The sequence below is a fragment of the Saccharicrinis carchari genome (assembly GCF_900182605.1).
Taxonomy (GTDB): domain Bacteria; phylum Bacteroidota; class Bacteroidia; order Bacteroidales; family Marinilabiliaceae; genus Saccharicrinis; species Saccharicrinis carchari.
Map to the genome: position 1 here is coordinate 749,728 of NZ_FXTB01000001.1, position 115,343 is coordinate 865,070.

Genomic DNA, 115,343 nt, shown 5'->3' on the forward strand with positions numbered 1-115,343 from the left:
ATTAAAGACAATACCAAGCGAGAACCATGTCCATTTACTCATGCATATTCCTTTGGAGCAACTCATTAACATAAAGGAATTTTCGGCATTATTTAAAAAGCACCCCATGGTATCGGCCTATGCCGGGCACACGCATATTCAATTTTTTGAAACGATTGGCGAAAAAGAAGGATGGATAACCAACGACCCGGTAGAAGAGTTGGTTGCCGGGGCAGTTTCGGGTTCCTTTTGGCATGGCGAAAAAGATATGTTCGGCATTCCCGGGGCTATGATGGCGGATGGAACGCCGAGAGGTTTTTGGATAATGAATTTGCAGGGGAACAAAAAAAATTATGATTATATAGTTTCCGAACCGGATATGCGGCAAATGCACATTTGGACCCCTTTCCATCACGAAAGGGAGCTGGTGACGGTAGACAGCGATAGTATTTTTGTGAACATTTATGCCGGCAATAAAGACACAAAGGTAGAAGTAAAAATAGGCAAGGGAGAATGGCAGACAATGAATTATACCGAAGATTTTGACCCCTACTTTTTACGTTTAAATATACTTCAGCAAAAGGGAATAACACCTACCGAAAATAGCATTAAACTAGGGAAGCCAAGAAAAAGCATGCATCTTTGGTCGTATCCCATCCCGGACAATTTACCCCAGGGAATACACATCGTTTCGGTGCGGGCCAGCAACCAATACGGCTTGGATGCATGGTCAAATACGATGCTTTTTAATACCGATAATACCCCGTATTTTAGAAGCAAAAAATTAAAAACAGAACGACTAATTAATTAAAACACCAGAATTCTTAAATAAAGAAATCGTTATTTAAGATATTTGCTTATTTCTTAAATAAGGCTTAGCTTTGATTAAGAATGTATAGAAAATGAAAAACTTCAAAGCAGGTCGATATATAAATCAAGGAACTTTTAAAAGTTTTCAACCCGAAAAAATAAATAAACAATGGGTTCTTGAAAATATGGAATTAGTCAATCTTCTGAGTCAGGCAGATAGGCAACTTGGAAAATTAGATATGTATTCTGAATATATACCCAATATTGATCTATTCATCAGTATGCATATTGCAAAAGAAGCAACAAAATCTAGCAAAATTGAAGGGACAAAAACCAATATTGAAGAGGTCTTGCTTGATAAGGATGATGTTAACGAAGAAAAAAGAAATGATTGGGAAGAAGTTCAGAATTATATATCTGCATTAAATTCAGCAATTGAGAATCTGAAAAAATTGCTTTAATTCATTATCAATTTGAAACAATACATCCTTTCTTGGACGGAAATGGTAGAGTTGGCCGACTGATTATAACATTATATTTAGTTGAAAAAGGAATACTTAAAAAACCAATATTATACCTTTCTGATTTCTTTGAAAGAAACAGGACTTTGTATTATGATAACTTAATGCGGGTTAGAGAAAAAAATGACATCACTCAATGGTTTAAATTCTTTTTAGTTGGGGTGATTGAGACAGCCAAAAATAGTATTGAAACATTTGATGGTATCTTAAAGTTACAGAAGGAAATTGAAATAAAGATACAAAGTTTAGGAAGCCGTTCGAGCAACGCAATGACAATAATCAATCATTTGTTTCATAAGCCAATAATAGATGCACAATTAACTAAGCTAATAACAAAACTATCTCTTCCATCTGTTTATAAATTAATTAACGAATTGGAAGAATTAAAAATTTTGGAAGAGATTACAGGTGGTAAACGAGGAAAGCTGTTTGCATTTAAGGAGTATCTTGACCTATTTAAATAATGCTTGCTAACATTTTGCTTAAGTAATGGCAGGTTTGTTGCGGGTTTGAGCGTTTCGTAGCCGCTTGTACTTCATCTCGGTTTGACAGGAAACTGCTCATACGGTTTACCGATATACACAACACGTGTAACTATAGATTCGTACAACCCCATCACCTCTCCCCGTTTCCGCCAAAAGAAAAGCTTTTTTTTGGCGGAAACGGGGAGAGGGTACTTGATGCTTTATTCCCTAAGCTAAAGCGTAGGGCTAGTGAACCTACTCCCTAACAACAAACGATGCCTTTAACTTTGCCTGTGAATCGCCACCGATAAAAACCCTAAAGTCGCCCGGTTCCACTTCCCATTTTTTATTGATGGTATAAAACCGGAGCATGTCGGCATTTATGGTAAGGCTTAGGGTCTTGGTTTCACCTGCCCGTATCATTACCTTTTCAAAGCCTTTTAACTCCCTTATGGGTCGTGTTATACTGCCCACCATATCTCTGATGTACAGTTGAACCACTTCCTCGCCATCCACGGAGCCCGTGTTTGTAACATCAACGGATACGCTTATTTGACCATCTTTGGCTATTTCGGTCTTATCCAATCTCAAATTTTCATACGCAAAAGTAGTATAACTGAGTCCATGGCCAAAAGGATATAAGGCAGTTTTTGGTGCATCGGTATAACCCGAATAGGTAATGTGCTTTTTACTATAGGGCCTTCCGGTATTTTTTTTATTGTAATACAAAGGCTCCTGTCCCACATTATGTGGAAAGGAAACGGGTAGCTTGCCCGAGGGGTTGTAATCGCCAAACACAACATCGGCTATCGCATTGCCCGACTCGGAGCCTAAAAACCAACACTCCAGGATGGAAGGCACATGCTCCGCCGCCCAGGAAATATCCATGGGTCTGCCGTTCATTAAAACAATTACTACGTTTTTGTTTACTTCGAGCACAGCTTCGAGTAATTGCTGCTGCACACCAAACAGTCCAATATCGGTTTGGCTTCGCCCCTCTCCTGTTTGATAGGCATCTTCGCCTATAGCCAGCAATACCACTTCGGCTTTTTTTGCCGCTTGAACAGCAGCATTTATTCCGGATACATCCGTAGTGTTGAATTTTAGCGGATGCAAAAATTGATTTTGTCCTTCCCTTAAAGTAGGCACCGTTAAATCTGCACCTTTTTCGTAATATATTGTTGTGCTGCTGCCAACCGCTTTTTTAACACCATCCAACAAAGAAACTGCGGAATTATACCTACCCTTAGCTCTCCAGTTTCCCAGCGGGGTATCTTTGTCATTGGCCAGGGGGCCAATCACCGCTATACTTTTTAGGTTTTTATTGAGCGGAAGTAAGTCGTTTTCATTTTTCAACAGAACGATTGACTTTTTTGCCGCATCGCGGGCAATAGCCAAATGCTCTTTGCTATAAACTTCGTTCTTTTCTCTGTCTTCGTTGCAATACCTATACGGATCATCGAACAAACCCAATCTGAATTTCACCCGCAACACCCGCCTCACGGCATGGTCCAAATGTGCCATCGAAATTTTATTTTCGTTTAATAAAGCCTCAAGATGTGCCTCATAGGCATAAGATTCCATATCCATGTCGCTGCCTGCGCTCAGGGCAATTTGGGCGGCATGTTTTTTATCTTTGGCATATCCATGCGCAATCATCTCCCCTATCGATCCCCAGTCCGAAACCACAAATCCATCCCAGCCCCAAGAACCCTTAAGCAAATCTCTTTGTAAAGCTTTGCTCCCTGTTGCCGGCACGCCATCAATTTCGTTAAATGCATTCATAAAAGTAGCCACTCCGGCTTCTGCAGCTGCCTTAAACGGGGGCAAGATAACATTATGCAACTCGTGCTCACCAATATTTACGGTGTTATAATCGCGGCCTGCTTCGGCAAAACCGTAACCGGCAAAATGTTTGGCACATGCCGCAAGAGTGTGGGGCAGCGACAGATCATCGCCCTGAAAGCCTTTTATCCGGGCAAGTCCTATTACGGTATTTAAGTAGGTATCTTCGCCGGCCCCTTCCATACCTCTGCCCCAACGGGCATCCCTCGACACATCGATCATGGGTGCAAAGGTCCATTGCAGACCGGAAGCCGATGCTTCTTTTGCCGCTATGGAAGCCGATTGTTCCATAATATTCAAATCCCAACTGGCACTTTCGCCCAGGGGTATAGGAAAAATGGTTTTATATCCGTGTATCACATCATAGCCAAAAATCAAAGGGATTTTTAAGCGCGAATTTTCCATCACAATTTTCTGTGTTTCGCGAACAGATGCCACAGAAGTAATATTGAGCATGGAACCTACTTCTCCGTTCTTAAGTTTATCAAGCTTATGCTGATCGCCTTTGGAGGACGACGGGCCGGTTGCATCCCACTTTCCGCTGTATTGCACCAGTTGCCCGATTTTTTCGTTGAGATGCATCAGGGCCAAAACGGAATCGACCTTGTGCTCTAAGGCCGGGTCAAAATCAGTTCCCTGGTGCAAATTATCCCTGTTATCTGTATTTTGATCAAAACCATAAATTTCTGCGTAAACAGGAAAGTGATCGGATGGATACCTTAAGTTTTCAGAATCGCTCAACACCGCATATTTTTTTACTTTTAAACCATTATTTTGGGAGATGAAAATATAATCAATGGTCCGTGTTACAGGCGCATTAAATTTAAAAGCATTGAACGTACCTTTGGGACCATGGGTTAATTCGGCCACCGTTTCCGTATTCAGCATTTGCTCCGATAGCTTTTCGATTAGTAGGTTATTGGGTTCCACATTAAAATCGCCCGTTAAAATTACCGGATAACCATGGCTGTTGATTTCGGCTATTTTTTGTTGGATGAGCTTCATTCCTTGTAGCCTGGCCTCCTGCCCCACATGATCCAGGTGCGTATTGAAAACCCATATTTTTTGGGAGGTTTTTACATCCGTGAACAAGCCATAGGTACAAATCCGCGGATATGCGGCATCCCATCCCTTCGAAAATTTTTCGGGCGTTTCCGATAGCCAGAATGTACCGTCTTCCTCCAACCTAAATTTTGCTTTTTTGTAAAATATAGCCGAATACTCGCCCTTGTTGCCGCCATCGCGCCCGTGACCTATATAGTCATACCCCTTCAGTGTTTCTTTCATATCTGCAATTTGATTGGGGCGTCCTTCTTGCGTCCCCAAAAAATCAGGCGCATGGAATTGTATCTGGGAAAGTAAAAAATCTTTCCTATTGGACCAGGCATTTTCGCCATCCGAAGCTATGTCTAAACGTATGTTATAGGTCATAACGGAAACATCCTGTGACCTGGCCGTGGTAAAAAATAGACATGCGAGTACAAAAAGTATTAGTGTATTTTTCATCTCATTATAATTATTGATTTATGTGGTCCCGATGCATCGGGAGAACTGGCCGATAATGTTTTCCCTCCCGCTTGTGCGGGACGGGTTTCCGCTACAGCGGAACAAGTAATGTGAGAGGCTACTCTCATAACCTGTCCCGATCTTTCATCGGGAGCCTGATCCGACCATTCGGGGGCTCGCTTCATTTTGTTGAATATATATATTAAGACTACGGGATAAGAGACAGTAGATATGGAACCATACGACACCCCGCAGCATTGTGAGAAGAAACTTCAAAAAAAGAAACTATGAACACAACTTGTTCTGCTTATGCGGAATATACGCAGAGCACAGCGTTTTAATTTTCAACCAAATGTACACAAAGGCGCACAATGTTCACAATATTTCTTAGTGGCCGTTGTGCATCCATCGTATTCTCTGTGGTTGCTTTATAAAGCACTGTGTTGAATTAGTTTCAAAAATCATTTTCTTTTTGAAATACCCGTACATAATCCACCAACATTTGCTGCGGAAAAACACTGTTGTCGATTCCCTTTTTGCCGCCGAGCATGCCACCTACCGCTGTGTTTATAATCAGGTAAAACTTTTGATCAAAAGGCCATTCTGCGGTGGTTTTATTTTCGTTTAGTATCTGGTTGTAAACGATGCCGTTCAGTAAAAAGTCCATTTTTTCGGGTGTCCATTCCAAGGCAAACACATTGAAGGTATCATAAGGGCGGTCGATAAAAATCTTTTTTCCTTTGTGCGTTCCTTTCATGTGATTGTAGGCTTTGGTATGGATGGTGGCAAATACAGAATCCGGATTAAAGCCCACATGTTCCATAATATCTATCTCGCCACACTCGGGCCATCCCACTTCCTTTCGGTTGTCGCCCAGCATCCAAATGGCAGGCCAAAGCCCCACACCCCTGGGCAACTTTGCCCTTACCTCTATGCGCCCGTATTTCCACGAAGCCAAATTTTTAGTATTCACCCGACCCGAGGTGTAAGCAGCTGTTTTTCTTTCGGCAGCATATTTCATCCAGCTTTTCTTTAAAAGATCCGGATTGCCATAGTCTTTATTCGCGATTTCTTCTTTGTGTGTTTCAATAATCAAATGGCCACCCTGTACCCGAACATTTTTCAGGCTATCGGTGTAATACTGATCTTCGCGGTTGGCTATAAAGCCATAAGCATATCCCCACTTGGTACTGTCGGGTTTGCCCCTGTAGTTAAACTCATCGCTCCAAACCAATTTATACCCATCCTTTACAGGGCTTGCTGCAATACGGGTAAACAACAGTTCAGGCTCGTCGGTGGTGATGTAATCAAAATCGTTGGCCAGCAACCAATCCATATCGTCGGGTTTATTTACGGTCCAGGCATTTAGACTTAAACCCAAGTCTTTGGCGCTTTTAATCCATTCCGGATTTCTTTTGAAAATATTAAAATGATAGTCCAGGCCCCAAATTCCGTCCTCCTTTAACTGTTGCGGTGTTTTGTTACCGTTCAGATACTGTGTTTTGGCTGTAGCGTCTATCTCAACAATTTTTTTAAGTATATCATACCCAAAGCTGATATATGAATGAATATAGGGTTCGGCCTTTAGCTCTTTAACCAACTGGATTGTTTTTTCGGCCATTTTCAGATTCAGCTCTTTATTTCTTGTGGGCTTAATTTCGCAAACCAATCCGGTACCCTTGTTATTTTCCATCCCGGCAAGCAAATAATCCTTTAAGGTGGGTAACAACTCGCCATTGGCAAGCTTATGTTTTGCCAGCTCCTGATATGTAGTTTCCACTATCAATAAATCGTGGTAATCTTTATCGTGGGTTACAATCAACACACTATCTGCCGTAATCCTTACATCAAACTCAGCCCCCGTGCAATTTAGCTCAATAGCATGTTTTAATGAGGCTATAGAGTTTTGAGGAAGCTTATATTTTTTCCAGGCACCACGATGCGCCACAACAGGATTATTGGCAAAAGTACGGTTGTTTTGAGTTGTAGGTGTGCATGAAATAAATCCTGTAATCATTAATATTAGAAATAGATATCGCATAATTATTTGTATTGAGGCTCATTGTTTAACAATATACAAGGACAATAAATTGCCCTTGTATACTTAAATGCTGCTATGACTTTTAATATTACCAATTTTTTAACAATACGACAAATCATTAGTAACCATTATTCTGAGGATAATCGGGTCCTAGTAAATCCAGATCTTCCTGAAAAATCGGAAAGTTAATAAAATGATCTTGCCAGTTCTCTCTCGGGTCTTTTATACCCCCATAATTAGCGGGGAAATAAGGGCCATCACCAGCATAATTCTTCATTTGCCTGTTCATCACCGTTGCTCCCATCCGCTTTAGGGTAAACCAGCGCTGTCCTTCAAAAGCTAACTCCCGGGCTCGCTCATCCAAAATGGCTTGCTCGTCCACATTGCTTAAAACAGCCGCACCTGCCCGTTCTCGAATGGCATTGATATAGGGCAAAGGATCACCGTTGCCCGATCTCATAATAGCCTCTGCTGCAATCAAATAAGTTTCAGCTAAACGATACACTAAAATATTGCTCCTTTGTTGGTATGAGTTCGGATCGTCATCTTCTTGCGCAAATTTTAAACATGATGGATGCAAGTTTTGATAATATTTTTTATAGGTTTTACTGGGATTATCCAGATCGGTGATAGGCTCATAAATATCAATGATATCGCCTACCTTTTTACCTTCGGGTAAATTATCCACATCATTGTAATAATACTTTAATCTAAAATATGTATTGTCATCTCTTGTATCATTTTCATCCTCTGCCAAAAGGTTTAATAAATACAGATTGGGTAATATTCTCGAAAAACCTTTTCCTCCTTGAGATACATCGCCTTCAATTCCTTTTATGTGAAAATACTGTGTGATGTAGTTGGCATTCAGCATACTTGTATTTCCACCTCCCAATACATTGTCTTTTGCTTGTACTACAAACAATTGCTCCGCATGGTTTCTTTCTCCTTTAAAAACATCAGCTGTGTTTGGCAGTAAACCATGTGGACTATCGGGATCTTCGATGACGGACAAGGCTTGCGTTTTGGCTTCTAACCAATCCCCCTCCCACAGGGCCAATTGTGCCTTAACATGTTTGGCGGTTCCCTTTGAAACACGGCCAAAGGTTACATCCCAATTTAAATGTTCAATGGCAAAATCCAAATCACTATTTATCAAGGCCAATATTTCTTCATCCGAAGATTTATCCAGTATCAAATCGAAAGCATTGTCAACAGTAACCGATTCGGTACTTACATAGATGTTATTATACATCCGGTACAGATAAAAATAAGCTTCTGCCCTAAAGAATTTTGCTTCTGCAATAATTTGATTCTTTGTTGCTTGGTCAATACCATTTGCCACTTCGGCAGCATTGATTATATCGGTGGCTTTACTGGATATTTTATAATAGTGTTTCCAGAACAAAGAAGAGATAAAATTTGAGCCCAGATCGATAGGCGATACTCCACGTTGATACCTGCCAATCAAACCTAAATATCCGGAACGGTTAAAGGCCAAATCGCTTCGCGACGGCAATATCAGACCGCCCATATAATCCTGTATATTGGTATCATATCTATCGCGGTTAAATTTATATAAACTGACCACGCCCGATTTTAATCCTTCCTCAGTAGTATATACATAATCCGAATCGATTAATGTACTTGGCTGCTCTGCCAAAAAATCGTCGCATGATGCCGCTAACAACAGAACCATACAAGCCAGCAGGCCGCCTATTGTCTTTTTATAATAATATTTTATATTCATCGCATTTATATTTTAAAATTACAAATTAACTTTTACACCAAACGTAAAACTTCTTGCATCCGGATAACCCGTATCTGCATTAGAATAGGTGCTCCTGATATTTACTTCCGGGCTATATCCAATATAATCGGTACTGGTAAATAAATTTGTACCGGTTACATAAAACTTAACCATATCGATATTAACCCTGTTTAAAATTGATTTTGGTAAGGTGTAACCTAAACTTAGTGTACGGAGCCTAATATAAGAGGCATCTTTAATGGCCAAGGAATTTAAGTACTGCGGAGCAGAATCAAAATTTGGCCTTGGGAATGTTGTGGACGGATTTTCAGGTGTGTAGTAAGGTACTTTTACCCCGTTTAATTTGCCCTGAAGGGTACCTCCGTTATTATAGGCGGATAAAAATGGATTTACTTTGGTAGCACCTTCAACTACATAGAAATCAACGAACAAATCAAAGCCTAAATACGACAGATTTGTGGAAAAAGAACCAAACCAATCCGGATTGGGATCAATAAATACCCTGTCGTCCTGCGTTATCATACCATCCTTGTTGGTATCTTTGATTTTAATATCACCAGGTCGGAGGTCGGCTTGGGTAATGGTTGATTCAGGATTGGCTTGTGGTGCATTGGCAAAGTCTTCACCTTCTTGCCAAATACCATCAAACTGATACTGCCTGATAACACCAATGGGCTGACCAACGTAATAGTTATAGGCATCGTCTTCAAGAATTGCATTCCCGCTACCGTCGTTATAAAGGTCGATCAACTTATTTTTGTTGTTTGACCAGTTGGTGGAAACAGACCATTTAAATTTATGTGTATTGATAATGTTTGCCGTCAGGTTTAACTCGATACCCTTGTTTTGCAACTCGCCCGCATTAAAGTAGGTGTATTTGTAACCTGTTATTGAGGGCACACCCCTTCTCAACAATAAATCTTTCGTGCGCGAATCGTAGTATTCAATATTACCTGCCAGCAGGTTGCCAAAAGCAGCAAAATCAAGACCAATGTTAAGGGTGGTTATCGTTTCGTGCTTTAAATTTACATTGGGCAAAACCACCGATGGCGAGTAGCCCGAAGCCGATTCGCCATCGAACATATAGTTTTGACCATCAGCTGTAAAAAGTGAGGTGTAAGGTAACTTAAGTGCATTTGCCAGCGCACCGTAGCTCACCCTTAACTTCAACTCCCTTACGGCATCTACATATTGCAGAAAAGGTTCGTTATGCAATTTCCAGGCGAAAGCTGCGGCTGGGTTATAAGTCCATTTATTATCCTCAGAGTTAACTGACGAACCATCTCCCCTTAGGGTGGCCGTAAGCAGATATTTATCCATTAAATTATAACGCGCTCTGCCCATGTAGGAGGCTGTGCGTATTTTGGTTTTATAACGCTCCACTGTAACATTGCCTATGGCGTTAGTAATACCATCGTAGCCTAAACTTTCATTGATAAAGCCGCGCCCCTCCGTAAAGGTTTTGGTATATTTATTCTCGTCAACTGCCTGTACCAATGTTAAGTTAAAGAGGTTATTTTCGTCGAACCTTTTATTGTAGGTCAAGATATTCTCAACCAGGAAGGCCTCCCTTAATTGATTATCGATGCGGGCAATTCCTTTGTCCGTATTCCCGGCCGAGCTCAATGAAGATTGATATTGTCCCCTTTCCGAATTTTTTCGTGTCATGGAACCCTTAAACTGATAGGTTAAATCTTTTGTGATTTGCCATTTGGGTAAAACATTAATTACAAAATCATTACCTTTTGTATCGTTATCCGATTCCCTCAAATTCCATAATGGACTTGTGGCCGACAGCTCTTCGCCACTTGGGTATCTTGTTATAGAACCATCTTCATGATATGCACTACCCAACGGCGAAACGGTTATAACATTTACATTGGCCGCTCTTTCGGTATCATCGTTGAGCAAATTGACGTCAAAGGCAACCGAAAACTTATCATTAATCTCTTGATCGACATTCAGCCTTAGGTTTTTACGTGTATAGCTCGAGGTGGGTATAATTCCATCTTCCCTAAAGTAGTTTAAACTTCCATATATTTTTGTACGCTCAGTTCCGCCGGCAACACTAATTGACTGGCTGTGTACCGTTCCGTTTCTCATCAGCTCGTCTTCCCAATCCACAAATTTATTGTTGGCAATATTTTCCAGTTCCCCCACCGAAAAAACATCCACATCATCTGAATAGCTGTCGTCCGCATTTGTTGCACGAACCGCCTCCCTTTTTAGCTGGGCGAACTCCTGTCCACTATAAACATCAAAATTCTTTTCTATTGACTTTGTGGTTATGTATCCGTGGTAGGATACACTCACCTTGTCCTTTTTACCCCTTTTAGTGGTAATCAGTACAACACCGTTAACCGCTCTTGATCCATAAATAGCCTGTGCCGAAGCATCTTTGAGGAATTCTACCGATTCAATGTCGTCCGGGTTAATATCCTCAATGCCTCCATCCCTAACTACACCATCAACCACATAAATACCGCTTACATTACCTTCTATAGAACCTCTACCCCTGAATAAAATCTCCGATGATCCCCCGGGTCGCAGGGTTCCCCCGCCTACATCCACCTTTAATCCCGATATTCTACCTCTTAACATTTCATTTACATCCGACGTAGGTGTTACGGTAGCTTTACCAAGATCGGCTTTTGCAACGGCGCTTACCAAATCGCTTTTCTTTTGGGTACCATAACCCACTACAACCACCTCTTCTAATACATCGGTATCCGGCTGTAAACTAACCCTTATATTATCTGTAATGGCCACTTCTAAATTTTGATAACCAATAAAAGACACGCGTAAAGTAGTTGCGTCCGACTTAACATTTAACGAAAACTTACCGTCTAAGTTGGTGGATGTACCATTAAGGGTACCCTTTACCACAACGGATGCACCAGGTAAGGGGGTTCCAGTTTCATCTAATACAGTTCCTTTTACAGTTTTTTGTACTTGAGCCGAAATAACAACCGTTGTCAAAAAAAACAATAGTGTAAATAGGATCCTAAAATTTTGTTTCACTAGCTTTTGTTTCATATCATGTTATTTAAATTTAGTTTAAAAAGCACGCGCCATTATAGCATTGCAAATACTATAAATTTTTTACACTTATAAACTTACATCCTGCACATGATAATTCCATATTTTATACCCCGACAAAAATCGAACAAATTATTGTAAAGACTAATAAGGGTGCATAAAAACAATTAAACATCTATATATCAGCGTATTTAAATTTGAATTAATTTACTTATGAATAACAAAAAAAGTTAATTTGCTATCGTTGTAGTAGTATTGTAGTGGTATTGTTGTGGTAGATTTAATTAAAAATCCTTTAGCTGTGTTATCAAAAACTTAAGATATAATCGATAAGACCCATATCGTGTTGTAAATCCAGTTTTTTCCTTAACCTGTAACGCTTGGTCTCCACACTTTTTACCGAAATATTGAGTAAGGGAGCCATTTCTTTTGATGATAAATTAAGCCGCATATAAGCACAAAAACGTAAGTCATTAGAGTTTAAGTCGGGGTGCGCCAGCTTCATCTTATTTAAAAAATCCTGATTGGCATTATTAAATGCTTGTTCAAAAAACGACCAATCATCATCGTCATTTAAATTGCTATCTATCAATTTTAGTGTGGATTTGTTATCACGATGGTTAGTTTTCTTAAGTTCCTTTTTAATACTGTTCAACACTTCGTTTTTTTTAATAATACTCATTGTTGATATAGCCAGTTGTTTATTTTTACTTTCAATGTCTTGGCTTAACTTTTCGTTTTTAAGGTTTACAATCAATTGTTCACTTTCCAGCTGTTTGCGCTCGCTCTGCTTTTTATAATGTTTTTTATACGCTCTATGCATTAGGGTTAAAAGAAAAAACAGTACCGCCAGATATAGCATGATGGCTGTATTTGATAGTAGCAAAGGCTTATTTATTATAAAATTGTAGTTTATCGTATTGCTCGACAGGCGGTTTCCAACTTTCGCCCGAATATTTAAGCTGTAATCACCAAATGGCAAATTATCGAACGTGAGTTCAGATTTATCGTCCCATTCGCTCCATTGATTATATCGCCCATCGAGTTTATACTGAAACTGCACCACGCTATATTTATCGTAATTAGGAACACTAAAACGAAACCGAATTGAATTATTTGCGTACTTAAAATTACCCGGATTCTCAATATCAACAAGTTTGTTACTTTCCCCAACAAGGCTCAACTCAATGGCATTTAATACGATAGGCTCATTGCTGTTATTATTTGTTCGCGAAATATCTATGGTAAGGTAACCATCCGTTATTCCAATGAGATAATTACTTTGCTTAATTGGCGCAATATTTTCATAACCTACTTGCCCCTTACGTAATTGATAAGGCAATGCAATCCTATGTGTTAGTAACTGGTTTGTTAAATCATTTACATCAACATAGCTAATGTTGTCATCCGAAAAAGCCCAAAGCTTTTGCGTTTCATCAACAACTAATTTACCCGATACATACTCCGATTGTGTAACTAAAGGGCTAAGAACAGTGTCTTTTTTAAAGCTGTTTTTTGTTGTATCATAGGCCAATACCCCATCTTTGGAGGCATAAATAATTCTATTTTTAAACTTTGCCAAACTTGAGTTTTTGTCGATCGGCGCTATGGAATCGAGCATTACCTCTTTTACCTCTGTAAAATCTTCGTTTATGGTAAGCCTAAAAACACCTTTATAGGCATGACTCACCCATACCTCATTATTTTTTACAAGTTCAAAATATCTGGCAGAGTTATTAAACCCCTGAATTTTGTTACGGAGTTTCCAATTTCCGTTTTCTTTATGTAATACATTTAAGCCGTTATAGTTGCCTTCAAGCAGCATATTCTCCTTACCCAACAAGGATTTAAAAAGCCAAGTTCCTGGCGTACTACTCACTAAAATTGCTTTATTGTCGGTATTAATTAAATAAGTACCGGCATGATGGCCACAAAAAAGTTCATTATTGTATTTAAATAAAGTCCATACTTGTCCGGCCGTACCGTCCATAAATGTTAATTCTTCGTTATGCGAAACTCTTTTGTAAAACAAGCCCTGATTGGTTCCCAAATACAAAAAATCGTTATAAACAATGGAGGCATAAACGGTCCCTATCTTGCCCTCATCATCATTAAAAACTCGTATTGGCGATTTTAAATTAATACAATTGATTCCATTATCGAGGCCAGCCCATAAATTATTGTCCACATCTTCGTAAAGGCACAACACTGTATTATTACCAAGTCCGCAACTTCTGTCTATTTGGTATTCTAAACGCCCGTTTTTACTTAAAATAATTACTCCGTTTTTAATGGTTCCAATCACAAAGCTTTTATCCTTGAGCTGGATGCTACTAAAAATATTCATGTCTTGCAGCATTTCTTCGGCAGGGATTTTCCATTTGATAAATTTATCGTTAATTAGCTTGTAAAAACCATGTACCTTTGTGTGGATAAGTAATCCCTCCGGAATAGAATATACATTTATCACTTTGTCGTTTTTGACAATAGAATTGCTTATAAATAATTTTGACTCCCCTGCTTCAATTTTATAAATACCTTCGTTATTAACGTGGTAATATATAACACTATTGACATTGAAAACTTTTGAGACCGGGTTTTTGGGTTTTACAATTAATTGATCTCCACTAATTGGATTATAAAAATAAATTCGATCAAAAGATTGGAATAGTATCCATTCATCATAGGTTGCAATATTCCATATGTGCTCATCTTCAACCATGGCCTCATTAAACTTTGATACTAAGCTTTGATACAATAGTTTGCCAAATTCGTTTCTCTCCCAATAGCCAAACTCCATATAGCATCCGGTATATATTTTGTTGTTCACCGCTTTTACTGCCCTTATAATTGTATTATTTGGCGAGGGATACATAGTCCATTTGGCACCATTATACTCCAATAGTCCTTCATTGTTGGCTACGTAAATAAATTTATCGGGTGCTTGCGAAATCTTCCAATTTTGATTCTCACCATCATAATCCATTGGGGTAAATCGTTGTATGGGTGGCAGTTCCTGCCCGAATATAGTATTATTTCCAAGCCATAAAGAGATACAAAATAGGATAATATAAAATTTTCTATTCATTATAAATACCTGGGGTAAGACAAAAACAAATGAGAATTAAAAAACAACTACAGTAATAAAAATGAAAATACAAAGATATGGCTGAAAAACAAAAGACACTGATAAATAGAAGCCTTAATCAAATATTATTATTAAAGTTTTAATTTAAGATTTTTCTTTAACAATCATAGGCGACTGGGTGAGGTCGGAAATAAACTGCTCCGAACTGAATTAATATGCCAACAGGGAATAAACTCTTATCCGAAAAAACGTCGCGAGCACAGTTTAAGGGACCTACCACCACAATAGTTGGTTGCAAGTTTCCAACCCGTTGCTTTTTTAATGAGGTCTATATTGCCCGGCTACTCCTTTAACATGCGAAACTGTTCCACTTAGTTTTATCTTCCAATTGCTTCAAAGGTTCTTTTATTGCAACACTTATTAGCAATAATTATTTAATTATCACTTGGTCTGGCAAGCGTTTTTCTTACATGTGTTAAATAAAAAGTGATTTTACAAAATCACAATCCGCTTATTTACAGATGAATAAGTTTTTAAATGTGAGTATTATATGAGGTGCTTATTTAACGAGGGTGAGGAATTAGTGCGTACAAATATTTGGCTTAACCTATAAAGGTGATTAAAATTGTTAAAAATATGTCAACTCAAGTTAACAAATAAGGCGTATTCATAAATCTTTTGTATTCTATTAATTTTTAAAACAAAAACATGAAAAAATTATTTACTCTAAGTTTAATGATGCTTTTTATCGCATCAATTGCTCATGCCCAAACAGTACCTTTAGATTTCGAATCTTCATCTGTAGTTTATACTTTTACCAACTTTGATGGAGGGGATGCAAGCGTTATCAACAATCCGTACCCTACGGGAATTAACCCGAGTGCCAAAGTAGGGCAAATGATAAAAAACACAGGACAGCATTGGGCGGGGAGTTTAATTGTTCTTGAAAATGCTATAGATTTTTCATTAGGCAAAACATTTAAAATGAAGGTGTATTCACCAAAAGTGGGAGCTAAAGTTTTACTTAAAGTAGAAAATAATTCTGACCCTAATCTATTTTTCGAAAAGGAAGTAGCTACTACATTGGCCAACGAATGGGAAGAATTAGTATTTGATTATGGCGCAATAAATTCCGGGCAATCGTATCAGAAGATAGTTATTATTTTTGAGTTAGGAACTGTGGGAGATGGCAGTGCTGATTTTACATATTTATTTGACGATATTATTTTAGAGGAAGGGGCTATTGTTGCGGATGATGCACCAACTACCCCAGCACCCACACCACCTTCGTACGACGCTTCAAAAGTGATATCAATTTTTAGCGACGCTTTTACCGATATTGATGGAACCAATTTTAATCCTTACTGGGATTTTTATCAAACTACTGTTGGAAGTATAGAAGCTGTTGAAGGTAATGAAATGGTTAAGCTCCGGACGCTTAATTTCCACGGCTTCGAATTAGCTCAAGATGTTAATGCCGCCGGAATGAAATACATGCATATTGATGTATGGACCGCCAACGAAACATCTTTAGATATTTATCCTATCTGTCAAACCACTGGTGAAAAAAAATAAGTCTAACACCACTCCACCTGAACACATGGAATAGCTTTGATATCAGGGTATCAGATTTAACATCGCCAAGTTTTAATTTGGCTGATATCTATCAGTTTAAGTTTATCGGAGCGGGCGGAAATACAGTATATATAGATAATTTATATTTCTATGATGATGATCCCGCACCAGATACGGAGGCACCACAAAATTTTTCTGCAACAGTAAGTACTATAACTTATAATAGTATTAAACTACTTCTTAATGCCACCGACAATTCAGGTGCGGTAAGCTATGCAATAAGCGTTGATGGAACAACAACTAACCTGGGTGCAGCATCCGGTTTCGAGAAATCATACGAATTCACAAGATTACCGTCTTCCACGGAATTTACCTTCTCAATTTCTGTACAAGACGCCTCCGGTAATCAGGCAGCTAACAGTCCCATTCAGCTTGTGACCAGTACCGCCGAAGCTTTTCCCGCACCGCTTGTTTCGTCTCCAACTCCACCCGAGCGCGCAATTGATGATGTAATTTCTATATTTAGCGACGCTTACACCAATATTCCGAACACCAATTTTAATCCTTATTGGCAACAAAACACATGGTTCTATTCCGAACAAGTAGGAGGTAATGAAGTGGTGAAATACGAAAACTTCAATTATCAGGGAATAGAAATCGGAAGCAGCGTTAACGCCTCAGAAATGCACTTTTTGCATTTGGATGTATGGACACCTAACGAAACCTCTCTAAGTATAGCACCAATTAGCCTATCAACGGGCGAAAAGGCAGTGCAACTTACTCCGCTAAACCTTAACCAATGGAACAGCTTCGATATACCCCTAACTAACTTTACCATACAGGGATTATCGTTAACTGATATATTTCAATTGAAATTTGTTGGGTCGGGAAAATCCATTGTTTATTTCGACAATATATACTTCCATAAAGGTACGCCAACTTCTACCGAAGATATTAATTCGATAGATGCTATAAAATACTATCCAAACCCTACCGCCGGCACACTTAATATTTTATCTGCTTCGGCCATACGCGCTGTTGAGGTATCTAATTTGGCAGGACAACTGATGCAATCTTATGTGGTTGGTGGATTCAACTCTGCCGTTGACTTAAGTGCAGTTAATAGTGGTTATTATATTATTTCTGTTACGCTTGAAAATGGAAAACAATACACTCAAAAAATTCTGAAGTTATAAAATAGAAGAGCTCATTGGTGTTTTTACTCCAATGAGCTCTTAGTTATGTAGTGCCCCAAATAAAGTGTTCGTAAGGCCAATAAGTTTAACCTTTATGAAAATCCATTTAATTTGGGTTTCCACTTGTTTTTGGCTTCAGTATCTGTTGAAAGTATAGGTATTTAACTATAACCAAGTTAGCTATAACGCTACTTTATAAACCGGATACACCCGAATATTACAAAATAAATTATTAGCCAAAATCCCGTCCAGGAATTGATTTATAAGGGATTAAAGCACCTACATGTGAACTAAAATGTACCTCGTGCTTTTATCATTCACTCCAGTGCTGATTACAATTGCATCTCTTTTTCTCAAAATAAAAAACCATCTCTAAATAAGCAGAGATGGTTTTTTTATATGAATTTTCGCAAAAGCTATACGTCGATGTTGGCGTAAGTGGCATTTTCTTCAATAAACTCGCGCCTTGGTGGAACATCATCACCCATCAGCATAGAAAATATTCTATCGGCCTCAGCCGCACTTTCAATGGTAATTTGACGCAACGTACGTTGTTCAGGATTCATCGTGGTATCCCACAGCTGCTCGGCGTTCATCTCACCCAAACCTTTGTAACGTTGTATATGAACTGCATCTTCTTTTCCACCTCCAAATTCTCGTATAAAATCTTGTCGTTGTTGTTCGGTCCAGCAGTAGGCCTGGTTTTTACCTTTTTTAAGTAAATATAAAGGTGGTGTGGCGATATACAAATAACCTTCAACAATTAATTCGCGCATAAAGCGGAAAAAGAAAGTCATAATCAAGGTGTTAATATGCCTACCGTCCACATCGGCATCCGTCATAATAACTACTTTATGGTAGCGTATTTTCGAAAGATTCAGTGCTTTACTGTCCTCCTCGGTACCGATGGTAACACCCAGTGCGGTAAAAATATTTTTAATTTCATCGCTTTCAAAAACACGGTGTTGAAGTGCTTTTTCAACGTTAAGAATTTTACCTCTTAATGGCAATATAGCCTGAAAACGTCGATCTCTTCCTTGCTTGGCCGTTCCACCGGCAGAGTCGCCCTCCACCAGAAACACCTCACACGAAGCCGGATCCTTATCCGAACAGTCGGACAGCTTACCTGGTAAGCCGCCACCGGTCATTACCGTTTTACGTTGCACCAGCTCTCGTGCCTTGCGTGCTGCATGGCGTGCTGTAGCGGCCAGCACAACCTTATCTACAATTATTTTGGCATCTTTAGGATTCTCTTCCAGGTGGTAACTCAATGCGGTACTCACCGCCTGATCCACGGCCAGACTTACATCCGAGTTACCCAGCTTGGTTTTTGTTTGTCCCTCAAACTGAGGCTCTTGCACCTTAACGGATATAACTGCTGTTAAGCCTTCTCTAAAGTCGTCGCCACTGATATCAAACTTTAGTTTGGAAAGCATACCCGACTTTTCAGCAAAAGATTTTAAAGTACGCGTTAATCCCCTGCGAAAACCTGTAAGGTGCGTTCCACCTTCAATGGTGTTGATATTGTTTACGTAAGAATATACGTTTTCGCTAAACGAAGTGTTATATTGAATGGCCAGCTCAACCGGAACATTATTTTTTTCGGTAGTGATGTGAATCACCTTTTCTGTGAGCTTTTCGCGCGTTTCGTCAATAAATTCAACAAATTCTTCCAGCCCTCTTTCCGAGTGGTATTTCTCGAACTTTTCGCCTCCTTCTTCGTCGTGTTCTCTTTCGTCGGTAAGGGTAATGGTGATTCCCCTGTTCAAAAAGGCCAGTTCGCGCATGCGGTTGGCCAGGATAGAATATTTATAATCTATCACCGGAAAGATAGTCTCATCGGGTTTAAAGGTAACGATAGTACCCGTTACATCTGTTGTACCCAGCTGTTGAATATCACTTTGTGGTATACCGGTAGCATACTCCTGAAAATACACTTTACCTTCACGGTGCACCTCGGCCTTTAAATAAGTCGAAAGTGCATTTACACAGGATACACCAACCCCGTGTAATCCTCCTGAAACTTTATAGCTGTCCTTATCGAACTTACCCCCGGCATGTAGCACCGTCATCACCACCTCAAGGGCACTCTTACCCTCTTTCTCGTGTAAATCCACCGGAATACCGCGCCCATTATCTTTTACGGTAATGGAATTGTCTTTTCTAATAATAACATCAATGGTATCGCAGTGACCGGCCATGGCCTCATCAATGGAGTTATCCACCACCTCGTAAACCAAATGGTGCAAACCTTTCATGCCAATATCGCCAATGTACATGGCAGGCCGTTTACGTACGGCTTCTAACCCTTCAAGTACGGTAATGCTATTGGCAGAATAATCGTTTGAGTTTAGCTCCCGGTTTCGGTTGTTTTCGTCAATAATTTCTTGGTTCATCGATTATAATTTCTTGTATGAAAACTTTACAACTATCGTAGTTTTTTAAGGCAATAATTGCCCATTTCAAAAACATTCAAAGATAGCAAAAATACCGGCTAAAAGAAGCGATTTGCAGAGGTTTTTACACTCGTAAATACCCATTGACAATGTGGGTGTTACGGCAAGTTAAAGTCGTATAAAACTTGGATGTATCAAATACAAGCTATGGTTTGGAACCTGAAGAGGAATTAAAGTACTTTAAAAAACAAATAGGATATGAATTTTAATATAATAGGCAAGCTAACTCACCAGGGCTATTTTTTGCAAAACAAAATACCTGATATTTCAAGTTTTAACATACCATTATCTGCTGTCATACGGACGTTTTAGTAGACTGAACTTTCCGCTATTGGCAATTAAAAAGTAGCTAAAACGTCGTAAGTTCATTACTTGTTTTTAATGGTCAAATGGAACACGCCAAATTATAAATCCTCCTCCCGTTTGGCAGGACAGGCAATGTGAGAAGCTACATTCATCGCCTGACCCGACTCTACCGCGGCTTATTTTAAAACGAATATCCTACGCCGGCCCTAATGTTCAGCCCCTGGCTGGGATAGCCATTCCATTGATAGTATTTGTTAATGAGCAGGTTATTTACATTGGCAAACATGGTCCATTTGGAGCTCAGGTAGTAGTTGACACCCAAATTTAAGTCGATAACACCTTTTAGTTCTTTAACGCCCGTGTCGCTTACGTTTAGTGCGTATCTTTTGCTAATAGAATACAGCCCTGCATTTACCCAAATATCGCTTAGGAGCTCATAATTTCCGGTAAACCCCAGCTCTAACTCGGGCTTATGCCATGCTTGTTTTAAATTATCCATGTCCCAGCCGTTGTACTTTCCTTTTAGCAGAAGGTTAAATCCGGGCGACGGTTCGTATTTTAATTCACCTGATAATTGCAGCAGCCTGCCATCATCGTACACCACATCAAAAATGTTATTTTGGTGCACTTCTGCAGTCAAAAAAACGGTATCTGCCCTATTCACAAAAAAGTGCTCATTGTCGAAGGCAGCGTAATCCAGCCGTGCGGTAAAACTAGTTTGTGAGCTAAAGTTCCCTCGCAAGCCGGCGAAAAGATGAATACCATGAAAACTATTTTTTACGTTTTGATCGGCTCTTATATATCTATTCTCGCGCTGTACGCTTTCGTAGTTGTTCACCTTATAATCACCTTTTACTCCACCAAAAGCCGTTACCACACCTTCGGCAATCACCAGGTCGGCCTCAATGTGCGGAGCGATATTAAAATCATCGTCCTGTCCGCCTATCTGCGCAAAAACATCCATGCCTACTTTTAAATTAGCTTCCTCCCACTGAAAACCTACTGCCGGCGAAAAATTAATGATGGTCATGTTGCGATCCACAAACTGATACAAAGGTGAAGTAAAATTGGGCACCGAAGTTCCATAGTAATCAAAACCACCTGCTACGTCCAGAAACATGTCGTTGATATAGGTTCGCACCTTGCCATTGAGCCCGAAGTGGCTTTCATTTATGCCGGTAAGGTTACCAAACGTGCCAAAGGTAAAGCTAGCATCAAAGGGTACGGACGAGTCGTCGAGTACTTTATTGTTAAGACCAATACTCAGGTCGAAAGCACTTAAGCGTTGCCTCTCGTCCACCATTAAATCAGCACCTGATACCATAGCTCCTGAATAAGGCTCAACATATCCCATTTCATCCTCAAGGTTCTGAAATCCGTAGTAATTGTAGATATTATGCAAAAAATCTGCATCTATTGCGAGGGTATAATCCTTCCAGAATCTGCGAAAATACAGCGACGCCCAGGTATCGTGAAAGGGAGCATCTACTTTACTGTCGTCCTGGAGCTTCACCTTACCGCCCGAAGTAAGGTGACCCACGTTGAGTCCCAGCGCATAATCCTCGGAGCGCAACACGTTGTAATACAATTCGCCAAATACAGTCACGTAATTCCCCAATCCTCCTTTAACATAGGATTTGTCGAGCACCGTTTTACGCTCAGGGGTAAGGCGGGCGGCACTGATAGGTTCCACGGCCAAACCGGACGAAAGAGCTTTAGAAAGTATATTATAGGTAAAATTGGGGTTAAAAGACGATTCGTCTACCTCATTTACCGGAAGCTGGTTAATTTTAAAAGCATCAGATATAATGGGGTTATATTCCCTTACTACCTTTACATCTTTGTTTAGTTGCTGCCCGCTTGCGGCAACTGTGCAAAAAAACGCCGTTGTTAGTACAAGGATTGCATTAATATTCTTCATCTCAATGGTGTTAATCAAAGTAAGAAAATGGTTGCTTATTGTTGAATTTTTAATGAGTCGGCTGACTCGGCGGCGGTTGAAACGGCCATTTTTTGTTTGATGATAGCCAGCCTTTGGTTTACCATTTCCATAATATCATCGTCGCCGGTATAGTTTTCAGCAATGCTTTGCAAATACTGCTTAGCCTGAAAATTCTCCCCTCTATCCTGATAAATATCCGCCAATACTATAAAACTTCGGGCCAGCCAATACTGGTGTGAGGTGCCTTTGTTGGCAAAGTCGAACACTTCGTCTTCGGCTCTTTTGGTATCGCCCGAGTCGTAATAATGCTTCGCCACAATATATTTGGCTTCGGCACCCTCAGCACTCTGCGTGTTTTTGGCCAGTACTTTATATTCGGCAAGCGCGTTTTGCAGGTCTCCCTTTATCATATGGGCACCTGCTTTTATGTATTGTGCCTCACGCACAATTTCGCCCGCTGCCTTGGGATCGTTTATTATTGTTTGCGCCGCTTCAATAGAGTTGTCGCCATCTTTTAATTGATAGTAACTGCGCAAAACACCGATGCGTGCCTCTATTCTGTTCTCTTGTATCTCAGCTACTTTCTCTAAACGTTGAAAATTAACGAGAGCCGCCCGGTAGTTCTCCATTCCATAATTGATTTCGCCGGAACGGATAAGTGCATCTTCGGTAAAAATGTTTTTACTCCGGTTGGTTACTTCCTGATAGGCACGTAATGCTTCTTTTTTGTTACCTTGTTTATATAGGCAATCGGCCATGTAGTAATTGGCATTAAGCACAAACATGCCTTTTGGATGTTTTTTTAAATACTGTTTTAAATTCCTAACGGCCACATCGCAATTTCCCTCCATATAATACCGTTCGGCAGAAACATAACTTAAAGAATCCTGCTCTCTTTCGTCCACTTGTGCAAAACTACCCAGCCCCTTGGTATATCTCACATAACCGTCCAAATCGCCCCTATCCATATATATATTTCGTATACCCAGCAAGGATTCTGTGGCTTCTTGTGTACCCGGAAACTCATTGACTACACGCTTATAAAAAGCCATAGAGTTATTGTAATCAGACGCATTATAATACACCAAGCCCAACTGCAACATGGCTTTTTTTGAATAACTGCTGGTAGGGTGTTTTTCCTTAATAGTTTTATACTGCCTGATGGCATTGTCTAAATCGTTAATTGCGAGATAGGAGTTACCCATTTCGAACAGCGCATCATCTACGTAAGCTGAATTAGGGTACCTGTTTATTAAGTCTTTCAGCTCTGCTATTTTATCCTCATGCTGTTTTACTATTCCCAAAGAAATACCTTTCTGATACATGGCATAATCGGGAGAACCATCTGAAAAGCTACTCCCCAGCTCATAAAAACTCATGGCCTGATCAAAGTTACGCTCTACAAAATAGCAGTCTCCTATTCTATTATAAGCATCGCCAATGGTAGGCGCATCCTTATCCATTTCCATTTTAATATATTTTCGCCACCACGAACGGGCTTTTTCGTAGTTTTTTAGCTTAAACTCGGCATAGCCTATGTTATAATGTGCTATAGCAAAATAAGTAGTCTCAAAGCTTCCCGGCATCAAAATAAAACTGTTGTAGTCCTTCACTGCTTCGGCGTATTGGTTTTGACGATATTTGGCCTCGCCCCGCCAGTAATAGGCCTTTACCTTTAGTTGATTGTCGTAGCTTTGATATTGCAAGCTATAATCGAAAAAGCTAATGGCCTCATCAAAACGCAGGTTAGTAAACAAATCGATGGCATGGTAGTAAGCCACTCTTTGAATGGCCTTGTAAATGCCTGCACTTTTAATTTTTATTTGCTCCAAAGCTCCTAAGGCCTGTTTGTAATTTTTGGTAGAAAGAAATACCTTACCCAGGTAATCGTAGGCCAAATCAATCTTGTCGCTTTCAGGGAACATTTCTATAAAACTCATAAAGGAGTTGATAATCTCGTTAAACGGCGAATAAGAAAGTTCGTAATTGAGCTTGATGGTATTAAACAATGCATCTTCCTGGATATCCTTGTCAAAATTTAATTTAGAAGCGGCCTCAAAAGCCACCCGTGCTCTTTTTTTATCGCTCAACTTAAGATGGCAATCGGCCAAATGATAATAGGCATTCTGCGCCATTTTATCGTTAGCGCTGGTAACCATGCTAAGGTACTCTGCCGCCTTATCGTATTTTTTTTGATAGTAATAAGCAAATCCCAGATGATAATAATCTTCGCGGCGCGCTTTTTCTGATAAGGCAATGGTTTTTTCAAAGAAGGTAATAGAATTGGCATAATCTTTTTTGGCAAAATACGATTCACCCACTATACGAGCCATATCTGCCCTGCGTTTTTGGGTACCTTCCTCCATTAAGGGCAGCGCATAGGTTATGGCTGCATCGTAATCGCCCTTTAAATAATGAATCTGGGCTATATAAAAGGGCACCACTTTTTCAAATGCTTTTACATTGGCCAGGCGTTCAAATCCCATTAATGCCGTTTCGTAATTTTCCTTTTGGTATTGTATATGGGCATAATAATAGTTGGATGCCTCATAATATTTATTGTCAATATCTTTTAAATCGTAGAAGTAACCATTGGCTACATCATATTCTTCCTGCATAAAATGACAATAACCTTTTTTAAACTTAAAAGCCAGTTGGGTGTCCTTATCGAGTTTACGCTCATTTACGTTTTTAAACTCACGTAAAGCCTGGCGGTATTTTTTTCGGTTCATCTGCATGTCGCCCAAATGAAAATAGGTGTAAGCTCCTTTATTGCTCTCCGGATGTTCTATCGCAAATTGCTCAAAAAGATATTCGGCATCTCCATTTTCCAACTCTTTGGCGCACAAAGCTCTATAATAATAAGCTTCCGAAATCAGGTTTGATTCGGCACGCACGGAGTTGGAGATAAATTTCTCAAATTGCTCACGAGCCGAGCCAAATTTGTTGAGATAAAATAGCTCCATAGCCTTGTCAAAGTCTTTTTCGGGCTGCTTAAAACCGATAGATTGCTGGGATACAACACTGATGCTTATCAATAAAGCAAGTATAGTTAGGGAAAGCTTATTCGTATGTATCATTCAATATTACTTTTTTACTGCCAAAAATTTTTATAATGGATTTTTTATTTTCGGGGCATAAAGATAAAAAATTTAAGCTGAAAAGGTGATCTAATGATAATGCCCCTAAATACTGATATTTATTTCTACCTATTCAAACGTAAGCGATTCACAATTTATTTTTTTACTTTCACACATTATTATCAGACCGCATTAGCCGATACAAAAATAAATTCAATAAGAGATGAGCAAAAATAAAGCTGTAGAAACCGAAAACATTCAAAACAATGTAGTAGAACTTAAAAATGCCGTTATCCGCCATCAGGAAAATATTGTACTAAAGGATGTTAACGTAGAAGTAGCCAAAGGCGAATTTATTTATTTGATAGGAAAAGTAGGAAGCGGTAAATCGAGCTTATTGAAAGCACTTTACGGCGAAGTGAATGTTACCGAGGGGTATGTGTTTGCCGTTGGCTACGATCTGGGTAAGATAAAATCGAAACAAATACCGTTTTTGAGACGGAAAATGGGAATTATCTTTCAGGATTTTCAGTTATTGAGCGACCGGTCGGTGTACGAGAACCTAAGCTTTGTACTAAAGGCTACCGGCTGGAAAAACAAAAAAGCAATGGACGCACGTATTCGCGAGGTACTTACGCAAGTAGATATGGTGCATAAAGGCTATAAGATGCCGCACCAGCTATCCGGAGGCGAACAGCAACGTATCGGTATTGCTCGTGCCCTACTCAACGAACCCGAGTTAATATTAGCCGACGAGCCCACCGGTAACCTGGATCCTGAAACCACCAATGACCTAATGCAATTGCTACTCAAAATTTCGGAAAGTGGCAAAACGGTAATCATGGCCACGCATAACTATGGCATGGTGGACAAATACAAAGGACGGATATTAAAATGCGAAGATGCCCGACTTAAAGAAGAAAGCAGCGTGGAGGTTTAAATTGGAATAAGCATGTATAGCCAACATTTAGCTTTGATGGCAGGCATGGCCTTGGAGTAATTGTTGCGATTCGGATATCACCTAAACCATTTGATACACAGATGAATTATTGGGCAGTTGATCAAAAAAGTCAATCGAAGTACTTTATTTGTATAACCATTAACGCTATCAAAAAAAATAACATAACCAGACAGGGCTACTCCGCCATATTGCAGGTTTTAAAGCATTGGTGCCGATCGATACACAAAACTACCGTCGGCATGTTTGGGGTAAAACGATTCGCCGTTGTACATCATGCGCCCTTTTGCAAAAACAAAATCGGGTCGCCCTTTCAATTTGTACTTTTTAAAAGATTGGCGGTCGGCGGAAAGGATAGAGCAATACAAATTTCTGTCGAAGGTAGGGTTCCATACAACAAAATCGGCATCGGCCCCGGGCTGTAACACTCCCTTTTGAGGCCATAGCCCCATTATTTTGGCGGGACGGGCCGAAACAATATCTACCATGTCTAAAATATTGATTTGGCCTTCGCTCACACCTACGGTAAACAGCATGCTTAAATAATTACGCAAATAAAAAAACTTATCCGGTCGGTTATAAACCAAGCCCTCCTCAACGCTATCCTCTATAGCTATATTATAAGGCGGTGGATTAATTAAGAAGCGTTTATTTTTTACCAATTGCCAAACCTCCCCGGCGCTAATCGGACTCAGCGGTTGGCGGGTGCTTAAGCCGCTTAATTTATCCGGACGAGCCAGTCCTGTTATGTCAGATATATCAATAGAGAAAGGCATGTTAATGCTCACAAAAAACTCCCCCCCTTTCTTAATTCCCTCCTGTATCCTGTTCAACTCTTCTTTAAACTCAACATTTAAAAACATTAGCGGACACTTATGTTTTAAGCCCATTTGCAACAATTCGGTAAGCGACTGTAAATGACGATTTAAAACGTTGGTGCCATTAAGCTCAGCCTGATCTTCCTCATTTTTACCGGCCTCGGGAATTATCAAGTCACAAATAATGAGTAAAGGATAGCTTGAGGCAGCACGAAGTGTAGATTCAAGAATATTAATATTGAAATTATCCCACGACGATATATTTACCAGAATGGTAGATATTCCTTCGTGTATATAGCTATGATCCAATGCCCCAACCATGTTTTTTTTGGCGTCGGCAAAGGACAGATGGAATCCGTAATCAATTAAATTGTAATGCGCCATTTCCTTGGCATTACTTATGTTATGCAGATAGTTTTTTCCATGAAAACTATCAACAGCATCAAGCATAGTAGTAGTCCCGTTATATATTTCTGCCTGGTTCAATTTTTTCAACTCTTTCTTTGTCTTTTCATTTTTCCCGAGGTACAAAAAATGACGATTCATATCCACCGCACCGGGCAGCACATATTTACCCGTGGCGTCAATTACGGGCGTTTCGCTATTCGGACGTGGCAGATTTTGACCTATTTGCAAAACTTTATTGCCCCCAACCAAAATGTCTTCGGTTATAATAGCCGATTCTTTTACCACAAAACCATTTTTTATAACGATATAATTCATCGAAAGACTTTTTTAATGCTTTGTATAATACAGCTCACTATTTTGTCAAAAAAAAAATAATTACATTTGCTCTATCCTTTAAAATTACATTAAATATTTTTATTGTACAAAAGAAAATGACAATAAGTATAAGCGATGTCGGAGAAAGAACATTTAGCGCATTGATCAACTAAAACACAATAATGAAGCGGACAAATCTTTCAAAATATAACAACAATTGGTACAATCCCGGTAACACCATTAAAAGAACACTTTGGTATTTTGTAAACGCAGTTTTTTTCATCTGTCCTTTGAATCCTTCGTCAGGAATAAAAAAAATATTGTTAAAATTATTTGGTGCCAATATTGGCGCCGGCGTGGTAATAAAGCCCGGCATAAACATAAAATATCCATGGAAGCTTAATATCGGTGAAAACACCTGGATTGGTGAGAAGGTTTGGATAGACAACCTGGAACAGGTAAACATTGGTAGCAATTGCTGCCTGTCGCAAGGTGCCGTATTGCTATGTGGCAACCACAATTACAAAAAGGAGACTTTTGATTTGATGGTAGGAAACATAACACTTGAGGATGGAGTTTGGATAGGTGCCCAGGCCATGCTAACCCCGGGTACGCTGTGTAAAACACATGCGGTTCTGTCGGTGCAATCGGTTGGTTCGGGAATTTTGGAATCCTACTCGGTGTATAGGGGTAATCCGGCAGTAAAGGTAAAAGACAGGATAATAGAATAAAGGGTTAAACTACTGCCCTAAAAAGAAATAAATTCTTTGGCTCCAATGCGTTTTACTCAGAAAGAAAGCGATGCAGACCGGCCATGCTATCGGAGAGGATAGTAAAAATCAATTGCAAGCTTTAAACCTTACCTAACAATTCCGGTACGGATAACCTTTTTGTATTTTAACCATTGCAATGCCATTCACACCTAACAAATTCTCCATTTTTTGCTTACTGTGGCCATCTCACCTTTTTTTTCGTTTTATCTGCGTTCTACAACTACATGGGTTAAGGCGGGGTTAAAGTCCGTTAAGGAATAGTTAAAGTAAAAAGGCTTACAACTAAAAATATTTATCTTTACTTGTTGAATAACTATAAACCAAATAATTGGCATTTTGAACTTACAAAAAAATGAAGAATAAATCGTTCACTGGACTTGTAATTTTGATGGGCTTTTCGCTGTTGGGTATTATCACCGTTCAGTTTTTTTGGATGAACAATGCCATAAAAGTTCGTAAGGAGAAGTTTGATGCTACCGTTTACGATGCACTGCAAGCTACCGTACACAGAGCACAGCGTGAGCGCGCGGCCAGTCACTTTATTGAGCGCTTGATACCCTCGCCTTATGCGCAAAATATAGCCACGGACACCTTACCCCGGGAACTGCCCTATTTTCCGGATGCCAGCCCCAGGCAAAACCGATATTCGCCCGGCGACATAGAAAAAGACAAAAACCCAACTGTACCCTACCGCAGCAGCCATGTGGAAGGTTATATAGAAATCCAACGCAACGGCAAATCGCAGCAGGTAATTATATCGGAACACAACTTTAATTTTGAGGACAATAAGCAAACAAATCGGGCCGAGCAGCTGATCCGACAATGGCAGGATTCCTTAAAACAGGTACTATCAAAAGGGGGCAATATAAATCCACTTAGCATATTAAATCAATTCAGTTACGAAATTGAGATGCGTTCCTCCGACGTGAGTAACAGGATTGATACCAAAAACCTGACACGCATTCTGAACTATGAACTGAAGGCACGGGGTATCGACTTAGGGTATGAATATGCAGTGATAAATCGGAATAATGGTGCCATTAGTAAACTGGTCTCCAACAACTACAAAAAGGAAAAAAGTAATTTTAGCTTTGTAGTTAACTTATTTCCGGATGATTTTTTCAGAAACTGGACACCAATGGCTTTAGATGTATATTTTCCCAAGGAAGATATTTTTATCTATAAATCCTTGCATCTGCTTCTGGGCTCATCTTTTATATTTACCCTTTTTATACTTATTACCTTTTATTTTACCCTGCGTACCATACTAAACCAAAAGAAACTCTCTGAAATAAAATCGGACTTTATTAGTAACATGACACATGAGTTTAAAACCCCCATAGCCACCATCAATTTGGCAACCGATAATATTGCTAATCCGATGATTATTGACAAACCCGCACATATTTCGCCATTTTTGAAAATAATTAAGGAAGAAAATAAAAGAATGAACAACCAGGTAGAGCGGGTGCTGCAAATGTCGCTGATCGAAAAAAAAGACTTTCAAGTAGTCCGGGTTAAAACAGATTTACATGCTTTGATTAACGATGCGGTTGGAAATATGCAACTGCTGGCCGAACAAAAACAAGCCCAAATAATTACCAAATTACAAGCACAACGTACGATTTTAAAGGTTGATGAAGTTCATTTTACCAATGTAATTATGAACTTAGTAGAAAACGCCTTAAAATACAGTAAAGAAAACCCGGTGATAGAACTGACTACGCAGAACAGCAAAACGGGGATAGAAATTAATGTGATAGACAATGGTATAGGTATGACCAAGGAGCAACAAAACAAGGTGTTCGATAAGTTTTTCCGTGCCACCAGAGGAAACATCCATAACGTAAAAGGTTTTGGCTTGGGTTTAAGTTACGTAAAGGCCATAGTAGATGAACATAAGGGGAGTATTATTGTAAAGAGTAAACCGGGTGAGGGTTCTACCTTTAAATTACTTTTACCATATGCGTGATTTCTAAAAAAGAAATTAAGCTACTTAAAGGTATGGATGCATCGAAGTTTAATGGCATAAGTTTTATAAATTAGTGCTTCACAGAATAAAACAAAAATATAATGAGCGTTAAGAAAAAAGTATTTATGGTTGAAGACGACCAAAATTTTGGTACTGTCATGAAATCCTACCTCGAAATAAACGGCTTTGAAGTAACCTGGGTAAAAGATGGAGCCAATGCCCTTAAAACTTTTGTGCCGGCTCATTTTGATATATGCATCCTGGATGTGATGCTTCCGCATGTGGATGGTTTTACCATAGGCAAAGAAATAAAAAATAAGGAGGAAGATATACCGTTGATTTTCCTGACGGCCAAAACACTCAAGGATGATGTACTACAGGGCTTCGGTATCGGCGCCGATGATTATGTAACCAAACCATTTGATTCGGAAATCTTAATAGCAAAAATAAATGCCATCCTCAACCGTAGTGCCAATAAGGATGACGAAAGTATACAAAATATATTTACACTGGGTCGAATAGAGTTTAACGTGGAGATGCGTACACTCACTTCGCCGGGCAAGGTGGAACAACTCTCACCTAAAGAAGCCGAACTTTTAAGAATGTTATGCCTGGATATGAACCGGGTGATGCCCCGCGAAAAAGCCCTTAACAAAATATGGGGCGAAAACAGCTACTTTACCACGCGAAGCATGGACGTGTACATCACCAAACTGCGCAAGTATTTGCGCGCGGATCCCCGCATTGAAATTGTGAATATTCATGGCAGCGGTTATCTCTTAAAACTAGAAGAATAGATACTTATAGCCGGTACTGCGTCAGGCTCAGGTCACTTATTTAATATTCATTGTTTACCGCGCTACCGAGTACCTCTGTTATTCGTAGAGCGTGGCAATATTTTCCATGCGGGTACTAATATCGGAGCTTATTCCCATTATTTTAAATATCTTAGTTATGCCTAGGCTACTATTGAATAAGGGGATACGATACTTGCCATTGAGCATATACGCTTTATTTCCCTGTACCAGAATTTCAAGAGGCAAAGAAGGGATACATTCTACACCCATTAAGGTCAGCATCTGTTTCTCGGGGCAGTTATCACCTTTAAAAGCAAGTCCGAATAAGGCTATTTCCTTATCGTGAAAATTTAATTCGTACACCAGCCTGCTACTATCAACGCCTTGCAACAAATTCTTTTTAATGGTGGCCACTGCTTCTAAGTACTCATCGAATTCGTTTAGCTCCACCACATCCCTGTAACGTGGCATTGTAGGTAAAAACTGATATTTGCCCAATTCTTCGTTGGGGATATCTTTACCATAATATTCCATTTCCGAAACCAAGGGCAACAGTGCCTTTTTGATTAAAGAATCGGTCAATGCAGTCATCTTTTGCGCTTCATGTGCATTGGTACTTCCACCATAAAAGGCATGATTGATATAATTCGGATTCAGCAGGGAAATATCAGTGCTATTTTCCATACCTATTAATCCTATTTTAAGGGTAGCGCCAAAAGCACCTTTATCGGCAACACTGGTTGCCATGCTGGTTAATTCATCGCGTGTAAAAACAATTACCTGCAAATTTTTGTTGCCATGTGGATGATACATTCCCAACACTTCAAAATCACTATCCATCAACAACTTAACTACTTCTACCGTTAAAACACCCACCGTTTTATTCGATTGCCCAATCCTGTAATAAGGCTTGGCTGCCCACATCGAAAAAAACAAACCTAAACATATAGCGGTGGTTAACCCTCTCTTCATTATTAGCCTATCTAAAATTTACCAAATAAGGGCTGCAAGATAATAAAGAAATTTTAAATTAACAGTTGTTAACAGATAAGCTTTTGCAATATTTTGCAAATGATTAAAGCTTCCCTACCAATAAAAAAAGTCGCCTCAAATTATTATTGAGACGACTTACTTATTATATTAAATTTATGAATTAATTATCCTCCTCATCGTCATCGTCACTGTCTTCAAATGCGTCAAAAGCCGTTTCAACCGCCTCTTCAAACTTATGGAGTATCGTTTTATTTTTATTTTTAGAAATTAGAATAGATCCATCCTCTTCGCGAGTAGCGTTAGCAAAATCAGCACCTGCATTTGCAACTAATTTTTGTAACAATACATGAAGATTTAGGTCAACAAAAATTTTTGAGTCTGTTCCATCCAGTACGATACCACCGCCTTCATATTCCAACTCAAACTCATAGTCCTCGTCACTTTTTATTACAATGTCAACCAATTCGTCACCCATTGCATAAGTTCCGGCTGCATAAAGGGTATTACCATTCATCAACTCATTATCCTTACCTTCGTACACATCAAAATCAAACTCTATTTCTTCGTAGGTAGCATTGGGTATATTGGTTATTGCCAGATCAATTCCTGTTGCTGAATTCGGATCCAAAAGATCTACCAAGAAAGGTCCTTGTAACTCAATATCTCCATAAACCGGTGCATTTCCAGGCAGTTTGTCTTCCGCATCATCGTCCACATCAAATTCAATTTCAGCCATATTGATATAAAATTTGCTTAGTTGTAATGGAGACTCCGCAACGGAAGCATTTTTTAAAGAAGCAGTACCCGCCGGGGCTGTTTTACTTGTTTTAATGGCCACCTTTACGCGGCTCGTGTCCACTTTCACCACATCATCATTGTTACAACTTGCCAATACGGCAAGGCTCAAGCATACAAAAAATAAATTTTTTAGCATTTTCATAATAAATTGTGTTTTTAAAATTAATAGTGTTAGTTGTTTCTATACTCTCTTGACGAAGACGCTTCCGTAAAGGTTGGAATGAACTTTAATTAATTATAGGATTTCTTTTCTAAACAAGCCTATCGTACTATAAATCAACGATGTAAAAATTAACTGAAGAAAGTAAAATATTTCAGAATAGCGTATAGAAGCAACTCTGGTTAAATTATTTACCAATCAAAAATGAGAGGTAATGATCGATTCCTTTATTGGTTTTCCATTGATAGGCAATACCCACACGGAACTCGAAGGAGGCATTATGCGTTTGGTTCAGGTTACCAGGAAGAGCGCTGTCGCCGGCATATACATTAGGCAAACCGTATTTAAAGGTCAGTCCGCTGGATACCGTGATGGGGCCATGGGAAACAAATTCTATTTCCTGTCCCAGAACAAGCCCATAATCGAACCTGGTATATTTTGAAGTGATGTCGGTAGGTTCGTTTACAATTTTTTGGGATGCCGAACGCAGCGCAGCCACATAAAAACCTACAATATTGCGTCGCACTATCTTTTCAGAACTAAAAATATTGTTTCGGGCATTTTGCTTAATAGCCAACTCGCTTGCCCAATAATCTAATTGCAACTGTTTGCTCACATATTCGCCATAACTGTAGGTGTTGTATTTTTGCTTTAAGCTGGAAGTAAAAAAAAGGTTTGTACTTAAAACATAACGCGGGCTAAGCGCATATTGCACGTTTAAACCGATATCCGGCATTACCGTAATTTTGGATTCGTTCATGCCTGTGGCCGAAAAGCCATCTTTGGTTTCTGAATTGAGCAGATAAGTATTTTTTACGGCTGTGACCACACCGGTGGACCACTTACTGTATTTTTTATTGTATGCCGTTAAGCTTGGTTCTTCGACCCTAGCAAATGGCAAGTCAAAACCATTGATTACATTAGGGCTTAGTATTTTTTGATCAGGATGAATGGCTTTCAGTTCGGGTTTAAATTGCTGTTGTTGTGTTACAAAAGCATCTTTACCTATTAAATAAGCATCTTTGGAATACGAAGCCACATCCTCCCTTTTCTTGTCACTTAGGTTTAATCGCTGCTGTTCCCGGCTTTCATCCTTACGGGTTTTCATTGTTGCCGGTACATAAGCCATTAAATTACGCTTGCCTTCATTTTGTTTTAGGCTATGGCTCTTTTCGTTTATCCTGTTGGTTTCTTTATTTGCTTTTGGGTGAGTTTTTATATCCCTAGCTTTTTCCTCGTTTCCAAACTTTGTCGACACGTCTGTAAGCGTTGTATCGTTTATAACAGTTGCTAAGGAAAGTTGATTTGATTTGTTTTCGTTTTGTTCTTCCACCGTAGCATGTGTAGAATACTTTGAGGAATCGCCTCCAGCCGTTAATTGTACATCAGCCAATTGCTCAGGGCTTGAGCCAAGGTTCAAGTATCGCACTAAACCGGTATCGCCCATCAATATCAGCAGCAAAATGGCGGCAGCTACTGCCCAATAAGGAAACTTTGTTTTAGGGGATAGGACTTTCTCCTCGTCTTTGTCTAACTCACCCGAAATACCATTCCATACCTGGTCAATATCTAGCTGGACATCCAGGTCTTGCCAAACCTCCTCAATCATATTTTTCTCCTGCTCATTCAGGCGCATTTCGGCTGCATCCAAATCCAGCTGCGACGATAGCTTTTTCCATACGTCGTCCGGTGCTTTGGGCGCATCCTGCCTCAACAATTCACGATATTTTTTATTAAAGCGTTTCACCTTTATGTGCTATCCATATTGTTTAACTGTTCATTCAATATTTTTCGGGCTCTATTGAGCTGCGACTTAGATGTTCCCTCCGATATTTGCAGCTTCTCCCCTATTTCTTTATGCGTATATCCTTCAATGGCATACAAATTAAAAACCATGCGGGCACCATCGGGCAACTGCTCCACCTGGCGAAGCAAATCCTGACATACCAGCGGATCCGAAAACTCTTCGGCCGGTTCGGCGTACTGGCTTACATCATCTATTCTTAAGGTTTGGTTTTGTTGCTTTTTACGATAGGCATCAATAGCGGTATTGGTAATAATACGTCGTATCCACGCTTTAAGTGCACCTTTTCCGTTGTATGCCTCAATATTTCTGAACACCTTTAAAAAGGCATTTTGCAAAATATCCTTTGCTTCGTCTCTATCGGGTTCATAAGCCAAACATATGCGTAGCATCTCCCCCGCATATAAACGGTAAAGCTGTTCCTGTGCTTTACGTTGATGTTGCCTGCACCCCTTTAACAACGCTTCGTCATTGGTCTCCATAGACAAAAAATGACTTATTTGATAATCACTTTTACCGATTTTTCGAACCTGAAGATTATGCTTTCGTAAAGCGATTTATTCTCATCCGACGAAATTTCGATATAGGGATTATCTACATCATCCTCCTCTATATCAGTAGCCTGCAACGATGCCAGTGTTACTGGTTGAAAAGCATAATATGGGTCAAGAATTAGCTGTGCCTCATAACTTTTGTTGGCAAGCAAGGTGATGTTTTCGGACTCACTTGCCCCTTGCGATATGGCTGCAATACGTTCATCTTCATCTACAACAAAATAAATCGGAATTAAAATTCCTCCGGGTCTACGATAACTACCTGTAATTACCAAGCCCCCATCAAAATCATCCGGCATATCATTGTCGTCTTCGTCCAATTCATCTAACTCAAAACTCCACTCCATCCGAGAATAAACGCCCTGCGGAATATCAAAACGCTTAACATAACCGGCCTCTTTTGCCGAAAAATTTAAGGACTGAATTTGTCTGTCTTTATTTGTAGTAAAATACACATTACCGCCTTGATTCCTCTGCCCATCAAACCAAATTTGTTTGAAACGAACCATGCCCCCGTTAAAACTAACATGTGCATGGGTGCCTTCGGCTATGCCAACCTTTAAATCTACAGAAACAGGCTCCGTAAAATCCTCCTTTTCGCAAGCTGCACCAGCTAACATACTAAGGATAAGCAACAGGTAAAACCACTTAAAAGTGTAAAAAATGTTATTCATACAAGGGGTATATCTTTGTTACCGTAATAACTTTGGCTGCTAATATGACGATGCGCAGAAGCAAAAGGTTGGAATGGTACTTTATTTTTTTATTAGCGTTTTTATATCAAACCCTATTAAGAAGCCAAGTAAAGATGGGTTTGTGTTTAAACAAAGTAAATTAAATGATAGCGCAGTGAATACTGTGTTCGGCTAAAAACGCAATATTTATTCACTTTTGCATATTGATAGCTAAAAAAACAGGAAGACTGCGTTGCAAAAACAGGGCAACGCAGCATAAATTCATTCATGCCCTTTTCTTTACCACACCTACAGTCGCCTGATTTTAATATTGCGAAACATAGTCAATCCGCCATGATCCTGTAAACCAATCCTACCTTTTTTGGCCATACCATAGTTGGGAAATTCCGCCCATTTGCTATTGGCTTTATCCTGATACCATTGTGGACTCCATAGTTCGTACTCTACTACTTTTTTCCCATTCAGCCAATGCTCAACATGTGGGCCATCCACAATGATACGTGTAACGTTAAACTCGTCCAAGGGCTTTACCTCGGCGCCTACAGGCGGATTCATATCGTAATTGGCACCCGAATATTGCGAAGGGGAGAGTTCCGTAGGCCAGCCCTTGTCGTCCAGTAATTGATACTCAGGGCCTGTTTCGTATATAACATCACTAAATTTTTCATCGGCCAAATAAAAAATACCGCTGTTACTTTCGTTGGTTGCTTTCCATTCTAAATACAACTCAAAACTATCGTACACTTCATCCGTTGCAATATCGCCACCAGAATCGCTCCCTATGCCTGAATTATGAAGAACACCGTCCTTTACCGTCCATCCGGAGATGGATTTTTTTCCAAAGGTATGCCATCCTTTGGTCGTTTTACCGTCGAATAAAAGCTCCCATCCTTCTTGTTTTTCTTGTTCTGTTAAAGTGTTCATTTTATTTTGCGATACACATGAAGTAATTAATACTGCAGCCAACGCTACGGAAAAAAATTGTTTCATCTTACTATTATTATTTGTTGTTTTGTCAAACTTAACACTTTTCAAAGAACAAGCCTATTGATCCGGACTAATTTGTATAATGTTGTGTAAACTAATTAAGTGTACAATTGGTCGAATTGCAACAGAAGGGGGAATACTTACCTATGGTTTGCCATAGAAAAAGGCAGACCGCGGCTAATAACCCCGCCATTTGTACGAACACTGCCATTACCATACTAAAAACATTGTACCTCTGTTTCCTTAATGTTTCCTGAATTCAGGATGATAGGCACCCTTTCTGAGGAAAACAAACAATAGAACCCCATAAATCGCCGGGGACATTCCTGTTTTTATTTGTCCGCATTTCAAAGCTTCACTACCTGCATTTTCTCATGGCTCTCGATTGCTTTTTCTATAATAAGAATATTTAAATACGCTTGTTCGGGTGTTACCGCTGGCTCCCTATCATCCACAATACAATGATACACATCGTTAAAATAAGAATGATAATTACCCGCTTGTGTTTCTACTTTTCCGCGAAAATTAAGACCATTTATTTGAGTATTTAAAATACCCCAATCTTCTTCGGGTTGTTTTCCCCAGTCATCACCAATGGGCATACCCCCATTGCGCAGGATGGCTTCCTGCGGATCGATACCGTATTTTACGAAGGAACCCTTTTTGCCGTGTATAGCAATTCTGGGTCCTTGTTCCTTTACAAACACGCCTGCTTTAAGGGTGACATTCAGCAGGGGATAAATTAGTTTCAGATCAAAACTGTCGTCCACAGCACTGCCCATGCGTTGGTTAAAGAGGCGGCAAAAAACAGCCTCAGGTTTTCCAAACAGATCTACGGCTTGATCAATCAGGTGCACACCTAAATCGTAAAGTGTACCCCCACCCACCGGGTTGCCATATTTCCATTCTTTTCCTTTAATTTCAGGTACAAACCGATCGAAGTGCAGTTCACAGTCCCATACCTCTCCCAATAAATTATCTTTTAAAATTTGTTTAACCGTACGGGCATCACCATTCCACCGTAAATTATGATAAGGCAGCAGTTTTTTATTACATCGCCTGGCTATTTCAATCAGTCGCAGCACCTCATTGGAGGAAGGTGCGATGGGTTTTTCAACAATCACGTGTTTACCGGCTTCCAATGCTTTTTTAGCCTGCTCAAAATGCAGTTGATTGGGGGTGCTCACAATAACCAGTTCAATATCCTCCCTCTTTAACAAATCATCAAAATCTCTGATTATTTCCACGTCGGGATATATTTCCCGGGCATCATTTTTTGACGAAACGATGACAGACAAATTAAAGTGGGGATTGGTGTGGATAAAAGGCGAATGGAACACCCGGCCCGAAAGACCGAAGCCGACTACCCCAACATTTATTTTTTTTATACTTTCCATGGCCTTAAACAATTTTTTCCTTTTCGTAATCCCAATAAGCCCTGCGTCCCTCTTTGTATGATATGGTTCCCATGTGGGCTGTCATAGCTTCCTCAAAACCCCGATGAATATCGCAACTGGGCTGGGTACCATTATCTAATCGAACACAATCGAGCCATTCTCTAAGGTGCAGATGTGCCGTATCCACCTGTTTTCCATTGCGATGCGTATAAAGCAGTCCGCGACCGGCAAAATATTTCTCTGTGGCTGTGGTAACCGCATCCACCTTGTTTTTACCAGGAGTATAAGTAAATATAGGTTTGCTGGGGTCTATCAGGCCACTTTTTATCTTATCGCTATATTTGGTTGAATTGGCATCCGCCACTATTTCTAAGGTATTGCTTACTTTCATAGTTGCATCATGCCCCATGATAAGCTTGGGGCGTTCGTGCTGACTGGCCAGAGTAGCGGTATACAGCAAGGTAAGATCTCTGTTGGCAAACTCAAATGCCATGTTAAGCACATCGGGTACGGTACGTCCATCCTTAAAAAAGTATACCCCACCCGAAGCCATTGCCGATGAAGGAATACCCAGTTGCAGTATCTGATTCATGGCATCGTATTCATGGGTAAATAAATCGCCACTCAGGCCGGTACTATAATCCCACCAGCAACGCCACCGGAAAAAGCGCTCCAGACTAAAATCGTGCCAGGGAGCCGGTCCTATGAACTGCTTCCAGTCGATGTTACTTGAGTTGGCTTTGGGATGAATGGGATAAACCCATGCACCGTTGGGAGTATTGCGGTTGGTACAAGTTTCAATCAGCGATATTTTTCCCAAGGCACCTTTTTCGATGATGCTCTTGGCCACGTGATAACTGTCCGTTTGCCTGTTCTGGTGCCCTAACTGAAACACGATACCCGAATCTACAACCGCTTGGCGTACCTGATACGTCTCCTCCACGGTCCACGAAAGGGGTTTTTCGCAATATACGTGCTTACCGTATTTTGCCGCTTCTATAACTACAGGAGAGTGCAAATGATCGGGTGTGCCAATAATAATGGCGTCCACATCATCCGCCTGTATCAATTCCTGATAAGTGCGGTATCTACGGGGAGCTTTACCCATTTTTCCTTTTGAACCCTGACGGTAAATGTTTTGTCCGGATTTTATGGCCTCTTCGGCATGTATATCAAACACATCGCATATGGCAGTTATCTCCACTCCCATATCCTCCTGATCGATAAAATTTTGTAATCTCTCCTGCCACCCCTTATCTTTTTTTGCCCATTCAATCTGGTTGTCAATATAGGAGGGATGAGCAAAACCCAGCGAACGCATCAAATAGGAAGACCTGCCCCCGCATCCTACAACGCCAATTCTTATTTTTTTGTTGGTGGGCACATTTAGGCCATGCTGTTGCTTTATATCAAAATCGAGCTCCTCTAACAGCTTACTATTCAAGGTTTCGTAATACCTGTTTTTTTTATACATACCGTAGGCAAAAGCACCCACAACAGGTACTGTTGCCAGACTTTTAAGTACATCCCTGCGACCCATTTTCATGGATGAGGTCTTTATTTCTGTATTCTTTTTTTCCTCCATGGTCTTATTTCTTCCGGCTATTACATATTAATCTGTCCAGGCCAATACGCTGACTTGTGGGGATAAGTGCCAAAACAATGAGCATAGCCATTTCAATCAGGTTTTTGTTTACAATCAGATAACTACCTTCCGAAGGCAACATATATTCAACACCAATCAAAGGTGGATGCGAAAGGTAATATAAGGCCAAAACGACGGCTCCCGCAATGGATGCCATACGCGAAAATAAGCCTAAAATCAGAGATGCACCGATGAATACAAGGCCCCATTGATTTAAAAAATCCAACGATTGAAGTATCATTTCGTTATTGGCCATCCATATAAACCAGGATTTAAACCAACCTTGTGAATCTAACAAGAATATTTTTGCACTCCAATTGGGGTTTAAAATCTTAACAAAGCCCTCGTACAAAAAATGCCATCCAATAAGTACACGGCAGACCACCAAAGCCAGTAACTGAGGCCTTTGTAATAATCCGTCTGATTTTTTAGTCATATAAGTTTAATTGATTGTGAAATTAATAAATTCCGTCTCAAATGAATTAAGGACAAATTATCCCGCAACATTGCGGAAAACGATAAATTGAATAATAATGTAAAAGCGCCTGCTAGATAAAAAACACCCGTGCAATACTAATTTTCGCCTAATTCATTCAAATAATGTCGAAAGATAGTATGTTATTACCTATTTTCAGAATTTTTTAATTTTAAATTCTCTATGTGACTTGAAGGCTTGGCAGAGGAGGACAATTATAATGATGTCCTTATTGAAGTTAATTATTGAAACGACGAATTGGGTTCTTTGGCCATGTGTTTGTAAGTAAATCTGTCAAGGGTTCTGGGCATCCATTTTTTAAGCCATACGGTCAGTTTTCCTTCTACAAACGTTAGCACGAGGGTTGACTTGCGCTTTTGGATCGCATGGGCCACATGACGGGCTACTTTGGGGGCACTCATCATCTTTTCTTCCTTACGTGGTGTTTCGCCCTGTTGCGAACCATCATTTGTGAGGGCTGTTTTGCGAATGTTGGATGCCGTAAAGCCGGGTGCTGCAATCAATACATGTAATCCGGTTTTTAAATTTTCTACGCGCAATGCCTCCAGAAAGCCATGCATGGCAAACTTGCTGGCCGAGTAACCCGTGCGGCCGGGAAGACCAACGAAACCGGCTATGGACGAGATGCCCGTTACCGTTCCTTTAGATTTTAACAGATAAGGCAAGGCATATTTGGTGCAATATACTGTTCCCCAAAAGTTTACTTCCATTAATTGTTTCAATACCGATAATTCCACATCTTTAAAAAGGGCACGCATCGAAAGTCCGGCATTATTGATTAGAATATCTATGCATCCAAACTTCTCCACCGCCGTGTCCACCATATTTTTGCACTCGCGTTCAATACTAACATCCGTTGTGACTGTAATAACTTCCGTGCCATGTTTTTTCAACTCTTCCTCAATGTCGTGCAGTTTGTCTGAAGAGCGCGCTGCCAGCACCAATTTACTTCCCCTTTGCGCGAACTCTTTGGCCAGAGCCAATCCTATTCCGGACGATGCTCCGGTAATAATCACTACTTTGTTTTGCATGATAAGTATTGCGTGGTATTAAATTTCGGGAACAAATTTAGAAAAATATCAAAACGATTGGTAAAATTTTTTACTCAATAATTTCGGGAAAGTGTACCGTTAAAAGCTTAGGGCAGGAAGTGCAGCATGCAATGGAAACGTGAATTACCAAAGAAATATAAAGGCAAAAAATAAAATACAGATATATTTATTACCTAAATTTAAAAGCCCTTCAACCCTTCCTGAGTAAAACATCAACAAGATAAAGAAACAACTCAAAAGCGGTATAAACAGTAATGCAAGCTACAATAGAATTATCTATAACTACTCCAATCCATACCTGTTACACTTCTTCGCCCAACAGCTCTTTGGCGTTAATCAATGCGGCTGCGGTTAAATTACTTCCGCTCAGCATTTTGGCTATTTCTGTAATCCGCGATTCATAATCGAGTTTTTGTATACTCGTTTGGGTATCACTGCGGCTATCGGTTTTGTAAACCTTATAATGATGTTTCCCTTTTACCGCTATCTGTGGCAGATGCGTAATACTAATTACTTGAATGTTTTGGGCTATCTGTTGCATAATGTCGCCCATTTTATCGGCTACCTCGCCCGATACCCCGGTATCTATCTCATCAAATATAATGGTGGGTAAGCCCTTTGACTCCGATAGTAAAGCTTTTATGCACAGCATCACCCGCGACATTTCGCCACCTGAGGCTACCTTGGGTATAGCCGACAGCTCCCCTTTTTTATTGGCTGAGAATTGGAAGTCGATGTGGTCGTGCCCATTCTCGGTAAATTCTTTAAGTGAACTACACTCCACCACCAAACGCGCATTAGGCATACCTAATTCCGCTAACTGACTAACAATTTGTTTTTCAATGGCCGGTATCACCTTTTTACGTGATTGGCTTACGGCTTTGCCCGATATTTGAAGCACTTTTATTGCAGCTTCAATATCTTTATTCAGCTGTTTCAAGTCCTCTTCGAATGAAGATATTTGGCTAAGTTGTTGGGCCAGGCTGTCCCTGATTTCAATTAAAGCCTGCAGGTTATCCACCCGGTGCTTTTGTTGTAAGGCATATATCTGATCGAGTCTGGAACTTACCAAATCAAGCCGTTCGGGATCATGATCAACCTGTTCCATTTTATCTTCGAGTTCTTTAGCCAGCTCATCCAAATCTATAAAAGCCGATTCGGAACGTGAGCGCCACTCCTCTCCCTGGGGAATAAAGGCGGCAATTTTCTCGATATTACGTGTCACATCTTTTAAGGCGGCCAGTAACGGCGCTTCCTCACCATTGAGTAATTGAAAACCGGCAAAAAGATGACCTTTTATCTCTTCGGCATGCGCCAGCATCTCCCTTTCCTGTTCTAATTCCTCCTGCTCTCCATTTACAAGTTTAAGACTTTCGAGCTCATTGTACTGAAACTGCATGTAATCAGCCTCCTGAGCCAGTTTGGCATTTTTATCGGCCAATTGGTTTTTTTTCTGTACCAAGGCTTTATACGCCTTATAATCCAATAAATATTTATCTCTGAGTGCAGCGTTATTGGCTACTGTATCCACCACATTAAGCTGAAAACCACTTTCGCCGAGTAACAGATTTTGATGTTGCGAATGAATATCGATGAGCTTTAACGATATGCTTTTTAAAAACCCAAGATTAACCGGTGTGTCGTTAACAAAAGCACGTGATTTTCCAGTACTAAGTATTTCGCGACGTATGGTGGTTTCTTCGGCATAATCCACATCTTCACGATCAAACAAGCTTTTAAAACCGTAGCCGGTAATATTAAAACAAGCCTCAATAACGCTTTTCTTATCTTTATTCTTCAGTACCGACATATCGCTGCGTTGGCCGAGTACCAGAGAAAGGGCTCCTAATATAATAGATTTTCCGGCACCTGTTTCACCGGTCATTACCGAAAAACCGGTGCTAAAATCTATTTCTACCTGATCTATTAAAGCGTAATTAGAAACGTATAGCGATTTAAGCATATTTGGATGAGCTAATTATTGATTACCCGTTAACGATTTACTGTATTTGCTGGCGTTGGCCGGATCAACTTCCGAAAGCACTTCAATTGCCCGTCCTTTTTCCATAGAAAAAGATTCGGAAAAAATATTGATCAGCTCCTCGGATTTGGCATCAAAAAACACCTGTACAGCAAAGGAACCGGGCTTTGCACGATGCACTTTCTGCAGTTTTTCGATGGCAGAAAGTACCTCCTTACGGCCTTCCTCCGGTTTATTGCTCATCATATCCAGGCCTTTACGATGGTATTGGTACATACATTCGCGCAGGGGGCGGTGTTGCTGATTCAAATAGTTCTCCACCAACCAATAGCGATTTCGTGTACTCTCGAACGAGCGCCAGCCTTTCTGTGGTGAGTTTTGCGCCTGATTAACAATATCCTGTGCCTTCTCCATATAAGTGCTGCCACCCAACTTTGAGAACGAATCGTAGTCGAAGCCCAATATCACATAGGCATAGTAGGCCAATACGCCTACAAGGTTGCTCTCGAACGAATTAGGATTGTATATCAAGGGCTCAAACTCAACATAGCGGAAATCAAAATCCTGATCGAGGTAATTAAACAGTATGGAACTGTAGGCCGAATTATAAACAGGTCGGCGGGCTTGTATCTGTATGGTCCCTGAAAAATCATCTACCGATTTTATCTCTTTGATGTTAATCATCACACTGCATTGAATCCTTTCCTCGGGACTATAAACGTTATCGGTCCATTTTTGGCCATTCAAAAATTCAATGATGGCGGTTTGCAAGGTTTCAAAAACCTGTTTATTGGTGCCCTGAACGCTGGGTGCAACAACCGAAACGGAACATTGTAACTCCTGTGCACCACCCAAACGGAACAGTACGAGCATAAAACCTAAGAGGGCAATTTTTTTTATCATGTTGATTTACTTATAGAAAATGAAATCACCGTATCCACGATATCTTCGGCCACCTGGCGTTTACTTTTTAACGCAAACTCTTTTGCTTTATTATTTTTATCAATAATTGTAACCTGGTTTGTATCTACTCCAAAACCGGCACCTGGGTTTTCTAATGAATTCAACACGATGAAATCGAGGTTCTTTTTTGCCAGTTTTTTAGCGGCATTTTGTATTGCATTGTCCGTTTCCAAAGCAAAACCTACAAGCAACTGAGTTTTAGTTTTTATCTTTCCCAGGTTTTGGGCTATATCCTCGGTTGCTTTTAACGTCAGGTTAAGTTCCGGGTTGTTGCTTTTTATTTTATTATCTGCTTTAACCTTTGGCGTATAATCGGCTACGGCAGCACAAAGTATAGCGCCATGGCAGCTTGGGTAATGTTTTAAACAAGCCTCGTTCATTTCCTTTGCCGACAGCACCGGTAACACCTGAATTCTCGGATGTTCGGTTTTTATATTAACCGGACCTGAAACCAAAGTAACCTCGGCACCTTTTTCGGCCAACACCTCTGCAATATGGAAGCCCATTTTTCCGCTCGAATAATTACCAATATATCGCACCGGGTCAATTTTTTCGTAGGTTGGTCCGGCGTTAACCAAAAACTTTTGTCCCTTAAGTTCTCCGCCGGCCATCTCCATTTGGCCACTAAAAAACGCCTTTACTTTTTCCACTATACTTTCCGGCTCTTCCATCCTTCCTTTACCGTGTAGTCCGCTGGCCAGCTCACCCACTCCGGGCTCAATAATTTGTGCTCCGTAATTGGCCAGGGTTTCTATGTTTTTAAGGTTAGCCGGATGACGGTACATGTCCAGATCCATCGCCGGAGCAATAAAAACCGGACATTTAGCCGAAAGGTAGGTTGTGAGTAAGAGGTTATCGCAAATGGCCGAAGCCATCTTTGCCATACTGTTTGCCGAGGCGGGCGCAATTAGCATTAAATCGGCCCACATTCCTAAATCAACATGGCTGTGCCAGGTGCCATCGGTAGTTTCAAAAAAGCTGCCCAGCACGGGTTTTCCGGATAGAGCTGACATGGTTACAGGTGAAATGAATTCTTTGGCGGCCCGTGTCATTAAAACCTGTACATCGGCACCTTCTTTTACCAAAAACCGTAATAAATAAGCCGATTTATAAGCGGCAATACTGCCTGTAAGCCCAAGTATGATCTTTTTATTCTTTAATATCATCATGCTTAAAAATAAAAAAAGATAAAAGAAATATAAAACAACCTCCTTTACCTTTTTGTTTTTAATGCGATCATCCGGTTGGTTGACTCAAGCAAGGTCAACATTACCGACTGCTGGAAATGTGTTATGCTTCCTCTGTATTGGGGTTGCGGTAATACACATTTTTATCCACAAATTCTTGCGTAGCGATAGAAGAAGGTTTTGGCAAACGTTCGTAAAACCTCGAAATTTCTATTTGTTCGCGATTCTCAAATACCTCCTCCAAGTTATCGGTATAAGAAGCAAACTCCTGGAGTTTCTTGTTTAACTCCTCTTTCATTTCAACACTAATTTGATTTGCTCTTTTGGCAATAATATTAACCGACTCGTAAATATTTCCGGTATCCTCCGAGAGTTTTTTTGTATCCCAGGTGATGGTAGTGCCCGGAGCATTTGATTTTTTATAATCCATGGTTTATTATTAAGTATCCGTTTTTAATTCGTTTCTTCAAAATTGATGTTCTTGGCGGCATCGTTGTATATTTTAACCGCCCTGTTAAGGTACTGACTCTCAGGAAACTCGTTGATAAACGAGAAATACTCGTCTATGGCATCCCGCATCCTCTCTTCCTTTTTACTGATTACACTGTTTACGGCCTGAATATATTTGGCTTCTAAAATAAGGAATGATAACTCCTCGCGATACTTGGTATCCGGAAATTCCTTTAAACTGTTTTGTGCCGCTATTACCGCCGATAGATAATTATTACCCATATAATCGCCAAGGCCAAAATAAAGTTTGGCACTTAAATAAGATTTATATACCAGTTTATCACGAAGTTCGTCCATCAACCTGTTGGCTTCGGCTACTCTTTCACTCCTGGGATAGAGGTTAACAAAAAGCTGAAATTCGTTAATGGCATTGTAGGTATCTGTTTGATCCAAACGGGGTTTTGGCGATGTCATATAATAACAATATCCACTCATAAACTGACACTCTTCGTTCCGTTGGCTTGAGGGAAAGGTTTTTACAAACTGGCGGTAGTAATGCCCCGCCATGATGTAATCATTTAAACCATACAGACAGCTGGCATAGGTATAATTAATAGTTTCTGCTTTGTCGGTACCTCGATAAACACCTTGCAACTCGTTTAAGAGTGTTGCTGCGCGCATGAAATCTTCTTTTTCGAAATATTCCATCGCCTTAGCATATTTAAACTCGTAATCGGTGCTTTTTAACACCTTTTGGTATTGACTACAGCTTAGTAATAAGGGGATAAGGATTAAGGCAGCAAGAAATTTTCTCATCAATTGAATGATTATTTTTTGTAATTAAAAAAGATGTAATGCGTTAAAATTAAACAATATAACAAAGCTAAAACATCCGGTTTCTGCAATATTTTATTCTAAATAACGTGCAAAGATAACTTTTTAATGTCAAAAAAAAAAGAAACATGTAACACCACAGCGTTTCAGTATAGGTCTTTTTTGGGCCGCGCATCCAAATAAATTATAACTGCATACTTTTGCCATATTTTATTAGTTTTGCAGATTGTACAAATCAGAAAAAAAGTCCAGCATATGGAACAAGATAAAATTCAATTGTTGATGACCATGTTTACCGAACATACCGGCAAACAAGTTGAATCAATGAAACTATTGCCCCAATCCGGTTCGTATCGCGAATACATTCGCTTGAGTAGTGAGGGATTCAGTGCAGTGGGTGCCTACAATGCCGACAAAAAAGAAAACGATGCTTTTTTAGGTTTTTCCGATCATTTTAATTCTAAAGGCTTAAGGGTTCCGAAAGTTTTAAGTGCGGATCGCGAAAACGATGTGTATCTGTTAGAAGATTTGGGTAGTATCACTTTATTTGATTTTTTACAGAAAAACAGAACAGAAGATGAATTTTCGGATAAGCTAATCGATATCTATAAAAAAACTATCGAAGAACTGGTTTTGTTTCAACTCAAAGGAACCGAAGGGCTGGATTTTGACCTGTGTTACCCCCGCAAGGCTTTCGATCGACAGTCGATGCAGTGGGATTTGCATTATTTTAAATACTATTTTTTAAAGCTGGCACAAATCCCCTTCGACGAACAATTACTGGAAGAGGATTTTCAGCGTTTGATAGATTTTTTATTGGAAGCCGATGATCATTATTTTCTGTATCGTGATTTCCAGTCGCGCAATGTTATGATAAAAAATGGGGAGCCATGGTTTATCGACTATCAAGGAGGCAGAAAAGGTGCATTACAGTACGATTTGGCCTCGCTCTTGTACGATGGCAAAGCGGATATACCGGTAGCACTGCGCCAAATGCTCTATAATCATTACATCCATACCTTAAAAACACATATGGAGGTAGATGAAGAATTATTTAAAAATCATTATGTGGGGTTTGTTTACATCCGCATCATGCAAGCAATGGGGGCTTACGGCTTCAGAGGCTTTTACGAAAAAAAGGAGCACTTTTTAAAAAGTATCCCCTATGCTCTCAAAAATATCACCTACCTTTTGCGTGAGCATCCTTTACCCATCCACATCCCCGAACTAAACAAGGTGCTGGACGCTTTGACACATAATCAGCAGTTGCAGAAAATAAACGCACTAACGGTGACCATCAACAGTTTTTCGTATAAACGAGGCATCCCTTACGATATGAGTGGCAACGGCGGTGGTTTTGTTTTTGATTGCAGAGCCGTACACAACCCCGGAAAATATCCTGAATACGCTAAGGCAACAGGCAAAGATGAGAGTGTAATCAAATTTTTTGAAAAAGAACCCGAAATGGATGACTTTTTAAATGCTGTGTACCCTTTGGTATCCAAATCGGTAGAAAAATATATTAAGCGGAACTTTAAACATTTAATGGTAAATTTTGGTTGTACAGGAGGACAACATCGCTCGGTTTACAGTGCGGAACGCCTAAGCGAATACATCCAAAACAATTACCCCGTTACGGTAAAACTTCATCACATTGAGCAGGAGTTGAATCCCATCGGACTTAGAAAGTAAACATGGGGGTTTTTGTACTTAATTTATCATTTAAAACAGCTTGAACCATGGGGAAAACAAAATGTAAAACGGAAAAAAAGCGTGACATAGACCCTGTAAAGCAAAAGGAAAACAAGTACAAATGCAAAAAGTGCGACCGAACGGCCAACAAAGAACGTAAACTCTGTAAGCCAATCAACAACAAATAATCAACGCGATGAATGCTCTTATTTTTGCCGCAGGGTTGGGTACCCGTTTGGGTAATTTAACCCAAAACAAACCCAAAGCATTAGTTAAGGTAGCAGGTAAAACTATGCTGCTCCATGCCATCGAAAAGCTCAGGGAAACAGGGGTCAAGCATATTGTTATCAATGTACATCATCACGCTCAGTTGGTAAAAGATTATGTAGCTACACTACGCTTTCCGAATATCCAGCTGCTAATATCCGACGAAAGCGATCAACTGTTAGAAACCGGCGGCGGACTGCTAAAAGCTGCTCCCCTATTTTCACCGGATCATCCCATTATCATGTACAACGCAGATGTACTTACGGGCGCAAACCTAAAGCAGATGATTACTTACCACCGCAAAAAAAAGGGAATAGCCACTTTAATGGTAAAGGACAGAGACACCGCACGCTATTTTTTGTTCGATGATGATATGCGCCTCTCGGGATGGAAAAACGTAAGCACGCAGGAGAAACAAATTACACGTAAAACCAATGGGCATACCAACTTGGCTTTTTCGGGGATACACATTGTTGAGCCCGACATTATACCCCTTCTGGGAGACTTGCGTAAATTTTCGATCACACAAGGCTATCTCAAGCTTTCGACTCATCATGCCATATATGGATGGAAAGATTGGAACGAATACTGGTTTGATATAGGAACACCCGAAAAATTGCAAACAGCCAATAAATATTTTCATTAAATAAAATCCAACTTAAATTTCGACATAAAATTCAACATTTTTGACAAACAAGCAATTACACGATGACAAAGACCGATATGAAAAACGATTCGAGTTATTTTAAGAGATTCTTCAAAGCCATTACCGGCGGAAGTGCACTTTTAATGATAGCTACCTTTGTGGCCGTTGTTTGGGCCAATATTGACCACACCCTGTACGAACACACCTGGCACGACATGCTCACCATTGATGTGGGGAAGTTTCATTTAAAGATGAGCTGGCACCACTGGATAAATGACGGCCTGATGGCCATATTCTTTTTTGTGGTGGGGCTGGAGATAAAACGAGAAATAATAGCTGGTGAGCTGAGTTCTATCAAACAAGCCTCCCTGCCCATTTTTGGTGCCATTGGTGGTATGGTAGTGCCTATTTTATTTTTCTTTTTGTTTGGACTTAGCGAAGCAGCCAACAAAGGTTGGGGTGTTCCCATGGCCACCGACATTGCCTTTTCACTCGGTATTTTAAGCATGCTGGGCAAGCGCGTACCGTTGAGCCTGAAGGTATTTTTAACTGCCCTGGCCATTGTTGATGATTTAGGTGCGGTACTGATTATTGCCTTGTTTTATGGCGGTGAGCTACAATGGACTTATTTAATTATTGCAGGTGTGTTATTAGGCGTTTTGGTTATTGCCAATATGCGTAATATTCAGGACTTACGATTATATACTTTCCTGGGATTTGTTATCTGGTATTTATTTCTGGAATCAGGAACGGCAGGTCCAGGTTCCGGCTTGCACGCCACCATTGCCGGCGTATTAATTGCCTTTACTATTCCGGCCAGACCAAAGGTACATGTAGACAGCTTTTTACCACGAGTAAATACCGGACTTAAACATTTTGGCGAAATACCCCGGAGTGCCCACGAAATAGTTTTATCAGACGAACAAATGCATGCGGTTTCCAAAATAGAATATGCAGTACGCAAAGTACGCAGTCCACTACAATACATCGAACACCAGTTTCATGGCTTTATCAGTTTGTTTGTGCTGCCCGTATTTGCTCTGGCCAACGCCGGGGTAGTGCTGAGCGCGGGTCAGGACGGCGCAGATGTTCTCGGAAAGGTTTCTTTTGCTATTGCCTTTAGTTTGGTGTTCGGGAAAGTAATTGGCATTACGGCATTTGCCTGGTTGGGAGTCAGGCTCGGTTTTTCCATTAAACCGGTAGGCTCCTCGTGGATGTCTTTTGCCGGTTTGGGTCTACTGGGTGGTATTGGTTTTACCATGTCAATTTTCATTGCCAGCTTGGCCTACAAAGGTCTACCCGACATTCTGAATCAGGCCAAAATTGGCATTTTTATCGGTTCCATAGTGGCAGGTGTGGTCGGTTTTTATCTACTAAAATATTCGCTTAAAAAAGACGAAGATATGGTGAAGAATCGGCGATAATCCCCCGCCCTCCTCAATAAACCGGAAAAAGTATATCAAAGCCTGCCTGCCGCTTTGCGGCAGGCAGCTGCTTATATTGCGGGGATACGTATATGATAAGAGCTTAAAACAAAAAAAGGTGCTAATAAAAGCACCTTTTTTTGTTTTACGTCTATTAACTCCTACTACTAAGAGAATACCTCCACCTGTTTTTTTCCTTCTAAAATATCTTTGGCGTAATCTAAAATAGTAGTGTCATCGAGTTCTACAATTCCTCCATCAGGGCCGGGTTCTAAATGTATACCGACACTTTTACCTCTTTCATAATTTTTCCCTCCAAAATAATTCCGAACGGTTTCAACATTTAAATCTAATTCTTTGGCGATAGTTCTCATGCTGCCGTCTGGCAAGCTGTCTTTAAGCTTTCTCAGCTGATTAAATGTGATTGTAGTGCTCATAAGCGATATGATTTAAAATTAGAAGCGATTTAAATATAGACATTATATTCTGATAAAAAAAACATTTAAACTTTATGCAACATCCTTTAACAATATCAAAAAACCAGGCCCCTGTACCTACCTACTTCACAGTTCTGTTTCTCTATTCAACACGATTAATTATTTTATAGCTTTTAATCTTCACGATTAACCATTAGCGCTAACAAAAAGCATAGGGCTTTAACAGCGCTTAGTACAACCGATTTTGTTCTTTCCCCTCTCCTAAAATAAACACTATCCTCTATTCGCCAATTGAAACCTCCCAACAAAACTCACCATATTTAGGTATTGGATATGAATAAGGAAAAATTCATTTTTGCAGCGTAAAATATGAAAAAGACAAACCAAATATTATCGTCCGGATTTTTATTACTGGTACTGTTCCTAAATATAGGTCTAACACTCAGTTTAAACAATGGGTTGCATGCACACATCCTTAGCGATAATCAAATTCTTGTCCACTTTCATCATTCGCAAAGCGGCAAACATACGCACAACAGCATGGATGGCGAAGCTGCAAGCAATTTCGTATTTTCGACTACATTTACTTATCTAAACAACGCCTTATCCATATCCATTGAATCCAAGTTTAGCTTTGTTTTCAACAAAACTAATTTCATTTGGAAGAATAATTATCACAACCGAACAAACCACCATTCGCAATGGCGTGGCCCACCTTTAGCATAACCCATCTTTTTTAATGGTAATCACAAAGTAAGTTTACCTGCTCATCTATAAGCATTTATATTCTATTTTTATTTAATTCATAGATAAATTGGCAAAATTGGCTTGCTGTTTTTTCACCTGCCTAAATTTTAAACGCGAGATTATAAACCCGAATAATTAAATAGTTATATCTCTCGCGCAACAACTACTATTCACTAATATTTTACTCAAAATATTAAGTTGGACACCGTCGCCTGAATACAGGCAGGCAGCGGTTAAAGCTAAAAAAAGTTGTTGCGTTTACACTTAGCCTTTATTTTATCTATTTGCACCTTATGCATTATAATATAATCTTATGTTCAAATTAAAAATAATCTTCTTACTCTCATTTTTACTTTTAGTTTTACCTGTTACGGCAATAAATATGGCTCCACCGCCCTTGCAGGGAGAAATAAAAGCCCACGGTCAACCTGTGCCTTTTGCTACCGTTCAACTAAAATCCACCACTATCGGTTCTGCATCCAACATAAACGGTAAGTTCTTTTTTGAACACCTTCCCGAAGGTGACCATACCCTTGTAGTTAAATCATTAGGTCATAAAACCAAAGAAGTAAAAATTCATTTTAAGGATTCTAAGCCTTTGTCGATAGATATTGCTCTTGAGGAGGATGTACTTGGATTGGAACAAGTTGTGGTAACGGCCGATAAAACCCAGAAACGCAGGGTGGATGCTTCAATGATTGTAAACACCATGAATCCCAAGCAGCTGGCGCAAGTTCAGGCCGTCACCCTTAGCGAGGGGCTAAATTTTACCACCGGCTTACGCATGGAAAACAACTGCCAAAACTGTGGTGCCAACCAGGTACGGATGAACGGTATGGAAGGCAGCTATTCGCAAGTTTTGGTGAACGGACGTCCTATTTTTAGCGGACTGGCCAGCGTGTACGGTCTGGAGATAATACCGGCCAATATGATACAGCAGATAGAAGTGGTAAAAGGGGGTGGCTCAGCCTTATACGGCAGCAATGCCATTGCCGGCACCATTAACCTTATAACCAGCGAACCCATTAATAATAAAATTGAAGCAGGCATCAACAACGGCATTATTGGTATTAGTAAAAACCCCAGCAACGATTTAAATCTTAATTTAAACGCTTCAATTGTCTCGCAAAGTAAAAACTCAGGCATAAACGTTTACGGAACCCACAGAAACAGGGAAGCGTATGATGCCAATGGTGATACGTTTACTGAGCTGGCACAATTGAACAGCAAAACCATTGGCACCAGCATCTATCAACGTATAGGCTACCGCAACAAAATAACAATGGATTATTTCCATATCAGGGAAGAGCGACGGGGTGGCGATCTTTTGGATATGCCTGAACATTTGGCCAACATAGCCGAATCCGTTGACCATAAGATAAATACAGGATCGCTCAAATACACCCGTTTTGTGGGTGCCAATAGCGGCCAACTCTCCATGTATGCTTCTGCACAACATGTAAACAGAGGCTCATATTATGGGGCCCGATCTTATCCCGAGGGCTATGTTTTTAGCCGCCCCATGGACGACCCCGCACAATTAGCCGACGGCACACCGGATAAAAGTGCCTATGGGGCAACAACAGACCTTTCCTTCTCCTATGGTGTGCAATATAAAGGTGGTGCAGGCAAGCATAATTACATTACAGGAATTGAAAATACGGGCAGCAGGCTGGAGGATAATAAGCTAGGCTACACCGAGGATGGGATCACTTATCCTAAGGTGGCGATTTCGGATCAAAAGGTAAGTACCTGGGGAGCATTTGGACAATATGATTACACACTAAACAAACTAACAGTGTCGGCAGGAGTACGAATGGATCATTACAATATTACAGACAATGAAAGCAGTAATGCCGAACTCTCAAACACGGTTTTGAGCCCGCGTTTAAACCTTCTGTACAAACCCACAAAACAGCTTCAACTGAGAGGGAGTTATGCCAACGGCTATCGTGCTCCGCAAATTTATGACGAGGATTTACATATCGAAGTAGCCGGCAAAAGAAAGGTAATTCATCAAAATGGTGCCAACCTTAAACAGGAGAGCAGCAACAGCTTAATGGCTTCACTGTGTTATCAGGCAACAATTGGCTCTGCTGCTTTTGAGTTTATGGCCGAAGGATTCTATACGCACTTAAACGATGCTTTTGCCAATGAACAAAGTGCACCCGATGCAAATAATGTAGTAATTTACACGCGCATTAACGGTGGCGATGCCAAGGTAAAAGGAATCAATCTGGAAGCCAAATATTATCCATCGGTGAAATGGAACATTGATTTAGGCATGACTATTCAGACTAGCAAATACACTGAAGAGCAGGAATATGGCAACGGAAACTTTACCAAAGATTTTTTAAGAACACCCGATAATTATGGATACTTTACTTTTAATCTATTACCTATCCGTAATTTAACTCTATCTGCAAATGGCAGCTACACAGGTACTATGAAACTGGAGTATTACGGTAACAGTGAGGGTGGTGAGATAAAAGTATCGCCGGAATTTTTTGATGCAGGCATCAAGGGCGAATATAAAATTAAAATGATAAAAGGATTTGACATGAGCATTAGTGCCGGAATAAAAAATGTATTTAACTCCTATCAAGACGATTTTGACAAAGGCATTAACCGCGACCCGGCCTATATCTATGGCCCGAGCCTGCCACGCAGTGTTTATTTTGGTATTAAAGTGGGTAATTGGTTGTAATTCCGAAATACACCTGACTTTCATATACAGGATGGATGTTGTTACCATGGTAGTATTTCCTAACATAGCATGAATACCAAAACTGTACTTTAGCAAATATAAAAGGGGAGGACTAGTCGGAAACGGGTTTATATGGTATAGTTCTATTGACGATAAAACACAATCGGACCGCACCAAATATGGTAAATACCAATAGTGCTGGCTAGAGCAGAGAGGTCAACAATTTAATTGTTGACCTCTCTGCTCTTTAAGAATCAACTTTCATCTCAAGCCTATGGGTAAGAAGTAGTGCCCAGCTATGGATTGTTTTTCACTACTTCTCCCAACTTTACCTCGTAAGTCGGTAGTTGCTTATCAACACTTACCTGCGGATTGCCCCATAAATAAATACTTCCGGCAGCAGCCATCTCCACCACTAACTGTTCGGTGGCAAAAACATAAGCCGGATTTACCGATCGTTGGGTATAGTTTACTTTGTGGGCAAGCAGATTCCGTGCATCTATTGAGGTGAGTCCCTCAGAAATTACCCTAAACGTTTCTACCTCTCCCCTAAAAACGTGTGTGCCGGCATTGCTGCCGTAAGCTGCAATGGACAAGCTATTGGCTTTAATGGTAATATCACTAGCGGTAAATGCACCTCGTCCATTAATCACCATCGAAAAATGGTTCAGCCTTAAGGTATCTTTTGTTACAATCTCAGCAGGCCAGTTAGAGGTCAATATTTTAAACGAAGGAGCATGCAGTATCACTTCGGCTGCCTGTTTTTTTCTAAAACCGGCACCATCGGCTTCAAGGTAAATAATTTTTCCCACCTGCTTTATATTTAGCCTCGACAGCACAAAACCAAGTCCCTGAAGCCTGGCATGGTAAACACTGTCGTTTTTTAATATCAATTTCACTGAAGTGTCTATCACCACCTCATCAAAGGGTTTTAACGGTAATGTAGAAAATAGTATCTCATCTTCACTGGTGAGTGCATCAATATAATCGCAGCCCAAAATACTTCCCAGTAAAAATATTATTAAGGCAAAACCATAAGTTTTCATAAAACATTTTTTTTGTAATTAAAGCGGTATCCTAAGCCAAACTCCAAAAATTCGGCTCTGAAGAAACTGCCTTTGATACTAAAGTTTGCAACAAAATTTGAGGTAATACTTTGCCGCAGACCCACACGGGGATAAAAAGCTTGTGGCGTATCAATTTGAGAATAAAGATAAGCACCCACATACACAAAAGCAGTAGTTGAGCCCATTATCCACTGCTTTCCGCCACTGACTCCGTAAAATAGCCGCTGTGCTCCTGTATCCTGATGATTAAACTCTTGATAAACAAAGGGAGCTGCACCAAAATAAATCATATCCAGCCCGGCACCCCAAGCCGATTTTACCGAACGATGCCATATATGGTGTATACTGAGACTGCCAGATGAATACAGGTTGAAGTTATAATCGGCCGCCTGACTACGACCATAATTCATAAATACTTCTACATCCCGCCGGTTGCTTGGCAGGGCAACCTTTCTGCTTAACCTTGGCGATAAATGAGGTTCAAAATGATAACTGGCCCCTAAACTTAATGTAAACGTATTAATGCCGTTATTGGGCTTACGACTGGCTCCGTTCGACATATGATTTAATGAAGCAGAAGCACTTACAGACCAATCTTTTAATACTCGATAAGAGGAGTACAATCCCAAACCAACGTAGGCATTCAGGTAGGTGCCAAAAATTTGATTTTCAGGATTATGTTGGTAATCAAATGGCCGGTTGGTATACCCCAGGCCTAATGCCAACTTATTTTTCAACGAAAAGCGAGGTGTGCGCACGATAGGAAAATGAAGGTATGGATATAGTGTTAATCCTTGACCGTAGATATGCGGATTACCGTACGAATTGTAAAAGAATCCTATACCCACCTCCGGAAAATTATACCACTGCTGCCAGCCGCTTTTATCAAATCGCAATAAGGCATAGTTGACCTCAACTCCTCTCGAAAAATCATCGATAAAGTAAATCATATTGGCATGATGTGGAATCACAATTCCATGATGATAAAGCACCGATACTGAGTGTTGGTTTGGTGGAGTTGAATTGTTGGGTACTTGTCCAAAAACTTCGGTGCTACGCAATATTCCGGCACCCATTATGCATATCAAAACAAGCGAAAGTCTGCAGATATATATATTTATTCTCAAGGTTAGCTGTAGTGGCATACTCGTAATAGCTGTTTAGGTTTTACGCTGCAAAAATGCAAAACTCTACTTAATCATCCCTTCTTTTTTACCTGTATTTATTTTCCAAGTCAGCTTCCCTTAGATTTTCATCTGGCTTTTTGATTTTAACATTTTCTATTGCGACGACCTTTTTGCGCCTTTTGTTTAAATTAGTTTGCACGTCATAATTATCTTAAATAAAAAAAGAAGTACCCGTATGGCATAAACAATAAAATTGGATGTTACAGTTTTAGCCAAACCATAATGGTACTTTATCCGTAGCGCTTAAGAGATCGGCCCACCACACGAATTACCTCTTTTCTAAATAAGTAGATAAAGTAACCTTCATTGGTATTTCCATACCCTGAGGCATCTGGGCATTTCCTTTCATAGATACAACACCTTGAATTTGTTGTTTCTGTTTACCACTCACAAACCAGCCATCGTTTTGACTAAGCACAAACTCAGAATCTTGATTCCCTGTTAGATTAATGTTCATTTTCATGCCATTCATTTCGGTCTCTCCGCCTTCGGTAGTAATATTGCCATTGCCTTTTAACTTCCATTGCTTATTTGATGCATCGGCTAAAGTCCATGTATTGTTCAGATCGGCATTTAGTCCGGAAGCTAATTTGGTGCTGGTACTCCAATTGTCGCCCACTTTTTTATTTGCCACAGGATAAATAGAAAGCAGCATTGCCATATTGCCTGTAAGTGCCTCTGCTCCAAAGTGACTCGAGAGGGTTTTTCGCATCATCGCTGCCATTTGCGGTTGTACATTCTCCATTGATTTAACGGCCTCATGGATAATCCTGTCAATCCCTTCAATCCTCAACACTTTACCTTGAGGGGTAATCACCATTTTAAAATCTTTGCCGATAACAGCGCTATACAGCTTTGCCATATTATCGTTCGGATCTAAGGGTTTTGAAGAGTCATAGTCGAGGTTAAACATCATACTCTTCACACTTACAATCATGGATTCGAAGGAAGTGTTTAAAACGATGTTACTTCCCTCATTCCCTACCGGTGTAAAACGCGTTATACCCTTAAATTCATTGTTTATTTCCTGATCGATAAAGCCCAATGACTGCACGATTTTCATTTTTGTTTCCTGATAAAAACGATAATCTTGTCCTTTTTTCAGATTGTATTTAAGATTGTACGATTGAGCATTTATTGTTATTGCACCCACAACGAGCACAAATAATGCTAAAAAAATATTTTTCTTTTTCATATCTCACTATAAATATTTGTTCATAAGCATCGCAAAATACATCTTATCTTGGTATTTTACAGAAAGCATAGGAAAAAAATGCTGATTAATGTAGTTCCTGTTTTACTAAAACTGTGCCACGCGCACATACCATGTTCCTTTTTATTACTTTTGCCCAAAATACGAAACCATGAAGGGAACACTCTATTTAATACCCACCACCCTGGGCGATTCGGCAATCAGCAGCGTAATACCGGCCGATGTTGTTGTATTGTTAAAACAGATAAAATTTTTTATTGTTGAAGACATCCGCAGCACCCGACGTTATTTAAAAAAAGCAGACAAGTCAATTAACATTGACGAGCTTACTTTTTTCGAGTTAAACAAGCATACAACAGTCCAACAGAAAAGCAGCTATTTAAATGTGGTCAGAAAAGGCAACAATGTAGGTGTTATTTCAGAAGCCGGCTGTCCCGGAGTGGCCGATCCGGGTGCCGACATTGTGGCGGCCGCACACCAACAGAATATTAAAGTGGTGCCCTTGGTAGGGCCTTCTTCAATCCTACTGTCGCTAATGGCCTCTGGCTTGAACGGACAGAGCTTTGCTTTTCATGGCTATCTGCCTATCAAATCGGGCGAAAGAGCCAAGGCCATCGCCCAATTGGAAGGACGCTCGATACGCGAAAAGCAGACCCAAATTTTTATAGAAGCACCCTATCGCAACAATCATCTTTTAAAGGATATATTAGCCGTTTGTAATGCCAAAACAAAAGTAGGTGTGGCCTGCGATATTACACTGAAAACAGAATTTATAAAAACAAAATCGGTGGCGCAATGGAAAGGCAGTTTGCCTGAACTGCATAAAAAGCCAACCATATTTTTGATACAAGGATGATGTAAAAAAGCATCAAAACTTTAAGTACAAACGGTAAATTATATACTGTCTGGAGCACAAGTAAAAGCAGGTGAAGGCATACCCTGATTGAAGATAGACATAATGTGAAATTACAACATTATTCGTTTGCTTGTACTATAAAGTTAATGCCTTATGTGGAAATATAAAACACATTACCTGCGCTGTATTGTTTTTGCCGAATAGGACTTCTGATTTAAAGAATCTTAATACTTGCTGCACTTTAGGGAATTTTTGATACTTTTACGCTTCAATTTTGAAAAGGATAATAAAAGATTATGTCGCAAAAAACAGAGCAACAGTTTGAGCATGTAATTAATGTGTGCAAAGACATTTTTAAAAATAAAATGATAGATTATGGCACTGCCTGGCGCATCCTTAGGCCCTCATCGGTGACCGATCAAATATTTATCAAAGCAAAGCGCATCCGAAGCATACAAACCAAGGGTACGAGCAAGATAGATGAAGGGATACGCTCAGAATTTATTGGTATTATCAATTATGCTTCCATGGCGATTATACAATTAGAATTGGGCCCCACTGACCAACCCGTTATGGATAAAGATGAAGCCCTAAAACTTTATCTCGATAATCTGTACAAAGCCAAAAACCTGATGTGCGACAAAAACCACGATTACGATGAAGCATGGCGCAGCATGCGCATCAGCTCATTTACCGACCTGATATTGATGAAATTGCATCGCACCAAAGAAATCGAAGATAACCAGGGACAAACCATTATTTCGGAAGGCATCGATGCCAACTATCTGGATATGATTAATTATGCCATATTTGCCATGATTCAGTTAGATTTTCCCGAACCACCAATTTCAAAAGATAAATAACCTATGGCCAGATTTTTATTTGTAATCAGTAGAATAATAGTAGGTGCCGTTTTCGTGTTTTCAGGCTTTGTTAAAGCTGTGGATCCGGTAGGTAGTGCTATAAAATTTAGCGATTACCTGGGTTCTTTTGGCATGGAGGCTGTAATAGGCGTAGCTATGCCGGCAGCCTTTGTAATATCCGCCTTGGAATTTTTAACCGGACTGCACTTGCTCATTGGTATCCGCATAAAAACATCATCCACATTGGCATTGCTGTTTATGGTGATTTTTTTACCGCTTACCTTGGGTATTGCCATTTTTAACCCCGTTACCGATTGCGGTTGTTTTGGCGATGCGGTTAAACTAAGCAACTGGCAAACCTTTTTTAAGAATATCGTTGTTATGTTACCGGTTCTGTATCTGTTTTTTAACCGTAACAAATTCAATGATAACATTTCGGTTTTTAAAAAATTAGTGGTCACCCTTATTTTTACCATCGGCATCCTCACTGTTTCCTATTACAGTTTACAGCACCTGCCTATCATTGATTTCCGTCCGTATAAAATTGGTAAAAACATTACCGAAGGAATGACTATTCCGGAAGGTGCCCAACAAGCCGAATACGAAACTACTTTTTTAATGGAGAAAGATGGTGAGCAAAAAACTTTTACCACTGAAAATTATCCATATACCGATTCATCCTGGGTATTTATCGATACCCATACCGAAATCCTGCAAAAAGGTTATGAGCCGCCCATTCACGATTTTGTTCTGAACGACTCGGAAGGCAACGACCAGGCCTCCAGAATATTAAACAGCGACAGCCCGGTTATCTTGATTATCTCGCCACAGGTGGGAAAAGGAGAATGGAAAAACAAAGCGCAGTTGGTGCAGATAAAAGATCAGGCGGCAGCACAAGGCATACAAACTTATTTTTTAACAGCCTCGGCAGACGATGCCATTACAAAATTTGAAATGGACAGTGGCGCAGGCTTTGAATATCTGAACGCCGACGAAACGATGCTAAAAACAGTAATACGATCCAACCCCGGGATGGTTTTGTTACAGAAAGGAACGGTGGTGGGTAAATGGCATCACAACGATATACCCAAAGTGAAGGAATTTAAAAACCCTGTATCGTACGGATTAAGCCAACTTTTGTGCACACAAAACACATTAAGCGTACTGGCACTTTTTTTTGCCGGAGTACTTATTGTTTTACTGCTGATGCGAAAAGAGAAGTAATTTTAAATTAAATAATAAATATTTTTACGATGAGACAAAACATTGTTGCCGGAAACTGGAAAATGAACAAGACCCTGCAAGAAGGGGTAGCCTTAGCTAGCGAATTAAATAAAATATTAGCTTCAAAAAAGCCCAATTGCGATGTAGTAATTGGTGTACCTGCCACACACATTACCGAAGTGGTTAAAACAGTGGATAAAAATAAAATTGGTGTTGCTGCACAAAACTGTGCCAATAAAGAGTCTGGTGCCTACACGGGAGAGATTTCTGCTGCCATGGTAAAATCAACAGGCGCAGGCTATGTAATCCTGGGTCACTCCGAAAGAAGAGAGTACTTCGGGGAGACCAATGAAACATTAAAAGAAAAAACAGATTTGGCACTGGCCAACGACCTCACTCCTATCTTCTGCATTGGCGAGGTGCTGGAAGAAAGAGAAGCCAACCAACAAAACCAGGTGGTTAAAGCCCAGATTGAAGAAGCCTTGTTTCATCTGTCTGCAGATGCCTTTGCTAAAATAATTTTAGCCTACGAACCCGTTTGGGCCATTGGAACCGGTAAAGTGGCTACACCCGAGCAGGCACAAGAAATCCACGCCTACATCCGCTCGGTGATTGCCGATAAGTTTGGCGCCGAGGTAGCCAACAATACCTCTATACTTTACGGGGGAAGCTGTAAACCAAGCAACGCCAAAGAACTATTTGACAATCCCGACGTTGACGGTGGCTTAATCGGAGGCGCTTCGTTAAAGGCAGAAGATTTTGTAGGTATTATTGATGCTTTTTAAGTCGTAGTGCATTACCGCTAACTATAACGACACAAATATCAAAAGCCATCCCCATCGTGGGAATGGCTTTTGTTTATTTATACCACCACCTGATATAAACCTCACCTGCGGTTGACAGGAACGCCGCATTTAGTTATCTTGACAATCCGTATCAACTCGATAGCCTTTCGAAAGAGCATACCCGATCGGCTCCACCACGGTGTAAAACTGCCGTGAATGTCCGTTCCCATTAAAATAAAACTGTTGAGGATGAAAAAGAAACGCATAACCATCGACGGATTATCCATTGCGTACCTACAAGCCGGCGATGGCTCAAAGCACCTGATGCTTTTGCACGGCAACTCCCTAAGCTCCGATTCTTTTGTAAAGCAGATGAAGGACAACTTTGAGCTGTCCATCCAATTTGATTACGAAAGTTTGTTCCAGTATTAAACCGGCATCATCACCCCCGCTACCCTGGAACGCCTGACGGGTATACATCGAAAACAAATATGGAGTTACATGCACGGCAAAAGCAAGCCCCGCAAACCTCAGGTTAATAAAATATCAGCAGCACTGCACAAACTTGGCCAGGAGTTGGTTAGGGTTGAATTGTGATAAAAATATTATAATCCAACATTATAAAAACTCAATATAAAAACCATTTGCATTATAATTATTTAGTTCGTAAGTTTGCGAACTAATAAAACTTTACTAACTTTGCACACCTACATCTTAAAATAATAACCAATGGATAACGAAGATAGAATTAAAAAACAAAAAGAGTTGGTAGAAGAGTTGGGCAGATACTTCGACAAAGAGGGTATGCAGCCCATTGCCGGGCGTATTCACGCTTTGCTTATGGTGATGGATAAAGAGAAATTTACCTTTGAAGAGATAGTTGAGGAGCTGCGCATCAGTAAAAGTTCGGCGAGCGTTGCATTGCGAAACCTTGAAATAAGAGGAAATATAGAATATGTGACTTTGCCCGGCGACCGTAAAAGGTATTTCCAAATTAAAAAACACAACACCTCTACCCTGATTGACGAATTTGTTAAGAAAACAAAGCTTTTTAAAGAACTGGTCGAAAATGTTGTAGAGCTAAAGGAAGATAAACAATCCATGAATGCTCAATTTATGATGGATATGATTAAAATGATTGATTGCTTTATAGATAGAATGGAAATCAAAAAGTGAATTAAACCTGAAGAACAGTAAGTAGTAAGCACCAAATATTTTTTTACAATTTTGGTTCGATTAATTACAAACCAATTATATAGTTATGAATGTGAGAGTATTTTATGTATGTTTTATATTGTTGTTGGGGAGCATATTAAATGCGCAAGAAAAGCAGATAAGCCTCAATCTAAAGCAAGCGCAGGAGTATGCCTTGCAACATAATAAAAACCTAATGAACGCCAAAAGCGACTTGCTTATCGCTGCGGAAGACGTGAGAGAAGCCCGAAGCGCAGGCTTGCCCCAAGCGGAGGGAACCATGGATTACATGACCAACTTTAACTACAGTTTTAACTTTGGTCCGGGATCCGAAATTGTAATGGAAGATCAGATGAACGCCAAACTACAGGTTTCGCAATTGATTTTTAGCGGACAGTATTGGGTAGGTTTAGAGACCGCTAAAATAGCCCGTCGTATCGCAGAAAAAAATATTGAACTAAGCGAAATGGATGTGCGCGAAAACATCAGCAATTCCTATTACTTAATATTGGTTACAAAAAAGCTGTTGCAGATAGTGAATGAAAATGAGCTGAACCTGCAAAATATGCATGAGCATACCCGCAACATGTTTAAAATGGGATTGGCGGAGCGCAGTGATGTGGATCAAATCAGCATCAACCTTTCCGAAATAGTAAATACCCGAAAATCGATGGAGCGCAACCTGCAGCTCAACTACAACATGCTGCGACTTTGGTTGGGAGTTGAATCGGAGGAAGAAGTGGTGCTCACCGAAAAGTTGGACGACATTATATCGCAAATGGAAGGCAGGAACTTAATTGATCCTAACCTGGATATAAGCGACAACCCAAATTACCAGATTATGTTAGTGCAGGAGGATCTAGGCCATAAAAATATCCAGATGCAGCGCTGGGCCTATGCCCCCACCATTAGCGGCTTTTACAGCTATACCGAAAAAATAATGAAATCAGACTTCGACCTGAGCCCCAAAAACGTGGCCGGCATCAACTTAAACATCCCTCTTTTTTCGGGTTTATCGCGTAAGGCACAACTCTCGAAAGCCAAGGTGGAATACGACAAAATTAAAAGGAGTACCCAATTACTCGAAGAGCAACTCACCTTGCAGGAGAGGCAATTGATATACGAAAAAAATAACGCCTACGAAAATTACATCACCCAAAAACAAAACGTTGAAGTTTCGGAGCGTGTGTTCCAAAGCATGAATAACAAATACAAGCAGGGTCAAATATCCAGCTTGGAGCTTACGCAGGCCAATAGCAATTACTTACAGGCCGAAAACAACTACGTAAGCTCCGTCCTGCAATTTTTGCAGTCGATGCTACAATTAGATAAATTATACAATAACCTTTAGTAAAACATATTAAAAAGATGAAAGCAAAAACATATAACACCTGTTTTCAATTTAATTCGAGCGCAGTATTACAACGATTCTATTTGGGTTTAGGAATATTGCTGTCCGTAATTTTAGTAGCGTGCGGAGAATCAAAAAGCACCGATAATAAAGCAGCAGAAGACGAAAATGCTATTCCGGTAAGTGTACAAAGCGTACAAAAAGAAAATATTATCCGAACACTCGATTATACGGCTACCCTCAATGCTTTTACCGAGATACACGCTGCCCCCGCTTCACCGGGACGTATTTCTAAAATAAACGTAGAGGTGGGCAGCAGAATAAAAAAAGGACAGGTATTGGTGCAAATGGATCGTACCCAGCTAACGCAAGCCCGTTCGCAATTAGAAAATGCCCGTTATAACTTTGAACAGATAGATACTCTTTTTAGTCTGCAAAGTATTTCGGAACAACAATACGAACAAGCCAAAACACAATACGAAGTAGCCAAGGCTAACGTGGATTTTTTAAAAGAAAACACCACCTTGCTCTCCCCTATTAACGGGATTGTTACGGCCAAATATTACGAAGACGGAGAAATATATTCGGGCGCACCCAATACCGAAGTCGGTAAAGCAGCCATACTAACGCTAATGCAAATAAATCCTTTAAAAGCCATGGTAAATATATCACAGAGTCATTTTCCCGAATTAAAAAAAGGAATGGTGGCCAAGGTACACACCGACATTTACCCTGAGCAGGTTTTTGATGGCAGTGTGTATAAAATTTACCCCACCATCAATGCGGCTACACGCACCTTCCCTACTGAAGTGTTAGTAAAAAACAACAATGAAATTTTACGCCCCGGAATGTTCAGTACAATAAAAATAGAACTGCACCCCGAAGATATTTTGGTAGTACCGGCTATCGCTGTTCTCAAACAGGAAGGAACCAGTAAACGCTTTATTTTTGTTAACCAAAACGGTACAGCAAAGCAAATACAGGTTAAATTAGGCAAACGTATCAATGACAAAATTGAGGTGATTGCTGACGAAATTAAAGAAGGTATGGAAATCATCGTGGAAGGACAAGCCAATCTGTTAAATGGCTCCAAGCTGAAAATTGTAAAGTAAGGTTCAATCGTTTTCATTTAAAACACCTTTTAACTCTTCAAATACATTAACATCACCCCCCACTAAAACATAATATTATGAGCATATATGGAAGTGCGGTAAAAAAACCGATAACCACCATAATGGTATTTGTTGCCATCCTGGTATTTGGTGCTTATTCACTGGTAAAATTACCGGTGGATATTTATCCTGATATTGAGTTCCCGGCAATAACGGTTCTCACCACTTATTCGGGAGCCAATGCCGCCGACATCGAAACCAACATATCAAAACCCATTGAGGACGCGTTGAACACCATCGACAACGTAAAAACCATTACGTCCGTTTCGCGCGATAATATCTCGGTGGTTTCGCTTGAGTTTGAGTACGAAACCGATTTGGCCGAGGCAGCCAACGACATCCGCGATGCCATGGGCTTATTAGAAGATAACTTGCCCGAAGAAGCGGATAAATCAACGATCTTCAAGTTTAGCTCCAGCATGATTCCCATTCAAATGTATTCCATCACCGCAGATGAAAATTATGAGGGACTTGCCAAAATTTTAGACAAAAGAGTAATCAACCCCCTCAACAGGATTGAAGGTATTGGCTCAGTTATGCTGATGGGCACACCCACGCGCCAAATACGCATTGAGGTAAACCCCCGCAGACTCGAGGCCTATGATATGACCATTGAGCAGATTGGCAATATCCTACGGGCCGAAAATTTAAATATGCCTACCGGAAATATTAAAATGGGTCAGTTAAATTATCCCTTGCGTGTAGAGGGTGAATTTGAGAACAGCGAACACGTTAAAAATGTGGTGCTGGGCAATTTTAATGGACAAGCCATTTACCTTAAAGATGTGGCCACCGTAATTGATGGCCCAAAAGAGATGACCCTGGACGAACGTATCAACGGCAAACGCGGGGTGCGCATGATGGTGATGAAACAATCGGGTGCCAATACAGTAAAAATTGCACGCGAGGTAAACCAAAAAATGGAAGAGCTGCGAAAAACCCTGCCTTCGGACCTGCATATCGAAACTATTTTTGATACCAGCGAATTTATTCAAGGATCTATCAGTAACCTTACCAACACCCTGATGTATGCCCTCATTTTTGTTACGCTGGTGGTATTACTGTTTTTAGGACGTTGGCGCGCCACCTTTATTATTGTGCTCACCATCCCTATATCACTGGTGGTATCCTTTATTTATTTATATGTCACCGGCAGCTCCATCAATATTATATCCCTCTCGGCACTATCCATAGCCATTGGTATGGTGGTGGACGATGCCATTGTGGTGCTCGAAAACATATCCAAGCATATCGATCGTGGTGCCAGTCCGCGCGAAGCGGCCATTTATGCTACCAACGAGGTTTGGTTGGCGGTAATTGTAACTACATTGACCGTTGTGGCTGTGTTTTTCCCTATGACTTTGATTAGCGGGATGACCGGTGTGCTGTTTCGCGAATTGGGCTGGATAGTTACCATAACCGTGGTTACCTCCACCCTGGCAGCCATTACCCTTACCCCCATGTTGAGCGCCCAGTTGCTCAGGCTGAAGAAAAAAGAAACTAAACCTAAACGCTTCAGTTTTGATGCGGTGATGCTTCCTCTTTTTAAGCGTTTGGATAACTGGTATGGGAATGTGCTGGGATGGAGCCTTCAACACAAATCATTGGTTACCGGGGTGGCTCTGGTACTATTTGTAGGTACTTTGTTCCTGGGCGCTAAGCTGGGCACCGAATTTATGCCCGAAACAGATGAAGGACGATTGACGATGTCCGTTGAGCTGCAATCCGGAACACGGGTAGAAAAAACCGTTGAGCTGGCCCGTAAGATAGATGCCATAATACAGTCGTACCCGGAAGTAAAGATAGTATCTACCTCTGCCGGTAGCGACGAGGAAAGTAGTATGATGGCCATGTTCCAATCTACCGGATCCAACCTGATCAACTACACCATAAGTTTAAAGGACGTGGAAGAAAGGGAAAGATCGGTATGGGATATTGCCGAGCAGATACGCAACGACATAGCAGGATTTCCGGAAATTACCGACTTTAATTTAACCACCGGAGGCGGAAGCGCCATGGGCGGAAACACCGTTGATTTGGAGATTTATGGTTACGACATTCAAAAATCGACCTTGTTGGCCAACGAATTTGCCAAAAAGATAGAAAGTATCAAAGGTGCCCGCGACATAAAAATAAGCCGCGAAAAGGAAAAACCGGAGCTGCGCGTTGAACTGGATCGCGAAAAAATGGCCTCGGTAGGTTTAAGCACGGCTATGGTTTCAACAGCCATGCACAACCGGGTGGCCGGACTTGTAGCCTCAAAATTCAGGGAAGAAGGCGACGAGTATGACATTCTGATTCGTTTTGCAGAGGAATTCAGAAACAGCATTACAGATATCGAAAACATTGCCCTTAAAACCGCTAACGGCCAAACCGTTCACCTGGCCGATATTGGAGATGTAAAAGAATATTGGGCTCCACCAAATATTGAACGCAAAAGACGCGAACGTATCGTAACCGTTTCGGTAACCCCTTATAAAATATCGCTGGGCGAAATGGCCAGCCGTATTCAACAGATAATAAGCGAAACAGACGTACCAAGCGAAATGCTGATTGAAGTAGGTGGAGCCTACGAAGATCAGCAGGAAGGCTTTATGGATTTAGGCATGCTGTTAATACTCAGCTTATTATTGGTGTACATTGTGATGGCCTCTCAATTTGAATCACTCAAAATGCCATTTATCATCATGTTCTCCATCCCCTTTGCGTTTACCGGGGTTATATTGGCGCTATACATTACCGGCACCACCCTAAGTTTAATTGCGGCTCTAGGTGCCATAATGTTGGTAGGTATCGTGGTTAAAAATGCTATTGTGCTGGTGGACTACATCAACCTGATGCGCGACCGTGGCTACCCACTCGATGAGGCAATTGTTATGTCGGGTAAATCCAGATTGCGACCTGTATTGATGACTGCCCTTACAACTATTTTGGGTATGCTTCCTTTGGCTCTCAGTTCAGGAAAAGGTTCCGAGATTTGGAGCCCCATGGGTATTTCGGTTATTGGAGGTTTACTATTCTCCACCGTAATCACCATGATTATCGTTCCGGTTATTTATCGTGTTTTTACCCGTCGACATGAACGCAATAAAAACAAAAGCATTGAATCTGAACTTAATTTTATAGATAATTAAAAGTGGCAGATCGCAGATGGCGATTGGCGGATGGCAGGAAACTCTTAACATTTGTTAATCATTAGTTAAGTTCGATTTGAAATTACTTTGTGCAATAAGTACGGACAAAAACAGGTAAGTAAAATAAACAAATAATGCACATATACCCCGAAAGGGGTTAAATATAAATAACCCCGGGTAAAACCCGGGGTGTTTTACGCAATCGAAATCCGACGCACTACAGTTCTCATTATATATTGACAGCAACTTTGCGTCGGAACATGGTAAAAATCTCATTTAAACAAGTAATAACTGACCATTAAAAATGGTTAAGTACAATCAGCCCAAAAACATAAAACATTCAACATGAAATCAATACTAATTATATACAACCAGGCACACACCGAAAAGGTGGAATTTATGCTTGATCATCTTGGCATAAAAGGATTTACAAAATGGAATGATGTAGCAGGGCGAGGCTCTCGAGGCGGTGAACCTCACATGGGTACGCACACCTGGCCCGAAATGAATTCGGCCATGCTCACCATTGTAGAAGACGATAAAGTGGATATCGTGTTGGAAACCGTTCAAAAACTGGATGCCATCAACGAAGAAGTTGGCGTGCGGGCTTTTGTTTGGGATATTGTACAAAGCGTTTAAGGCGGCATGCTTTTACTTTGTTCCAGGTGCAACTTAAAGTTGCACCTGGAACTTATAATTAAGGAACAATATGGTCGAATAGTATATTTGTAATTTATGAACCAATAATTTCACCTTTTATGTGGGCTTCACCACATACAATAGTTAACTTTGCATCTTTTACTATTATATTTTGCAAATGAACACTATTGAAACACCCCATACTTTCCATGTACCGGTAATGGGTACCGGTTTTACCATTGAATCGCCTTTAAAAATTGCTCATTACGGCATTAGCTCGGTCGTTCCGATTACCGATCATTTTATCATGGAGGAACTAATTAAAATCCACAGCGAAAAAAACGGTCTGGAATATACCCCTACCAATCCCTCCGATAGAAAAAACAGAGCCCTTATCATTAAAAATTACCTGAATCTTTTGCAAATACTGGTTCAACGTAATTTTGAAAATTTAAAGCAATCCAACTTTGAAGAGGGCAGCGAGATAAGCAAATATTTTGAACTACTCCCGCCCAACTCTCCCCTATCCAACACCTACGCACAAATGTTAGCTGCCAAGGACGATGAGAAAAAAAGTTTGCAGGAACAATTAAGAGGCATGATACGTCCGGGCGAAATTGATGTAAACATCATGACCAAACTCGACGGTGTAAATTACGACAAGAATACCCAATTGCCCATCGAGTATAACGATGCACACGCAGCTATTGAAGGTTTTGCCACCAGCGAACTGAGTTCTTCAGTGGTATTGTCGGCCGGTTTAAATCCGCGATTATATAGCCATATGGCTACTTTTAACGATTTTTTTCCTGATAAAAACGGACAGTTGCGAAAGCGCATTACACTAAAGGTAAGCGACTACCGATCAGCCATGGTGCAAGGTAGATTTTTGGCCAAGAAAGGACTTTGGGTTTCGGAGTTCAGAATTGAGTCGGGCTTAAACTGTGGTGGGCATGCCTTTGCCTCCGATGGTTACCTTTTAGGGCCTATCTTAAAGGAATTTAAAGACAACAAGGAAACCTTGGTTAACATGCTGCATAGCGAATATGTCAAAGGATTAAAATCGCAAAAAGATATCGACATAGAAAAACCTCACAAGATAATTTATACCGTTCAAGGTGGTGTGGGTGATACACACGAACACCAAATGTTACTACAGCATTACGGACTGGAATCGGTGGGCTGGGGCTCTCCATTTTTGTTGGTACCTGAAGCGGTAACTGTTGACTCCTTTACCCAAAACTTGCTCCGTGATGCCAAAGAAGAAGATTTTTATCTGAGCGACGTATCTCCTTTAGGTGTTCCTTTTAACTCGGTACGGGGCAATTGGGCCGACATTGAAAAGCAGAAAAGAATTGATGCCGGAAAACCGGGAGCCGCCTGTTTAAAAAAGTTCCTGCAATTTAACACTGAGTTCACGGATAAAACTATCTGTACGGCATCCGTTCAATACCAAAAATTAAAAATAGCTCAGCTAAAGGAAACCATCGCCAATGCGGCGGAGCTTAAAGAAAAAATAAGCAAAGTGGTAGAGAAAGCCTGTCTTTGTGTTGGGCTGGGCAACACGGTTATGGATTACCACAAGCTGGAGCTGCCCAAGGGCAAGCACGGCGTAGTAGTTTGTCCGGGACCTAACCTGGCCTATTTCAATAAAATAAGTTCCTTAAAAGAGATGATTGATCACATCTACGGTAAATCAAACAAACTTTTTAATACCGATCGTCCGAACTTGTTTATTAAGGAAATTAAAATTTACATGGATTACCTCCAAAATAAAATTGAGGAATGCAAGGATGAGTTTACGGCTCCACAAATAAAATATTTCAATACCTTTAAAACAAACATGCAGGATGGTATCGCCTATTACAAAGAGATGTTCTCGAAAGGTGATGAACTTTTAGAAAACATGCGCGATAAAGTGTTAGAAGACCTTTCGTTTTATAAAAAGGAACTGGCCGTTATGTTTGTTCCACAGGCAGCAAAATAGCTGTACAAAGTAAGTGCGATAATAGCAGAGGCAGACTTCAATTTTTGGAGTCTGTTTTTTTTGTGTTCAATAAAAAGAAAACAAGTATTACTACTCTTTATAAAACTCCCTATTTTACCTCCCTGTTTGGCTTTATTGGCTTACCCCACGAATTCGTTAATTTATTAACTACAAGCGCTATAGCACCATCTCCTGTAACATTGCACGCAGTCCCAAAACTATCCATAGCAATATAAAGTGCGATCATTAAACCAATCATTTCTTCATTAAAGCCCAGCATGGATTGCATAACACCTATGGCAGCCATAATGGCACCACCCGGTACTCCGGGGGCAGCAACCATCGCTATCCCTAACATAAAAATAAATCCTGCAATAAGCAGAAAATCAAAAGGCATGCCTTCTAAAATCATTAATGCTATTGTACATGCCGTAATTTTCATGATACTCCCCGACAGGTGAATAGTTGCGCACAACGGAATTACAAAACCTGCAATTTTTTCTGAAACACCATTTTTAAGTGTTTGTGCTAATGTAACCGGTATGGTAGCCGCGGAAGACTGGGTGCCCAGGGCAGTAAAGTAAGCCGGCATCATGGTAACTAAGAGGCGCAAAGGATTCTTTTTAGTAAGTATACCTGTAATTATATATTGCAATACCAATAGTAAAATGTGCAACACAAAAATAACACCTATGATATTTATAAATACAGAAAGGATTGAGTAGACTTTTCCGCTATAAGCCATATTGGCAAATATTCCTAAAATAAATAAGGGTAAAAGAGGTACAATAATTTTCTCAATCAACTGCATTATAATTATCTGAAAATCTTTCACCATTAATTTCAATGCAGACTCCTCCTGATATGCCAATCCTAAGCCGATTACAAATGCCAACACCAACGCTGTCATCACATCTAAAACTACCGGAATGGTAATAATAAAATAGGGCGACAATTCCCTTGCTGTCTCAGCTATTTGAGTCGTTTTATTTACATAAGACCCCAAAAGCGAAGGAAAAACATCCAAGGTAGTAAAGTAGGTCATAAAACCGGAAAAAAGCGTAGAACCGTATGCGATAGCAGCAGTTAGAATCAACATTTTTCCGGCACCTTTTCCCAAGTCCGATATGGCTGGCATAATCAGCCCCATGATAATCAAAGGAATTGAAAAATTTAAAAACTGACTAAAGAAAGCGTTAAAAGTAGCCAAAACTCTATTGACAGGCTCAGGCAAGTAAAGGCCAAAAACAATTCCAAAAACAATGGCCAAAAAAACTTTAAACAATAAGTGGGAGAATAAACGCTTCATACTAATGTTTTCTTATGATTATATGCCTCTTGTATTTTTTTAAGAGTTGGCTAATATAAAGAGAATGGATTTACCAATGAATGCCTAATACCATTTCTTTTCATCTGTTTTAATAGGTTGAAAAACTAAAGAAATTAACTTTGTAATGCTAAAAGGAAACCAACTTTACATATATTATCACACATGGATATAGATATTTTAGAATGGATTGGATATGCAGCTTCACTGATGATTGCCATATCCATAACCATGAGTTCCATCGTAAAATTTCGGATTTTAAACCTTATTGGTGCCTTAATATTTTCCTTGTATGGTTTCTTAATTGGGGCTTTACCAGTGGGTTTTATGAATCTTTTTATTGCTTTTGTGGATTTGTATTTTCTCATTCAAATATTTAAAACTAAAGAGGCATTTGAAATCCTGGAGGTGCGGCCAAACGATAATTACTTAGCCCGCTATTTGCAATTTAATGAAAGAGAAATACAACGATTTTTTCCGGGATTTACCTACAACCCCGAATGGAATGATTTGAGTTTTTTTGTGTTACGCGATATGCAGGTAGCAGGCTTATTTTTAGCGCATCGCCAAGCGGATAATGTTTTACGTGTGCGGCTCGATTATGTAGGCCCAAAATATCGCGACTTTAAAAATGGCCGCTACATTTATTCGCGCTTACGTAAATATTTTTCCGAACATGGCATTACCATGGTATTAGCCGATGCAGGCAGTAAAAACCATTTAAAATATCTAAAAAAAATAGGCTTCGAAGAGCAGCCCGATGGTTCATGTGCTAAGGTTTTAGAGAAAACCAGATAAGCTGTTCAACTAAATTGAGCAACTACAAAAACGCAAAAGACTGATTCTCAACATCCTAATTAGAACCCTAAAAAACATGCCTTTCCGCCTTATCTAAAAAGTAAAAAAAACAACATAAACTTAAAAGACCTAACATACTATTAGGCAGGCCAGTATTGACCTACAGATCGATCTATCGTCAATTAATTTAGCAAAAACACAGATGCACTATTGCATAAAGGAAAAGAAACTCTATCTTTGCATCGCTTTCAGAAAAATGATACCATTTGGTCTGGTAGTTCAGCTGGTTAGAATGCCGGCCTGTCACGCCGGAGGTCGCGGGTTCGAGTCCCGTCCAGACCGCAAACTGAAAGTAAAAATAAAGCTTAACGTGCTTTGTTTTTCACTCGGAGAATGTATTTAGAATTGTTTTTTAACTGGTCTGGTAGTTCAGCTGGTTAGAATGCCGGCCTGTCACGCCGGAGGTCGCGGGTTCGAGTCCCGTCCAGACCGCACTGTTAAAAAGCAATAAAATACCGTTACAAGCAAATGTTGGTCTGGTAGTTCAGCTGGTTAGAATGCCGGCCTGTCACGCCGGAGGTCGCGGGTTCGAGTCCCGTCCAGACCGCATTAAAAAGGGAAGCATATGCTTCCCTTTCTTGTTTTATACAGATTTACTTTCCTCTTCTAAACGATGAAGGAGCCCGGCATATTTTCCACCTTTTTCCAGCAACTGCCCATGCTTACCTCTTTCAATAATTTGACCTTCTTCCAAAACCAAAATCATATCTGAATTTTTTATGGTGCTAAGACGATGCGCCACGGCAATAACGGTTTTGCTTGCAAAAATATTGGCAATGGCTTTTTGTATATATTGCTCTGTTATGGAATCTACCGCACTGGTTGCTTCATCCAGAATAATCAACTCTCTATTACCCACAATGGCCCGGGCAAAAGCAATCAATTGCGCTTGTCCTTTAGATAAATTATCGCCGTTATCCTGAATTACAAACTCATACTTACCGGGCAGTTGTTCGATAAAATGATTGGCAAAAACAAAGGAGGCTGCCTGCTCCACATCGGCTTTTGATATAGATTGACGACCCAGGCCTATGTTAAAACCAACCGTATCGTTGAACATATAAATGTCCTGTTGCATAATCGAAATGGTTTCGCGGATGCGGGCTATGGGTATATCTGCCAGTTCGGTTCCATTAATTTTTATACTACCGCGATATCCGGTGTACGTTTTTGCCAGCAACCTGATGATAGTTGATTTACCGGATCCTGTTGTACCAACCAAGGCCATCCTTTCGCCTTTATGCAACTTAAAGCTCACGTTTTTTAACACGTCGGGAGAATCTTCTGTATAACGGAAATAAACATTATTGAACTCAATATCATGCAAAGCCAAAGGCTTCGGCATATCGCCACCTGCGTGGGTGGTGGGATCTTCCACCTTTTGCTCAAACAGCTCACTGATGTGTTCCAAGGCCGACATAGCCCGCTGAATTGTAGATATCTGCTGTGCAAACTGCTTTACGGGTATAAAAAGTCGTTCCAGGGTGGTAATAAAAACAATGAGTACACCTATGGTATAACCGTAATCCCATATTTGGATAGCGCCATACCAAATAACCAATGCGGTGGCAACAGAAGTTATTCCTTCCACAATAGAATAGAGAAAGGAATCGTAGACATTCGATTTGTTCTGCGCATCGCAAAACTCCTTGTTTAAGGCATCAAACTTATTGAATACTTTTTCCTCTGCCGAATACAACTGTACCGTTTTCATACCGTTGAGTGCTTCCTGAAGATAAGCTGCCGACTTACCCAGACTGCTGCGCGATGTATTGTAGGCCTTCCTTATTTTTTTGCGCAAGTATTTTATCGCTATTATAATTAAGGGAACAACCAATAGCAAAACAAGTGTAAGTCGCCAATTCAAGTGAAAAAGATAGGCCACTAAGGTTAGCGTTTTAATGCTGTCGGCCAGTAGACCCAGAATACCGGCAGCAAAAGACTCCGAGATTGACTCCATATCACTGGTCAGGCGCGACAATGTTACACCAATAGGTTTTTTATCGAAGTAGCTTAACGGGAAACGTAATGATTTACCGAATAATTTCTTACGGAGATCGACAATGGCCAAGCCACCGGCTTTTGAAAAGGAATAACTGTAAAACCCATCAAAAAGTATGTTTGCCAGCAAAGCTAAAGCCAACAAGGTGGTTTGCATAATTAAACCATCCACATTACCCGGTACAATATAATTGTCAACTATATTTTGAACCAACCAAAGAAAAAGTATGCCCGCAGCAGTTGTAATAGGAATGGAGGCAACACTTAAAAAAAACCATTTTTTATGCGGTTTAAAATAAACGGCAAACTCCCGGAAGAGCTCCCAGTCGTGACTATTAAAAAACTTACTTGCCCTTTTTAACATTTGCATTTTTACTGTTTTGTTTGTTGCAGGGTTAATATGTCGCGGTAAAAACCGGGCTGTTTCAATAAATCGTGGTGATTGCCCTTTGCCACCATCCGTCCTTCTTCCAACACAATGTTAAAATCGGTTTTTTCTAACACGCTCATCCGATTGGAGATGACGATAATACTCTTAACGCTACGGTTACCTAAAATATGTTGGATTAAAAAACGTTCGGTATTGGTATCCACTGCTGAAAACACATCATCTAAAATCAGCAGTTCACCTGGTGTATAAAGTGCCCTTGCCAAACTGATACGTTGTTTTTGCCCACCGGATAGCATAATACCCTTCTCCCCTACCATTGTTTTACCGTGCCTTGGAAAACGTGATAACTCGTCGGCCATAGCACTTTTATAAATCACCTCTTCAAAACGATCGGCCCGGATACCTTTTTCTGTTGCAAAGCCAATGTTGTTTTCAATGGTGTCCGAGAAGAGAAAAACCTCCTGGCTCACTGTTTTTACAACCGTTCGAATATCCTCGGCTCTTAAGGTTGCGGCATCTTTTTCACCAAAAAACACCTGTCCTTTTTCCGGGCGTAAATAAGCATTTATACAATTAACCAGGGTAGTTTTACCTGCACCCACCTTGCCCGTTATGCCCACTACTTGTCCGGGTAGGATTGAAAAAGAAATATCTTTAAGTACAGGTCTGTCGCCATTATGGAAGGTGTAATTAAGCTTTTGTATATGTATGCCCTCTTCAAATAGTTTATTTTTTTCGGCAGCTGGCAATGGCACTCTTTCGTCATCCACCCCTTTTCTCTCCATGATAGTTTGTATGCTGCTAATGCCCACAAAACCTTGTTGAAAAACGGTAAGCACCCAGCCCAGTCCCATTACAGGATAACTTAAGAGGGCAGCATAGGCAATATATTCCGTTAGCTCGCCAATGGTAAATTGACCATTGATAACATACATACCTCCGGCAAAGAAGATGATGATTTTTAAAATTTGCCCCAGGTTAGAAAGTAAAGGCATAATAAACGACCGTATCCACGATATCTTAAGTGTAGCATCATAATACGAAAGGCTCTGTTTATGTACCTTCTCCTCGGCATGACCGTATATATTATAGCTTTTGATAACATTGTTACCTGTTAGAAATGAAATAATTTTTCCGGACAGATTTTGCAGTGTATTTATTTTACGACGTGTATTTTTCACCATCACGCGCATACCAATACGAACTACAATAAATATAAGCACCATAGGAACAACACAATACAAGGTGAGTGCCGGCGACATTTCCCACATTTTATAGGGCGTTATCGACAGGGAAAGTAGAATATTGCCGACTTGCAGAATGCCAAAACCGGTTATCATACGTACGCCGTTTATATCATTGTTTACACGCGAAATAATGGTACCTGTAGAGTTTTGATCGTAATACGCTTTTCCGAATGAAGCCAGTTTATTAAACATCTCGCCTTTAAGTTTTCGCTCAATCAGGCGAGCCGGAAAAAAAATCAATATTCTTGAAAAGGTGCGTACCAATATCAAGGTCGCGGCTAAGCCTACAATAATCAGTACGTTTTGCGTAAAATCCTCTTCATTTCCTGCCCGCCCACCGGCAATAAGATCCACAGTTTTTTGAATAAACCCGGGAATGGTAACCGATATCCAGACGGTTAAAACCAGAAAAAATATCCCACCGGTGTACCACCAGCGGTATTTATGCATGTATCTTAATAAAAATTTAAGTTTCGAAAACATTATTTATTTCATCTGTCAATAAGTTATTTTTGCATCCTCAGATCAACCCGTCACATTAGAAATCCTTTTCTCCTTAAACGAACAAGTTAGGTGATAAGGCACCCACATAGGCTGCCCCAACCCTTCGGAGACTCGTTTCCTATTCTATTTAAAGTTAATTGCTATTTTATTATTTCAGCAGGAAAATTATTTTATGTGCTTATCTATGTAAAGACTACACCTCATGCTTGTAAGGATAAATTTGGGTTTGATCCACCAGCCAGGCTGTCACCAATTTTGATATATCTTTATTGCAATCTTTATTGTAGCGCTGTAAATATTTTTCGGCCTGGGTAATGCCGCTGTCCGTTATCTGGCGAACCGGCGCCAAAAAGCGACTTTCATTTTCAATGCCGGTTTTTTCCGATCGCCTGTTCAACCCCGCCAGGGCTATTTGATAAATCTGTTTGGCTACCTCACCTATATGTATAGCGCCACTTTTAGCATTCAAGCCTTCTTTGGGTACGCGTAAACGCACTTCTTTTAAAGCCTCCAAATTCCATCCCGATATCAGATGATGTGCCTCCTCCAGGCTTTGTTTATCGTAAACTAAACCCACCCACAATGCAGACAGTGCAGCAATATGATGCACACAACTGGCATCAGCTCCACGCATTTCGATAAATTGTTTAAGGCGCACATCCGGAAAAACAGTAGATACATGCGTTTCCCAATCTTCCATTGTTGGTTGTAAAACATGTTTTCCTTTTAAAAACTGTCCGAAGGTTAATCCATTGGCAGATAGGTATTTATCATCGCGATAGATAAAATACATAGGAACATCCAAGAGGTAATCCACCCATCGCTCAAACCCAAAACCATCGTCGAAAATGAAGGGCAAAAACCCACAACGATCCGGATCGGTTCGGTCCCAAATATGTGCCCGCTGACTCAAAAAACCATTTGGTTTACCTGCTGCAAACGGCGAATTGGCAAAAATGGCGGTAACTACAGGCTGCAGCGCTTGTGCCACACGCATTTTTTTCACCATATCGGCCTCACTGGCATAATCCAGGTTAACCTGAATACAAGCTGTATTGGTCATCATTTGAAGGCCCAGATCTCCTTTGGTGGGCATATAGTTCTTCATCCATCCATAGCGTTCTTTCGGCATCCAGGGTACCTCCTCCAGTGCTGTTAAAGGATCCACACCTAAGGGCAGGGTAAATGTATCCAACTCGTTACAGATAAAATACAATTCTTCAAAATGTCTTCGGGTCTCTTGAAACGTTTCGTGCACACTTCTAAAATTCTCACCCGAAAGTTCAAATTGCCCCCCGGGTTCTAATGTAATGGAAGCACCGCTATTTTGCAGGGCAATAACTTTTCCCTTCTCCTCCACCGGCTGCCAACCATACCGTTGCATATGATTTAATATGGTATTTATGCCGTTCTTCTGATCATAAGATAATCTTTTAAAACTCTTACTATCATACAAAAATTTTTCGTGTTCGGTGCCGATACCCCAATTTTCGGGCGCTTTGTTTCCTTGCTCAAAATAATCGATCAATTGCGATTTATGCTGAATCTCCAATGGGTTTTCTTTTTTAGTCATCGTTTGGTATTTAATAGCAATTAAGTAAAATTACTTAGAATTCAAAATACTGTCCAGAACATATTTTTCCACATGCCTATTTTCCCCAAGGTACGGATAATTATGCATCGACAGCATAGCAGGAGCATTAAGTTCAACTACAATATAATTTTTGGCTGATGGTACCGCCTCCATATTTTTTATTATCAGGTCGATACCCGCTATTTTTAAGCCAGCCGATTGCGCTGCTTTCACCGCCACCTCTTTGTAAAATTCGGGCATATCATCGCTTACATCTATGCTATCGCCACCTGTGCTTAAATTAGAATTACTGCGCAAATATACTTTTTCTCCATTAGGTAATATACTTTCGGGCGTAAGCGACAATGCTTTTAAATGTCTGTGCACCTCTTCGTCTATATTTATTTTTAGCAAAGGATGCGTATAATCTACTCCTCGCCCTTTGTTTTTTTCATCTATGAGTTGATTTATACTTAACTTTCCATCCCCCACTACATTGGCCGGTTCGCGATAAGCGATGGCACGCACCTGATAATCAATCACAAGGAATCGGAACTCTCTTCCTCTAAAAAAATCTTCCACTATTACCTTGTCTGCAAATTTAAAAGCCCTATCCACGGCCGAAATTAAATCCTCACGCGTTTTTATATCCACGCTAACCGCTATTCCATGATCGGTATCCACTGGTTTTACTACAGCCGGAAAACGAACCTGTTGCAGCTGCTTAGCTGTATATCCTTGCTTTAATAATATGCCCTTTGCATAGCTAACGCCTTTACGTTGAAGAAATTGACGCGTCATCCACTTATCGTTCGATATCCAATATGCAATCAGGCTATTGGCATCGGAAATAGTTCCTTCATGAATAATATATTCCTTACCCTCAAAAACCACAGCAATAAGATTATTGTCGGCATCAATAACTTCAAGCGGCAGCTCGCGGCGTAAAATTTCTGCAATCAGCATTTGCGTGGTTACTTCAAAGTTTTCGTAACCTTTTAAAGGCGTAAATATATTTTTTTTATCTTTCATACTTTACATACTGCTTAATTGGTACAAGATTATTTAGGGCTTTTTATAATAACCCGTTTAGTAGCCTCAGAATAATTGAAACATACTGGCCTCCGAATAGTTTCCTGCTTTGGCAAAGTATTCTCCTAAACTTCCTATTGTAAATTTTAAAATTTTTGCCATAGGTAAGCAAATTACGAATATTGTACGATTAACAATACCGGTTTGGAAAAACAAAAAAGCCGGCATCTAATTTTTAGATACACAGCTTTGGAACTTTACAAGGCTTATAGTAAATTTAGTTTATCACAAGAGCGCTAACAGTAATACTTATTATTTACTTTAACAATTGCTATTACACTACCTTTTCTTATTTAGTTCGGCAATAAAATATTTGTATGGAAATATCAACAGACCAAAGCACTCACCATTTTCAGGGCTATGGTGCTGATGATGCATGGAGTGAGCCAAAATAATAGAGCGCACGTAGGTAGGTTTCCATCCTTTAAGCCATTTTATTCGGCGATGAAATACTATTTCGTGAAAAATAAAATAGGCCAGACCATAGAGGGTAATTCCTATGGCTATGCTTAAGAGCAGTGTGTTGGCATACAAGCTGCCCAAGATATAAAAAGTCATTGCAGGGACGGCAAAAATCACAAAAAACCAATCGTTTTTCTCAAAAAAGCCATTTTTTTTATGATGTTTCGGAAAATGATGGTCCTGGTGCAAATTCCACAAGAAACCGTGCATTACATATTTATGCGTAAACCATGCCACCCCCTCCATTAAAAAGAAAGTGATTACCCCAATTAAAATATAAATCCATATACTCATTTCGTTGATTTTTATAAATATCCTAATTTAAATAAAATAAAAGCTTTTGCCAATAGCAGTAGTTTATACGGGTTTGAAATCCGAACTCTTTTCTTTAGCAGTTCCCTAGGTTTTGTTTTGGCTATTTTATGGGTTAGTCCTAAATAATAAGTATAGGCAATATAAACACCAAGACGTGCATTCCCCGGAAGTTTTTTTATTCCTTTTAGCGCGGCATGGTAATCTCCATATATATCTTGCAGGATAACTTCTTTATTCTCCTCATTCAGTCTTTCCGTGGACAGCTGAGGAAAATAAACTCTGCCCAGTCCTTCCTTATCATCTTTTATATCGCGCAGGAAGTTCACTTTCTGAAAAGCCGAACCCAAGCGCTCTGCACTATCCTTAAGCGATTGATACAGCATTTCATCACCGTTTACGAATACTTTTAAACACATCAACCCAACCACATCGGCCGACCCATAAATATATTGTTTGAGCTCGGAGGCATTGTATCTGTTTTTATATAAATCGGCACGCATACTACGTAGAAAAGCCTGCACCAATTGGTCGCTTATACTATACTTTTGTACCGTGTGCTGAAAAGAGTTAAGGATAGGGTTTAAGCTGATACCTTGCTCTACGGCACTGTAATAATCGCGTTCAAAGTCGTCTAACAGTTTCGGCTTATTATAGGCATGAAAAGTATCCACTATTTCGTCGGCAAAACGTACAAAACCATAAATGCTGTATATGGCTTGCCGAATGGATGGATTCAAACAGCGCACACCTATACTAAAGGAGGTACTGTATGATTGGGTAACCAAACGGCTACAAGAATAACTTACTTTATCGAATTGTATTTTGGCCTGCTTATCCTTCACTTGTTCTACTTTATGGGTAATTTGTAAGGGAGGGGCATGTACACTACCACCGCTGGTTATAGATGGTTTTTTAATGCCTGTGGTTTTTTTTGTAGAAGTATTCATCGAATCAAATTTTAAAAGTAAAATCTAGGCTTCTTTCTCAAAGTATTCCGAAGCTAAGCGGGCTACTATCTTACCCGAGATAATGGTTGGCGGCACCCCGGGCCCCGGCACTGTAAGCTGACCTGTGTAAAACATATTGGGCAACTTTTTATTTTGCAGCTTAGGCTTTAAAAAAGCTGTTTGCCTTAATATGTTGGATAGGCCATAGGCATTTCCACCATAGGCGTTGTAGTCGTCAACAAAATCGTTTACACAGTACGATTTTTTAAGCACAATACTATCAATAATAGACTGACCCGTCATCTCTTCCAATCGACGGATAATTTCGTCAAAATATTTTTCCCTCAACTCGGGGGTATCCTCTATTCCTGTTGCAATGGGTATTAAAAAAATTCCTGATTCCTTACCTTCCGGCGCAGCTTCACTATCCGTTACGCTGGGAAAACTGGCATAAAAAAGTGGATTTTCGGGCCATTTTTTACTATCGTAAATGCTTTTGGCATGGGCTTCAAAAGGCGAGTCGAAAAATAAGCTGTGGTGCTGTACCTTGTCCAATTTTTTATCGAAGCCTATATAGAATATCAATGCAGATGGTGCAAAAACCCTTTTCTGCCAATATTTTTCTGAATAATTTCTATATCTGCTTTCCAACAAGGTTTCGGCATGATGATAATCGGCACCTGAAACAACAAGATCTGTCTCAAAATAATCATTGTTGGCATGTATCCCGCACACCTTACCATTGGCAACCTCAATCTTATCAACCGAATGACCGTAATAAAACCTTACGCCTTGTTGTAATGCTAATTTCTGGAAACCCTTAACAACACTATACATGCCACCTTCGGGATACCAGGTTCCCAATACCATATCAGCGTAATTCATAAAACAATAAAATGCCGGTGTATCCTCTGGCTTAGCACCTAAAAATAACACCGGAAATTCCAGTATTTGTGCCAATCGTTTACTTTTTGTACCGGCTCTCACCTTACCTTTGATGGATTGCAAAAATTGCCCTGCTCTTTTAATTGTTGCCGGACTCACCAGTTCAAGGGGGGATTTACCCGAACCATAAACAATCTTGTCCATAGCCGCATGGTAATTAAATGCAGCATCGTCCAAAAATTTTTGTAAAAACTCCGCGCTTCCCTTTTCTTCTTTTTCAAAAACCTCGTAAACCTTTTCCAAATCGGCTCGGATATCAACAAAGTCATCTTTACCGAAATATACACGATATGCCGGATCCAGGCGTGACAAGGAATAGTAATCCTCTACTTTTTTGCCGAAATCGGCAAAAAATTTTTCAAAAACATCCGGCATCCAATACCAGGTTGGACCCATGTCAAAGGAGAAGCCCGCTTGGCGGTATAGCCTGGCTCTTCCGCCAGGCATGTCGTGCTTCTCGAATAGGCTTACTTGATGACCTTGCTTAGCTAGATAATTGGCTGCTGAGAGTCCGGAAAATCCGGCTCCAATTACCGCCACTTTTTTTTGTTTGTTCATTAAGCTAGTATTTTTTACAGCAGATTCGTCTCTCCGTAATTTGATATACTGTTTTGAATCTTAAACAACAAACCTAAATTTTTGTTTAACTATTTAGAGAAAAAACTGCACAACATAAATTTGGCACAAAAAAAACCCATCCTTTAAAAAGAATGGGTCTTATCAATTTATACTGCGGTATCTTATCCTTAATTATTATTCATTCTCGTTATGCCATTCCTTGGCAGCCTGGTACATCGCAATAACATTTTCAATGGGTGTTTCCACTTTAATTTTATGGCTTGGCCCCAGAATAAACCTACCGCCTGGTGCCATTACATCAAATAATTCCTTAACACCGTCTTTTACTTGTTGAACACTTCCCTTACGGAGTAAACGTTCCTCATCCATGCCACCACAAAAGGTTATTAACTTGCCAAAATCTTTTTTAAGACCTTCGGGCGACATCCCATAAGCTCTTGTTTGCAGCGGGTCCAGTACTTCGGCACCTGCACTGATAAAGTGGGGTAATAACTTTCGGACTCCACCGCAACTGTGCATATAAAAATGTGCTCCTGTTTCTAATGGTTTACTGGTAAAAGCTTTTATCGATGGCAGGATATACTCTTCCCACTGATCTTCGCCAATGGTAAGCCCCGTTTGCGAACCAAAGTCATCGGCTACACGTACAAAGTCCACTCTGCCGGCCGCCACTTCAAAAAAATCATCGATGAAAGCAGTGTAAAACGCAATGACCTTATCGCATATGGTTCTGAAAAAAACGGGATGCGACATCATCACATCCAAAAAATGATCGCGACCCAATAAGCGTTGCACTATCCTGAACAAACCGGGTGAAGAATATCCCGGAGCTGTAATGATGGCATAATCCTTATAAAGCTCGAGCTGTTGGTTTAACGAATTAAAGTCGAATAAATCTTTCGTAGGCCATGGATAATCCTCCAATACAAGTGGATCTGTTATTCCTTGTAGGGGAAACTGGCTTGCCTCCCAATAGCCAAATTCCCCTTTTTTAATGCGGGAATACCCTACTCCCCAAATGTCCTTTTTACTCTTGTTACCTTCCTTTAATAATTGAGGTCCTACATATTTTGGTTCTACCCATCTAAAATCTACGTCTAAAAATTCCAATAATTCATCGCGTGTGGTAAAACCAAGGTAGGACATCATTTTCTCCCCAAACTCCAACACGTCCCAATAGTAAAATGGAACCCTGTCCGGAGCATCGTTGCTTAGAGCTTTCAACACTCGTTCTTTATGGTTCATAAATGATGTATTTAGGCTAAATTAATATTCGTGAATTTTCACAAAATAATCTTCCGAATTTATAAAGATTTTGAGAGAAAACAAATTAACACCGGGTGATTGTCTCATAATCAAATGTTAACAGAGTTTAAACAGGAAGGATAAATCTTCTCCGGGCGAATCGGAGCAGGCGCTCTAACTTGTACAGTTGAGCGGAGAACTTTTGCATAACTCTTTGGGCATCCCGACCGATACAAATGTTTTTAAGCCACGATATACAGCAAGTAAATTTAATTTATGCGTGAAATTACTCCGCCACGATTGCTCGTTGCCTTACCACCTCATAAACAAGGACACCTGTAGCAACAGATACATTTAATGAACCAATGCTTCCCACTACCGGTATTTTAGCGCCTGTATCACATATTTTTAGCATTTGAGCCGAAACACCTTTGTCCTCCGCTCCCAACACGATGGCCGTTGGTCCGGTGAAATCAATTTTTGTGTAATCATCATTGGCTTTTTCGGTGGCCGCCACAATTTTTAGTCCCGAGTTTTTTAGATATTCCAATGCTTTATACAGATTAGGCACACGCGAAACAGGGATATTGTACAATGCACCGGCAGATGTTTTTACCGCATCGGCATTTATGCGAGCACCTCCCTTTTCGGGTATCACTATGGCATGCACCCCGGCACACTCTGCAGAGCGTGCAATTGCGCCCATGTTGCGTATATCGGTAATGCCATCGAGCACCAGTATCAACGGATTTTTTCCATCCTCAAAAAGGCCGATAAGCGTATTTTCAAGATCCTGATAGCTAATAGCCGAAACAAAGGCAATAACCCCTTGGTGGTTTTTTCGGGTAGCCCTGTTTATTCGATCTATGGGAACCGCTTGCCAAGTTATCCCCGCTTCTTTCATGGTTTCCACCAGCTCTTCGTAAAGCTCGCCCTGCAAGCCTTTTTTAACCAGTACTTTTTCAATTTCTTTACCGGAACGAATGGCTTCGATAACTGATCTGATTCCAAATAAAAAATCACTTTTTTGTGCCATATTTTTTTTTATTAGATTGTTCGGCGTTATAAGGTTTGCGATTAATAATTAGCGATGAGAAGTTAGAGCTAAACTTTTAACTGTTTTCTTGTTCGTAAACGGACAGGATACAACTGATTCCTGTTAACTACTTCCTGTTAACTACTAACAGTGGACTGTTGCCTCAATCCATTTTCTTTTTTTCTTCCTCAGCTTGCTCCAGCTCCACATGATACTGTTCCCAATTTTTCATTTCCGTTTCGAGTGCTGTATTTGCTTTTTGATAGGTTTTGATAAAATCGGTATCTGCTGCCTTAACCGGATCTTGCATTTCAATATCCATTTTTGCTACTTCCTTTTCAAGTTTCGCTATTTTGTCCTCGCACTTTTTAACCCGCTGCTGTACCTTTTTTACCTGTTTACTTATTTCTTTTCGTTCTTCGTATGATAGTTTCGATGCTGTTTTTTTTCCCTGATCAGATAATTCCTGCGGAAGGGTTTTACCACTGGGCTTTTGCAACTCCATCTCGCGAAGCGATTCTAGCTTTTTGCGTGCCAAAAATTCGTATATGCCACCCAAATGCTCTTTCATTTTTTTATTTCGGAACTCATACACTTTATCCACCAAACCGTCCAAAAACTCCCGGTCGTGAGATACCACAACAACAGTTCCGTCAAAGTCCTTAACCGCCTGCTTCAACAGCTCTTTAGATCGGATATCGAGATGGTTAGTAGGTTCGTCCAGTATTAAAAAGTTAACCGGTTCTAACAGCAGTTTTACCATAGCTAAGCGGGTGCGTTCGCCACCGGACAGCACAGATACTTTTTTTTCCACCGTTTCGCCACTAAACATAAAGGCCCCAAGCAAATCACGCATTTTTAAACGGATATCGCCTACTGCCACATGATCGATAGTTTCGAGTACGCTAAGGCTCTCATCCAACAGGTCGGCCTGATTTTGTGCAAAATACCCGATTTTAACCTGGTGTCCCAGTTTCAGTTCCCCGGTATAGTCCACCTCTTCCATAATCATACGTGCCATGGTGGTTTTCCCTTCTCCATTACGTCCAATAAAAGCCACCTTTTCGCCTCTTTCTATGGTAAAATCGATTTGGTTTAACACCTGATGTTTCCCGTAACTTTTACTCACCTGATTTCCTTGCAAGGTGATAACACCTGAATGGGGTGCGGGAGGGAACTTAATACGTAAGGAAGCGTTATCCGAGGGATCTACCTCAATCCGATCAACTTTACTAAGCTGCTTAATACGCGACTGCACTTGCACGGCTTTTGTGGCCTGATACCTAAACCTTTCAATAAATTTTTCGGTATCTTCAATCATCTTTTGCTGATTACGGAAAGCCGCCATCTGCTGTTCTTTCCGCTCTTTTCGAAGCTCAACGTATTTGCTGTAGGATGCTTTATAATCATATATTTTGCCCATCTCTATTTCGATGGTACGTTTGGTAATATTATCGAGAAAAGCGCGGTCGTGCGAAACCAATACCACTGCCCCTCCATAGTTTTTCAGAAAATCCTCGAACCACTGTATCGATTCGATATCAAGATGATTGGTGGGTTCGTCCAACAAAAATAAGTCGGGTTTTTGCAACAATATCCTGGCCAGCTGAACACGCATCCGCCAGCCTCCTGAAAATTCGGAAGTAGGACGATTAAAGTCGTTACGCTCAAAGCCCAAACCTTTCAAGGTCACTTCAATGTCTGCTGCATAATTGGCACCCCCCAGCATACTTATTCTGTCATTTTTATCGCTCAACTGATGAATCAAGTCCAGGTAATGTTCGGATTCGTAATCTGTTCGCTCAGCTAATTCAATATTTAACTTTGCAATGTCGTCTTCCAGTTTTTTGAGTTGACCAAAGGCTTTTTCCACCTCATCCCAAACCGTGCCTGTGTCGTTGTGTTTCATGTGCTGTGGCAAATAGCCCACTTTAATATCTTTGGGGCAGGACAAGGTACCACTTGAAGGGGTTTGCACACCTGCTAATATTTTTAGCAAAGTTGATTTTCCCGCGCCGTTTTTACCTGCCAAGCCAATTTTATCTTTGGGATTTACCAAAAAAGTAACATCGCTGAACAAGGTAAAGCCTCCAAACTCCACCGACAATTGATTTACCGAAACCATTTAAAACTACTAAAATTAAAAAAACTAATTTAAAGGCATGCGTGATATCTCCAACGAGGGGCTAAACCGGATCACATAAAGTCCGTCGTTATAAAAGCCACCCCAATTGGCGTACCTCTGAAAGTGAAAATTAAACTGCACCTGACCAGGGTTGAGGTTATTTATGCAATACTCAAATTTTTTACCATACTTAACTCTGGCATCCAGGAAAAAGTAAGCCACGTCGAATCCCCAGATACCGTATCTGGAATACCTGGCGTTTTGACCCGACCGGATAAAATAAGGAGAAACCGCAAAAGGCTCGGTATGATACCAGGCCCTGTATTTCGACGAAAAACGGCTCACCCTGGTATTATTATGATCTAATACATACGGGGTAAGTATATGGGTATCTAAATCGTGTACTTCCTCGGCATTGATGGTTTGAAACCTAAGCCAATTTCCAAAACCAATGAGCTTTACCCTTACATCGCTGGATTCGGATACACCGTGCAGCGTGGTTATAATTTTGGATACATCGGCCTCACCCGGCGAAGGGATAACCACCACGTTTAACTTATCGCGGCTCAATAAAGCTTCCAGCCCCTGCACATTATGCTCAGAAAACGATATCTCCAGAAAATCGGGCACCCTGCCCAAAGGGAGATATTTGAGGTAGAGTTTGTTTTTTATTTCCGATGCCAGCTTATTTTCGTTGTCATTGGGTACGGCAGATTTAATTACCACAATACGATTACCCATTTGCTGTTTCACTATAAAATCGGAATAACGATGGTACAACAAGGTATCCTCAGCATTTACCTGAAACAGGTATGGATTGGTATTGAGGCAGTTATTAACATTTGATAAAGGATACACCATTTTGATTTGGTTTTTTAACGAAAAGTCAGATACCAAATTAAGATTGCTGGCATAAGCCGGACCGATAATCAAATCTACCGTCTTCAATTGGGGAAGCGCCAGGATTTGTTTTACGCGGTTTGTATCAGGTGCTGTATCGAAGGTGTGCAAGCGAATATTGACTCCTTGCTTCTTAAGGGAATCAACAGCAATAAGCACCCCCTGATAAAACTCTACAAAAGTCCGGGATCGAGGAGACAAAACAGGCTCGCTTCTTTCTGTCAATATTTCCTCCTCACCCTCCATGCTTTTAATTAAATTATGCTTGTAGGTGGCTTCCATATCAAAAGGTAGCAGCAATGCCACGCTTATTACCTGCCTGTCGGCATAATAATTATATCCTTTACAGGGGATACCCAAAGTATCTCTATCAATTATTTCGGGTATGCTATCGCTTATTTTTATATTTAAAAGTTGTTTCTGTTGTTTTACCCGCACCAAATATTCCGGGGTAGGCACTTTTATTTCCGATCTTCTTTTTATGTTGGTTAGTATTACATCCGGGTTGGCCTCCTGAATATCAGCTATCTCAACCCCATATTTTTTGGCTATTGAATAAATAGTTTCTTTGCGCTTAACCGTGTGTATGATTATATCGTTGCTGGATGGTATTTGTGCCAATTGTTTACTTTTCACAACATCCTTGGGTATCTTTACCACAAAACCGAGGGGTAAATGGGCCGGATCTAAGTCCGGATTGGCATTTTCCAGGTTGTTTTGCGAAACACGGTATTTTTTGCTCACCGAATAAATAGTTTCGCCACGCTGAATCCTATGGTAGAAAAACTCATCGTCTTCCAAAGGTATATCCACTTGGGGCACCTGTGGCATAATAACTTTATCCTGCTTTTTATGTATGGGAATCCGCACCTTTGACCCTACCGCCAAAATACCACTTTGCAAGGCTTTGTTGTATTTAAGTAAGCTATCTACTCTGGTTTGATATTGCTTTGCGATGCCGTAAAGGGTTTCTTTAGGATTTACCTGATGATAGATAAAATTAAAGTCTTTGTTCTCTTTTGCTGATACGGGCTGCTGAGCGGGTATTTTTAAAATAGCACCTACCAACAGCTCTTTATCCAAACCTGCATTGTATTTTTTTATTGAGTCTATTGGTATCTCGTATTTTTTTGAAAGATAATACAAGGTTTGACCTTTTTGTACAGTATGATAAATAAAATCATCGGACTCATTTATTTCTAAAATATTACTGTTTCTACCCTCGATAACCGGTATATACAAAATGTCACCTGGATTTAGTCCGAAGATAGAATTTGGGTTGGCCTCGTGAATTTCTTTTTGCGACACGCCATATCTTTTTGCGATACCATAAAAACCCTCTCCTTTTTTTACTTTGTACAAATAAAAAGTTTTGCCATCGACAATAACTTTATCGGCCATTTTTTTTTCCTGAATTACTTGTGCCTCAAGTACAGGCAAGGCCAAAAAACAGAAAGCAAAGGCCAAAAAATATATAAATGATTTCTTTATCATTAATTCTGTGGTTCTGAATAATAAATGCCTCCAAAAGTATAAAGATTCGCTTAAACAAAAAAAGTTGTTGCAACATTCGTTCCAACAACTTTTTCCGATACTAAATAATTTTGGCTTACATTTTAATTTGAGCTTCAATTTCTTGTATTACATTTTTAAACTCTTTGTCGGTTTCAATTAGGTTGTTTACCGTTTTGCAAGCATGCAATACTGTGGCATGATCTTTTTTGCCAATTTTGGTACCAATACTCGACAGTGAAGAGTTGGTCAGGCTCTTTGAAAAATACATGGCTACCTGCCGGGCCTGCACGATGTCACGCTTACGTGTTTTACTTTGAAGCGAGTCGAGTGCCAATCCAAAATAATCGCAAACAATTTGCTGTATGTAATCTACGCTTAATTCTTTTTGCGTTTTACGCACCAGTTTATCTATGATGGACTTTGCTACATCGCAGGTTATTTCTTTTTTATTTAGTGTGGCCTGTGCCAGCAAAGAAATCAGAGCACCTTCCAACTCTCTGATATTTTGAGAAATATTGGAAGCAATATAATGTATAACCTCTTCGTGTATTGAACTAATACCATCTTTATACAATTTATGTTTGAGTATGGCTACACGCGTATCGTAATCCGGCACTTGTACATCGGCCGAAAGTCCCCATTTAAACCTTGAGAGCAACCTATCCTCCATTCCTTTCATATCAACCGGTGCTTTATCAGCGGTTAATATGAGTTGTTTGTTCATTTGATGCAAGTGGTTAAAGATGTGGAAAAAAGTATTCTGTGTTTTTTCTTTGCCAGCAAACTCCTGCACATCGTCTATGATCAAAACATCTATCATTTGATAGAAATTTAAAAAATCGTTTTGCGTGTTATTGCGTACCGATTCGGTAAACTGGGTTTGAAATTTATTGGCATTTACATACAGTACTGTTTTTTCGGGAAAATTTGTTTTCACATCGATACCAATAGCTTGCGCCAGATGTGTTTTTCCCAGTCCTGAATTACCATATAAAAATAAAGGATTAAACGCTGTTTTACCCGGATTCTTTGCCACTGCCATACCCGCTGAGCGCGCTAACCTGTTACATTCGCCTTCAATGTGATTCTCGAAGGTATAATCGGCATTCAACTGTGGATCAACGTTCAATTTTTTTATTCCGGGAATTACAAAAGGATTTTTCACCACCGGCTTGTCCGGGGTCATTTGCATGGAAACCGGACGGTTGCGAAGATCCGTTTTGTTGTTAGAAGGTAAGCGCTGGGTCAAAGGTTGTTGATTTTTATGATGCGGTGCATCCATAACAACACTGTATTCCAGTTTAGCCGATTGCCCAAGTTCTTTTCGGATTGTACTTCTTAACAAATCGATGAAATGCTCCTCCAGGTACTCATAAAAAAAAGCACTTGGCACCTGAATAGTTAAGATGTTATTTTCGATTTTTAAAGGGACAATAGGATCGAACCATGTTTTAAAACTTATCTGTGGAATGTTATCCTTAATTACCGCAAGGCAATTATTCCATACAATTTCGTAACCGGCCTTCATTTTCGCTTCTTCAATTAAAGTATTATGTTATGTAATATTGATTTCACTAATACAAAAATTGTGAAAAAGTTCTTGAAAAAAAAATGTTAAAATGTTTGACATTGTCAAATGTCAAGTATTCCGTTAGTTCTTAACACCTTAATGCAAATAGCCGCTAAATCGCTCATAAACAACCTATTGAACATCATAGCCTATGTTCATTTAACACATGCTATGTGCTTAATACAAAGGGGTTGCAGAATAGTTTCATTTATTTTAATTTTTTAGGGCCAAAAATATATTTAACACTATAATTGAATTTGTAATAATTGTGAATTTTGACGAAACCCCTATTTTTTTATACGTATATCCCCCGTAAATATTGCGATTTCGGCATCAGGATAACGTTCTGTAATTTGGCCTTTAAGTACCGAAATCTCCTCATACGTTTGTGCTTCGCCCAAGGTGTATAAATAATATTTTCCATCACGTTCTTCTTTAACGAATTCACCTTTTATCAATTCATTACCTCTCAGGTAATCCAGGGGACTTAATGATTTTTGCAACAATACCCGGTATGTCCGTGGGGCATCCTTACTATTTTTTGCCTTACCACCTCCTCCACCAAAACTAATAGCGCTGAAATTTACATAACGTTTGGGTTGTGTCCTAACATCGTTTAACAACCTGTCTAAACTAATCGAAGTTTCGTTTAGGTTGTAATACAACTGTTCGTCGCGCAGCAGTTTACCCAAGGTGCCCTCACCCTGATCCAAGGAATGCAACATTTTATTAATCCACACTGTTGCGCTATTTAACTGATAAGCAATACTATCTACATGCGCCTGAGCCAACTGATAGCTAACATCATCCAGATTGTGCATCACTGAAGACAATACTCTGCTGTTTGCTTTTAGTACCATTGTCATTGAGTCCAAATTGGTGAGGGTATTTCCTAATGGTCCATCCGGTTGCAAGCTTTTATCGATGGTAGCACTCATATAGTTCAGGTTGCGCATTACTTGCGAAAAATGTTCTACGCCATGAGAAAAGTTATTTTTATTTTCATCGTTTAGTAAACGGTTAAAATTAGTAAGCACGGAGTCCAATTCTACTACCATACCTTCCACTTTGTCTTTCAGTGGTAGCATTTCCTGGCTCACTTGATCTGCCAAATCGCCCGACACTGATGTTTCCATGGTATCTCCGGGTTGTAACAATTTAGCATCCGTGCCATAAACAAAGCGTATAGCCTTTGTACCCATTAAGTCCAGGCTATAAATTTGCGCTACCGTATTTAGCGGGAAGTCGATGTTTTTTTCGATGGTCATGGTAACCAAAAGATCACTATCCCCATTATCCAACAAAGATATTCTGCGAACGGAACCAATCCGGTAGCCTTTAAAATAAACAGGGCTGGCTTCGGTAAGGCCATCTATACGGGGATATATGGCATGCACCCTGTAGCCGGACACAAAAACATCCTTCCCTTTTAAAAAATTAATGCCCCAACCAAAAATAAACAGCGCCAATGCAACTGTAAACCCTAACTTAACTTCTTTTGAAAATCTGGTCATAATTTGGTATCATTTATCTATCAAAAATATTCAATTTATATTATCCTGAATAAATCGTAAGCTTTTCAAGGTAATATAAACTTTTTAGTGGGTAAAAAACATTACTTATTCGTAAGCACATTGTATAAGAAGCTCATTAACGCAGAGCGTGCCGCAAGTTATCTAACTTTTTTGTCTCACCCAAACTATTTATATCGTGCAATTCTTCTGGAAATCTTGCTATACAATACATGTAATTCATCCTCCTCCTTCAGTAAATCCAAATGCTTATCCATTACGTTTTTATCGCCTCGTACAGCAGGACCTGTTTGTGCCTTTAAAGGGTCTAAGGATTCGGTTTTGAGTGCCGTTTCCAATATCAGGGGTTTAAGCACATCGAAGCTTACACCGCTTTTTTTTAGAATTTCATGGGCTATCGCATACATATGGTTGGTGAAGTTACATGCAAACACCGCTGCCAGATGTATTTGCTTACGTTGTTCAGAATCACATTCCAATACGGTATCCGATATTTGACCTGCAAAAAATTTTAACTCGCTATACGCCTCCCGGGTGTTGGCTTCGAGCAGAATGGGTATATGACTAAAATTTACCTCGCGTTCTTTGGTAAACGTTTGAAACGGATAAAATATCCCATATTTATTAAACCTGATGAGTAAGTCCATATTCACTGATCCCGCCGTGTGCACTACCGTTCCCTTTACCTTTGGTAATTGCTCCACCACGGACAGCAAAGCAGAATCGGATACTGCCAAAACATACAGATCGGCATCCGTTTGCAGCTCCGAAAAATCGGATGTTGCATAGGCATTTAGCTTGTGTGCCAGCATTTGGGCGTTTTGAAGGTTAAGGCTGTACACCTGACGAATATTAAAACCCTTAACAACAAGGGCAATACCCAACTGGGTGGCCAGATTACCCGAACCAATCAATACGATATTTCGGATCATATCAAACGATAATTTATTTTAGAATAAGATGTTTTTACGCGTGAATAAAAGTAATAAAATTATGCTGATTTTTACTTGGCTGCAATGAACTAACCCATGGGTTGGTAGCAAAATTACATATGTAGTGCCATTTTTTATCCCCCATAATTATAGACTGCTTACGCGCTTAGCACCCATTTACGAAAGGCAATTCAGGAACACCACCGCTGTATTTAAAACGTTATTTTAGCTACGGTTGTTGTTTTTGGCGTAATTTTATATCTGTCGTCTGTTCTGTGGCCTACCACCCAAATAATATCATCGCCCGACAACAATAACCAAACATCTTCTTTGTCCTTGAGCGAAAATTTTTGATCGATAAAGTAATCACTCAATTTTTTAAAGTTACTCATTCCCAACGGCTTAAAACAATCACCTTGTTGCCACTTCCGCAGCGTCAAGGGATAGTTGAGCAAATCGGCATCAAACTGGCCTACCTTGCTACTTTTATCCATCTTATAATCTGTTGTTTTAATTATTTTATCGAATGTAAGCTTAATTGGTTTTTCCATCTCTACCTCATCAGCATCTATATAAAACACCTCCTTACCAACACTTTCCTCTTTGGGCAACATAATAATATTATGGCGGTCTTTAATCAAACGGTAGTCGGGTGAATAAAACTGTTTACCTGAAACTTCATTTTGGATACATTCTACGAGTTTATTCACCACGGTACCATTAAAACCATATGGATTCAATATTTCAAAAAGCACTAGTTTTTTATCGGCAAATTGATTTACATGCTTTAAAGATATCAACAACTGACCATCCTGCTCCACCACCATTTTACTTTTTATACCCTCCACCGTAGCTTGAAAAAAAGAACTTACCTGACTCAGGTTATTCATGTTTTTCTTCATGGTGTCCATAAACGAAGGATTTAAGTCCTTAAATAAGGGCAATATCTGATGCCGCACCTTATTTCGCATATAAACGGACTCTAAGTTGGTGGAGTCGGTTCTGTAATTTAATTTATTGTACACGCAGTATTGTTCAATTTCGGTTCGGGTAAAACCCAGTAGTGGACGTATCAAATTACCATGCGCCGGTTTAATGCCGGACAAACCTTTTATGCCGGTTCCCCTGATTAAATTTATAAAAAAGGTTTCTATGTTATCGTCCTTGTGGTGACCGGTAGCAATGCGATCCAGTTTTTCTTTTGTAAGCAATTCGTTAAACCATCCATAACGAAGTTCGCGGGCAGCCATTTCGATTGAAATCCCATTTTTTTTCGCATAGCCTTTCGTATCGAAAGATTTCCGAAACAGGGGTACCCCCAGATTTTTGCAACAATCCACCACAAAGCGTTCGTCGCTATCCGATTCGGCACCCCGGAGATTAAAATTGCAATGCGCGGCACGCACATTAGCTTTTGCGGTCACAAACAGATGCAGTAGAGCCAGTGAGTCAGCCCCCCCACTCAGCGCCACCAATATTTTTTGTTGTGGATGATAATGGCACTTATTTTTTAGAGACTTCTGAAATAGATGATTCAATGTGAGATAGTTTATTCTGGTTAAATAATTGTAAAATGGCTTTTGCCTTTAATAGACACTCCTTGTACTCCAAATGCGGCATACTTTTTTCGGTGATAGCGCTGCCTACCATAAAAGATAAATAATGATTGGCGGCATCATATAACAAAGTACGAATCACCACGTTAAAATCAAAATCTCCATCAGGCGTAAAAAAACCTAAAGCTCCGGAATATAAGCCACGTTTGGTATACTCGTACTTTTCGATGATTTTCATGGCTCTTATCTTCGGTGCTCCTGTCATTGATCCAGGCGGAAAGGAGGCTTTGATGGCCTCTATACCTTCTTTGCCCTCCCCCAGTTGAGCCGTTATGGTAGAAATCATCTGAAATACCTGTGCAAAAGGATAAATACCGCAAAGCTCTTCCACTTTCACCGAGCCCGGCGCAGCTACTCTAGATAAATCGTTACGCACCAAATCAACAATCATAATATTTTCGGAACGCTCCTTGACAGAGCAGGCCAAATCATTTTTTATGGCTTCATCTTTTTTTATATCATCGGTTCGTTTGGCCGTTCCTTTAATGGGCTGACTGATGATGTTGGCGCCTTCTTTTTTAATATACCTTTCGGGCGAAGCACAAAGTGCAAATTTATCCTGTGCTTTTAAAAAAGAAGCAAATGGTGTAGGCGAAATTTTTATTAAATCATTGAAACCGGCATAGGGATTTATTTTTGCATTATGGGCATAAAACTCCATACAATAATTCATCTCATAAATATCCCCTTTATAAATATGTTTGAGCACAGCATTAACAGTATCCACATATTCTTTTTCAGAAACACGTGACTTAAATTTTATTTCAGATTCAAAACCCATAAACTCCGCTTGCGATACAATAGCGTCTATCAATTCCTGAATTTCGTTTTTATGGTTAATTTCGGGAATATAGCCCACCGTGCATGTGGTGCCTGAGCATTGTATAATATAGCGTGGACGAAAGAAACTTGCATCAGAAAATTGCAAGCCATCCTTATTATCCGAAGATAGTTTTTCGAGCTTATTTTTCAAATCATACCCCCAATAACCACACAACCAATCCCTATGTTTGTTATGGAATTTATAAACCGCATCAAAATCGCCTTTCACCTTACTGATATGCCCTAATCCGGCCAAAAAATTGAACGAATTATAATTTACCTTGCCCTGTTTGCCACAATAATAATCGTTACTATCGTACACTGCGGCATATTCAAAAGTGGCACAAAAGTGAACCAGTTTTTTTTTGAAAACTGCGCTATCCCCTATATCAAACGTAATGTATTGACGCATGTGGCAAAGTTAAACTAAATTTAATATTCAGCTTCGTAAAATCGTATATGTAGATATAAAAAAAGCATCCCATGATGCGTAAAAACACGGGATGCTTTATTTTTAAATATAATACTTAATCCTTAAAAAGTGCTTACTAACTTATTCGGCTTTTACTTGTGTCAGCGAAAAGTTAAAACCTTATGTACTTTTCAGGTTAGGCTTTCTTTCCAAGAAATTCAGAAATTCCCTCTTGGGTGGCTACCAACCCTTGGTCGCCACTGTGCCAATCGGCAGGACAAACCTCACCATTTTCTTCGAAGAACTGGAGGGCATCGATCATACGCAAGGTTTCGTCTACACTACGTCCCAATGGCATATCGTTAACCACCTGGTGACGCACTACTCCTTCTTTATCGATAAGGAACAGACCCCGATAAGCCATGGGGCTGCCTTCGAATATCATTTCACCCTCTTCGTTATAGTCGTACTCACCAGCTAACACGTCATAGTTTTGTGAAATAGTTAAGGATCCATCGGCCACCAATGGAAATTTAACCCCTTTGATGCCACCTTCTTTTTTTTCTGTCTGTAACCATTTCCAGTGCGAAAATGCCGAATCGACAGAAACACCCACTACCTGTACGTTTCTCTTTTCAAATTCGCTTAACTTATCCTGGAAAGCAATAATTTCGGTTGGGCAAACAAATGTAAAATCTGCAGGATAAAAGAACAATACCACGTTCTTTTTACCCACAAATTGGTCAAGAGAATAATTCTCAACTATTTCGCCACCGTTAACTACTGCTTCTGCATTAAAAGCCGGGGCTTTTTTTCCTACTAATACTGACATAATCTTTAAATTTTTATTTTTATTTTGTTTTTAAATTACTTGTTACTTACCCAAACAAAGGTATGATAAAAAAGTTTGGAATATTTCTGTTTACTTTTCCAAAACCGTTAATTCTGCTATTTTAATAATTACTTCCACTGCCTTTTCCATACTCTGTAAAGGAACAAACTCAAACCTTCCATGAAAGTTGTGTCCCCCTGCAAAAATGTTTGGCGTTGGCAAACCCATATACGATAAGCGTGCCCCATCGGTTCCTCCACGGATGGGTTTTATATTGGGTTTTACGCCTACTTCTTCCATAGCTCTTTTGGCCTTATCCACAATATGCATTACAGGTTTCACCTTCTCGCACATGTTATAATACTGATCTTTAATTTCAACTGTGGCGGTCCCCTGTCCGTATTCACTATTTATTTTGCTCACCAGATGTGCGATCTCCTTCTTACGGTCTTCGAACCTATCCATCCTAAAATCGCGGATAATATAAGTAAGTTCACTTTTTTCCACTTCTCCATTAAAGGCCATCAAATGGAAGAAACCTTCGTAGCCCGAGGTATGTTCCGGTGTTTCTACCCTGGGGAGCATAGAAATGATTTGATTGGCAATACGTATGGAATTACGCATTTTATTTTTGGCATATCCCGGGTGAACATTTCTGCCGTGTACCGTAATTTTTGCCAGTGCTGCATTAAAGTTTTCGTATTCCAGCTCACCTATCTCACCACCGTCTATGGTATAGGCATATGCCGCCCCAAATTTCTCCACATCAAAATGATCGGCACCTGCACCTATTTCCTCATCAGGGGTAAAGCCAATTCGTATTTTGCCATGTTTAATTTCAGGATGCTGTATAAGATATTCTGCCGCCGTTACAATCGCGGCTACCCCCGCCTTATCGTCGGCTCCGAGGAGGGTATTGCCATCAGTGGTTATCAAAGTTTGTCCTACATATTTTTTCAGCTCCGGAAAATCATTGCTTGTCATCACAATATTTTTTGTCTCGTTGAGTACGATATCTTTTCCGTCGTAATCCTCAATAATTTGTGGTTTTACATGCTTACCTGTAAAATCCGGGCTGGTATCCACATGGGCGATAAACCCGATAACCGGCACATCCTCAGCGATATTGGACGGGATGGTGGCCATTAAATAACCGTTGGCATCGAGTTCTACCTCCTCCAAGCCAATTTCGGTAAGTTCTTTGGCCAATTGCTGCGAAAACTCTAACTGACCGGGGGTTGAGGGAGTCAAGCCCGTTTCGGTATCCGATTGGGTATCGATACCTACATACCTTAAAAACCTATCTTTTATGTTTGTCATCTACATTACATCTATATATGATTACAAAATTTGTTAAAGCTAATCTTTGATAAAATGTTTATTCTACTCTTTTGGGGTTTATAATTTTATAAGCACACTGTTCATAAAAAGGCGACATCCAAACAATCACTCGTTATGTCATCAGTGCCTCCATCGCGTTTTTAGCCACTGTCTGCATGGCTCGAAAGCACCTGCCGAACCTTTACCATATTTTAGTATCACCTAAAAGTAATTGTAAATCGCAAAAAAACAAAAAAGGGAAGTCAACAATTGACCTCCCCTGATATATTTCATATTCTTTTGCAATTTTAAGCCTACTTAGTATGCCCTGGCAAAAACCACTCTTTGTGCCGATGGCTCACCTGTGAGCATACATTTCCCGGGAGTTTTATCACCATTTAAAGGGATACAACGCACAGTAGCCTTGGTTTCGTCTTTAATTCTTTGCTCAACTTCGGGCGATCCGCTGTAGTGAGCCATTATAAAACCTCCTTTTTTATCGAGCACCTCCTTAAAATCTTCATAAGTATCTACTTCCGTTGTATTTTCACTTCTAAAGTCTAATGCTTTTTTGTAGATATTTTCCTGTATGGTTGCTAACAAGTCAGCCACATAGGCATCCACTCCATCAATGGAAACCACCTCTTTACTTAGGGTATCTCTTCGGGCTACTTCAACGGTGTTGTTGGCAATATCGCGCGGCCCCACGGCCAACCTTAGGGGCACGCCTTGTAGCTCGTATTGGGCAAATTTCCAGCCCGGCTTGCGATTATCGCTATCATCGAATTTAACAGAAATACCCCGCTGTTTTAGTTTATCAACTATTTGAGCAACCACAGCCGATATTCGATTTAACTCCTCCTCACTTTTATAAATTGGCACTATGGCCACCTGAATAGGTGCCAGCTTGGGGGGAAGCACCAGCCCAAAATCGTCGGAATGGGCCATTACCAAAGCACCCATCAAACGGGTAGAAACACCCCACGAGGTAGCCCACACATAATCCTCCGTTCCTTCTTTATTGGCAAATTTAACATCAAAAGCCTTGGCAAAATTCTGGCCTAAAAAGTGTGATGTGCCCGACTGCAAAGCTTTTCCATCCTGCATTAAAGCTTCAATGGTATAGGTTTCTAATGCTCCTGCAAAACGCTCGCTGGCAGTTTTCACCCCCTGCAAAACAGGCATACCCATAAATTCCTCTGCAAACTTAGCATAAACACCTATCATGGTTTCAGTTTCCTCAATAGCCTCCTGCTTAGTTTCGTGGGCGGTATGCCCTTCTTGCCACAAAAATTCCGCAGTGCGCAAAAATAAACGTGTACGCATTTCCCAGCGAACCACATTGGCCCATTGGTTACATTTAATTGGCAGATCGCGATACGACTGAATCCAGTTTTTATATGTGTTCCATATAATGGTTTCGGAAGTAGGCCTCACAATGAGTTCCTCCTCGAGTTTTGCTTCCGGATCAACAATAACACCGTTTCCGTCCGGATCGTTTTTTAGACGGTAATGGGTAACAACCGCACACTCCTTGGCAAAGCCTTCAACATGACTGGCTTCTTTACTGAAAAAAGATTTAGGGATAAACAATGGGAAATAAGCATTCACATGTCCTGTTTCCTTGAACATCCTATCCAACTCCTGCTGCATTTTTTCCCAGATAGCGTAGCCATAAGGTTTAATGACCATACATCCGCGAACCGCAGAATTTTCGGCCAAATCTGCCTTAATTACCAGCTCATTGTACCATTGTGAGTAATCAACACTCCTTTTTGTTAATTTTGCCATTTGATTAAACTATATAATTTTAAGAGCTCAAAATAACGAAAAATAGCCCACATTTTTAAGCGATGTGCAAAGAAATAATTCAAAGGATGCCATTACCTCGAACACAGGAGTTACAAGCCATTGATACCTTGCCCAAAATAACAATGTTAATTTTTGTAAACATTAACCCCTCAAACGGCCAATAATGGTACGTTTATTGTTATTAAGAGTATGAAAACTCACATTTAGTTTTATATATGGTCATCACTTTTATATAGCACATGCATCTAAAAAACACTGATGGTCAGCTGGTTTGATTTATATTTAAAATTATGCACCATGAAAAATTATATTTACATTTTAAGCGTAGCCATCCTAATATTATCAGGTTGTGCAACTCAGCAGCAATATGGTTCGGCTGTTTATGCCGACGATTTGTATTATACGCCTTCGGATAAACCGATTTCGGTAGCGGAAAATTATTCCGCATTGCCCAAACCGGACAAGATGATTAAAAAGGCAGACAACAAAGCCTATTCGAGCCTTAAAAAAGAATACAACAACTCGTCCAGAGCAAAACAGCAGGAAGACCTAAGAGATTTTTCGCAGATTCAAGAAGAATATACCAGTCTGTTAACCGATGATTCGGTTGAAGAGGTGGATTCCCTGCTTTATTACGATGACGAAACAGGCTATTGGGTTAACGAATTCCAGGGTTCTGAAATGGATAGGAATTATGCCGAACGTTTGGCCCGTTTTCATGGCCCTTTCAGAGGGATCCCCTATTGGTCGCCCTTATATCAGGACGTAATTTTTGGTAGCGGATTCGATTACAATGTATATATCGATGGCAACTATGCTATTGTGGTACCCGAATGGAACAACCCTTACTACTGGGACTGGCGTTATGGCCGGGGATTTCACCGAGGCTTTTATGGTGGTTTTTATAGCGGTTTTGGTTACAGCAGTTGGTACGGCATGGGCTACCCTTACTATTCGGCATGGGGCTATCCCTACTTCGGCATGGGATTTGGCTGGGCGCATGGCTGGGGATATGGTGGCTATTACCACCCACATTATCACCATCATTGGCCACATTATGGCAACAATTCGTATGCAGCAAACAGGAGACCCCGCAATACCTATACAGGTACCAGCTACAATAGCAGCAGACAAGCGGCTCTAAGCAAAAGCACTGCCACATCGAGTCGTGGTGCATATTCTACCAGCTCCAGGTCAAACAATATAAGTTCGGGCTCATCCAGAGCAGCAGTGCAGTCCAGAACAAACGGAAGCAGATCAACCCGTGCCTCGTATGTTCCTAACAACACTAAAAGCACCAGTGTATCATCCGGAACATCTACCCGAAGCTCGCGGAGTGCTTACACACCTACGTACAATAAAAGCTCGCAATACAAAACTACTACACGCAGCAGTTATAACCGTGCCAACCGTACGCCCAATTCGGCACCGGCACGTAGTTCGGGCAGTTCGTACGGAAGCAGAAACTCGAGTCGTTCAAGTGTGAGTGGTACAAGCACAAAAAGCTCAACTTACAACAGATCATCGAACCGCAGCAGCACAAGCAGAAGCTACAACACAGGTAGTTCGCGCAGCAGAAGTTCAAACTACAATAGCAGCAGCGCTCCTTCAAGGTCAAGCAGTAGTCCGGCATATAAATCGAGTTCCGGTTCTTCCCGATCATCGTCCGGCGTTTCCAGCGGATCCAGAAGCAGGTCAAGTTCGGGAAGCAGCAGGTCAAGTAGTGGTAGCAGCAGTAGATCGAGCCGCGGAAGCAGATAATCTGTACATGTACCTTTTGTTATCTTATAAACAGCTAATAAGCTGCTGTTATAGATTGAACAATTTAATCAAAAACTGAATTTTTTACCTAAAACTTCCATTATGACTCGCTATAAATTATTGACAGCAATAGGGCTGATTTTTATTACTGTTGGCCTCAGTGCTCAAACCTATCAGGACTTACTGCGCTACTCGCAACCCCAATATATGGGCACTGCCCGATCCATGGCTATGGGAGGAGCTTTTGGTTCACTCGGTGGCGATTTCAGTGCCCTAAGTATTAACCCGGCCGGCATTGCCGTTTACCGCACATCGGAATTCAGCATTACGCCTTCACTCATTCTTAATTCTACCGAGAGTAGTTTTAATAGAGGCAGCATAAACGATAACAAAACCACATTTGCATTAAACCAAGTTGGATATGTGGGTACATACCGCCCTATGCGGGAAGTAAGCCAAGGAATAGTGAGCTCGCACTTTGCCATAGGGTATAACAGAAATAACAATTTTAATTATAAATCAATGGCTTCGGCAAGAGGTATTACCACCTCCATGACGGATATGTTTACCAGCGATGCCTGGGGATTTGCGCCGGAAGTTGTGGGCAGTTGGGGAAACCTGACCGGACTGGCCTACAATGCCTATCTTATTAATTATGATGATACACAAGGTATATATACGGCAGATATCGGCCTTGGTGAAACGGTGGACCAAACCCGAATTATTGAAAAGGAAGGTTATGCAGGCGAAATAAATGTAACAGGTGGTATAAACATAAGCAATAAAGTACTTCTTGGTGCAAGTATTAATTTCACCTCCTTATCTTATCGCGAAATTTCTAATTATTACGAGGCGTTTAGTACTACTAATACGACGCAAGGAAATGAGGTATTTGACCGCTTTACGGTGCAAAACGATTTAGATGTTTCGGGAAGGGGTGTCAACCTAAAAATAGGAACCATCATTAAACCTACCGAACAGATACGATTGGGGCTAGCTTACCACTCGCCCACCTGGTTTATTATTGATGAAAATTATGGTTCCAGGTTAGATGCTTCTTTCTTCAATCCAAAATACGATGATAACAACGAATTAATTGGAACCTCCACATTCGCACGTAACTACAACAATGCGCTCAACACCTTTGATTATAAGTTAAATACGCCGGGTGTTTTTACGGCCGGTGCTTCGTATGTTATTGGAAAAAAAGCCATTGTTAGTTTTGACTACGAATACATCAACTATGCTAATGCTAAATTTAAAAGCAGAAGCAGCAATATTGACGATTTAAATGCGATCACTACAGAAAATGAAATTGCCAAAGATATTTTTGATGCGACCAATAATTTCAGAGCAGGAGTTGAATATAGGGTTAGTCAACAAATTAGCCTGAGAGCGGGATATTCCCATCAAGCATCCCCGTATAAAACGGATAAAAACGATTTGATAGAACCTTTCAATTCATTATATGGCACTCAAAAAGTATCCGATTTACAGAACGACTACCAAATTACAGGTTATAGCGCTGGTATCGGGTATAGGAGCAAAAATTACTTTATTGATGTAGCCTACCGCTTAACGTCATTCGACAATAGCTATTTTAATTATAACTGGCCGTCAAACGTAAATACAGATCTTGATCTCCCCCTGCAGACTACAATTAAAACCACAGACCACTATGCCACACTAACGGTAGGCTGGAAGTTTTAAACATTGGCAGATATAAAAAAACACCCGGTGTACAGAAATAGTACATCGGGTGTTTTTGTAGGTAACAATTTTGTTTATAGTAATCTATTACATAGGCTAATGTAAAAAAGCTGCATAATTGGCCAATAAAAATCCTCAATATACCGTATATCGCCTTTATTACCCCGATAGGTCGATGGTAGCATATTAGTCATAAAACAAAGCAATGGTGGGCTGTCTATTAAACAGACTTATAATTTAATCATTACAAACATTTAGCTTAAACAAAACACCATGTGCCAGGTTCGTATCAGCATGTTGCTTGTCTATTGCCTTTATTACTCTATTTTGTGCCTGTACGGCATTCGTACTCATACCCATAAACAATACATATAAAAATGACACTACGGTAACCATCAATGGGTTAAAAAGCTTTAATCGCAGTTTTTTTAATGCATTACTTATCTGGGTTTCCACCGTGCGTTTGGATATGTTTAATTCCTGGGCTATGTCGGCATTGGATTTACCATCAAAACGACTCATCTCAAATATTCTTTGGCACTGCTTAGGAAGTGAGTTAAGCACATTAAAAAGCTTATTTTCCAGCTCAGTTTCTTCCAATAAATCCCTAAAAGACTGATGCTTATCTTTTTGCTCCTCAAAAATAGTACTGTGATGATTGCGAATAAGCTTTTCGCGTTTTAAATGATTGAGACAACGATTACGAACGGACTGGTAAAGATGGGCTTTTAACGAAGTGTGAATTTGTATGCTATCGCGTTTTTCGTAGAAATTGACAATCACATCCTGAACTAAATCACGCGCCTGATCAAGGTCGTTCACCATTTTAAAAGCAAATACTACCAGTTGATGGTAATAGAGCTTGAAAATGTCTTCGAATGCAGATTCGTCGTCACCGGATAGTTTATCTAAAATAATTCTGTCGCTCATGCCATAGTTTAATCCTCACAAAATTATCAAAAAATAGCGCATCACACCTATAAAGTGAGCCAACAATGATTTTTTATGGTTAAACCGGACTTTTTTTAAGACATAAGATATTATCCCGGCTACGAGGAAGATTTTATTTTGCGATATGAATATACTGTATGTAATTGACTGACAATTCACTCCAAAAAGCCAGCAGAATAGGAATTATTTTTTTTGTTTAAGCCATACCAAAAGTAGAAGTTTTTTATATATTTGCACTCACAAAAACAGCGCAATTGTTTTTGACAAAAAAAAATCGGGATGTGGCGCAGTCTGGTAGCGTACTCGTCTGGGGGGCGAGGGGTCGCAAGTTCAAATCTTGTCATCCCGACATAAAAAAAGCGCTTAGGATATTTATCCTAAGCGCTTTTTTTATTATTGAAAAATGATGTTATCATGAATTTAAAAAAATCGCACCTTCGTAACAGCCTTCCTTGATATGGCAACAAATGGGAATCCTGTCTCCCACTCCTCTTTTAAATAGTTTGGCTGTTGCGCACTTTGTATATCTTTTTTTGCTGCGATTCATGATTGGTACGCATCAATAAATCCAGGGTGATACCCGTCATGATAAGCTGAAAACCTCCTAAAAGGAAAACAATGGCGGCAAATATTAAGGGACGCCCCCAGATATCCTCCCCCATTATTTTAAGCACCAACAAATAGACCATCAATAAGAGGCCCAGCACAAAACTGCCCGCACCAATAGGGCCCAGGAAATGCATAGGTTTTTGGGCATATTTGTTGGTAAATCGCATCAATATCAGGTCGCTGATGACTTTAAAGGTACGCGACAGTCCGTATTTAGATTCACCACTGACGCGGGCACGGTGGTTCACGTTGATTTGTTCTACACGGGCACCTTCGTTAATAGCCAGAATAGCAATAAAACGGTGCATCTCCCCATAAAGCGGAATATCCTTGGCTATATGGCTTTTAAACACTTTTATGGCACATCCGTTATCTATAATCTTGGTGTGGGACACTTTGCGCACAAGCGAGTTCGCAATTTTGGAGGGTATCTTACGCAAAAACATATCGTCCTTACGCTGGGCACGGATACCGGTTACCACATCACAGTCGGTTTTACGCATCACGTCCATCATACGTACCAGGTCGGCGGGGTCGTTCTGCAGGTCACCGTCCAGGGTAGCAATTACATCACCTGTGGCATAATCAATACCGGCCTTAAGTGCCGGACACTGTCCGTAGTTTTTGCGCAGGTCGATGAGTACCACATTTTTATCTTTCTGCTTTTTTATGGCCTCCACGGTGCCATCACGCGAGCCATCATTAATCAGGATGGTCTCAAAATCATACTCCGACGGCTTTAGTGCATCGTAAACCTGCTGCACCAGGGGGGCAATGTTATCTTGTTCGTTATAAACGGGTATGACTACGGATATTTTCATATTTTATTTATTAGCAAAACGTTATCATGATGTATTAAGATACTACTTATTGAATCGGGCCGCATGTACCCTGATGCGGATACATTCCCCGCTTGTTCAGGCTAAATATATTGTTAACATTAAATCTATTCTTGTCTTTATACCTACAAACTTACCTGTTCTTTTCATTCAATTTTAAGCAAATATATCTTTTTTAAGGATTTATGCCTTGTAGTGGGATTTAAAAAATCGCCACTCATACGGGATATCAGACGGTGCGGAAATACTTCTTCGTAACTTATGCGGTTTGGCACCATCTGCTGTATATCTGCGTAACCAACTTCATCTGTAACAACCCAGTAGTTATGCCTGCTTGTCATTACCTCTTCAAAATCCCCTTTCTCCTTGAGCCAATACGATATTTTTGAGGGATAAAAATAGGTTTCGAACTGACGGAATTTGTAGGTATATAAATCTTCATCATCGCCCGCCAGTTGGCTATAGGCATCGCTGGCACGTATTCCACCATGATATTGAAAAGCGCTGGGCATAAAATGGGCGTTGAGCACAAAGTTAAGTACGATGGCCGAAATAGCAAGGGGAACAATCAGTTTACGATACATTTGCCCTTTAGGGAGCACAAAATAAATGGTAGCCGCCAGTCCCAGTATAACAGGAAGCCATATAATTATTTTGCTTGTTTTAAACACAAAGCAGATGACCAGGACAATGGCCGCCCATGCAAACAGCAACATAAGGTTACGCGCGCCCAATAACCACTTGGCTATCTTGGCATTTTGCTTTTCCATTATTTGCTGATAAATAAACCGGGCTGTAACAATGGATAAAAAAGGTACCACAGGATAAAAGTAATGGGGTGCTTTTTGTTTGGCCACAGATAAAATAAAAGTAAAAACAATTATTACCGAATAGCTCATATACTCCGGGCGTACAAAGCGTTGCGTGTTTTTGTTAACAAACAATCCTTTAATATGCTTGCCTATGGCAATTAATGCAAATAAGGACCAGGGCAGATAAATGTATATCATGGTATGCAGATAAAAGCTGATATCGCCATCAACACCACCACCGGTATTGTAGGCACCCTGGATTCGTCCTACATTGTTGGTCCAAAAAAAGAATTCGATACCCTCCCAACCAAAGTTATTATAGTTGGCCTTCAAAGTAGGGAACAGCACCAGTGCCAGGATAGGGAATGCCAACAACCAAACGGGATTGAAAATATTTCTCCAATCTTTTTTAAGCAAGAGATGTCCACCCACGGCAAAAACCGCTACTGCTAAACCGATAGGCCCTTTAGTAATCATAGCCAATCCGATAAACAGAAAGCCCAGAATAAAATTAACAGCCCGCTTGTTGTGCAGAAAATAGGCCAGAAAAGAGACCCCGATGACCACATTAGCCGTGAGCAAGGCGTCCATATGTAAATCGTTATGATAAAGAAACATCATTTGCGAGGTGGCATATATCAAAGCGGTAAGTTGACCTACTTGCGAACCATAATAAAGCTTGGCCATTTTGTAAAGTGCGTAAACACTGGCAATGGAAAATAACAAGGTAGGCAACTTATGGGCAAAAAGCGACATACCAAACACATGAAACGACAAACTACTGAGCCAGAACATCAGATGAGGTTTGTGCAGATAGGCATTACCTCGGATATGCGGAGTTAACCAATCGCCACTCTCAAACATGTAACGGCTCACAGCTGCATATTTTCCGGCATCGATACCCACCTCAGGGAACAAACCGATGACATAAACAACAAGGGCCGCCACAAACAAGCCGATTCCTATTGATTTATTGCTCATATTAATCATAAACAAATAAAATTTAAAACAAACGAAATAAAGTTATAAGGGATTAAAAACAAAGTGCAAATATATCAATTTAAAATTTGCCGAGAGAATGTTCAATCGCAACATTGCACAAGCCCTGCTGACTAAAAATTATTATCTTCGTGCTTCCAAAACTATTGATACGATAAAATGCGCGTTTGTATAGCAGAGAAACCCAGTGTTGCCGGCGAAATTGCCAAAGTAGTTGGTGCCACAAACCGAAAAGATGGATATTACGAAGGTAACAACTATCAGGTTACCTGGACTTTTGGTCATCTGTGCACACTTAAAGAACCGCACGACTACCTGCCCGAATGGAAACGATGGAATCTGGGAACCCTGCCTGTAATTCCTTCGCAATTTGGCATAAAGCTCATCGCTAACAAAGGGGTTGAAAAACAATTTGGGATAATAAAAAAACTGGTGCAGGCCGCCAGTGAAGTGATAAATTGTGGCGATGCCGGTCAGGAGGGAGAGCTTATTCAACGATGGGTGCTGCAAAAGGCGGGGTGTAAGGTTAATATTAAGCGCCTGTGGATTTCGTCGTTAACCGAAGAGGCCATCCGCGAAGGTTTTGAGAAACTGCAAGACAACGATAAATTTAATCCTTTGTATGCAGCCGGCAGTTCGCGCGCCATTGGCGATTGGTTATTAGGGATAAACGCCACCCGCTTGTTTACCATTAAATATAGCCAACCCGGAACCGTCCTGTCCATAGGCAGAGTTCAAACACCTACCCTATCGTTGATTGTAAATCGTTATCTGGAGATAGAAAACTTTGTGCCTCAACCCTATTGGGAACTGAAAACAATGTACAAGGAGGTAACTTTTAATTCTACACAGGGTAAATTCTCGAGTAAAGAGGAAGGCAGTTCGGCTTTAGAAAAGATAAAAGACAAACCTTTTGAGGTAACCGATTTTAATCGTAAACCGGGCAAAGAAGCACCGCCACGATTATTCGATCTTACCTCCTTACAAGTGGAGTGCAATCGTAAGTTTGCCCTGTCGGCAGATGAAACCCTGAAAGGGATACAATCGCTTTACGAAAAAAAACTTACTACCTATCCTCGTGTAGACACCACTTATTTAAGTAACGATATCTACCCCAAGATACAAGGTATATTAAAAGGCTTAACGCAATATCAGGCTTTGGTAGAACCTTTGTTAGGCGCAAAGATACGCAAGTCGAAGAAAGTATTTGACGACAAAAAGGTAACCGACCACCATGCTATTATCCCCACCGGAGTTACAGCACCCGAGCACCTTTCGCGCGACGAAAAAATTATTTATGATACCGTTACACGCAGGTTTATCGCCAACTTTTATCCCGACTGTGAAATATCTACCACCACCATTTTGGGTAAAGTTGCCGATGTAAACTTTAAAACCTCAGGAAAGCAGGTATTAAAAGAAAATTGGCGACTGGTATATAAAGCGGTGAGCGGTAAAAAAGACAGCCAGGAAAATATATTACCGGAATTTGTGAAAGGAGAAAGCGGACCACACCAACCCGACTTTCAGGAGAAGGAAACGCAGGCCCCCAAGTATTATACCGAAGCCACTTTGTTGCGAGCCATGGAAACGGCCGGAAAACAAGTAGATGACGAAAAATTGCGTGAAGCCATGAAGGAAAATGGTATTGGCCGTCCTTCTACCCGTGCCAACATCATTGAAACCCTGTATAAACGTAAGTACATATATAACGTTCGGAAAAATGTGTTACCCACCACTATGGGAGTTAAACTCATGGAGTTTATATCTAACGACTTGCTTAAGTCGGCAGAACTCACCGGTATTTGGGAGCAAAAGCTCAGGCAGATAGAAACCGGAAAGTACAAAGTAACCGACTTTATGAACGAGCTCAAGCAAATGGTATCGGACTTGGTTTTTCAGGTGCGCAACGATTACTCCAAAGGTAAAATCGTTATTGAGGAAAATGACGATAAGGAGGTACAAACGAAAACCAAGCCTACCGATAAATCTAAAATTGTCAAAAAGTTGAGCTGTCCTCGTTGTGGTAAGGGAACCATGATAGAAGGAAAAAACGCATGGGGCTGTTCAGAATATGCTTCGGGTTGTAAAACCCTGATTCCCTTTACGTATTTGGGTAAGAAACTTAGTAAAAAGCAAATAGAAACACTCCTGCTAAAAGGAAAAACACCTGTTATTAAGGGCTTTACGCTGGAGGGCAACAAAGTGAACGGTAGGCTAAGCTTCGACAGCCATTATGCCTTAAGCTTAGAACAGCAGAAACCTAAAGTATTGCCATGTCCAAAATGTAAAAAAGGACATATCATAAAAGGCAATTCGGCCTGGGGCTGTTCCGACTTTAAAAAAGGATGCAAACTCCGCATACCCTTTGAATTTTTAAAAAAGACCTTAAGCAAAAGTCAAATGGAATCCCTCGTTTTAAACGCAAAAACAGAACCGATCAAAGGCTTTTCCTTATCGGAACACGAAACGGGTGTAGAAGGCTATCTGGATTGGGACCAGGGGCATAATCTGCGCTTTAATAAAACTTAATAATTTCGGTAAAAAATCACAATTCATATTATCTCCGGGATAAAAACCAATTTATAAAAAATCATCATGAAATACACCAAAGTAAGTTTCAACATAGAACCCAATACCCCAACAGCACAGGAAATACTTACGGCTCAACTGGCACAATTTGCTTTTGATAGCTTTGAGGAAACCGAAACCGGCTTAAATGCTTATATTCCCACCGCAGCATATTCGGCAGAAGACGTCAAAAGTATTCAGATATTTAGTGGAGGTGAGTTTACTATTACCTTTGAAGCAGCGGCTCAGCCGGAGCAAAACTGGAACGAAACCTGGGAAAAGCACTTCTTCGCCCCTATTGTTATTGGCAACAAATGCGTTATTCACAGCCCTTTTCATACGGATGTACCCAAAGCCGAATACCAGATTGTTATTTCACCCAAAATGGCCTTTGGTACCGGTCACCACGAAACAACGGGACTCATGGTAAAACACATACTGGAGATAGATTTTACCAATAAGCTGGTGTTAGACATGGGCTGCGGCACAGGAATACTGGGTATACTGGCCGCTATGCGGGGCGCAAAAAAGGTATTGGGTATCGACATAGAAGAGTGGGCTTTTAATAACGCCAATGAAAATATAAAGAACAACAATATCAACAACATGGAGGTGCGCTGTGGCGATGCGACCCTCCTGGGTAAGGAAAAATTTGATGTTATATTAGCCAACATCAACCGTAACATTCTTTTGGAAGATATTGCCAAATACACACAAGTATTAAGACCGAACGGAATTTTGTTACTGAGTGGTTTTTATGATAAAGACCAGGAAATCATACACAAAACATGTATCGCAAATAACTTAATCAAAAAAACTATAAAGGAAGATAACAAATGGGTAGCCCTTGCGTATATGCTCACTAAATAATGTGCAGCGAATGAAAATTACATTTACACTTTTATATACCCTACTAATAACTACCTGTGCCCTGGCACAAAACAGCCCGCAAATTTTTAGCGAAAACACCGAAGAGTTCGTCTCAACCCTGGACGAACTTTTTAAAAGTGTTTCTGATAAAAAATATGCCAAGCAATTTATTGAAGAAGTAGATGTGTTTTGGCAATCTACAGAATTAAGCGAGGAAAACAAGAAGATAATTCTTAACAATTGTCATCTTCTGGCTCAAAAAAGAGCACGCCCCTTGCCTGATTACGAAACATATTTAAATACAGTACGCCATTTTATTCTTTCCGAAATACCGCCGTCTTCGTTTAATGCATGGAACCAAGCCGTTACAGAAATGATTAAAAAACCGCGGCTTCCCCTGCGAAAAGTAAATACATTTTTACGCACCACCTGCGATCTGTTAACCCAAAATATTATTTTTTCAACACGATCTAACCGGTGGAAAACGGACAATAACAATTGGACCTTGACATATGCTAACGGTGATTTGGTGGCCACTTTTCCGAATTTAAACCTCACCTGTCTTTCCAAAAACGATAGCATTCAAATTTATGATTCTAAAGGATCTTTTAACTACACAAGCAATGTATGGCAAGGCATCAAGGGCAAGGTAACATGGGAGCGTTCGGGTTTTGACCCCGAAAAGGTGTATGCCCTCTTTAAGCACTTTGAAATTCCCTTTGATCATTCCTATTTCGAAATTGACTCAGTACAGTTTTATAACTCCATTTACTTTGATCATCCTTTACAAGGAAAGCTGCGCCATAAAGTAATGAACATCAACTCACCCAAAAGTTCTACCTATCCTCAGTTCACTTCGAGCGAACAACGCTTTAAGCTCGACAACATCCACCCTTCCATTAATTATGAAGGCGGTTTTTCACAAAATGGTGCTAAATTCCTGGGTTCGGGTACACACGATAATCCGGCCACCATAACCATTTTTAGAAACGACACGGTGTTTTTGACCGCCAAATCGCTTTATTTTGCCCTACGTAAAGAGCAAATACTAAGCAACGAAACAGAGGTTAAAATAAGGCTGGATACGGGTTACATCTACCATCCGGGCCTAATATTTAAGCTGATGGTAAAAGAAAACGAATTGCACCTGATCCGAAACGGCGAAGGCCTGGCCTTAAGCCCATACTTTAACACCTATCACAACGTAAGTATGGATATTGAGCTGCTCACCTGGAAGATTAATAGCCGAAAAATAGATTTAAAAATGATTTCGGGTGCCGCGGAAAACCATGGCGAATTTGAATCTTTAAGTTATTTTAGGGAGAGTTTTTACAATTTTTTACAGGGGATGGATGCCATACACCCCCTGCAGGGCCTTAAAAACTGTGCCCGCCTATACAAAAGTAACACTTTTTTAGCCAGCGAATACGCCCATATGATGCGCTTACCCATTAATGAGATACGGCAGCAGGTAATACAGTTATCGTTTTACGGTTTTGTTGGATATAACATTAACACCGACCAGATTGAGATCCGACAACGACTCGAAGATTATCTTTTATTTCGTTTGGGTAAAAAGGACTATGATGTAATTCGGTTTAACTCCAATACACCCGGCAATATGGTCAATGGGCAAATAGACTTGCTCAATTACGACATCAGCATCAACGGGGTAAAAAACATTTCTATTTCCGACAACCAAAATGTGGTATTCTTTCCGGCAGGCGAACACATCCTGCTTAAACGGAACCGCAACTTCATTTTCGATGGTGCCATTAACGCAGGCATGCTAAACCTTTATGGCAAAGGCTTTAAGTTCGATTACGATCAATTTTTAATAGACATGTCCAATATTGATTCGGTGCGAATGAAAGTACAAACCGGTGATTTGGATTATTTTGGCCAGCCCAAGATGACTTATGTAAAAAATGCCATCGAAAACCTCTCGGGCAGTCTTATGATTGACAGGCCCGACAATAAATCCGGTAAAGAGCAATACAGCCGTTACCCCATCTTAAACAGCAGCACCGAATCGTATGTGTACTACGACAAACCCGAAGTGC

At 40.2% G+C, this 115,343-nt stretch carries 83 protein-coding genes and 4 tRNA genes (2 of these 87 only partly in view); 35 read left to right on the top strand and 52 right to left on the bottom strand.

The features are described from left to right. The 3 genes from FN809_RS02675 to FN809_RS17855 all read left to right on the top strand — a co-directional run. On the top strand, positions 1–790 hold the final stretch of the coding sequence (locus FN809_RS02675; protein ID WP_142531917.1) for a calcineurin-like phosphoesterase C-terminal domain-containing protein. The gene continues 800 nt to the left of window position 1, outside the view; 790 of the gene's 1,590 nt are visible here — the last part of the coding sequence; its start codon lies beyond the left edge, outside the window; the stop codon is at positions 788–790. A gap of 91 nt (positions 791–881) precedes the next feature. Then, a complete protein-coding gene (locus tag FN809_RS17850) occupies positions 882–1,250 on the top strand; it encodes a Fic/DOC family N-terminal domain-containing protein (protein ID WP_221929341.1) in 369 nt (122 codons plus the stop codon). Positions 1,251–1,270: 20 nt separating this feature from the next. Beyond that, positions 1,271–1,774, top strand: coding sequence for a Fic family protein (locus FN809_RS17855; protein ID WP_246095450.1), 504 nt, complete (start codon positions 1,271–1,273; stop codon positions 1,772–1,774). Between the two features lie 255 nt (positions 1,775–2,029). Here FN809_RS17855 and bglX read toward each other — a convergent pair whose 3' ends face one another. From bglX to FN809_RS02710, 6 genes are all read right to left on the bottom strand, one after another. After that, positions 2,030–5,125 carry a beta-glucosidase BglX gene (bglX, locus tag FN809_RS02685; RefSeq protein ID WP_142531918.1) on the bottom strand — a complete coding sequence of 1,032 codons (3,096 nt, stop codon included), beginning with the start codon at positions 5,123–5,125 and terminating at the stop codon, positions 2,030–2,032. After that, positions 5,122–5,310: a hypothetical protein gene (locus tag FN809_RS02690; RefSeq protein WP_142531919.1), complete on the bottom strand. Its 189-nt coding sequence runs from the start codon at positions 5,308–5,310 to the stop codon at positions 5,122–5,124. The genes bglX and FN809_RS02690 overlap by 4 nt, the downstream gene beginning before the upstream one ends. A gap of 269 nt (positions 5,311–5,579) precedes the next feature. After that, positions 5,580–7,166, bottom strand: coding sequence for a glycerophosphodiester phosphodiesterase family protein (locus FN809_RS17945; RefSeq protein WP_142531920.1), 1,587 nt, complete (start codon positions 7,164–7,166; stop codon positions 5,580–5,582). A 118-nt stretch (positions 7,167–7,284) separates the two neighbouring features. Continuing rightward, positions 7,285–8,916, bottom strand: a complete 1,632-nt coding sequence (locus FN809_RS02700; protein WP_142531921.1) for a RagB/SusD family nutrient uptake outer membrane protein — start codon at positions 8,914–8,916, stop codon at positions 7,285–7,287. A gap of 18 nt (positions 8,917–8,934) precedes the next feature. After that, positions 8,935–11,973 carry a SusC/RagA family TonB-linked outer membrane protein gene (locus tag FN809_RS02705; protein WP_142531922.1) on the bottom strand — a complete coding sequence of 1,013 codons (3,039 nt, stop codon included), beginning with the start codon at positions 11,971–11,973 and terminating at the stop codon, positions 8,935–8,937. A 310-nt stretch (positions 11,974–12,283) separates the two neighbouring features. Next, positions 12,284–15,064: a helix-turn-helix and ligand-binding sensor domain-containing protein gene (locus tag FN809_RS02710; RefSeq protein WP_142531923.1), complete on the bottom strand. Its 2,781-nt coding sequence runs from the start codon at positions 15,062–15,064 to the stop codon at positions 12,284–12,286. Between the two features lie 708 nt (positions 15,065–15,772). Here FN809_RS02710 and FN809_RS02715 point away from each other — a divergent pair. Beyond that, entirely contained in the window at positions 15,773–16,639 is an 867-nt protein-coding gene (locus tag FN809_RS02715; RefSeq protein ID WP_142531924.1) for a hypothetical protein, read from the top strand. Between the two features lie 77 nt (positions 16,640–16,716). Next, entirely contained in the window at positions 16,717–17,835 is a 1,119-nt protein-coding gene (locus tag FN809_RS02720; RefSeq protein ID WP_142531925.1) for a T9SS type A sorting domain-containing protein, read from the top strand. Between the two features lie 416 nt (positions 17,836–18,251). Here the strand turns inward: FN809_RS02720 and gyrB are convergent, their stop codons facing one another. The 3 genes from gyrB to FN809_RS02735 form a co-directional block, all read right to left on the bottom strand. Next, on the bottom strand, positions 18,252–20,231 hold the full coding sequence (gene gyrB / locus FN809_RS02725; protein ID WP_142531926.1) for a DNA topoisomerase (ATP-hydrolyzing) subunit B: 1,980 nt from the start codon (positions 20,229–20,231) through the stop codon (positions 18,252–18,254). Between the two features lie 547 nt (positions 20,232–20,778). Next, the gene (locus FN809_RS02730) at positions 20,779–22,518 is read right to left on the bottom strand and encodes a porin family protein (protein ID WP_142531927.1); all 1,740 of its coding nucleotides are present in this window, start codon (positions 22,516–22,518) and stop codon (positions 20,779–20,781) included. Between the two features lie 35 nt (positions 22,519–22,553). Beyond that, the gene (locus FN809_RS02735) at positions 22,554–25,619 is read right to left on the bottom strand and encodes a tetratricopeptide repeat protein (RefSeq protein ID WP_142531928.1); all 3,066 of its coding nucleotides are present in this window, start codon (positions 25,617–25,619) and stop codon (positions 22,554–22,556) included. A 223-nt stretch (positions 25,620–25,842) separates the two neighbouring features. Here FN809_RS02735 and FN809_RS02740 point away from each other — a divergent pair, with 223 nt between their 5' ends. After that, positions 25,843–26,559 carry a cell division ATP-binding protein FtsE gene (locus FN809_RS02740; RefSeq protein WP_142531929.1) on the top strand — a complete coding sequence of 239 codons (717 nt, stop codon included), beginning with the start codon at positions 25,843–25,845 and terminating at the stop codon, positions 26,557–26,559. 218 nt (positions 26,560–26,777) lie between these two features. Here FN809_RS02740 and FN809_RS02745 read toward each other — a convergent pair whose 3' ends face one another. Then, a complete protein-coding gene (locus FN809_RS02745) occupies positions 26,778–28,118 on the bottom strand; it encodes an amidohydrolase family protein (protein ID WP_142531930.1) in 1,341 nt (446 codons plus the stop codon). Between the two features lie 182 nt (positions 28,119–28,300). On the opposite strand from FN809_RS02745, the gene FN809_RS02750 reads away from it, so the two are divergent. The 3 genes from FN809_RS02750 to FN809_RS02760 all read left to right on the top strand — a co-directional run bounded on the left by FN809_RS02750 (position 28,301) and on the right by FN809_RS02760 (position 31,660). Next, positions 28,301–28,849: a WcaF family extracellular polysaccharide biosynthesis acetyltransferase gene (locus FN809_RS02750; protein ID WP_142531931.1), complete on the top strand. Its 549-nt coding sequence runs from the start codon at positions 28,301–28,303 to the stop codon at positions 28,847–28,849. Between the two features lie 394 nt (positions 28,850–29,243). Then, on the top strand, positions 29,244–30,863 hold the full coding sequence (locus FN809_RS02755) for a sensor histidine kinase (RefSeq protein ID WP_142531932.1): 1,620 nt from the start codon (positions 29,244–29,246) through the stop codon (positions 30,861–30,863). A gap of 101 nt (positions 30,864–30,964) precedes the next feature. Next, the gene (locus FN809_RS02760; protein WP_142531933.1) at positions 30,965–31,660 is read left to right on the top strand and encodes a response regulator transcription factor; all 696 of its coding nucleotides are present in this window, start codon (positions 30,965–30,967) and stop codon (positions 31,658–31,660) included. 78 nt (positions 31,661–31,738) lie between these two features. Here the strand turns inward: FN809_RS02760 and FN809_RS02765 are convergent, their stop codons facing one another. The 15 genes from FN809_RS02765 to FN809_RS02835 form a co-directional block, all read right to left on the bottom strand. Continuing rightward, a complete protein-coding gene (locus FN809_RS02765; RefSeq protein WP_142531934.1) occupies positions 31,739–32,632 on the bottom strand; it encodes a hypothetical protein in 894 nt (297 codons plus the stop codon). A 181-nt stretch (positions 32,633–32,813) separates the two neighbouring features. Beyond that, positions 32,814–33,593 (bottom strand): hypothetical protein, encoded by a 780-nt coding sequence (locus FN809_RS02770; protein ID WP_142531935.1) that lies wholly within the window; start codon positions 33,591–33,593, stop codon positions 32,814–32,816. A 205-nt stretch (positions 33,594–33,798) separates the two neighbouring features. Next, positions 33,799–35,358, bottom strand: a complete 1,560-nt coding sequence (locus FN809_RS02775) for a PorT family protein (protein ID WP_142531936.1) — start codon at positions 35,356–35,358, stop codon at positions 33,799–33,801. A 2-nt stretch (positions 35,359–35,360) separates the two neighbouring features. Beyond that, positions 35,361–35,897 (bottom strand): RNA polymerase sigma factor, encoded by a 537-nt coding sequence (locus FN809_RS02780; protein ID WP_142531937.1) that lies wholly within the window; start codon positions 35,895–35,897, stop codon positions 35,361–35,363. Positions 35,898–35,911: 14 nt separating this feature from the next. Beyond that, entirely contained in the window at positions 35,912–36,643 is a 732-nt protein-coding gene (locus FN809_RS02785) for a hypothetical protein (protein WP_142531938.1), read from the bottom strand. A gap of 309 nt (positions 36,644–36,952) precedes the next feature. Continuing rightward, positions 36,953–37,654, bottom strand: a complete 702-nt coding sequence (locus FN809_RS02790) for a family 16 glycoside hydrolase (RefSeq protein WP_142531939.1) — start codon at positions 37,652–37,654, stop codon at positions 36,953–36,955. 344 nt (positions 37,655–37,998) lie between these two features. Beyond that, the gene (locus tag FN809_RS02795; protein ID WP_142531940.1) at positions 37,999–39,048 is read right to left on the bottom strand and encodes a Gfo/Idh/MocA family oxidoreductase; all 1,050 of its coding nucleotides are present in this window, start codon (positions 39,046–39,048) and stop codon (positions 37,999–38,001) included. A 4-nt stretch (positions 39,049–39,052) separates the two neighbouring features. Then, positions 39,053–40,633 (bottom strand): Gfo/Idh/MocA family protein, encoded by a 1,581-nt coding sequence (locus FN809_RS02800; RefSeq protein ID WP_142531941.1) that lies wholly within the window; start codon positions 40,631–40,633, stop codon positions 39,053–39,055. Between the two features lie 4 nt (positions 40,634–40,637). Beyond that, complete coding sequence (locus FN809_RS02805) at positions 40,638–41,129, bottom strand: DoxX family membrane protein (RefSeq protein ID WP_142531942.1); 492 nt, start codon at positions 41,127–41,129, stop codon at positions 40,638–40,640. Between the two features lie 281 nt (positions 41,130–41,410). Continuing rightward, positions 41,411–42,220 (bottom strand): SDR family oxidoreductase, encoded by an 810-nt coding sequence (locus FN809_RS02810; RefSeq protein ID WP_142531943.1) that lies wholly within the window; start codon positions 42,218–42,220, stop codon positions 41,411–41,413. Between the two features lie 322 nt (positions 42,221–42,542). Beyond that, the gene (recN, locus tag FN809_RS02815; protein ID WP_142531944.1) at positions 42,543–44,204 is read right to left on the bottom strand and encodes a DNA repair protein RecN; all 1,662 of its coding nucleotides are present in this window, start codon (positions 44,202–44,204) and stop codon (positions 42,543–42,545) included. Between the two features lie 15 nt (positions 44,205–44,219). Further along, positions 44,220–45,125, bottom strand: a complete 906-nt coding sequence (gene porD / locus FN809_RS02820) for a type IX secretion system protein PorD (protein WP_142531945.1) — start codon at positions 45,123–45,125, stop codon at positions 44,220–44,222. Beyond that, positions 45,122–46,354 carry a bifunctional phosphopantothenoylcysteine decarboxylase/phosphopantothenate--cysteine ligase CoaBC gene (gene coaBC / locus FN809_RS02825; protein ID WP_246095409.1) on the bottom strand — a complete coding sequence of 411 codons (1,233 nt, stop codon included), beginning with the start codon at positions 46,352–46,354 and terminating at the stop codon, positions 45,122–45,124. Before coaBC ends, porD begins: the two co-directional genes overlap by 4 nt. Before the next feature lie 121 nt (positions 46,355–46,475). Then, positions 46,476–46,802: a DNA-directed RNA polymerase subunit omega gene (locus FN809_RS02830; RefSeq protein WP_142531946.1), complete on the bottom strand. Its 327-nt coding sequence runs from the start codon at positions 46,800–46,802 to the stop codon at positions 46,476–46,478. Between the two features lie 23 nt (positions 46,803–46,825). Next, a complete protein-coding gene (locus FN809_RS02835) occupies positions 46,826–47,638 on the bottom strand; it encodes an outer membrane protein assembly factor BamD (protein ID WP_142531947.1) in 813 nt (270 codons plus the stop codon). Between the two features lie 273 nt (positions 47,639–47,911). Between FN809_RS02835 and FN809_RS02840 the strand changes: the two genes are divergently transcribed. The 3 genes from FN809_RS02840 (at position 47,912) to nhaA (ending at position 51,685) form a co-directional block, all read left to right on the top strand. Next, positions 47,912–49,348 (top strand): RapZ C-terminal domain-containing protein, encoded by a 1,437-nt coding sequence (locus FN809_RS02840; RefSeq protein ID WP_142531948.1) that lies wholly within the window; start codon positions 47,912–47,914, stop codon positions 49,346–49,348. Between the two features lie 196 nt (positions 49,349–49,544). Further along, complete coding sequence (locus tag FN809_RS02845; RefSeq protein ID WP_142531949.1) at positions 49,545–50,261, top strand: nucleotidyltransferase family protein; 717 nt, start codon at positions 49,545–49,547, stop codon at positions 50,259–50,261. A gap of 62 nt (positions 50,262–50,323) precedes the next feature. After that, positions 50,324–51,685, top strand: coding sequence for a Na+/H+ antiporter NhaA (nhaA, locus tag FN809_RS02850; protein WP_246095411.1), 1,362 nt, complete (start codon positions 50,324–50,326; stop codon positions 51,683–51,685). A gap of 167 nt (positions 51,686–51,852) precedes the next feature. Here nhaA and FN809_RS02855 read toward each other — a convergent pair whose 3' ends face one another. Further along, positions 51,853–52,122, bottom strand: a complete 270-nt coding sequence (locus FN809_RS02855) for a DNA-binding protein (protein ID WP_142531950.1) — start codon at positions 52,120–52,122, stop codon at positions 51,853–51,855. A gap of 369 nt (positions 52,123–52,491) precedes the next feature. Between FN809_RS02855 and FN809_RS02860 the strand changes: the two genes are divergently transcribed. Both FN809_RS02860 and FN809_RS02865 read left to right on the top strand, forming a co-directional pair. Then, entirely contained in the window at positions 52,492–52,848 is a 357-nt protein-coding gene (locus FN809_RS02860) for a hypothetical protein (RefSeq protein ID WP_142531951.1), read from the top strand. Positions 52,849–53,251: 403 nt separating this feature from the next. Beyond that, positions 53,252–55,576, top strand: a complete 2,325-nt coding sequence (locus tag FN809_RS02865) for a TonB-dependent receptor (protein WP_185957412.1) — start codon at positions 53,252–53,254, stop codon at positions 55,574–55,576. A gap of 296 nt (positions 55,577–55,872) precedes the next feature. Here FN809_RS02865 and FN809_RS02870 read toward each other — a convergent pair whose 3' ends face one another. The 3 genes from FN809_RS02870 to FN809_RS02880 all read right to left on the bottom strand — a co-directional run bounded on the left by FN809_RS02870 (position 55,873) and on the right by FN809_RS02880 (position 59,025). After that, positions 55,873–56,622: a GIN domain-containing protein gene (locus FN809_RS02870; RefSeq protein ID WP_142531953.1), complete on the bottom strand. Its 750-nt coding sequence runs from the start codon at positions 56,620–56,622 to the stop codon at positions 55,873–55,875. After that, positions 56,619–57,719, bottom strand: coding sequence for an acyloxyacyl hydrolase (locus FN809_RS02875; protein ID WP_142532309.1), 1,101 nt, complete (start codon positions 57,717–57,719; stop codon positions 56,619–56,621). The genes FN809_RS02870 and FN809_RS02875 overlap by 4 nt, the downstream gene beginning before the upstream one ends. Positions 57,720–58,098: 379 nt before the next feature. Next, positions 58,099–59,025 (bottom strand): DUF6263 family protein, encoded by a 927-nt coding sequence (locus FN809_RS02880; protein WP_142531954.1) that lies wholly within the window; start codon positions 59,023–59,025, stop codon positions 58,099–58,101. A gap of 169 nt (positions 59,026–59,194) precedes the next feature. Between FN809_RS02880 and FN809_RS02885 the strand changes: the two genes are divergently transcribed. The 11 genes from FN809_RS02885 (at position 59,195) to FN809_RS02935 (ending at position 72,248) form a co-directional block, all read left to right on the top strand. Then, positions 59,195–59,899 (top strand): SAM-dependent methyltransferase, encoded by a 705-nt coding sequence (locus tag FN809_RS02885; protein ID WP_142531955.1) that lies wholly within the window; start codon positions 59,195–59,197, stop codon positions 59,897–59,899. 296 nt (positions 59,900–60,195) lie between these two features. Beyond that, positions 60,196–60,762: a DUF1599 domain-containing protein gene (locus FN809_RS02890; protein WP_142531956.1), complete on the top strand. Its 567-nt coding sequence runs from the start codon at positions 60,196–60,198 to the stop codon at positions 60,760–60,762. A 3-nt stretch (positions 60,763–60,765) separates the two neighbouring features. Beyond that, entirely contained in the window at positions 60,766–61,986 is a 1,221-nt protein-coding gene (locus tag FN809_RS02895) for a BT_3928 family protein (RefSeq protein ID WP_142531957.1), read from the top strand. A 29-nt stretch (positions 61,987–62,015) separates the two neighbouring features. Further along, complete coding sequence (gene tpiA / locus FN809_RS02900; RefSeq protein ID WP_142531958.1) at positions 62,016–62,771, top strand: triose-phosphate isomerase; 756 nt, start codon at positions 62,016–62,018, stop codon at positions 62,769–62,771. Between the two features lie 249 nt (positions 62,772–63,020). Further along, positions 63,021–63,203 carry an alpha/beta fold hydrolase gene (locus FN809_RS02905; protein WP_142531959.1) on the top strand — a complete coding sequence of 61 codons (183 nt, stop codon included), beginning with the start codon at positions 63,021–63,023 and terminating at the stop codon, positions 63,201–63,203. 297 nt (positions 63,204–63,500) lie between these two features. Next, positions 63,501–63,947, top strand: a complete 447-nt coding sequence (locus FN809_RS02910) for a GbsR/MarR family transcriptional regulator (protein ID WP_142531960.1) — start codon at positions 63,501–63,503, stop codon at positions 63,945–63,947. A gap of 85 nt (positions 63,948–64,032) precedes the next feature. Continuing rightward, positions 64,033–65,316, top strand: a complete 1,284-nt coding sequence (locus FN809_RS02915) for a TolC family protein (RefSeq protein WP_142531961.1) — start codon at positions 64,033–64,035, stop codon at positions 65,314–65,316. 17 nt (positions 65,317–65,333) lie between these two features. Further along, the gene (locus FN809_RS02920; protein WP_142531962.1) at positions 65,334–66,428 is read left to right on the top strand and encodes an efflux RND transporter periplasmic adaptor subunit; all 1,095 of its coding nucleotides are present in this window, start codon (positions 65,334–65,336) and stop codon (positions 66,426–66,428) included. Between the two features lie 77 nt (positions 66,429–66,505). Beyond that, positions 66,506–69,622 carry an efflux RND transporter permease subunit gene (locus FN809_RS02925; protein WP_142531963.1) on the top strand — a complete coding sequence of 1,039 codons (3,117 nt, stop codon included), beginning with the start codon at positions 66,506–66,508 and terminating at the stop codon, positions 69,620–69,622. 345 nt (positions 69,623–69,967) lie between these two features. Beyond that, positions 69,968–70,261, top strand: coding sequence for a PG0541 family transporter-associated protein (locus FN809_RS02930; RefSeq protein ID WP_142531964.1), 294 nt, complete (start codon positions 69,968–69,970; stop codon positions 70,259–70,261). Positions 70,262–70,439: 178 nt separating this feature from the next. Next, positions 70,440–72,248: a hypothetical protein gene (locus tag FN809_RS02935; RefSeq protein WP_142531965.1), complete on the top strand. Its 1,809-nt coding sequence runs from the start codon at positions 70,440–70,442 to the stop codon at positions 72,246–72,248. A 109-nt stretch (positions 72,249–72,357) separates the two neighbouring features. Here FN809_RS02935 and FN809_RS02940 read toward each other — a convergent pair whose 3' ends face one another. Next, the gene (locus FN809_RS02940) at positions 72,358–73,557 is read right to left on the bottom strand and encodes a dicarboxylate/amino acid:cation symporter (RefSeq protein WP_142531966.1); all 1,200 of its coding nucleotides are present in this window, start codon (positions 73,555–73,557) and stop codon (positions 72,358–72,360) included. A gap of 183 nt (positions 73,558–73,740) precedes the next feature. On the opposite strand from FN809_RS02940, the gene FN809_RS02945 reads away from it, so the two are divergent. From FN809_RS02945 to FN809_RS02960, 4 genes are all read left to right on the top strand, one after another. Beyond that, on the top strand, positions 73,741–74,373 hold the full coding sequence (locus FN809_RS02945; RefSeq protein ID WP_142531967.1) for a hypothetical protein: 633 nt from the start codon (positions 73,741–73,743) through the stop codon (positions 74,371–74,373). A 268-nt stretch (positions 74,374–74,641) separates the two neighbouring features. Continuing rightward, positions 74,642–74,715 (top strand) — tRNA-Asp (locus FN809_RS02950). A gap of 76 nt (positions 74,716–74,791) precedes the next feature. Further along, positions 74,792–74,865: transfer RNA gene (locus FN809_RS02955), tRNA-Asp, on the top strand. Between the two features lie 41 nt (positions 74,866–74,906). After that, positions 74,907–74,980 (top strand) — tRNA-Asp (locus tag FN809_RS02960). 36 nt (positions 74,981–75,016) lie between these two features. Here FN809_RS02960 and FN809_RS02965 read toward each other — a convergent pair. From FN809_RS02965 to proS, 19 genes are all read right to left on the bottom strand, one after another. Next, the gene (locus FN809_RS02965) at positions 75,017–76,804 is read right to left on the bottom strand and encodes an ABC transporter ATP-binding protein (protein ID WP_246095413.1); all 1,788 of its coding nucleotides are present in this window, start codon (positions 76,802–76,804) and stop codon (positions 75,017–75,019) included. A gap of 2 nt (positions 76,805–76,806) precedes the next feature. Then, positions 76,807–78,522 carry an ABC transporter ATP-binding protein gene (locus FN809_RS02970; RefSeq protein ID WP_246095415.1) on the bottom strand — a complete coding sequence of 572 codons (1,716 nt, stop codon included), beginning with the start codon at positions 78,520–78,522 and terminating at the stop codon, positions 76,807–76,809. 247 nt (positions 78,523–78,769) lie between these two features. Continuing rightward, positions 78,770–80,149, bottom strand: a complete 1,380-nt coding sequence (locus FN809_RS02975) for a glutamate--cysteine ligase (protein ID WP_185957413.1) — start codon at positions 80,147–80,149, stop codon at positions 78,770–78,772. A gap of 30 nt (positions 80,150–80,179) precedes the next feature. Then, positions 80,180–81,181 (bottom strand): glutamate ligase, encoded by a 1,002-nt coding sequence (locus FN809_RS02980; protein WP_142531970.1) that lies wholly within the window; start codon positions 81,179–81,181, stop codon positions 80,180–80,182. Positions 81,182–81,520: 339 nt separating this feature from the next. Further along, a complete protein-coding gene (locus FN809_RS02985; protein ID WP_142531971.1) occupies positions 81,521–81,997 on the bottom strand; it encodes a sterol desaturase family protein in 477 nt (158 codons plus the stop codon). Positions 81,998–82,008: 11 nt separating this feature from the next. Further along, positions 82,009–82,965, bottom strand: coding sequence for a phytoene/squalene synthase family protein (locus tag FN809_RS02990; RefSeq protein ID WP_142531972.1), 957 nt, complete (start codon positions 82,963–82,965; stop codon positions 82,009–82,011). 24 nt (positions 82,966–82,989) lie between these two features. After that, positions 82,990–84,468, bottom strand: a complete 1,479-nt coding sequence (locus tag FN809_RS02995) for a phytoene desaturase family protein (RefSeq protein ID WP_142531973.1) — start codon at positions 84,466–84,468, stop codon at positions 82,990–82,992. Positions 84,469–84,663: 195 nt separating this feature from the next. Continuing rightward, on the bottom strand, positions 84,664–85,734 hold the full coding sequence (locus tag FN809_RS03000; protein WP_142531974.1) for a uroporphyrinogen decarboxylase family protein: 1,071 nt from the start codon (positions 85,732–85,734) through the stop codon (positions 84,664–84,666). 286 nt (positions 85,735–86,020) lie between these two features. Beyond that, complete coding sequence (gene rlmB, locus FN809_RS03005) at positions 86,021–86,770, bottom strand: 23S rRNA (guanosine(2251)-2'-O)-methyltransferase RlmB (RefSeq protein ID WP_142531975.1); 750 nt, start codon at positions 86,768–86,770, stop codon at positions 86,021–86,023. A 163-nt stretch (positions 86,771–86,933) separates the two neighbouring features. Next, positions 86,934–88,895 (bottom strand): ABC-F family ATP-binding cassette domain-containing protein, encoded by a 1,962-nt coding sequence (locus tag FN809_RS03010; RefSeq protein ID WP_142531976.1) that lies wholly within the window; start codon positions 88,893–88,895, stop codon positions 86,934–86,936. A gap of 24 nt (positions 88,896–88,919) precedes the next feature. Beyond that, the gene (locus tag FN809_RS03015) at positions 88,920–91,289 is read right to left on the bottom strand and encodes a LysM peptidoglycan-binding domain-containing protein (RefSeq protein ID WP_142531977.1); all 2,370 of its coding nucleotides are present in this window, start codon (positions 91,287–91,289) and stop codon (positions 88,920–88,922) included. 115 nt (positions 91,290–91,404) lie between these two features. After that, positions 91,405–92,838, bottom strand: coding sequence for a chromosomal replication initiator protein DnaA (gene dnaA, locus FN809_RS03020; protein ID WP_142531978.1), 1,434 nt, complete (start codon positions 92,836–92,838; stop codon positions 91,405–91,407). A 329-nt stretch (positions 92,839–93,167) separates the two neighbouring features. Continuing rightward, entirely contained in the window at positions 93,168–94,394 is a 1,227-nt protein-coding gene (locus FN809_RS03025) for an MlaD family protein (protein ID WP_142531979.1), read from the bottom strand. A gap of 185 nt (positions 94,395–94,579) precedes the next feature. Continuing rightward, positions 94,580–95,344, bottom strand: a complete 765-nt coding sequence (locus tag FN809_RS03030) for a Rossmann-like and DUF2520 domain-containing protein (protein ID WP_142531980.1) — start codon at positions 95,342–95,344, stop codon at positions 94,580–94,582. A 212-nt stretch (positions 95,345–95,556) separates the two neighbouring features. Then, positions 95,557–96,882: a tRNA lysidine(34) synthetase TilS gene (gene tilS, locus FN809_RS03035; protein ID WP_142531981.1), complete on the bottom strand. Its 1,326-nt coding sequence runs from the start codon at positions 96,880–96,882 to the stop codon at positions 95,557–95,559. Then, positions 96,848–98,194: an anthranilate synthase component I family protein gene (locus FN809_RS03040; RefSeq protein WP_142531982.1), complete on the bottom strand. Its 1,347-nt coding sequence runs from the start codon at positions 98,192–98,194 to the stop codon at positions 96,848–96,850. The genes tilS and FN809_RS03040 overlap by 35 nt, the downstream gene beginning before the upstream one ends. Before the next feature lie 196 nt (positions 98,195–98,390). Further along, positions 98,391–99,026: a peroxiredoxin gene (locus FN809_RS03045; RefSeq protein ID WP_142531983.1), complete on the bottom strand. Its 636-nt coding sequence runs from the start codon at positions 99,024–99,026 to the stop codon at positions 98,391–98,393. Between the two features lie 90 nt (positions 99,027–99,116). Further along, on the bottom strand, positions 99,117–100,346 hold the full coding sequence (pepT, locus tag FN809_RS03050; protein WP_142531984.1) for a peptidase T: 1,230 nt from the start codon (positions 100,344–100,346) through the stop codon (positions 99,117–99,119). 318 nt (positions 100,347–100,664) lie between these two features. Continuing rightward, positions 100,665–102,137: a proline--tRNA ligase gene (gene proS / locus FN809_RS03055; protein WP_142531985.1), complete on the bottom strand. Its 1,473-nt coding sequence runs from the start codon at positions 102,135–102,137 to the stop codon at positions 100,665–100,667. Between the two features lie 318 nt (positions 102,138–102,455). Between proS and FN809_RS03060 the strand changes: the two genes are divergently transcribed. Next, positions 102,456–103,919 (top strand): hypothetical protein, encoded by a 1,464-nt coding sequence (locus tag FN809_RS03060; protein WP_142531986.1) that lies wholly within the window; start codon positions 102,456–102,458, stop codon positions 103,917–103,919. A gap of 102 nt (positions 103,920–104,021) precedes the next feature. Beyond that, a complete protein-coding gene (locus FN809_RS03065) occupies positions 104,022–105,629 on the top strand; it encodes an OmpP1/FadL family transporter (RefSeq protein WP_142531987.1) in 1,608 nt (535 codons plus the stop codon). Positions 105,630–105,866: 237 nt separating this feature from the next. Here FN809_RS03065 and FN809_RS03070 read toward each other — a convergent pair whose 3' ends face one another. Continuing rightward, the gene (locus tag FN809_RS03070; RefSeq protein WP_142531988.1) at positions 105,867–106,559 is read right to left on the bottom strand and encodes an RNA polymerase sigma-70 factor; all 693 of its coding nucleotides are present in this window, start codon (positions 106,557–106,559) and stop codon (positions 105,867–105,869) included. A gap of 296 nt (positions 106,560–106,855) precedes the next feature. On the opposite strand from FN809_RS03070, the gene FN809_RS03075 reads away from it, so the two are divergent. After that, positions 106,856–106,929: transfer RNA gene (locus tag FN809_RS03075), tRNA-Pro, on the top strand. A 145-nt stretch (positions 106,930–107,074) separates the two neighbouring features. Here the strand turns inward: FN809_RS03075 and FN809_RS03080 are convergent. Beyond that, entirely contained in the window at positions 107,075–108,010 is a 936-nt protein-coding gene (locus FN809_RS03080; RefSeq protein ID WP_142531989.1) for a glycosyltransferase family 2 protein, read from the bottom strand. Between the two features lie 164 nt (positions 108,011–108,174). After that, positions 108,175–109,830 (bottom strand): ArnT family glycosyltransferase, encoded by a 1,656-nt coding sequence (locus FN809_RS03085; RefSeq protein WP_142531990.1) that lies wholly within the window; start codon positions 109,828–109,830, stop codon positions 108,175–108,177. 168 nt (positions 109,831–109,998) lie between these two features. On the opposite strand from FN809_RS03085, the gene FN809_RS03090 reads away from it, so the two are divergent. The 3 genes from FN809_RS03090 to FN809_RS03100 all read left to right on the top strand — a co-directional run. Next, positions 109,999–112,371, top strand: coding sequence for a type IA DNA topoisomerase (locus FN809_RS03090; RefSeq protein ID WP_142531991.1), 2,373 nt, complete (start codon positions 109,999–110,001; stop codon positions 112,369–112,371). Positions 112,372–112,437: 66 nt separating this feature from the next. Continuing rightward, positions 112,438–113,280: a 50S ribosomal protein L11 methyltransferase gene (gene prmA / locus FN809_RS03095; RefSeq protein ID WP_142531992.1), complete on the top strand. Its 843-nt coding sequence runs from the start codon at positions 112,438–112,440 to the stop codon at positions 113,278–113,280. 10 nt (positions 113,281–113,290) lie between these two features. Beyond that, positions 113,291–115,343, top strand: partial view of a hypothetical protein gene (locus tag FN809_RS03100; RefSeq protein ID WP_142531993.1) — the beginning only. Its footprint extends 2,435 nt past the window's final position; the window shows 2,053 of its 4,488 coding nt (coding positions 1–2,053); its start codon is at positions 113,291–113,293; its stop codon lies off the right edge, out of view.

Coding starts and splice junctions, on each gene's coding strand:
- FN809_RS17850 (WP_221929341.1), top strand. CDS start 882: ATGAAAAACTTCAAAGCAGGTCGATATATAAATCAAGGAACTTTTAAA.
- bglX (WP_142531918.1), bottom strand. CDS start 5,125: ATGAAAAATACACTAATACTTTTTGTACTCGCATGTCTATTTTTTACC.
- FN809_RS02690 (WP_142531919.1), bottom strand. CDS start 5,310: ATGAAGCGAGCCCCCGAATGGTCGGATCAGGCTCCCGATGAAAGATCG.
- FN809_RS17945 (WP_142531920.1), bottom strand. CDS start 7,166: ATGCGATATCTATTTCTAATATTAATGATTACAGGATTTATTTCATGC.
- FN809_RS02700 (WP_142531921.1), bottom strand. CDS start 8,916: ATGAATATAAAATATTATTATAAAAAGACAATAGGCGGCCTGCTGGCT.
- FN809_RS02705 (WP_142531922.1), bottom strand. CDS start 11,973: ATGAAACAAAAGCTAGTGAAACAAAATTTTAGGATCCTATTTACACTA.
- FN809_RS02710 (WP_142531923.1), bottom strand. CDS start 15,064: ATGAATAGAAAATTTTATATTATCCTATTTTGTATCTCTTTATGGCTT.
- FN809_RS02715 (WP_142531924.1), top strand. CDS start 15,773: ATGAAAAAATTATTTACTCTAAGTTTAATGATGCTTTTTATCGCATCA.
- gyrB (WP_142531926.1), bottom strand. CDS start 20,231: ATGAACCAAGAAATTATTGACGAAAACAACCGAAACCGGGAGCTAAAC.
- FN809_RS02730 (WP_142531927.1), bottom strand. CDS start 22,518: ATGAAGAATATTAATGCAATCCTTGTACTAACAACGGCGTTTTTTTGC.
- FN809_RS02735 (WP_142531928.1), bottom strand. CDS start 25,619: ATGATACATACGAATAAGCTTTCCCTAACTATACTTGCTTTATTGATA.
- FN809_RS02740 (WP_142531929.1), top strand. CDS start 25,843: ATGAGCAAAAATAAAGCTGTAGAAACCGAAAACATTCAAAACAATGTA.
- FN809_RS02745 (WP_142531930.1), bottom strand. CDS start 28,118: ATGAATTATATCGTTATAAAAAATGGTTTTGTGGTAAAAGAATCGGCT.
- FN809_RS02750 (WP_142531931.1), top strand. CDS start 28,301: ATGAAGCGGACAAATCTTTCAAAATATAACAACAATTGGTACAATCCC.
- FN809_RS02755 (WP_142531932.1), top strand. CDS start 29,244: ATGAAGAATAAATCGTTCACTGGACTTGTAATTTTGATGGGCTTTTCG.
- FN809_RS02760 (WP_142531933.1), top strand. CDS start 30,965: ATGAGCGTTAAGAAAAAAGTATTTATGGTTGAAGACGACCAAAATTTT.
- FN809_RS02765 (WP_142531934.1), bottom strand. CDS start 32,632: ATGAAGAGAGGGTTAACCACCGCTATATGTTTAGGTTTGTTTTTTTCG.
- FN809_RS02770 (WP_142531935.1), bottom strand. CDS start 33,593: ATGAAAATGCTAAAAAATTTATTTTTTGTATGCTTGAGCCTTGCCGTA.
- FN809_RS02780 (WP_142531937.1), bottom strand. CDS start 35,897: ATGGAGACCAATGACGAAGCGTTGTTAAAGGGGTGCAGGCAACATCAA.
- FN809_RS02785 (WP_142531938.1), bottom strand. CDS start 36,643: ATGAATAACATTTTTTACACTTTTAAGTGGTTTTACCTGTTGCTTATC.
- FN809_RS02790 (WP_142531939.1), bottom strand. CDS start 37,654: ATGAAACAATTTTTTTCCGTAGCGTTGGCTGCAGTATTAATTACTTCA.
- FN809_RS02795 (WP_142531940.1), bottom strand. CDS start 39,048: ATGGAAAGTATAAAAAAAATAAATGTTGGGGTAGTCGGCTTCGGTCTT.
- FN809_RS02800 (WP_142531941.1), bottom strand. CDS start 40,633: ATGGAGGAAAAAAAGAATACAGAAATAAAGACCTCATCCATGAAAATG.
- FN809_RS02805 (WP_142531942.1), bottom strand. CDS start 41,129: ATGACTAAAAAATCAGACGGATTATTACAAAGGCCTCAGTTACTGGCT.
- FN809_RS02810 (WP_142531943.1), bottom strand. CDS start 42,220: ATGCAAAACAAAGTAGTGATTATTACCGGAGCATCGTCCGGAATAGGA.
- recN (WP_142531944.1), bottom strand. CDS start 44,204: ATGCTTAAATCGCTATACGTTTCTAATTACGCTTTAATAGATCAGGTA.
- porD (WP_142531945.1), bottom strand. CDS start 45,125: ATGATAAAAAAAATTGCCCTCTTAGGTTTTATGCTCGTACTGTTCCGT.
- coaBC (WP_246095409.1), bottom strand. CDS start 46,354: ATGATGATATTAAAGAATAAAAAGATCATACTTGGGCTTACAGGCAGT.
- FN809_RS02830 (WP_142531946.1), bottom strand. CDS start 46,802: ATGGATTATAAAAAATCAAATGCTCCGGGCACTACCATCACCTGGGAT.
- FN809_RS02835 (WP_142531947.1), bottom strand. CDS start 47,638: ATGAGAAAATTTCTTGCTGCCTTAATCCTTATCCCCTTATTACTAAGC.
- FN809_RS02840 (WP_142531948.1), top strand. CDS start 47,912: ATGGAACAAGATAAAATTCAATTGTTGATGACCATGTTTACCGAACAT.
- FN809_RS02845 (WP_142531949.1), top strand. CDS start 49,545: ATGAATGCTCTTATTTTTGCCGCAGGGTTGGGTACCCGTTTGGGTAAT.
- nhaA (WP_246095411.1), top strand. CDS start 50,324: ATGACAAAGACCGATATGAAAAACGATTCGAGTTATTTTAAGAGATTC.
- FN809_RS02855 (WP_142531950.1), bottom strand. CDS start 52,122: ATGAGCACTACAATCACATTTAATCAGCTGAGAAAGCTTAAAGACAGC.
- FN809_RS02860 (WP_142531951.1), top strand. CDS start 52,492: ATGAAAAAGACAAACCAAATATTATCGTCCGGATTTTTATTACTGGTA.
- FN809_RS02865 (WP_185957412.1), top strand. CDS start 53,252: ATGGCTCCACCGCCCTTGCAGGGAGAAATAAAAGCCCACGGTCAACCT.
- FN809_RS02870 (WP_142531953.1), bottom strand. CDS start 56,622: ATGAAAACTTATGGTTTTGCCTTAATAATATTTTTACTGGGAAGTATT.
- FN809_RS02875 (WP_142532309.1), bottom strand. CDS start 57,719: ATGGGTGCCGGAATATTGCGTAGCACCGAAGTTTTTGGACAAGTACCC.
- FN809_RS02880 (WP_142531954.1), bottom strand. CDS start 59,025: ATGAAAAAGAAAAATATTTTTTTAGCATTATTTGTGCTCGTTGTGGGT.
- FN809_RS02885 (WP_142531955.1), top strand. CDS start 59,195: ATGAAGGGAACACTCTATTTAATACCCACCACCCTGGGCGATTCGGCA.
- FN809_RS02890 (WP_142531956.1), top strand. CDS start 60,196: ATGTCGCAAAAAACAGAGCAACAGTTTGAGCATGTAATTAATGTGTGC.
- FN809_RS02895 (WP_142531957.1), top strand. CDS start 60,766: ATGGCCAGATTTTTATTTGTAATCAGTAGAATAATAGTAGGTGCCGTT.
- tpiA (WP_142531958.1), top strand. CDS start 62,016: ATGAGACAAAACATTGTTGCCGGAAACTGGAAAATGAACAAGACCCTG.
- FN809_RS02905 (WP_142531959.1), top strand. CDS start 63,021: ATGAAAAAGAAACGCATAACCATCGACGGATTATCCATTGCGTACCTA.
- FN809_RS02910 (WP_142531960.1), top strand. CDS start 63,501: ATGGATAACGAAGATAGAATTAAAAAACAAAAAGAGTTGGTAGAAGAG.
- FN809_RS02915 (WP_142531961.1), top strand. CDS start 64,033: ATGAATGTGAGAGTATTTTATGTATGTTTTATATTGTTGTTGGGGAGC.
- FN809_RS02920 (WP_142531962.1), top strand. CDS start 65,334: ATGAAAGCAAAAACATATAACACCTGTTTTCAATTTAATTCGAGCGCA.
- FN809_RS02925 (WP_142531963.1), top strand. CDS start 66,506: ATGAGCATATATGGAAGTGCGGTAAAAAAACCGATAACCACCATAATG.
- FN809_RS02930 (WP_142531964.1), top strand. CDS start 69,968: ATGAAATCAATACTAATTATATACAACCAGGCACACACCGAAAAGGTG.
- FN809_RS02935 (WP_142531965.1), top strand. CDS start 70,440: ATGAACACTATTGAAACACCCCATACTTTCCATGTACCGGTAATGGGT.
- FN809_RS02940 (WP_142531966.1), bottom strand. CDS start 73,557: ATGAAGCGTTTATTCTCCCACTTATTGTTTAAAGTTTTTTTGGCCATT.
- FN809_RS02945 (WP_142531967.1), top strand. CDS start 73,741: ATGGATATAGATATTTTAGAATGGATTGGATATGCAGCTTCACTGATG.
- FN809_RS02965 (WP_246095413.1), bottom strand. CDS start 76,804: ATGCAAATGTTAAAAAGGGCAAGTAAGTTTTTTAATAGTCACGACTGG.
- FN809_RS02970 (WP_246095415.1), bottom strand. CDS start 78,522: ATGCATAAATACCGCTGGTGGTACACCGGTGGGATATTTTTTCTGGTT.
- FN809_RS02975 (WP_185957413.1), bottom strand. CDS start 80,149: ATGACTAAAAAAGAAAACCCATTGGAGATTCAGCATAAATCGCAATTG.
- FN809_RS02980 (WP_142531970.1), bottom strand. CDS start 81,181: ATGAAAGATAAAAAAAATATATTTACGCCTTTAAAAGGTTACGAAAAC.
- FN809_RS02985 (WP_142531971.1), bottom strand. CDS start 81,997: ATGAGTATATGGATTTATATTTTAATTGGGGTAATCACTTTCTTTTTA.
- FN809_RS02990 (WP_142531972.1), bottom strand. CDS start 82,965: ATGAATACTTCTACAAAAAAAACCACAGGCATTAAAAAACCATCTATA.
- FN809_RS02995 (WP_142531973.1), bottom strand. CDS start 84,468: ATGAACAAACAAAAAAAAGTGGCGGTAATTGGAGCCGGATTTTCCGGA.
- FN809_RS03000 (WP_142531974.1), bottom strand. CDS start 85,734: ATGAACCATAAAGAACGAGTGTTGAAAGCTCTAAGCAACGATGCTCCG.
- rlmB (WP_142531975.1), bottom strand. CDS start 86,770: ATGGCACAAAAAAGTGATTTTTTATTTGGAATCAGATCAGTTATCGAA.
- FN809_RS03010 (WP_142531976.1), bottom strand. CDS start 88,895: ATGGTTTCGGTAAATCAATTGTCGGTGGAGTTTGGAGGCTTTACCTTG.
- FN809_RS03015 (WP_142531977.1), bottom strand. CDS start 91,289: ATGATAAAGAAATCATTTATATATTTTTTGGCCTTTGCTTTCTGTTTT.
- dnaA (WP_142531978.1), bottom strand. CDS start 92,838: ATGAAGGCCGGTTACGAAATTGTATGGAATAATTGCCTTGCGGTAATT.
- FN809_RS03025 (WP_142531979.1), bottom strand. CDS start 94,394: ATGACCAGATTTTCAAAAGAAGTTAAGTTAGGGTTTACAGTTGCATTG.
- FN809_RS03030 (WP_142531980.1), bottom strand. CDS start 95,344: ATGATCCGAAATATCGTATTGATTGGTTCGGGTAATCTGGCCACCCAG.
- FN809_RS03040 (WP_142531982.1), bottom strand. CDS start 98,194: ATGCGTCAATACATTACGTTTGATATAGGGGATAGCGCAGTTTTCAAA.
- FN809_RS03045 (WP_142531983.1), bottom strand. CDS start 99,026: ATGTCAGTATTAGTAGGAAAAAAAGCCCCGGCTTTTAATGCAGAAGCA.
- pepT (WP_142531984.1), bottom strand. CDS start 100,346: ATGACAAACATAAAAGATAGGTTTTTAAGGTATGTAGGTATCGATACC.
- proS (WP_142531985.1), bottom strand. CDS start 102,137: ATGGCAAAATTAACAAAAAGGAGTGTTGATTACTCACAATGGTACAAT.
- FN809_RS03060 (WP_142531986.1), top strand. CDS start 102,456: ATGAAAAATTATATTTACATTTTAAGCGTAGCCATCCTAATATTATCA.
- FN809_RS03065 (WP_142531987.1), top strand. CDS start 104,022: ATGACTCGCTATAAATTATTGACAGCAATAGGGCTGATTTTTATTACT.
- FN809_RS03070 (WP_142531988.1), bottom strand. CDS start 106,559: ATGAGCGACAGAATTATTTTAGATAAACTATCCGGTGACGACGAATCT.
- FN809_RS03080 (WP_142531989.1), bottom strand. CDS start 108,010: ATGAAAATATCCGTAGTCATACCCGTTTATAACGAACAAGATAACATT.
- FN809_RS03085 (WP_142531990.1), bottom strand. CDS start 109,830: ATGATTAATATGAGCAATAAATCAATAGGAATCGGCTTGTTTGTGGCG.
- FN809_RS03090 (WP_142531991.1), top strand. CDS start 109,999: ATGCGCGTTTGTATAGCAGAGAAACCCAGTGTTGCCGGCGAAATTGCC.
- prmA (WP_142531992.1), top strand. CDS start 112,438: ATGAAATACACCAAAGTAAGTTTCAACATAGAACCCAATACCCCAACA.